101 protein-coding genes, 1 tRNA gene and 1 pseudogene (1 of these 103 cut by a window edge) are annotated in these 114634 nt (G+C 75.7%); 54 read left to right on the forward strand and 49 right to left on the reverse strand.

From position 1 onward, the window contains the following. A partial coding sequence (locus AB0J00_RS13685) for a GAF domain-containing protein (RefSeq protein ID WP_357745195.1) occupies nt 1–725 on the reverse strand: 725 nt, incomplete at its 3' end. Between the two features lie 135 nt (nt 726–860). Here AB0J00_RS13685 and AB0J00_RS13690 point away from each other — a divergent pair. Both AB0J00_RS13690 and AB0J00_RS13695 read left to right on the forward strand, forming a co-directional pair. Next, entirely contained in the window at nt 861–1295 is a 435-nt protein-coding gene (locus AB0J00_RS13690; protein WP_357745198.1) for a MarR family transcriptional regulator, read from the forward strand. Between the two features lie 80 nt (nt 1296–1375). Then, nucleotides 1376–2338: a hypothetical protein gene (locus AB0J00_RS13695; protein ID WP_357745201.1), complete on the forward strand. Its 963-nt coding sequence runs from the start codon at nt 1376–1378 to the stop codon at nt 2336–2338. Here AB0J00_RS13695 and AB0J00_RS13700 read toward each other — a convergent pair. Continuing rightward, entirely contained in the window at nt 2335–2898 is a 564-nt protein-coding gene (locus AB0J00_RS13700) for a phosphatase PAP2 family protein (RefSeq protein ID WP_357745203.1), read from the reverse strand. The genes AB0J00_RS13695 and AB0J00_RS13700 overlap by 4 nt on opposite strands. Before the next feature lie 151 nt (nt 2899–3049). Here AB0J00_RS13700 and AB0J00_RS13705 point away from each other — a divergent pair, with 151 nt between their 5' ends. The 7 genes from AB0J00_RS13705 to AB0J00_RS13735 all read left to right on the forward strand — a co-directional run bounded on the left by AB0J00_RS13705 (nt 3050) and on the right by AB0J00_RS13735 (nt 11946). Further along, entirely contained in the window at nt 3050–4273 is a 1224-nt protein-coding gene (locus AB0J00_RS13705; RefSeq protein WP_357745205.1) for a glycosyltransferase, read from the forward strand. 67 nt (nt 4274–4340) lie between these two features. After that, nucleotides 4341–5048 carry an acetyltransferase gene (locus AB0J00_RS13710; protein WP_357745207.1) on the forward strand — a complete coding sequence of 236 codons (708 nt, stop codon included), beginning with the start codon at nt 4341–4343 and terminating at the stop codon, nt 5046–5048. After that, nucleotides 5045–6625, forward strand: a complete 1581-nt coding sequence (locus tag AB0J00_RS13715) for an FAD/NAD(P)-binding protein (RefSeq protein WP_357745210.1) — start codon at nt 5045–5047, stop codon at nt 6623–6625. The genes AB0J00_RS13710 and AB0J00_RS13715 overlap by 4 nt, the downstream gene beginning before the upstream one ends. A 207-nt stretch (nt 6626–6832) precedes the next feature. Next, on the forward strand, nt 6833–8278 hold the full coding sequence (locus AB0J00_RS13720) for a polysaccharide biosynthesis tyrosine autokinase (RefSeq protein ID WP_357745212.1): 1446 nt from the start codon (nt 6833–6835) through the stop codon (nt 8276–8278). A 31-nt stretch (nt 8279–8309) separates the two neighbouring features. After that, nucleotides 8310–10157 carry a nucleoside-diphosphate sugar epimerase/dehydratase gene (locus AB0J00_RS13725; protein ID WP_357745214.1) on the forward strand — a complete coding sequence of 616 codons (1848 nt, stop codon included), beginning with the start codon at nt 8310–8312 and terminating at the stop codon, nt 10155–10157. Then, the gene (locus AB0J00_RS13730; RefSeq protein ID WP_357745217.1) at nt 10154–11290 is read left to right on the forward strand and encodes an aminotransferase class I/II-fold pyridoxal phosphate-dependent enzyme; all 1137 of its coding nucleotides are present in this window, start codon (nt 10154–10156) and stop codon (nt 11288–11290) included. The genes AB0J00_RS13725 and AB0J00_RS13730 overlap by 4 nt, the downstream gene beginning before the upstream one ends. Continuing rightward, on the forward strand, nt 11287–11946 hold the full coding sequence (locus AB0J00_RS13735) for a sugar transferase (protein ID WP_357745220.1): 660 nt from the start codon (nt 11287–11289) through the stop codon (nt 11944–11946). The genes AB0J00_RS13730 and AB0J00_RS13735 overlap by 4 nt, the downstream gene beginning before the upstream one ends. An 18-nt stretch (nt 11947–11964) precedes the next feature. Here AB0J00_RS13735 and AB0J00_RS13740 read toward each other — a convergent pair whose 3' ends face one another. The 7 genes from AB0J00_RS13740 to AB0J00_RS13770 form a co-directional block, all read right to left on the reverse strand. Continuing rightward, the gene (locus AB0J00_RS13740; protein ID WP_357745223.1) at nt 11965–13332 is read right to left on the reverse strand and encodes an O-antigen polymerase; all 1368 of its coding nucleotides are present in this window, start codon (nt 13330–13332) and stop codon (nt 11965–11967) included. Beyond that, nucleotides 13332–14276 carry a glycosyltransferase family 2 protein gene (locus tag AB0J00_RS13745; protein WP_357745225.1) on the reverse strand — a complete coding sequence of 315 codons (945 nt, stop codon included), beginning with the start codon at nt 14274–14276 and terminating at the stop codon, nt 13332–13334. The genes AB0J00_RS13740 and AB0J00_RS13745 overlap by 1 nt, the downstream gene beginning before the upstream one ends. Further along, complete coding sequence (locus AB0J00_RS13750) at nt 14273–15601, reverse strand: hypothetical protein (RefSeq protein WP_357745228.1); 1329 nt, start codon at nt 15599–15601, stop codon at nt 14273–14275. The genes AB0J00_RS13745 and AB0J00_RS13750 overlap by 4 nt, the downstream gene beginning before the upstream one ends. Next, on the reverse strand, nt 15598–17076 hold the full coding sequence (locus AB0J00_RS13755; protein ID WP_357745230.1) for a hypothetical protein: 1479 nt from the start codon (nt 17074–17076) through the stop codon (nt 15598–15600). The genes AB0J00_RS13750 and AB0J00_RS13755 overlap by 4 nt, the downstream gene beginning before the upstream one ends. A gap of 154 nt (nt 17077–17230) precedes the next feature. Then, nucleotides 17231–18805 carry a glycosyl hydrolase family 28-related protein gene (locus AB0J00_RS13760; RefSeq protein WP_357745233.1) on the reverse strand — a complete coding sequence of 525 codons (1575 nt, stop codon included), beginning with the start codon at nt 18803–18805 and terminating at the stop codon, nt 17231–17233. Between the two features lie 106 nt (nt 18806–18911). Then, nucleotides 18912–20030, reverse strand: coding sequence for a glycosyltransferase family 4 protein (locus AB0J00_RS13765; protein WP_357745235.1), 1119 nt, complete (start codon nt 20028–20030; stop codon nt 18912–18914). Between the two features lie 165 nt (nt 20031–20195). Then, a complete protein-coding gene (locus tag AB0J00_RS13770; RefSeq protein WP_357745237.1) occupies nt 20196–20468 on the reverse strand; it encodes a hypothetical protein in 273 nt (90 codons plus the stop codon). 229 nt (nt 20469–20697) lie between these two features. Between AB0J00_RS13770 and AB0J00_RS13775 the strand changes: the two genes are divergently transcribed. Next, on the forward strand, nt 20698–20967 hold the full coding sequence (locus tag AB0J00_RS13775) for a hypothetical protein (protein ID WP_357745239.1): 270 nt from the start codon (nt 20698–20700) through the stop codon (nt 20965–20967). 22 nt (nt 20968–20989) lie between these two features. On the opposite strand, the gene AB0J00_RS13780 is transcribed toward AB0J00_RS13775, so the two are convergent. From AB0J00_RS13780 to galE, 3 genes are all read right to left on the reverse strand, one after another. Continuing rightward, a complete protein-coding gene (locus AB0J00_RS13780) occupies nt 20990–21592 on the reverse strand; it encodes a sugar transferase (RefSeq protein ID WP_357745241.1) in 603 nt (200 codons plus the stop codon). Between the two features lie 263 nt (nt 21593–21855). After that, nucleotides 21856–22080: a hypothetical protein gene (locus AB0J00_RS13785; protein WP_357745243.1), complete on the reverse strand. Its 225-nt coding sequence runs from the start codon at nt 22078–22080 to the stop codon at nt 21856–21858. Nucleotides 22081–23731: 1651 nt separating this feature from the next. Continuing rightward, complete coding sequence (gene galE, locus AB0J00_RS13790; RefSeq protein ID WP_357745246.1) at nt 23732–24718, reverse strand: UDP-glucose 4-epimerase GalE; 987 nt, start codon at nt 24716–24718, stop codon at nt 23732–23734. Between the two features lie 163 nt (nt 24719–24881). On the opposite strand from galE, the gene AB0J00_RS13795 reads away from it, so the two are divergent. Further along, nucleotides 24882–26474, forward strand: coding sequence for a hypothetical protein (locus AB0J00_RS13795; protein WP_357745248.1), 1593 nt, complete (start codon nt 24882–24884; stop codon nt 26472–26474). Nucleotides 26475–26540: 66 nt separating this feature from the next. On the opposite strand, the gene nrfD is transcribed toward AB0J00_RS13795, so the two are convergent. The 4 genes and pseudogenes from nrfD to AB0J00_RS13815 all read right to left on the reverse strand — a co-directional run bounded on the left by nrfD (nt 26541) and on the right by AB0J00_RS13815 (nt 32813). Next, nucleotides 26541–27722, reverse strand: coding sequence for an NrfD/PsrC family molybdoenzyme membrane anchor subunit (nrfD, locus tag AB0J00_RS13800; protein WP_357745251.1), 1182 nt, complete (start codon nt 27720–27722; stop codon nt 26541–26543). After that, nucleotides 27719–28795: a 4Fe-4S dicluster domain-containing protein gene (locus tag AB0J00_RS13805; protein ID WP_357745253.1), complete on the reverse strand. Its 1077-nt coding sequence runs from the start codon at nt 28793–28795 to the stop codon at nt 27719–27721. Before AB0J00_RS13805 ends, nrfD begins: the two co-directional genes overlap by 4 nt. Then, a pseudogene (gene fdh / locus AB0J00_RS13810) lies at nt 28792–32145 on the reverse strand (formate dehydrogenase). Before fdh ends, AB0J00_RS13805 begins: the two are co-directional and overlap by 4 nt. After that, on the reverse strand, nt 32142–32813 hold the full coding sequence (locus AB0J00_RS13815) for a class I SAM-dependent methyltransferase (protein ID WP_357745256.1): 672 nt from the start codon (nt 32811–32813) through the stop codon (nt 32142–32144). The pseudogene fdh and the gene AB0J00_RS13815 overlap by 4 nt, the downstream one beginning before the upstream one ends. Before the next feature lie 92 nt (nt 32814–32905). On the opposite strand from AB0J00_RS13815, the gene AB0J00_RS13820 reads away from it, so the two are divergent. The 7 genes from AB0J00_RS13820 (at nt 32906) to AB0J00_RS13850 (ending at nt 44805) form a co-directional block, all read left to right on the forward strand. Next, on the forward strand, nt 32906–35569 hold the full coding sequence (locus AB0J00_RS13820) for an EAL domain-containing protein (protein ID WP_357745259.1): 2664 nt from the start codon (nt 32906–32908) through the stop codon (nt 35567–35569). Continuing rightward, nucleotides 35566–38166, forward strand: a complete 2601-nt coding sequence (locus AB0J00_RS13825; protein ID WP_357745262.1) for a diguanylate cyclase — start codon at nt 35566–35568, stop codon at nt 38164–38166. Before AB0J00_RS13820 ends, AB0J00_RS13825 begins: the two co-directional genes overlap by 4 nt. Nucleotides 38167–38197: 31 nt before the next feature. After that, entirely contained in the window at nt 38198–39013 is an 816-nt protein-coding gene (locus AB0J00_RS13830; RefSeq protein WP_357745265.1) for an MBL fold metallo-hydrolase, read from the forward strand. Further along, nucleotides 39010–39726, forward strand: a complete 717-nt coding sequence (locus AB0J00_RS13835) for a VTT domain-containing protein (protein ID WP_357745268.1) — start codon at nt 39010–39012, stop codon at nt 39724–39726. The genes AB0J00_RS13830 and AB0J00_RS13835 overlap by 4 nt, the downstream gene beginning before the upstream one ends. Next, nucleotides 39723–41894: a phage holin family protein gene (locus AB0J00_RS13840; RefSeq protein ID WP_357745270.1), complete on the forward strand. Its 2172-nt coding sequence runs from the start codon at nt 39723–39725 to the stop codon at nt 41892–41894. The genes AB0J00_RS13835 and AB0J00_RS13840 overlap by 4 nt, the downstream gene beginning before the upstream one ends. A 160-nt stretch (nt 41895–42054) precedes the next feature. Then, nucleotides 42055–43044, forward strand: a complete 990-nt coding sequence (locus AB0J00_RS13845) for a glucosyl-3-phosphoglycerate synthase (protein WP_357745273.1) — start codon at nt 42055–42057, stop codon at nt 43042–43044. A gap of 135 nt (nt 43045–43179) precedes the next feature. Continuing rightward, complete coding sequence (locus AB0J00_RS13850; RefSeq protein WP_357745275.1) at nt 43180–44805, forward strand: cation:proton antiporter; 1626 nt, start codon at nt 43180–43182, stop codon at nt 44803–44805. A 21-nt stretch (nt 44806–44826) separates the two neighbouring features. Here the strand turns inward: AB0J00_RS13850 and AB0J00_RS13855 are convergent, their stop codons facing one another. Next, nucleotides 44827–45492, reverse strand: a complete 666-nt coding sequence (locus AB0J00_RS13855) for an HAD family hydrolase (protein ID WP_357745278.1) — start codon at nt 45490–45492, stop codon at nt 44827–44829. A 78-nt stretch (nt 45493–45570) separates the two neighbouring features. Between AB0J00_RS13855 and AB0J00_RS13860 the strand changes: the two genes are divergently transcribed. Together AB0J00_RS13860 and AB0J00_RS13865 are read left to right on the forward strand one after the other, a co-directional pair. Next, the gene (locus AB0J00_RS13860) at nt 45571–46071 is read left to right on the forward strand and encodes a DUF5946 family protein (RefSeq protein WP_357745281.1); all 501 of its coding nucleotides are present in this window, start codon (nt 45571–45573) and stop codon (nt 46069–46071) included. A 42-nt stretch (nt 46072–46113) separates the two neighbouring features. Next, entirely contained in the window at nt 46114–46815 is a 702-nt protein-coding gene (locus tag AB0J00_RS13865) for a TetR/AcrR family transcriptional regulator (protein WP_357745284.1), read from the forward strand. 34 nt (nt 46816–46849) lie between these two features. Here AB0J00_RS13865 and AB0J00_RS13870 read toward each other — a convergent pair whose 3' ends face one another. The 3 genes from AB0J00_RS13870 to AB0J00_RS13880 all read right to left on the reverse strand — a co-directional run bounded on the left by AB0J00_RS13870 (nt 46850) and on the right by AB0J00_RS13880 (nt 48804). After that, entirely contained in the window at nt 46850–47479 is a 630-nt protein-coding gene (locus tag AB0J00_RS13870) for a TetR-like C-terminal domain-containing protein (RefSeq protein WP_357745287.1), read from the reverse strand. Between the two features lie 95 nt (nt 47480–47574). Then, nucleotides 47575–47904 (reverse strand): hypothetical protein, encoded by a 330-nt coding sequence (locus AB0J00_RS13875; protein ID WP_357745290.1) that lies wholly within the window; start codon nt 47902–47904, stop codon nt 47575–47577. Nucleotides 47905–47913: 9 nt separating this feature from the next. Continuing rightward, a complete protein-coding gene (locus tag AB0J00_RS13880; RefSeq protein WP_357745293.1) occupies nt 47914–48804 on the reverse strand; it encodes a 1,4-dihydroxy-2-naphthoyl-CoA synthase in 891 nt (296 codons plus the stop codon). A 73-nt stretch (nt 48805–48877) separates the two neighbouring features. On the opposite strand from AB0J00_RS13880, the gene AB0J00_RS13885 reads away from it, so the two are divergent. Beyond that, entirely contained in the window at nt 48878–49669 is a 792-nt protein-coding gene (locus tag AB0J00_RS13885; RefSeq protein ID WP_357745296.1) for an endonuclease/exonuclease/phosphatase family protein, read from the forward strand. A gap of 108 nt (nt 49670–49777) precedes the next feature. Here the strand turns inward: AB0J00_RS13885 and AB0J00_RS13890 are convergent, their stop codons facing one another. The 3 genes from AB0J00_RS13890 to AB0J00_RS13900 are packed head-to-tail and all read right to left on the reverse strand — an operon-like array spanning nt 49778 to nt 52033. Then, entirely contained in the window at nt 49778–50248 is a 471-nt protein-coding gene (locus tag AB0J00_RS13890; protein ID WP_357745299.1) for an NUDIX domain-containing protein, read from the reverse strand. Continuing rightward, entirely contained in the window at nt 50248–50739 is a 492-nt protein-coding gene (locus tag AB0J00_RS13895) for a CoA-binding protein (RefSeq protein WP_357745301.1), read from the reverse strand. The genes AB0J00_RS13890 and AB0J00_RS13895 overlap by 1 nt, the downstream gene beginning before the upstream one ends. 1 nt (nt 50740) lies before the next feature. After that, nucleotides 50741–52033, reverse strand: coding sequence for an O-acetylhomoserine aminocarboxypropyltransferase/cysteine synthase family protein (locus AB0J00_RS13900; protein WP_357745304.1), 1293 nt, complete (start codon nt 52031–52033; stop codon nt 50741–50743). Nucleotides 52034–52108: 75 nt separating this feature from the next. On the opposite strand from AB0J00_RS13900, the gene AB0J00_RS13905 reads away from it, so the two are divergent. The 4 genes from AB0J00_RS13905 (at nt 52109) to AB0J00_RS13920 (ending at nt 54613) form a co-directional block, all read left to right on the forward strand. Next, complete coding sequence (locus tag AB0J00_RS13905) at nt 52109–52495, forward strand: VOC family protein (RefSeq protein ID WP_357745307.1); 387 nt, start codon at nt 52109–52111, stop codon at nt 52493–52495. 56 nt (nt 52496–52551) lie between these two features. Next, complete coding sequence (locus AB0J00_RS13910; RefSeq protein WP_357745310.1) at nt 52552–52845, forward strand: hypothetical protein; 294 nt, start codon at nt 52552–52554, stop codon at nt 52843–52845. A 61-nt stretch (nt 52846–52906) separates the two neighbouring features. After that, nucleotides 52907–53479, forward strand: a complete 573-nt coding sequence (locus AB0J00_RS13915) for a TIGR00730 family Rossman fold protein (protein WP_357745313.1) — start codon at nt 52907–52909, stop codon at nt 53477–53479. Nucleotides 53480–53497: 18 nt separating this feature from the next. Continuing rightward, on the forward strand, nt 53498–54613 hold the full coding sequence (locus tag AB0J00_RS13920) for a geranylgeranyl reductase family protein (protein ID WP_357745316.1): 1116 nt from the start codon (nt 53498–53500) through the stop codon (nt 54611–54613). Nucleotides 54614–54623: 10 nt separating this feature from the next. Here AB0J00_RS13920 and AB0J00_RS13925 read toward each other — a convergent pair whose 3' ends face one another. Then, entirely contained in the window at nt 54624–55649 is a 1026-nt protein-coding gene (locus AB0J00_RS13925; protein WP_357745319.1) for a GGDEF domain-containing protein, read from the reverse strand. A 375-nt stretch (nt 55650–56024) separates the two neighbouring features. Between AB0J00_RS13925 and AB0J00_RS13930 the strand changes: the two genes are divergently transcribed. Then, nucleotides 56025–56648: a hypothetical protein gene (locus tag AB0J00_RS13930; protein ID WP_357745322.1), complete on the forward strand. Its 624-nt coding sequence runs from the start codon at nt 56025–56027 to the stop codon at nt 56646–56648. Between the two features lie 16 nt (nt 56649–56664). Here AB0J00_RS13930 and AB0J00_RS13935 read toward each other — a convergent pair whose 3' ends face one another. The 3 genes from AB0J00_RS13935 to AB0J00_RS13945 all read right to left on the reverse strand — a co-directional run bounded on the left by AB0J00_RS13935 (nt 56665) and on the right by AB0J00_RS13945 (nt 59812). Then, nucleotides 56665–57696 (reverse strand): GGDEF domain-containing protein, encoded by a 1032-nt coding sequence (locus AB0J00_RS13935; protein ID WP_357745325.1) that lies wholly within the window; start codon nt 57694–57696, stop codon nt 56665–56667. A gap of 64 nt (nt 57697–57760) precedes the next feature. Beyond that, nucleotides 57761–57849: transfer RNA gene (locus AB0J00_RS13940), tRNA-Ser, on the reverse strand. A gap of 145 nt (nt 57850–57994) precedes the next feature. Next, entirely contained in the window at nt 57995–59812 is a 1818-nt protein-coding gene (locus tag AB0J00_RS13945) for a hypothetical protein (RefSeq protein WP_357745328.1), read from the reverse strand. A gap of 384 nt (nt 59813–60196) precedes the next feature. Between AB0J00_RS13945 and AB0J00_RS13950 the strand changes: the two genes are divergently transcribed. Next, entirely contained in the window at nt 60197–62011 is a 1815-nt protein-coding gene (locus tag AB0J00_RS13950; protein WP_357745330.1) for a helicase-related protein, read from the forward strand. 27 nt (nt 62012–62038) lie between these two features. Then, a complete protein-coding gene (locus AB0J00_RS13955; RefSeq protein ID WP_357745332.1) occupies nt 62039–63169 on the forward strand; it encodes a CaiB/BaiF CoA-transferase family protein in 1131 nt (376 codons plus the stop codon). 19 nt (nt 63170–63188) lie between these two features. Here the strand turns inward: AB0J00_RS13955 and AB0J00_RS13960 are convergent, their stop codons facing one another. Genes AB0J00_RS13960 through AB0J00_RS13970 form a run of 3 tightly spaced genes read right to left on the reverse strand, consistent with a single transcriptional unit; the run spans nt 63189 to nt 66740 of the window. Beyond that, entirely contained in the window at nt 63189–64043 is an 855-nt protein-coding gene (locus tag AB0J00_RS13960; RefSeq protein ID WP_357745606.1) for a MaoC/PaaZ C-terminal domain-containing protein, read from the reverse strand. After that, on the reverse strand, nt 64043–65395 hold the full coding sequence (locus tag AB0J00_RS13965; RefSeq protein WP_357745334.1) for a 3-oxoacyl-ACP reductase: 1353 nt from the start codon (nt 65393–65395) through the stop codon (nt 64043–64045). The genes AB0J00_RS13960 and AB0J00_RS13965 overlap by 1 nt, the downstream gene beginning before the upstream one ends. A 49-nt stretch (nt 65396–65444) precedes the next feature. Beyond that, nucleotides 65445–66740: an acetyl-CoA C-acetyltransferase gene (locus AB0J00_RS13970; protein ID WP_357745336.1), complete on the reverse strand. Its 1296-nt coding sequence runs from the start codon at nt 66738–66740 to the stop codon at nt 65445–65447. Nucleotides 66741–66802: 62 nt separating this feature from the next. Between AB0J00_RS13970 and AB0J00_RS13975 the strand changes: the two genes are divergently transcribed. The 5 genes from AB0J00_RS13975 (at nt 66803) to AB0J00_RS13995 (ending at nt 71733) form a co-directional block, all read left to right on the forward strand. Next, a complete protein-coding gene (locus AB0J00_RS13975) occupies nt 66803–67501 on the forward strand; it encodes a TetR/AcrR family transcriptional regulator (RefSeq protein WP_357745339.1) in 699 nt (232 codons plus the stop codon). Next, complete coding sequence (locus AB0J00_RS13980) at nt 67498–69552, forward strand: acyl-CoA dehydrogenase (protein WP_357745341.1); 2055 nt, start codon at nt 67498–67500, stop codon at nt 69550–69552. The genes AB0J00_RS13975 and AB0J00_RS13980 overlap by 4 nt, the downstream gene beginning before the upstream one ends. 53 nt (nt 69553–69605) lie before the next feature. Next, nucleotides 69606–70334, forward strand: coding sequence for a TRIC cation channel family protein (locus AB0J00_RS13985; protein WP_357745344.1), 729 nt, complete (start codon nt 69606–69608; stop codon nt 70332–70334). A gap of 76 nt (nt 70335–70410) precedes the next feature. Further along, the gene (locus AB0J00_RS13990; RefSeq protein WP_357745347.1) at nt 70411–71508 is read left to right on the forward strand and encodes an EAL domain-containing protein; all 1098 of its coding nucleotides are present in this window, start codon (nt 70411–70413) and stop codon (nt 71506–71508) included. 51 nt (nt 71509–71559) lie between these two features. Continuing rightward, the gene (locus AB0J00_RS13995; protein ID WP_357745348.1) at nt 71560–71733 is read left to right on the forward strand and encodes a DUF1059 domain-containing protein; all 174 of its coding nucleotides are present in this window, start codon (nt 71560–71562) and stop codon (nt 71731–71733) included. Nucleotides 71734–71815: 82 nt separating this feature from the next. Here the strand turns inward: AB0J00_RS13995 and AB0J00_RS14000 are convergent, their stop codons facing one another. Further along, complete coding sequence (locus tag AB0J00_RS14000) at nt 71816–72739, reverse strand: aldo/keto reductase (protein ID WP_357745351.1); 924 nt, start codon at nt 72737–72739, stop codon at nt 71816–71818. A 316-nt stretch (nt 72740–73055) separates the two neighbouring features. Between AB0J00_RS14000 and AB0J00_RS14005 the strand changes: the two genes are divergently transcribed. The 3 genes from AB0J00_RS14005 to AB0J00_RS14015 all read left to right on the forward strand — a co-directional run bounded on the left by AB0J00_RS14005 (nt 73056) and on the right by AB0J00_RS14015 (nt 75690). Next, the gene (locus AB0J00_RS14005; protein ID WP_357745354.1) at nt 73056–73343 is read left to right on the forward strand and encodes an HU family DNA-binding protein; all 288 of its coding nucleotides are present in this window, start codon (nt 73056–73058) and stop codon (nt 73341–73343) included. A gap of 106 nt (nt 73344–73449) precedes the next feature. Then, on the forward strand, nt 73450–74688 hold the full coding sequence (locus tag AB0J00_RS14010; RefSeq protein ID WP_357745356.1) for a serine hydrolase domain-containing protein: 1239 nt from the start codon (nt 73450–73452) through the stop codon (nt 74686–74688). 54 nt (nt 74689–74742) lie between these two features. After that, nucleotides 74743–75690, forward strand: coding sequence for an acetamidase/formamidase family protein (locus AB0J00_RS14015; protein ID WP_357745359.1), 948 nt, complete (start codon nt 74743–74745; stop codon nt 75688–75690). Here AB0J00_RS14015 and AB0J00_RS14020 read toward each other — a convergent pair whose 3' ends face one another. After that, nucleotides 75691–76233, reverse strand: coding sequence for a DinB family protein (locus tag AB0J00_RS14020; protein ID WP_357745362.1), 543 nt, complete (start codon nt 76231–76233; stop codon nt 75691–75693). Then, complete coding sequence (locus AB0J00_RS14025; RefSeq protein ID WP_357745365.1) at nt 76230–76691, reverse strand: MaoC family dehydratase; 462 nt, start codon at nt 76689–76691, stop codon at nt 76230–76232. The genes AB0J00_RS14020 and AB0J00_RS14025 overlap by 4 nt, the downstream gene beginning before the upstream one ends. Nucleotides 76692–76756: 65 nt before the next feature. Here AB0J00_RS14025 and folP point away from each other — a divergent pair, with 65 nt between their 5' ends. Continuing rightward, nucleotides 76757–77617 (forward strand): dihydropteroate synthase, encoded by an 861-nt coding sequence (gene folP / locus AB0J00_RS14030; protein WP_357745367.1) that lies wholly within the window; start codon nt 76757–76759, stop codon nt 77615–77617. On the opposite strand, the gene AB0J00_RS14035 is transcribed toward folP, so the two are convergent. Together AB0J00_RS14035 and cutA are read right to left on the reverse strand one after the other, a co-directional pair. Beyond that, on the reverse strand, nt 77599–78198 hold the full coding sequence (locus AB0J00_RS14035; RefSeq protein WP_357745370.1) for a DinB family protein: 600 nt from the start codon (nt 78196–78198) through the stop codon (nt 77599–77601). The two genes, folP and AB0J00_RS14035, sit on opposite strands and share 19 nt — an antisense overlap. Nucleotides 78199–78208: 10 nt before the next feature. Continuing rightward, on the reverse strand, nt 78209–78538 hold the full coding sequence (gene cutA, locus AB0J00_RS14040) for a divalent-cation tolerance protein CutA (protein ID WP_357745373.1): 330 nt from the start codon (nt 78536–78538) through the stop codon (nt 78209–78211). An 18-nt stretch (nt 78539–78556) separates the two neighbouring features. Here cutA and AB0J00_RS14045 point away from each other — a divergent pair, with 18 nt between their 5' ends. From AB0J00_RS14045 to AB0J00_RS14055, 3 genes are all read left to right on the forward strand, one after another. Next, complete coding sequence (locus tag AB0J00_RS14045) at nt 78557–78985, forward strand: PaaI family thioesterase (protein ID WP_357745375.1); 429 nt, start codon at nt 78557–78559, stop codon at nt 78983–78985. 102 nt (nt 78986–79087) lie between these two features. Beyond that, nucleotides 79088–80683, forward strand: a complete 1596-nt coding sequence (locus tag AB0J00_RS14050) for a 4-coumarate--CoA ligase family protein (RefSeq protein WP_357745376.1) — start codon at nt 79088–79090, stop codon at nt 80681–80683. Between the two features lie 138 nt (nt 80684–80821). Next, a complete protein-coding gene (locus AB0J00_RS14055; RefSeq protein ID WP_357745378.1) occupies nt 80822–81814 on the forward strand; it encodes an NAD(P)H-quinone oxidoreductase in 993 nt (330 codons plus the stop codon). Nucleotides 81815–81856: 42 nt separating this feature from the next. On the opposite strand, the gene AB0J00_RS14060 is transcribed toward AB0J00_RS14055, so the two are convergent. After that, entirely contained in the window at nt 81857–83071 is a 1215-nt protein-coding gene (locus AB0J00_RS14060; RefSeq protein ID WP_357745380.1) for a cysteine desulfurase-like protein, read from the reverse strand. A 90-nt stretch (nt 83072–83161) separates the two neighbouring features. On the opposite strand from AB0J00_RS14060, the gene AB0J00_RS14065 reads away from it, so the two are divergent. Together AB0J00_RS14065 and AB0J00_RS14070 are read left to right on the forward strand one after the other, a co-directional pair. Next, on the forward strand, nt 83162–83719 hold the full coding sequence (locus AB0J00_RS14065) for a bacterial proteasome activator family protein (RefSeq protein WP_357745383.1): 558 nt from the start codon (nt 83162–83164) through the stop codon (nt 83717–83719). Between the two features lie 108 nt (nt 83720–83827). Continuing rightward, complete coding sequence (locus AB0J00_RS14070) at nt 83828–84127, forward strand: hypothetical protein (RefSeq protein ID WP_357745386.1); 300 nt, start codon at nt 83828–83830, stop codon at nt 84125–84127. On the opposite strand, the gene AB0J00_RS14075 is transcribed toward AB0J00_RS14070, so the two are convergent. The 8 genes from AB0J00_RS14075 to serS all read right to left on the reverse strand — a co-directional run bounded on the left by AB0J00_RS14075 (nt 84114) and on the right by serS (nt 96343). Next, complete coding sequence (locus AB0J00_RS14075) at nt 84114–85670, reverse strand: chemotaxis protein CheW (RefSeq protein WP_357745388.1); 1557 nt, start codon at nt 85668–85670, stop codon at nt 84114–84116. The genes AB0J00_RS14070 and AB0J00_RS14075 overlap by 14 nt on opposite strands. A gap of 16 nt (nt 85671–85686) precedes the next feature. Then, on the reverse strand, nt 85687–87777 hold the full coding sequence (locus AB0J00_RS14080; RefSeq protein ID WP_357745391.1) for a PAS domain S-box protein: 2091 nt from the start codon (nt 87775–87777) through the stop codon (nt 85687–85689). A gap of 166 nt (nt 87778–87943) precedes the next feature. Then, complete coding sequence (locus tag AB0J00_RS14085; RefSeq protein ID WP_357745394.1) at nt 87944–89575, reverse strand: methyl-accepting chemotaxis protein; 1632 nt, start codon at nt 89573–89575, stop codon at nt 87944–87946. 158 nt (nt 89576–89733) lie between these two features. Next, on the reverse strand, nt 89734–91359 hold the full coding sequence (locus AB0J00_RS14090) for a methyl-accepting chemotaxis protein (protein WP_357745397.1): 1626 nt from the start codon (nt 91357–91359) through the stop codon (nt 89734–89736). Nucleotides 91360–91546: 187 nt separating this feature from the next. Beyond that, the gene (locus AB0J00_RS14095; protein ID WP_357745399.1) at nt 91547–93178 is read right to left on the reverse strand and encodes a methyl-accepting chemotaxis protein; all 1632 of its coding nucleotides are present in this window, start codon (nt 93176–93178) and stop codon (nt 91547–91549) included. Between the two features lie 132 nt (nt 93179–93310). Further along, on the reverse strand, nt 93311–94123 hold the full coding sequence (locus tag AB0J00_RS14100; protein WP_357745402.1) for an HAD hydrolase family protein: 813 nt from the start codon (nt 94121–94123) through the stop codon (nt 93311–93313). Then, on the reverse strand, nt 94116–95048 hold the full coding sequence (locus AB0J00_RS14105) for an HAD family hydrolase (protein ID WP_357745404.1): 933 nt from the start codon (nt 95046–95048) through the stop codon (nt 94116–94118). Before AB0J00_RS14105 ends, AB0J00_RS14100 begins: the two co-directional genes overlap by 8 nt. Further along, nucleotides 95045–96343 (reverse strand): serine--tRNA ligase, encoded by a 1299-nt coding sequence (gene serS / locus AB0J00_RS14110; RefSeq protein WP_357745406.1) that lies wholly within the window; start codon nt 96341–96343, stop codon nt 95045–95047. Before serS ends, AB0J00_RS14105 begins: the two co-directional genes overlap by 4 nt. Nucleotides 96344–96461: 118 nt before the next feature. On the opposite strand from serS, the gene AB0J00_RS14115 reads away from it, so the two are divergent. From AB0J00_RS14115 to AB0J00_RS14130, 4 genes are read left to right on the forward strand one after another with little or no spacing between them, the layout of a single operon-like run. Next, nucleotides 96462–97217, forward strand: coding sequence for a maleylpyruvate isomerase family mycothiol-dependent enzyme (locus tag AB0J00_RS14115; RefSeq protein ID WP_357745409.1), 756 nt, complete (start codon nt 96462–96464; stop codon nt 97215–97217). Nucleotides 97218–97269: 52 nt separating this feature from the next. Continuing rightward, complete coding sequence (locus AB0J00_RS14120; protein ID WP_357745411.1) at nt 97270–98703, forward strand: GuaB1 family IMP dehydrogenase-related protein; 1434 nt, start codon at nt 97270–97272, stop codon at nt 98701–98703. After that, on the forward strand, nt 98700–99047 hold the full coding sequence (locus AB0J00_RS14125; protein ID WP_357745413.1) for a metallopeptidase family protein: 348 nt from the start codon (nt 98700–98702) through the stop codon (nt 99045–99047). Before AB0J00_RS14120 ends, AB0J00_RS14125 begins: the two co-directional genes overlap by 4 nt. A gap of 16 nt (nt 99048–99063) precedes the next feature. Then, nucleotides 99064–99390 carry a co-chaperone GroES gene (locus AB0J00_RS14130; RefSeq protein WP_357745416.1) on the forward strand — a complete coding sequence of 109 codons (327 nt, stop codon included), beginning with the start codon at nt 99064–99066 and terminating at the stop codon, nt 99388–99390. 67 nt (nt 99391–99457) lie between these two features. On the opposite strand, the gene AB0J00_RS14135 is transcribed toward AB0J00_RS14130, so the two are convergent. Both AB0J00_RS14135 and pheA read right to left on the reverse strand, forming a co-directional pair. After that, a complete protein-coding gene (locus AB0J00_RS14135) occupies nt 99458–100393 on the reverse strand; it encodes an NADP-dependent oxidoreductase (RefSeq protein WP_357745419.1) in 936 nt (311 codons plus the stop codon). Nucleotides 100394–100576: 183 nt separating this feature from the next. Then, nucleotides 100577–101515 (reverse strand): prephenate dehydratase, encoded by a 939-nt coding sequence (gene pheA / locus AB0J00_RS14140; protein ID WP_357745421.1) that lies wholly within the window; start codon nt 101513–101515, stop codon nt 100577–100579. A gap of 113 nt (nt 101516–101628) precedes the next feature. On the opposite strand from pheA, the gene AB0J00_RS14145 reads away from it, so the two are divergent. The 4 genes from AB0J00_RS14145 (at nt 101629) to AB0J00_RS14160 (ending at nt 107841) form a co-directional block, all read left to right on the forward strand. Further along, on the forward strand, nt 101629–103419 hold the full coding sequence (locus AB0J00_RS14145) for a GGDEF domain-containing protein (protein WP_357745424.1): 1791 nt from the start codon (nt 101629–101631) through the stop codon (nt 103417–103419). 140 nt (nt 103420–103559) lie between these two features. Further along, nucleotides 103560–106307: a diguanylate cyclase gene (locus AB0J00_RS14150; protein WP_357745427.1), complete on the forward strand. Its 2748-nt coding sequence runs from the start codon at nt 103560–103562 to the stop codon at nt 106305–106307. Between the two features lie 246 nt (nt 106308–106553). Then, the gene (locus tag AB0J00_RS14155; protein ID WP_357745430.1) at nt 106554–107150 is read left to right on the forward strand and encodes a TMEM165/GDT1 family protein; all 597 of its coding nucleotides are present in this window, start codon (nt 106554–106556) and stop codon (nt 107148–107150) included. A gap of 103 nt (nt 107151–107253) precedes the next feature. Further along, nucleotides 107254–107841, forward strand: coding sequence for a diguanylate cyclase (locus tag AB0J00_RS14160; RefSeq protein ID WP_357745432.1), 588 nt, complete (start codon nt 107254–107256; stop codon nt 107839–107841). Between the two features lie 48 nt (nt 107842–107889). Here AB0J00_RS14160 and AB0J00_RS14165 read toward each other — a convergent pair whose 3' ends face one another. After that, the gene (locus tag AB0J00_RS14165) at nt 107890–108837 is read right to left on the reverse strand and encodes a haloalkane dehalogenase (RefSeq protein WP_357745435.1); all 948 of its coding nucleotides are present in this window, start codon (nt 108835–108837) and stop codon (nt 107890–107892) included. Between the two features lie 93 nt (nt 108838–108930). Between AB0J00_RS14165 and AB0J00_RS14170 the strand changes: the two genes are divergently transcribed. Genes AB0J00_RS14170 through AB0J00_RS14180 form a run of 3 tightly spaced genes read left to right on the forward strand, consistent with a single transcriptional unit; the run spans nt 108931 to nt 112083 of the window. Beyond that, complete coding sequence (locus AB0J00_RS14170; RefSeq protein WP_357745437.1) at nt 108931–109689, forward strand: MerR family transcriptional regulator; 759 nt, start codon at nt 108931–108933, stop codon at nt 109687–109689. Nucleotides 109690–109735: 46 nt separating this feature from the next. Beyond that, nucleotides 109736–110842 (forward strand): aromatic acid exporter family protein, encoded by a 1107-nt coding sequence (locus AB0J00_RS14175; protein ID WP_357745440.1) that lies wholly within the window; start codon nt 109736–109738, stop codon nt 110840–110842. Continuing rightward, complete coding sequence (locus AB0J00_RS14180; RefSeq protein WP_357745442.1) at nt 110839–112083, forward strand: MFS transporter; 1245 nt, start codon at nt 110839–110841, stop codon at nt 112081–112083. The genes AB0J00_RS14175 and AB0J00_RS14180 overlap by 4 nt, the downstream gene beginning before the upstream one ends. Before the next feature lie 55 nt (nt 112084–112138). Here AB0J00_RS14180 and AB0J00_RS14185 read toward each other — a convergent pair whose 3' ends face one another. Both AB0J00_RS14185 and AB0J00_RS14190 read right to left on the reverse strand, forming a co-directional pair. Beyond that, nucleotides 112139–112933 (reverse strand): methyltransferase domain-containing protein, encoded by a 795-nt coding sequence (locus AB0J00_RS14185; RefSeq protein WP_357745445.1) that lies wholly within the window; start codon nt 112931–112933, stop codon nt 112139–112141. A gap of 43 nt (nt 112934–112976) precedes the next feature. Then, a complete protein-coding gene (locus tag AB0J00_RS14190) occupies nt 112977–113609 on the reverse strand; it encodes a hypothetical protein (RefSeq protein WP_357745447.1) in 633 nt (210 codons plus the stop codon). Nucleotides 113610–113767: 158 nt separating this feature from the next. On the opposite strand from AB0J00_RS14190, the gene AB0J00_RS14195 reads away from it, so the two are divergent. Further along, nucleotides 113768–114634: the 5' portion of an FAD-binding oxidoreductase gene (locus AB0J00_RS14195; RefSeq protein WP_357745450.1), read on the forward strand. It continues 837 nt past the right edge of the window; the window shows 867 of its 1704 coding nt (coding positions 1–867); the start codon lies at nt 113768–113770; its stop codon lies off the right edge, out of view.

Genomic DNA, 114634 nt, shown 5'->3' on the forward strand with positions numbered 1-114634 from the left:
AACTTCAGCAGGTTGTCGCTGGTGTCCAGGGCCCAGTAGGAGCCGTAGGCCCAGCCGAACGCGGTGCGCACGGTGTCCAGCGCGATCCGCAGCGCCTGCTCGGCGGTGCCGGCGGCACCGATCTCGGTGACGACGGTGGTGACGGCCTGCCGGTCGTCGAGGGTCTCCTGCAGCTGCGCGGTGGCCAGCGCGGCCCGGCGGGCGTTGTTCAGCAGCCGCTCCAGCGAGTGCCACTTCTCCCGCCGCGCCCCGAAGAACGGCAGCTCACCGGTCGTGTAGAACTCCTTGACCGCGACGACCGCGCCCTTCTCGGTGACCGGCAGGAACGCCCCCCGGCGCGCGCCACCGGCGGCGGCCGCCGCCCAGCGCGCGCAGGCCTGGCGGTCGGTCGTCGCGTCGCTGAGCACCGGCTCGCGCGACCGCAGCGCCATGCCGCCGAGCCCGGCGCCCGGGGTGAGCCGGTCGACGCCCGAGGCGCTCATCGCCCGCGCCATCGAGCCCCACTCCCCCGCCATCCGGAAGGAGCCGTCAGCGGCCGGCAGCCAGACGGCGCCGTAGTCGAGGCCGAGCTCCTGCACGAGGGTCCCGGTCATGATCCGGTGCGCCTCCACGTCGCTGGTGACGCCGCGGTCCAGCGCGTTGATCACCGCCTCGACGGCTTCGACGTCCCGCGGCATCTCCTCGGGCGGGAGGGCGGCGGTGGCGCGGTCACGGCGACGAGGCAAGGTGCGCTCCGGAGGAGGGGGACGGGTCGTTGACCGTCTTTCGGTCGCCGCGGCCGCCCGCTCCAGTCGAATCGTGCACAACCTGACCGCCCGGGTTGCGCGGCGTACGGCGTTCCAGGGGATACCGTGCCGGAAGTGACCACCCCACCGCCGAGCGTGGCCCTGGACGACCAGCTGTGCTTCGCCCTCTACGCCGCCTCCCGCGCCGTGACGGCCCGCTACCGGCCCGCCCTCGACGAGCTCGGCCTCACCTACCCCCAGTTCCTCGTGCTGATGGTGCTGTGGGAGGAGGACGGCCAGCCGGTGCACGTCATCTCCGAGCGGCTGCGGCTGGACACCGGCACGATGTCGCCGCTGCTCAAGCGGCTCGTCGCCGCGGGCCTGGTCACCAAGGAGCGCGGCACCACCGACGAGCGCCAGGTGTTCGTCCACCTGACCGAGGCCGGCCGCGCGCTGCGTCGGCCCGCGTGCTCGGTGTCGGAGATGATGATCGGCGCCCTGCAGCTCGACCAGCAGGAGTTCACCGACCTCAAGCAGCAGCTGCTCGCGATCACCGACCGGGTGGGCTGACCTCGCCACTGGAGATGCCGGTCCGCTGACCCGGAGTTATCGTTCGCTCACAGGCCGACGGCGGAGCGGGGGGTCGACGGGTGGCGCAGCCCAGTGGCGGGTCGACGACGGGCCGGCACCGGGGAGACCCGCCCGCCGATCCCGCGACCGGCAGCCGGCTGCACGCCCTCGCCGACCAGCCGCCCCGGCTGCTGCGCTGGGCGATGCTCGGTGCCGCCCTGGTCGTTCTGGTCACCGTGCCGGTGCTCAACCTCCCGGCCGATGCCCCGCCGGCGCCCACCGCGCGGTCCGAGCAGCTCACCACGAGCTCCGACAGCACCGCCCGCCCGGCGCGACCCTCCGCCGGCGCCTTCGGTGCCGGTGCACTGCCCGTGCCCGGTGACCCGGCCCTTCCCAGCGGCGACCCGGTGACCCCGGACGGCACCACCCCGGACGGCACGGCGCCGGCCGACCCCGCAGCTCCCCTGTCCCCGGGCGACACGGCCGCGGGCGCGCCGTCGGCCGGCGGGGCCCCGGCGGACGGCAGCGGGTCGGACAGCAGCGGGTCGGACAGCAGCGGGTCGGACGGCGGCGCTCCGGCGGGCGGCGCTCCGGCGGGCGCGGTCGGCTCCGGCGCGGCCGCCCTCGCGGTCCCGGGCCCCGCGGCGGGGACCCCGGCGAGCGGTGGGGCGTCGTCCGGGAGCCCGGGTAGCACGTCGTCGTCCGGCAGCGCGTCGTCCGGTGGGTCGTCGTCGGGCGGCTCGTCGTCCGGTGGGTCGTCGTCCGGTGGGTCGTCGTCCGGGGGGTCGTCGTCCGGGCGGCCGTGGACCGGCCGGCCGCCGTCCGGCGGGTCGGGTGGCGGGTCGGGTGGCGGGTCGGCGGGTGGGGCGTCGTCCGACGGCACCCCCACGCCCGCCCCCGCGGCCCAGCCCGCGACGTCCTCGCCCGCGCCCCGGCCGACGCCCACCCCGCAGCCGGACCCCACCCCGTCCGCCGGACCGGAGCGCGACTGCCTGGCCGGCGAGCTGCTCGACGACCTGCTCGGGATCTGCGTCGCGGTCTAGGTCGGCCGTCCGCTGCCCGCCGTGGCCCGCCCGTGGTGCAACGGGCCGGCGACCACGCGGGACACCACCGCACCGATCGCGGCGCCGAGCGCCCACCCGACCAGCACGTCGGTGAGCCAGTGCGCGCCGAGGTAGACCATGCACGCACCCACCGCGACGGTGCCGACGACGACCAGCACGCCGACCGCGCGCCGGACCCCACCGCCGCGCCGGAACCCGGCGAGCACCACCGGCACGGCGGCCGCGGCGGTCATCGCGGCGATGGACGACGGCATGGCCGTGCCGGTCGTCGGCAGCAGGGCGAGCGCCGCCGGGGGGCGCGGGCGCCCGACGAGCTCCTTGGCCACCTCGGCGACCGCGATCGCCACGGCGGCCGCGAGCGGCGCGGCCAGCGCGGACCGCCAGGCCCGGAACACCCAGCCGAACACCACGCACAGCACGGCGGCGGCCAGGTAGGCGGTGGTGCTCATGCCCAGCTCCGCGACGCGCAGGCTCACCGTGGTCACCCACCCCGTGCGGTGGTCGGCGATCGAGTCGAGCACCGCCTCGTCCAGGCCCATCCCGCGAGTATCGCGCTCCCTCCCGGGCCCGCGGGACCACCTCGGCCCCTGCTCGCCGCGGCGGCGCAGGGGATGGACGCGGCGACGCCGGCTCCCTAGGGTCCGACCCGCCCGCTGCAGGCAGGGCCCACCGAGAGACGGGACCGACGACATGCCCGAGACCGCCACCGCCCCGGCCTCCCGGCGGCGGCCCGGGCCCGGCACCGCGCACCGCGGCCGGCTCGTCTACGGGGTGACCGCGTCCCTGTCCGCCACGCTGCTGCGCGGGCAGCTCGGCTGGTTCCGCGAGCGCGGGTGGGACGTGCACCTGGTCATCTCCCCCGGCGCGCTCGCCGAGTCCGTCGCCGCCGGCGAGGGCGTGCACCTGCACCCGCTGCCGATGGAGCGGGGCACCAGCCTGCTCGGCGACGTCGTCGCCCTGTGGCGCTGGGCCCGGTTGCTCCGCCGGCTGCGGCCGGACGTGGTCAACCTGGCCACGCCCAAGGCGGCGCTGCTGGGCTCGGTGGCCGCCTGGGCGACGCGGGTCCCGGTGCGGGTCTACGAGATGTGGGGCCTGCGCCTGGAGGGCGCCCGCGGGCGCGCGCAGGCCGCCGTCCTCTGGGCGGTCGAGCGGCTCACCGTGCTGCTGGCCACCGACGTCGTCTGCGTCAGCGCCAGCCTCCGCGACGAGGCGGCGCGGCGCCGGCTGCTGGGCCGGCGCCCCCGCGCCGTCGTGCTCGGCCACGGCAGCAGCAACGGCGTCGACCCCGCCCGCTGGGACCCCGGCTTCGCGGCGGTCGACCGGGACGCCGTCCGCGCCGGGTGGGGCATCGCGCCCGGCGAGCTGGTCGTCGGCTTCGTCGGTCGGGTGTGCCGGGACAAGGGCGTGCAGGACCTGCTCGAGGCGTTCCGCTCGGTCGGCGACGAGCCGCTGCGGCTGGTGCTGGTCGGCCCGGTCGAGGACGACGAGCTCGGCGCCCGCGTCGCCGCGCTCGGCGACCGGGTGGTCCGGTTCGGCATGACCGACGACCTGTGCCCGGTCTACGTCGGCATCGACGTGCTGTGCCTGCCCACCCGCCGGGAAGGGCTGCCCAACGTCGTGCTCGAGGCGGCGCTCGCGCAGGTGCCCAGCATCACGACCACGGCCACCGGCGCCCGGGACTCCGTCGTCGACGGCCGCACCGGGTGGCTGGTCGACCCCGGTGACGTGCCGGCGCTGGTCCGCGTGCTGCGCTCCTGCGCCGCCGACCGCGAGCAGGTCCGGTCGCTGGGCCGGGCCGCGCGCGAGCGGGCGATCACCGACTTCCGCCCCGAGCTGGTCTGGTCGGACCTGGAGCGGGTCTGCCTGCACGACCCGGTGCCGACGTCCCTTTCCGACCCCGCGCCGACCGCCTAGCCTCCCCGGCATCCGCGGGACGTCGCACAGCGCGTCCGCACGGCCCGCCACGACGGGAGAGGTGACGATGGCCCTGGACGAACCGCCGGTCTGCGACGTCTACGGGGCGGGAGGTCACGCCCAGGTCGTCATCGACGTCCTCCGCACGCTCGGGTACACGGTGCGCCGGCAGTACAACGACCGGCCGGAGAACCAGCACCCCGCCAGCCGCGACGTGGCGCCGGGCATCCGGGTCACCGGCGTGGACGGCTTCCCGGCCAGCGACGTCCCCGTGGTGCTCGCGGTCGGCATCAACGGCGAGCGCGCGGAGCTCGCGGAGATGCTGCCGGTCCCCTTCCTCTCCGCCGTCCACCCGTCGGCGCTGGTCGCGGCCTCGGCCACCATCGGCGAGGGCACGGTCGTGCTGCACGGCGCGGTCGTGCAGCCCAACGCCCGCATCGGCCGGCACGTGCTGGTCAACACCGCCGCCAGCGTCGACCACGACTGCGTCGTCGAGGACTACGCCCACGTCAGCCCGCACGCCACGCTGTGCGGCCACGTGCGGATCGGCGAGGGGACGCACGTCGGCGCCGGCGCGGTCCTCATCCCGAAGGTGACCGTCGGCCGGTGGTGCCGCATCGGCGCCGGCGCGGTGGTGGTCCGCGACGTCCCCGACCACTGCACCGTCGTCGGCAACCCGGGCCGGGTGCTGCCCGACCGGCACGGCGAACCGGTGCCCGGCCGGTCACCGTCCCGCCGCGGCAACGCCACCCCCGCCGACCTGGTCGCCCGGTGACCGCCGTCGCCGCCGAGCCGGGCACCGGCCCGGTGACCGTCGCGCACGACCTGCTGTTCGTGGGGGCCGGCGCGTCGACCTCGTACGTGCTGCTCGAGCTGCTCGCCGGCCTCGGGGACCGGCCCCCGGCACGGCCGCTGCGGATCGCGGTGGTCGAGCGGGCACCCGACGCGTTCAGCGGCACTCCCTACGGCAGCCGGTCCGCGCGCACGTCGCTGCTGATCACCCCGCTGCGGGACTTCCTGCCCGACCCCGAGCGGAGCCGGTTCACCGGCTGGCTCGCCGCGAACAAGCACTGGGTCTTCGACGAGCACCGCGCCGCGGCGGGCCCGCTCGCCGCGCGCTGGTGGGACCGGCACCGCACCCAGGTCGAGCGCGACGAGTTCGACCCGCTGTACCTGCCCCGCTACACCTTCGGCGAGTACCTGCGGCAGCGCACCCGGGCGGCGATCGAGCAGGCCGCGGCCGCGGGCGTGGCCACGACGGACGTGCTGCAGGACGACGTCCGGGCCGTGGACGCCGTCCGCGGCGGCTACCGCGTGCGCTGCCGCGAGCGCACGCTCACCGCCCGCCGGGTCGTGCTGGCCGCCGGCTCCCCGCCGGTCGGCTCCCGGCTGCCGGCCCAGGACGAGCTGCCCGGCGCCGTGCTCGTCGACGACCCCTTCGACGACATGACCGCCGCGGTGCGGCGCATCGGCGCGGCCCTCGCCGCGCGGACCGCGCACGGGCCGGCGCACGTCGTCCTCATCGGCGGCAACGCCGGCACCATGGACATGCTCTACCAGCTCAACGACCTGGACCTGCCGGCCGCCCGCACCGCGCTGTTCACGGTGCTGTCGCCGGGCGGCCGGCTCCCCGAGCGCATCGACGACGGGCACGTGCCGGCGCCGTTCGCCGCCGACCGGCTGCAGGCGCTCACCACCGCGGCGGCCGTCGACGCCGTGACGGTGTACGAGGCCGCGCTCGCCGACATCGCCCGCGGCCGCCGGGCGGGCCTGACGACGACCGACACACTGCGGCCGGTCTCCGCGGCGGTCGGCGCCCTGCTGCCCCGTCTGGCCCCGGACCAGGCCGCCGAGTTCGCCGCCCGCTGGGGCACCGAGCTCGGCCGCCACCAGCGGCGCGCCGGCTGGGAGTACTGCGAGGTCACCGAGCAGCTGGCCATCGAGGGGCGGCTGCGGCTCGTCCCGGCCGCCTACGTCGGCGTCCGGGCCGACGCCGACGGCACGGTGCACGTGCAGTGCGAGCAGGCCGGCCGGGCCGAGGAGCTGACCCCGGCCGCCGACGTGGTCGTCAACTGCGGCGGCCCGGCTCGGCCCGTGCCGCTGGCGGCCGCACCGCTGCTGGACCAGCTCGTCACCGACGGCGTCTGCCGGCCGACCGCTGCCGGTGCGGGCGTCGCCGTCGACGACGCGCTCGCGGCCGCACCCGGCCTGCACGTGATGGGACCCCTGCTGGCGGGCAACGTCGTCAAGGGCTCGCCGGTCTGGCACATGGAGCACTGCGGCCGGATCAGCACCTACGGCACGGCACTCGGCGCCGACCTCGCCCGCAGCCTCTCCACCGGCGGCCGCTGACCGCCGCTCACGGTCCGTGACCGGGCTCACACTGCCGACGACGACAGGCCGGGACCCCTCCCCCGCGGTGGAACCGGCGCGACCCGGAACCGGTCCGCGCGCACCCCCCGTGCCACTACGTTCAGCGCCCGGACAGGCAGCGACCAGGCCTGGCGCGGGACTTCCTGGGGGGCCCGTCATCACGACGAGGGGAAGGTGGACGCAGGGGTGAGCAACCTTCGCCGGCACCGTCTGCTGGTCCTCGCCGCGGTGGTGCTGGGGGTGGTAGCCGCCGCCCTGCTGACCTCGCTGACCCCGCGCAGCTACAGCTCCTCGACCAAGCTGTTCGTCACCGCCGCCCGGGGCACCGACCCGGCCGCGGCCTACGAGGGCAACCTCTTCACCCAGCAGCGGGTCACCTCCTACGTGCAGATCCTCACCAACCAGCAGCTGGCGCAGGCGGTCGTCGACGAGCTGGCGCTGCCGATGACCGCCGCGGAGCTGGCCGGCGAGGTCACCGCCAGCGCGACGACCGGCACGGTCGTGCTCGACGTGTCGGTCACCGACGGCGACGCCCGGCGGGCGCAGCGGATCGCCGCCGCGCTGGGCCGGCAGTTCACCTCGCGGGTGACCGCGCTCGAGCAGCCCGACGGCGCAGCCACCTCCGCGGTGACGGTGCGCACGCTGCAGCCGGCGACCTACGACGCGACCCCGGTCGGGCCCGACCTCGTCGGCAACCTGTGGCGCGGCGGCGCGGTCGGCCTGGTGCTCGGCCTGCTCCTCGCCGTGGCGCGCGGCAAGCTCGACCGCTGGGTGCGCACCGACGCGCAGGTCCGGGAGGCCGCAGGGGTCGGGCTGCTGGGGCGGGTCCACGACGACCGGGGCCTGGGCCGCGCGCACGTCGTCACCGCGCTGCCCGCCCGGTCGCCGTCCGTCGACGACCTCCGCGCGATCGCCGCGGCGCTGCTGACCGACGACGCCGTCCGGCGTCAGGTGGTGCTCGTCGCCGGCTGCCTGCCCGGTGACGGCGCCTCGACCGTCGCGGTGAACGTGGCGCTGTCCCTGGCCCGGCTGGGCAACCGCGTGCTGGTGGTCGACGCCGACCTCCGCCGCCCGCGGGCCGCCCGCTCGCTCGGGGTCGCCGACGGTCCCGGGCTGACCGAGGTGCTGGCCGGCACGCTCCCGGTGGAACAGGCGGTGCGCGGGGGCGGCGGCGGGCTGCTGTCGGTGCTCCCCGCCGGCACGCTGCACCCCAACCCGGGCGACCTGCTCGGCTCGCCGGTGATGCGCGTGCTGGTCGAGGAGCTGCGCGCCTCCTACGACGTGGTCGTCATCGACGCCCCGCCGGTGCTGCCGCTCGTGGACGCCGCGCTGATGGGCAGCGCCCTCGCCGACGGGTGCGTGCTCGTCGTCCGGCACGGCCGGACCAGCCGCCGGCAGCTGGCCGAGGCGGCGGACCGGCTCACGGCCGTGCACGCGCCGCTGCTCGGCGTGGTGCTCGACCGGGTGCCCCGGGGCGAGGCGCTGACGGCGGCCGGCGGCCGCGCCTACCGGCCCGACGCCGCCCGCGCCGGTGCGCCGCTGGCGCGGGCCGTCGGTGCCGCCGCGCCGGCCGGCGGCACCCCGACGACCGGAGGGAGCGGGGCCGCCGAGCAGGCGCCCCGGCAGACATGACTGCTCGCAGGCACGACGTGAGAGGTGCAGCGTGAGATCAGTGGACCGCAACGCCCGGTGGCGGGTCATCCGTGCGATGACGCTCGCCGTCGACCTGCTCTCCCTGCTGGCCGGGCTCCTGCTGGCGACGGTGGCGCGGTACGAGGGGTCGCTGGACCGGTCGAACGTGACCGGCGTCCTCGTCGGGGTGGCGATCGCCGCGGCCACCTACGCGATGGTCGCCACCGCGCTGCGGCTGCACCACGGCCGGTACGCCGTCGGCAGCAGCGACGAGCTGCGCGCGCTGGCCGTCGCCGTGGGCACCAGCGCGCTGGGGGTGCTCGTCGTGGACGCGGCGGCCGGGGCGCCCCGGCTGCTGCCGCTCAGCGTGCCGCCGGTGGCCGCCACGCTCTCGTTCGTCCTGATGATGACCTTCCGGCTGACGCTCCGCTTCCAGCGGGAGGGCGCGCTGCGTCCCCGCACCGGCCGCCGGACGCTGGTCTTCGGCGCCGGCACCGCCGGCGAGCAGCTGATCCGCTCCATGCTCGCCGACCCGCACGGCCAGTACCTGCCGGTCGGCCTGCTGGACGACGACCCGGCCAAGCGCCACCTGCGCATCCGCGGGGTGCGCATGCTGGGCACCCGCGAGGGGGTTGCCGCCGCGGCCGCCGCGGCCGGGGCCGACGTGCTGGTCATCGCGGTGCCCACGGCGGAGGCGGCGCTGGTCCGCGACCTCTCCCAGCGTGCCGTCGCGGCAGGGCTGGTCGTGCAGGTGCTGCCGTCGGTGTCGGACCTGCTGAGCCACCGGGTCGGCATCCGCGACGTCCGCGACATCAACGTCGCCGACCTGCTCGGCCGCCGGCAGATCGACACGAACGTGGGCGAGATCGCCGGCTACCTGACCGGCAAGCGGGTGCTGGTCACCGGTGCCGGCGGGTCGATCGGCTCGGAGCTGTGCCGGCAGATCGCCACCTTCTCCCCCGCCGAGCTGCTGATGCTCGACCGGGACGAGTCGGCCCTGCACGCCCTCCAGCTGAGCCTCTACGGCGAGGCGAAGCTCGACGAGCCCGCAGCCATCCTCGCCGACGTGCGCGACGCCGAGGCGCTCGGTGCGGTCTTCGCCCAGCGCCGCCCCGAGGTGGTGTTCCACGCCGCCGCGCTCAAGCACGTCAACATGCTCCAGCAGTACCCCGCCGAGGGCTGGAAGACCAACGTGCTGGGCAGCCGGAACGTGCTGGCGGCGGCGACCGCGGTCGGCGTCACCCACTTCATCAACGTCTCCACCGACAAGGCCGCCGACCCGGTCAACGTGCTCGGCGAGACCAAGCGGATGGCCGAGCGGGTCACCGCCACCTATGCGGCCCGCGCGGGCGGGCGCTACCTGTCGGTGCGCTTCGGCAACGTGCTGGGCAGCCGCGGCTCGGTGCTGGAGACCTTCGCCGCCCAGATCGCCCGCGGCGGGCCGGTCACCGTCACCGACCGCGAGGTGACCCGCTACTTCATGACGATCGCCGAGGCGGTGCAGCTGGTCATCCAGGCCGGCGCGATCGGCCGCTGCGGCGAGGCGCTGGTGCTGGACATGGGCACGCCGGTGCGCATCGCCGACGTCGCCAGCCAGCTGATCGCCATGGAGGGCCGGCACATCGAGATCAGGTACACCGGTCTGAAGCCCGGCGAGAAGCTGCACGAGGACCTCTTCGGCGCAGGCGAGACCGAGACCCGGTCGCTGCACCCGATGATCAGCCACGTACCCGTGCCGCCGTTGGAGACCGACGAGCTGCGCCGGCTCGACCTGGGCCGGGCCGCGACGGCCACCCCGCCCGCCGTGCCCAGCCCGGCCGGCGAGCAGACCTGGTCGGGCAACGTCGTCGCCGAGCAGCGCACCGCGGTGACCTCGTGACCGCCCCGCGGGTGCTCCTCTCCGGCCCCGACGTCGGCGACACCGAGGAGAAGTGGGTCGTCGAGGCCGTCCGCTCGGGCTGGATCGCCCCGCTCGGCCCGATGGTCGACATGTTCGAGGAGCGGATCGCCGAGCGCTGCGGCCGAGCGCACGGCGTCGCGCTCGCATCCGGGACGGCGGCGCTGCACCTGGCCCTGCTGGAGCTCGGCGCCGGCCCCGGGACGGCGGTGGTCGTGCCGACGCTCACCTTCGCCGCGACCGCCAACGCCGTGGTCTACACCGGCGCCGAGCCGGTGTTCGTCGACTGCGACGCGGAATCCGGCACCCTCGACCCGGACCTGCTGGAGCAGGCGCTCGCCGACCTCGCGGCCGAGGGCACCCGGGTCGCCGCCGTCGTCCCGGTCGACCTGCTCGGCCGCTGCGCCGACTACACCCGGCTGGACGCGGTGTGCGAGCGCTCCGGCGTGCCGGTGCTCTCCGACGCCGCCGAGGGCCTGGGCGCCACCCACGCCGACCGCCCGGCCGGCTCCTTCGGGGTGGCCGCCGCGCTGTCCTTCAACGGCAACAAGATCATGACGACCAGCGGCGGTGGGATGCTGCTCACCGACCGGGCCGACCTCGCCGAGCGCGCCCGGTACCTGAGCACCCAGGCCCGCCAGCCGGCGGCGCACTACGAGCACACCGAGATCGGCTACAACTACCGGCTGAGCAACGTGCTGGCCGCCCTCGGCCTGGGCCAGCTCGAGCGCCTCGACGAGATGATCGGCCGCCGCCGGGCGCTGCGGGAGCGCTACGCGCAGCTGTTCGCCGGCGTCCCCGGGGTGCGGCTGTTCCAGCGGGACGGCGACGAGGCCGACAACTGCTGGCTCACCGCGGTGCTCGTCGACCCGGGCGACGCCGGCTGGACCGCGGAGGAGCTGCGGCTGGCGCTCGACCGCGCGGGGATCGAGTCCCGCCCGCTGTGGAAGCCGATGCACCTGCAGCCGGTGTTCGCCGGCGCCCGCACCCACCTCGACGGCGCGGCGGAGCGGCTGTTCGCCACCGGGCTGACGCTGCCGAGCGGATCGGCGCTGACCGCGGAGCAGGTCGACCGCGTGCTCGACGCCGTCCGGGCCTTCCTGGCCAGCCGGTGAGGTCCGGGGTCCGCCGGCGCGGCTACCTGCGGGTGAAACGGCTGGCCGACGTCGTGGTGTCCGGCACCGTGCTGGCCGCCACGTCGCCGGTGATCGCCGCCGTGGCCCTCGCCGTCCGCTGGCGGCTGGGATCACCGGTGCTCTTCCGCCAGCAGCGGCCCGGTCTCGGCGGTGCTCCCTTCCAGCTGGTCAAGTTCCGCACCATGCGGGTGCTCGGCCCCGCCGACGGGCTCGCCAACGACGCCGAACGCACCACGCCGTTCGGGCTGTGGCTGCGCAGCACCAGCCTGGACGAGCTGCCGAGCCTGTGGAACGTGCTGCGCGGCGACATGAGCCTGGTCGGGCCCCGCCCGCTGCTCATGGAGTACCTCGACCGCTACAGCCCGGAGCAGTTCCGGCGGCACGAGGTGCGGCCGGGGATCACCGGGCTGGCGCAGGTCAGCGGGCGCAACCTGCTGGGCTGGGACGCCCGGTTCGCGGCGGACGTCGCGTACGTGGACCGGGTCGGGCCCGTCCTGGACGCGCGGATCCTGCTGACCACCCTCGTCCGCGTGCTCCGGCGCGAGGGGGTGTCCGCGCCCGGCGAGGCGAACATGACCCCCTTCCTCGGCAGCGGACCGCCGCCCCGGGACGCCGCCCTGGACCGCACCGCCTGACCGCCCGGCCGGGCCGGCTCAGCGCCGGCCGGCGGGGGTGCGCTCCGGGTCGGCGGGCAGTGCCCGGACCTCCCCGGGCGGGTCGGCGGGCACCGCGGGCACCGTCCGGCGCCGCAGGACCAGGGCGATGACCAGCCACCCGACCAGGGCCTGCAGCACGATGTCGACGTCCAGGAACCTCATGTTGACCGGGGTGTCGGTGAGCACCACCGCCATCACGCTCAGCAGCCACGCCGACACCGGGTGCCCGGGGGCGGGCCAGGTGGTGAACAGGTGCACGACCAGCCCCATGGCCAGGAAGAGCACGACCACGCCGACGATGCCGAGGTCGAAGTAGACGTCGCCGAACGCGGTGTAGGTGTTGAAGGGCACCGGGATGTCGACGTACCCGGCGAACGGGTCCGGCCCGGGCAGCGGGGCGCCGAGCTCCTGGGCAGCCTTGACCAGCGAGTACATCGACCGGCCGAAGTGGCCGTACGGCCCGCCCGGCTCCAGCGGCTGCTCCACCGCGGCGGTGAAGGCGCTGACGCCACCCACCTGGAACAGCAGCGGCTCCAGCAGCGCGCTGGGCAGCCACCGCGCGGGGAACAGCCCGGGGGCGGCCTCCGCCTTGTCCAGCGCGTGCCCGATGTAGGAGAAGTAGCCGAGCGCGAGCGCGCCGATGCCGCCGAGCAGGCCCAGCAGGTGCGCCCGGCGGAGCCGGGGGCCGGTGATCAGCAGGGGCCCCCGCTGGACCCGGGTCAGCAGCAGGTAGAAGAAGACACTGCCCACCACCACGCTGAGCGCGGCCGTCCGCGACGGTGACTGCGTGACGATCAGCAGCGACACCGGCAGCAGCAGGAACCACCACCACCGGTGGCCGAGCCCGCCGAGCACCGCCAGGCAGCCCAGCAGCGGGGCCAGCCCCAGCGCCAGGCTCGAGGTGCTGCTGACCTGCACGCTCCCGTAGAGCTCGGCCCAGCGCACGAGCTTGGGGTCCAGCTGGTCGAAGGGCACCCCGCCCAGGGCCGCCGACACCGCGCTCCGGTAGGCCAGCACGCCGTAGAGCGCCCCGGCGAGCAGCAGCAGCGCCGCCAGCGCCAGCGGCCACGGGCGGACGACCAGCCGGGACGCCCCCGGCCCACCCGTCCCGCCGGCGCCGGCCGCCGCACCCGGCCACCGGCCGGGCAGCAGCAGCGGCGGCAGGCACAGCGCGGTGAGCCCGGCGACGATCGCCAGTGACACCCGGGTCGACGGCTCGATGAGGTTGAACGGCCGGACCGCCAGCAGCAGGCCGACGGCCAGCCAGATCGCCACGGTCACCGTGACCGGGTTGCGCAGGCCCAGCCGGGCCGAGCAGGGGACCAGCAGCAGCGCCGCCGCCGCGATGACCAGCGCGGTGGACATCAGGCCTCCGCCCCGCCCTGCGCCGCCGCCGGCGCGCGCCGCGGCGCCGGCCGGGCGGGCAGGACCTGGGCCCGCCCCGGGCGGAGCACCTCGCGCAGCACCATCGCGAGCGCCCGACGGCGGACCAGGCCGCCCTCGGGCTGCCGGGTGACCGCCCGGGCCAGCGTCTCGGCCGCGGTGATCGCCAGCCCGGCGACCGCGCCGGCCGTGCCGTACCGCTTCCGCAGGTAGCGGACGCGGGACGTGCGGAAGACGCAGTAGGAGGTGCCGGCCACCGTCCGCGCGCTCGACCCACCGGCGTGCACCCCGAACCGGCGGGTGTCCAGCAGCACCCCGCCCACCGCCCGGGCCCGGTCGCAGATGTCGACGTCCTCGAAGTACAGCTCGAACCGCTCGTCGAACCCGCCGAGCGCCTCGAGGACGTCGCGGCGGGCCACCAGCAGCGCGCCGTCGACCTGGTCGACCGCGCGGGTGCCCGCGCCCACCGGCACCGGCAGCTCGGAGACCCGCGAGCCCAGCACCGCGCGGCCGAGCTCGTGCACGAGGGTCACCCGCCGGCGCGCGTTGCCGAGCACCTCGCCGTCCGGCGTCTCGGTCAGGCCGCCGCCGAGCACGGCCGCGTCGCCGTCCGCGCAGGCCCGCACCAGGTCGGTGAGCGGCCGCACGAGCAGCACGTCGGGGTTCACGAACGCGACGACCGGGTCCGCGGTGAGCCGCATGCCCAGGTTGCAGCCACGGGCGAAGCCGAGGTTCGCCCCGGGGTCGACGTACCGCACCCGGTCACCCGCCGCGGCCACGGCGGCGGCGGTCGCCGGGTCGCTGCTGTTGTCGACGACGACGACGTCCCCGACGCTCGGGTCGCCGAGCAGCGCCGGCAACCCCGCGGCCAGGTGCGGGGCCGACCGGAACGCGACGACCACCACCGCCGTCGTCGGGCCGGTCACCGGGCCACCCCGGCCAGCCGGGTGCGCAGCTGCACGTGCAGGAAGAGCGCGGTCAGCCCGTAGGCGACGCTGGAGACCACCGCCGGGCCGGTCACGCCCAGCAGCGCCCCGGGGAGGAAGCCGAGCGACAGCACCAGGGCGAGCACGCCGAACCGCCACACCGGCACCGTGGCGCCCAGCGCCTGCAGCGCGCTCAGCGCGATCCGGGTGTAGCCGGCGAGCACCACGCCGGGCAGCACGATCAGCATCAGGGGGACCAGCCCCCGGTAGGAGGCCAGCGGCCCCTGGACCAGGAGGAAGCCGGCCGCGGCGATGACCGCCGCGGCGGCGACCGCGAGGACGAGGTTCACCCGGACCGTCCGCCGGACGTGCGCGACCCAGCTCGCGTCCGCCATCCGGGCCCGGTTGCCGTAGACCGCCAGCGCGAAGACCTCGGGCGCGATGAGGGCGAGCTCGGTCAGCGACAGGGCGATGCCGTACACGCCGGTCGCGACCGGGCCCAGCACCAGGCCGACGACGAGGACGTCGGCGCGGAGCATGACCATCTGCCCGATGCTGCCGACGTTGTTGGCCGTGGCCGAGCGGGCGAACGACCGCCAGGAGGGGCCGCCGTCGGCGTGGGGGGCGCGCTCCTGCAGCACGGTGCGCAGGTGGCCGACCGCCAGGACGAGGCCGCCCAGCACCGAGACGTACCAGGTGCCGAACATCAGCAGCGGCGACCGGGTGGCCAGCAGCACCGCCCCGGTGCCGACCAGGTAGAGGGCGGCCTGCCCGACGACCACCCGCACGTACCGGCTGTTCTCGGCCAGGCCCTGCAGCACGCGCCCGGCGAACAGCTGCGTGACCGCGATCGCCCCGCCGACCAGCACGAGCCCGACCTGGAAGGCGGTGCCCGGGTCGGCGGTCGGGCTCGCCGGCCGGGCGAGGAACGCCACCGCGGCACCCGCGGTGGTCAGCAGCAGCCAGATCCCGGCCACCAGCCGGACGCCGTGGCGCAGGCTCCGGCCGTCGCCCGACCGCAGCCCGTCGACCACCGGCACGTGCAGGCTGCCGTAGGCGAGCGCACCGACCAGCAGCGACCCGGTCATCAGGAAGGTCAGCACGCCCCGGCGCTCCGGGCCGAGCAGCGTCGCGGAGACCATCGTGAGCAGGAAGCTGACGCCCAGCGGGGCGACCTGGGCGGCGAGGAGGTGCACGTAGCCGGCCGACCGGACCGTGCGCGCGGTCGTTGCGAGCGACCGGAGGCGGGCGCGGACCGGTCCGAGGTCGGGCAGCAGCGGGGTGGGCCCGACGGCGACCGCGCCGGCCGCGCTCACCGGGCTCACGACGGGTCGTTCCCCGCCGGGGCGCTCGTCGGGAGGAGGCGGCCGCTCGGGGCCGCCGGGCCGAAAGGGGCGTCGGGCTCGACCGTCCCCGTCGCCATGGCCGCGGCCCGGTCCGGATCGGCGGGGTAGCGGGTCCGGCGCGGGCGGGCGGACCGCTCGGGCACCTGGACCAGCACCCCGCCGAGCAGGGCGACCCCGTACCAGGACAGCGTCGCCGCCGCCTGCGCCAGCCGCCTGCGCCGGGTGGTGCCGGCGACGGCCACCAGGAGGCACCCGTCGCCGAGCGCGCCGACGGCACCGGCGTCGCCGTCGGTGAGCACCGGCGGGCCGGCGACGACCACGGTGTCGTAGGCCGTGCACAGGGTGTCCAGGAGGGCCCGCATCTTCGGCGCGGCGAACAGCCCCGCCACCTCGTCGTCGGCCTCGCCCCGGCGGCGGCCGGCGGGGAGGACGGCGACCCCGCCCGGGCCGGCGGGCCGGATGACCGCCGACTCGTCCGCCGTGCCGGCCAGCACCTCGGCCAGCCCCTCGACGTCCGCGCAGCCCAGGCTGCTGCTCAGCTGCGGCCGGCCCAGGTCGGCGTCGACCAGCAGGACCCGGCGGCCGCCCCGGGCCACCGCGGCGGCGAACTGGACCGCGAGCCGGGTCGTGGCCTGGTCGCGGTCCGGGCTGGTGACGACCACGGTCGCCGGCGCGCTGGCGCCACCCGGCGGGTACACGCGGGTGCGCAGCAGCCGCGCCTCCTCCGGGCCGGCGGACGCCGGGTCCAGCAGGGTGGCCGGCGGCGTGCCGGTGCTCCCGCCGTCCCGGGGCACGGTGGCCAGCACCGGGGCGCCGATCGCCGCCCCGACGTCCTCGACCGTCGCGACGGTGCGCCGCCGGCGCGACACCAGGACGGCCAGGCCGCCGCCGGCGAGCAGCCCCAGCAGGGCGCCGAGCCCTCGGTCGCGGACGGCGTCCGGGCTCACCGGGTCGCGCTCGAGGCTCGCCGGCTGCAGGGTGCTGACCTTCACGGCGGACGGCGCCGAGGGATCGGGGCGCTCCAGCTCGGTGACGTCGTCGATGACGTGGCGGCCGTAGGCGGCGGCGACGTCCCGGGCCCCGCGGGCCGAGGTGTCGGTGACCGTGATCTGCAGGATGACGGTGTTGGGCAGCGCCGTCCCGGTCACCTGGCCGGCCAGCTGCTCCGCCGGCACGGGCAGCCGCAGGTCGTCGACGACCTCACGGCCCAGCCGGTCGCTCTCGATCAGGGACACGTAGGACGCCACCCGCTGCTGGGTGAACAGGCCGCCGTTGTAGGCCGCGGTCGTCGTGTCGGCCGGGCCGGCGGCGCCGACGAACAGCTGGGTGGTGGACCGGTAGAGCGGCGTGGTGCGGGCGAGCACCACCTGGGCCGCGGCCAGCCCGACGAGGACGCCGAGCGCGACGAGCCACCAGCCCGTGCGGAAGGGCCGCAGCCTGCTGCCGACCGTCACCTGAACCCCCGCTCCCGGACGACGTCGCCCCCTGGACGGCCCACGGCGGCACCAGCTCCCCCGTGAGCACCGGCCACGCTACCGACCGGATGTGACCTGGATAACCCCTTCGCCGCTCTGACCTGCGGCGCGGGCACCTCGGCGTGGGCCGTCATCACGGGCTCCCCTGCAGTTGCGCCGCCCGTGGTCCGCAACGTCCGGGGGTGTCGCCGGCCACGGTGTTGCCGTAGGCGCGCACCGCGGACACCCCGGCGTGGGCGTTCCAGTCGGCGTAGATCGCGCACCTGCCCGACCGGCCGTCCCCCCGGCTGATCCGGTTGTGCGCCACGGTGATGTCGTCGGCGGTGAAGGCCGCGACGGGTGGGTCGGTGGACCGGCCACCCAGCGACAGCGCCACCGCCGGCGCGTGCCCCAGCCACTCGACGGTGTTGCGCTCGAAGGTCACGTTCTTCGTGCCCCAGGGGGAGCTGTGCAGCTCGAGGGCGGCCCGGGAGGTGCCGCGCAGGTCGTTGCCGGTGATCGTCGCGCCCTGCACCTGGGACAACCGGACCGCCGCGTCGGAGGTGCCGTCGGTGTCCGTGATCCGGTTGCGGTCGACCTCGAGGCCGGTGATGACGTGGTGGTAGGTCCACGCCGGCTCGGTCGGCATGTCCTGGTCGATCCCCCGGGTCGGTTCGGTGGGGAACGCGTCGAACCTGGCCAGCTCGACGTCGTTCTGCGTGATGCGCACCCCGTCGATCGGCTTGGTCCCACCGGCGTTGAACACCACCCCGCGGCCGACGTCGGTGAAGCTGTTGCAGGCCACCGTGACGTCCTGCTGGACCGGCCCCCCGGCCTTCGCGTCCGGCCCGATGTAGACCGCCGGCCAGCTCTGCTCGACCCGGCTGGCGGTGACGGACTCGCGCGACCCGTGCAGCTCGACGCCGCCGCTGAAGTCGAACGGCGGCTGGTCGTGCTCGATGGTGACCTGGTCGACGACGACGTCGGTGGCGGTGAAGTAGAGCGCGGAGAAGTCGTCCTGGTTGCGGTTCCCGGGGATCGAGGTCCCCCCGTTCCGGAAGGTGGACCGCTCCACCCGGATGTCGGTCCCCCCGCCCTGGGCGACCACGTAGTTCTGGCCCGGGGTGTCGAGCATCGTGACGTCGCTCAGCCGGACGTGCTCGCTGTCGTAGGCGTACAGGCCGTAGCCGGTGATGACCCGCCCCGCGGGCACGAGGTTGCCCGGCCCGTTCAGGTCCAGCGTCAGCCCGGAGATGACGATGTCGTGCACGGCCGGGGCGAGGAAGACGTTGCCGCCCCAGGCCGCCGACGAGCCGGTGACCGCTCCGTCGGCCATCCGGAACACCGCGCCCGGGTCGGCGGTGAGCACCTGCCCGCTCCGGAGGGAGAAGACGAAGTCGGCGGTGACCAGGCCGGTCCGTGGGCTGTCGAAGCTGTCCAGGAGGTAGCTGCCGGCCGGGACGTGGACGGCGGTCGCCGCCGCCAGCGCCCGCCGGATCGCCGGCGCGTCGTCGGTGACCCCGTCGCCGACCGCGCCGAAGTCGCGCACGTCCACGGCCCCGGGCGCGGGTCCGGCCGGTGCCGGGGTGGCGGGGGCACCGGGCTCGCCGCTGCAGGTGGGCGCCCCGGTGGCGGTGCGCGGTGGGGCAGCGGCGTCGTCCTCGCCGCCGCGGCCGAGCACCCAGCCGAGGAGCCCGACGACCGCGAGCACCGCCACGGCTGCCGCCACCCAGGCCCGTCGCCGGCGGCGGGCGCTCCGACCGGGGGCCGTCACGGGTCCGGTTCCGTCCTGTCCGGGGTGGGCGCTGCGGGTGGGACCGTCCACGCGCGGCCCGTCAGGCCGGGGCGGCCGGCTGGGCCGGCAGCTGGCCGGGGGGCGGTGTGGCGGCCGGCGGCACCGGGCTCGTCGCGGGCAGCGCCAGCGCCGCGCAGAAGAGGTGCTGCCAGGCGCGGTAGCTGTAGTGCTGCTCCACCGCGGCGCGCGCAGCCCGGCCCCGCACCCGGCGGGCGTCCCCAGACTCCTCCAGCAGGGTGACCAGGGCCTGCACCCACTCGTCGTGGTCGCGGGCCGCGAGCCCGCGGACCTGGTCCACCACGACGGCGTTCACGCCGATCGGCGTGGCCACCGCGGGCAGCCCGGCAGCCGCGTACTGGAGCAGCTTGTAGGCGCACTTGCCCCGCTCGTAGGGCGTGTCGGGGAGCGGCATGATGCCGACGTCCGACTCCGCCAGCAGGGCGTCGGTGCGCGCGCCGGCCCACTGCACCCGGTCGGTCATCGCGTCCAGCGCCCCCAGCCGCCGGTCGCCCGCGCTGATCATCGTCAGCCGCGCCCCGGTGCGCCGGTGCACCTCCAGCAGCGCCGGCGCCACGGCCACGACGTAGCGCTCGTTGACCGGCGAGCCCAGCCAGACCAGCCGGGGCACCGACCCGACGGCGTACTGCTGCTTCAGCGGGTAGTCCGACGGTTCCACGCAGGTCGGGAGCACCTCGACGTTCGGGTTGAGCCGGGCCGCGGCCGAGGCCAGGTGGTCGTTGCCGGCCAGCACCACGTCGGCTGCCCGGACCGAGCGCTCCCAGGCGGTCGCCTCCCCGAAGAACCCGTGCACGCCACCGCGCCGGTCGTCGAACAGCGCGTCGTCGAAGTCGTAGACGCCCCGCCCGGCCCGGGTGAGCAGCGCGGCCTCCGCCCGCCCCCGGGTGAACGGCCCCATCGAGCGCGAGATCAGCAACCGCTCGGGCCGGGCCCGGGAGCTGAACCGGGCCAGCTCGACCTCGGCGCCGAGGACGTCCAGCGGCCGCCGCAGCAGCGTGGCCGGCCGCACGTTCGACGTGCCCAGGTAGTCGTGCACCTCGGCCCCGAGGTCGAGGAACCGCAGCCACTGGAGCACGCGCACCCGCATGCTGGCGGCCCCGGCGCCGTACGAACCGCCGACGACGAGCGACGGCGGGGTCATCGACCGCACCGCGCGTGGCGGCGACCGTTCCCCTGGTGCACCCCGGACATGCGGGCACTCTAGGGACGAAGAGCGGGCACGTGCCCGGTTGTGCACACTTCACAGGTTCATCCCAGGCCGGCGAGCCCGGACACGGTCGACACACCGCCTCGCGTACCGGTGTGACTACCCGGCGTGGTCGTCCTCGGCCTCGCGCACCGGTCGCCGTCGACCGGGCAGGGCCGACGGCGTCGACCCCACCGGAGGGCACGACCGCCCGGCCGGACCGGGACGGGACCGGCGGCTGCGCCCGCGACGGCGCAGCGCCCAGCGGAGCCGGGCGGGGCCCGCCGCCCAGGCCTCGTCGTGCCGGTCGGCGCGCCGGGCGAGAGCCCCCGCCACCAGGCCGAGGACGGCGACGAGCAGCACCGCGAGCGCGAGCGGCAGCACCACCCGCATCGTCGTCGCCTCCGCCCGGCCGGGGTCCGTCCGGCCGCCGGGACGTTACCCGTTCCCCAGTTCCCGGACACGCACCGTTCCGACCGACGGTGGGGCGCGTCGGCAGTCGCACCCCGGCCCCTGGGGACGGCGGTCCGGGTGGCGTCGCGACGGCTATCTTCCAGGGGAGTCGTCCCTCGGGAATCGGCACGACCGAGCGCGGGGTCGGGCACGACGAAGAGAGAACCCGATGCTCCAGGCGCTGATCGTCGGCCTCGTGTGGCTGACCGGCACGGCCGCGGTGAGCGTGGTCATCGGCCGGGCGCTGCGGCGCGCCGACGCCCGCCAGGAGCGCGACGCGCGGGACCAGCGGCAGGACCGGTTGCCGGCGCCCACCGGCGCTGCCCGGCCCGTCGGGCGCGGTCCGGCGCTCCCGCCGGCTTCCCGGGGCACCGTCCAGCACCCGTCGGGCCACGGTCTCCCGCCGTCCGCCCGGCGGCCGGGCCGCCGCCGGCGCTGATCCGCCCACCCGGGGCCCGGGGTCAGCGGACATCGGTGCCCGGCCGCCCGGGGCGCAGTGCGCGCCGCAGGATCGACAGGTCGAGGGCGATCGAGTAGTTGCGCAGGTACTCGTCGACGTCCAGCGGCGCGGCGGGGGTCCCCGGCCGGGGCCCGCGGGAGTACAGCCCCGTGAGGCCGGGGCGCACCGGCAGGGCCGGGAGCCGGTCGGCGGCGGCCGACCGGGGGCTGAGCGGCGGGGGGCCGACGAAGGACAGGTCGCCGCGCAGCACGTTGAGCAGCTTGGGCAGCTCGTCGAGGTAGCAGCCGCGGACCACGCGACCGACCCGGGTCGCCACGGCCACCCGCGCCGGCACCGGTCCCCGGGCCTCGGAACCGACATGCCGGGGTGCCTCCAGCACGCTGCTGCGGAACCGCAGCAGCCAGAACTCGCGGCCACCCCGGCCGACCCGGCGTTCCCGGACCAGGACGGGCCCGGGTCCGTCCAGCCGGATGGCGAGGGCGATCAGCAGCATCCACGCCCCGGCGACCAGCAGCAGGACGGCAGCCAGGGACCGGTCGAGCACGGACTTCAGCAGCAGGCGGCCGCGGCCGTCCGGGTACCGGGCATCGGGGGTCAGCGACATGGCGCGCCCACCCGCCGGTCGAGCGGGGCGGTCCCCGCGAGGTCGGTCGTCGCGTCGTTCATGGGTGTTCACTCCCGTCCCGGCGGAGCGCCGGGGAACGGACCAGCGCGAGGGCTGGTGCCGGGTGTCTGGGTGCGCGCGGGCGCGGTGCATGGAGCGGAGCGCTCCGTCGGCGTCCGGCATCCGCGGCCATCGGGAGGGTTCCCGGCAGGAGCCGCGCAGGAGCCGGACGGCGACCCGGTCGAGGGCCGTCCGCGGGCAGGTCAGTCGGGGGTGCTGGCGGGGTCGGCCGGGCTGCCGGCGACCCGCCCGCCGGCGTCGACGGGCTGGCGCGAGCCGGTCACCACGGCCTGTCCGGCGGCCGACCGGGAGAGCGTCGCCAGCAGCAGCGGGGTGCCTCCCGCGTGGCCGGCCGCGGTCCCGGAGCCCTCGCCGGCCGAGGTGCCGCCGGGGGTGGGCGCAGACGGGGCGGGAGCCGGCGCGTGCACGGGCGCAGGCGTCGCCGGCGCGAGCGGGACCGGTCCGGCCGGGACCCGCGAGGGGACGACCGAGGCGGCCGCGGAGACCGCGTGGTGTCCGACCGGCCGCGGGGCTCCCCGGGGGACGAGATGGGCGCCGTTCCCCCGCGGGAGCGGTGCGCGTGCCGGGAGGACCGTGCCCGGCCGCTCACGGTCGGCCGCACCGGCCACCGGGCCGGGCCCGGGCGCCAGGACAGCCGCACCCGGGGACGCCGCGGCCGGCCCCGTGGTCGCGAGCGCGCCGGGCGGCACGGTGACGGCGCGGGGCACGACCGGACCCAGCACCGGGGCGCTGTCGGGCGACGCGGGTGCTGCGGCCGGCGAGGTGGTCGGCGGGGTGGTCGGCGAGCAGTCCGACCCGGCCGTCGTGGACGTCGGGGCGACGACCGCGCCGGCCGTGGTCGTCGTGGTCGTGGTCGTGGTCGCAGTGGTCGTCGCCGCACCCGCGCCCCGGGCGGGGCAGGCCGTGGGCACGGGGGGAGCGACCGGGGGAACGGGCGCGGCGGCCGGTCGCTCCGGCGTCCCCGAGGTGGTCGCGGGGGCTCCGGTCGTCGGTGACGGGCTGCCGCCCGGCGTGCTCGGTGTGCCCGGCTGCGGGGCGGCCGGCTCCGGATCGTGCCCCGGCGCGGCCTCGGCGGGTACCGCCGGGGACGGCGGAGCACCGACGGCGGGCACCACCGGACGGTTCCCGCACACCGGGCGGTCCAGGGCCACGACCGGGTGGCGCGGCACCGCGGCGCGCCAGCGGACCGCCGGACGCCGGCACGCACGGTGGTCCTCGTCCGCGGCGGCGGCTGCTGTAGCCGCCGGTGGGACCACGGTGGCGGGGACGGGGGCGGCAGGCTCCGGAGCCGGGGCAACCGGAGGCCCGGCAGCGGGTCCCGGGGAGGCAGCGGGCTGCGGGGCGGAGGCAGCGGGCGCAGGGGCAGGGGCAGGGGCAGGCGGCGCCGCGGGCGGCGCCACCGGGACGGGCGCGGCTGCGGACCCGCTCGCCGGCGCGGCCTGCTCCTCCGCCGGCGCGGTCGGCGCACCGGGTGCCGGCTCCTCCGCGGTGGGCCGCTCGGTCGACGGTTCCTCGTGCGCCGGCTCCTCGGCCGGCGGCACCTCGGCCACCGGCGCCTCGGCCGCCGGTTCCTCCGCCACCGGCGCCTCGGCCGCCGGTCCCTCCGGCGCGGGCTCCTCGGCCACCTGCTCCGGCTCCCCGGCCGCCGGTTCCTCGGCCGGGGAGTCGTCGCTCGCGACGGTCACGAGCGCTCCCGGCACGTCCGCATCGGCGGCGTCGTCCGCCTGCGCCGGCCCGGCCAGCAGGAGCAGCACGGCCCACCCGCCGAGCACGAGGACGGCCTGCAGCACCCGGCGAGGCCAGCGCCGGGGCGGAGCACCGAGACGGCCGCCCGATCGGGGCAGCACCCATCGCCGGTCCGAGGACCCGACGGCGGCAGCCACGCTCCGTACCGTCTTGCCGCGACAGCAGCGCGTCAAGGCGGAGGGGCGATGCCCGCCGCATTGCGCCGCCTCCCGCGCGTGTACGTCACCGAGCGTGGCGGCCCCGCCCCCGCGCACCGCGTCGCCCGGCCGGTGGGCGGCCACGGACGGCGAGAGCCGTGCGGGCGGTCGCCGGTCAGGGAGCGGCCGGGCTGCGCGACGCCGTCCACCCGGCCCAGGCGGAGTCGACCATCTCGCGCACCCCGTACCGGGCGGTCCAGCCGAGCGTCGTCCGCATGGTGTCCGCGGCCGCCACCACGCGGGCGGCGTCCCCCGCCCGCCGGCCGACGACCACCGGCTCGGCCCACGGCTCGTCCGCCGTGCCGGTGACCTCGCGGATCACCGCGACCATCTCGCGCACCGAGACGCCCGCCCCGCGGCCGATGTTCGCGACCAGGGCGTCCAGGTCGCCCGCGGCCAGCGCGCGCGCCGCGGCGACGTGCGCCGACGCGATGTCCGCGACGTGGACGAAGTCGCGGACGCAGGTGCCGTCCGGTGTCGGGAAGTCGTCGCCGAACACCAGCGGTGCCGCCCGCTCGTCCAGCCGCCGGAAGACCATGGGCACGAGGTTCGACGCGCCCCGGTCGGCCAGCTCGGGGCGGCCGGCACCGACCACGTTGAAGTAGCGCAGGCTGACGTGCCGCAGCCCGGTGGCCCGCGCGACGTCCGCCAGCATCGCCTCGCCCACCAGCTTGGTCTGCCCGTAGGGGTTGATCGGCCGGCAGGGCAGGTCCTCGCGCACCAGGTCGACGTCCGGTGCGCCGTACACCGCTGCGCTGGAGCTGAACACGAAGGTGCCCACGCCTCCGGCGGTCGCCGCCTCGAGCAGCGTCCGCAGGCCCTCGACGTTCTCCCGGTAGTAGTGCAGCGGCAGCCGGACGGACTCCTCGACCTGCTTCTTGCCCGCCAGGTGCACGATCCCGGTGACCCCGTGGCGGCGCACCGCGTCGGCGACGGCCGACCCGTCGAGCACGCTCGCACGGACCAGCGGCACGTCGGCGATCCGCCCGGGGACCCCGGTGGAGAGGTCGTCCAGGACGACGACCTCGTTCCCGGCGGCCCGCATCGCGTCGACCACGTGCCCGCCGATGTAGCCGGCGCCCCCGGTCACCATCCAGGTCATGCGCGGACCCTAGTGGCACCAGCGGCCGCGCCGGATGCCTTCGCACCCCGTCCCGGAACGGTCCGCGCCGCCGGAACCGGCTCCGCTCCCTGGACGTTGGGCGGCTGCGGACCGATACCGTGCGCCCGGCAGGGCCGCAGGGGACAGCTCAGGGCGGAGGGGCATGGGCCGGCTCGAGATCGCCGTCATCGTCGACGACGGCAGGGTCCCGGCGTACGCCCTCGACGCCCTCGACGCGCTGGGGGGCTGCGAGGAGCTGAGCGTCTTCTCCGCGGTCGGCGTCGGCCGGCCCGGTCGGGGCAGGGCCTCCGCGCTGCTCGGGCCGCGCGCCACGGCGAGGAGCGTCCCGGTGGCGCAGGGCCGCAAGCGGGTCGTCGAGGTCGTCGAGTTCGCGCCGGTCCGCGACGGAGCCGTCGACGTCCTCCCGCCGCACGTCGTCGACCGCCTGCGGGACGGCGGCTTCTCGCTCGCCCTGCACCTGGGCCGCCGCGCGCTCCGGGCCCCGGCCGGCCTCCCGCTGCCCGTCCTCGCGCTCCACATCGGCTCCCCCACCCGCCACCGGGACAGCCCGGTGGCCCTCCGCGAGATGCTCCGCGGCGACCCGGTGCTCACCCAGGGAGTGGAGGTGCTCGGCAGCGGGCACGTCGTCGCCTCCGCCGAGACGAAGGTGCACCCGCACTCCTACCGGGCCACCGTGGCCGAGGCGCACCGGCACGTCCCGCTGCTGCTGGACCGGGCCGTGCAGCAGGTCGGGTCCGGGGCGCTGCCGGCCGGTGACGACGTCGCCGGCCGGCCCGCGGACGCCGCATCGGTCGTCGACGTCGCCCGGCTCGCGGTCGCCACCGCCCGCCGGCGGGTCCGGCGGCTGGTCTACGGGGCGGTCGTCGAGAAGCGGTGGGCGGTCTCGACCGCCCCGGCGCCGGCGGACCCCCTCACCGCCCTCCGGGACGGCACGGTGCTGCCGGACCCCGGGACGTGGGACACGCTGCGCCCGCCCCGCGGCTACGTCTTCTACGCCGACCCGTTCTTCAGCTCCGATCCCCCGGGCATCCTGGTGGAGGCGCTGCGGGCCAGCACCGGGCGCGGCGAGATCGTCCTCGTCCAGGACGGGCAGCACCGCCGGGTGTCGCCTGCCGGCGGGCACTTCTCCTACCCGGCCACGGTCACCCTGGCCGGCCGGGAGCACGTCGTCCCGGAGACGGCCTCGTGGGCGGGGCCGAGCGCCTACGTGCTCGCCGACGGCGAGCTGACCGCACCGGTGACGCTGGACCTCCGGCCGGACGCGCGGCTCCTGGACCCCACGCTCGTCGAGCACGGCGGCCACGTGTACCTGTTCGGCAACCTCGAGCGGGTGGGCAACGGCGCGCTGTTCCTCTGGGTCGCCGACTCGCTGACCGCGCCGTTCCGCCCGCACCCGGCGAGCCCGGTGCTCGTCTCCCCCCGCGGGGCGCGGATGGCCGGCGGCCTGGTCCGCTCCGGCGAGACGCTCCTCCGGTTCGGCCAGGACTTCTCGTCCGGCTACGGCGACGGCCTGTTCGCCTTCTCGGTCGACCGGTTGACGCCGACGGCGTACCGGGAGCGGCGGATCGGCGAGGTCCGCTTCCCGGACCGGAAGGGTCCGCACACCCTCAACATCAGCGGCGACCGGCTGGTGTTCGACTGGTACCGGGACGCTTTCGCCCCCCTCGCCGGGGTCCGGCGGGTGCTCGCCCTGACCGGCCGGAGGCCGGACCCGCACATCGGTCCCTCCCTCTGACGCCGGGAGCCCGGCCCACCTCGTGGCGGACCGGGCTCCCGGGGACGGCGTCGGCGCGGAGCGGGCTCAGCGCGTGACGGAGTTGGCCTCGTGCGGGTCGCCCGTGCTCTCCGCGGCGGCCTGCCGCTTCTGCAGCCGCTCGCGCTGCGGGACGACGACGTACTTCGGGTCCTTGGTGCTGGCGATGCCCGCCTCGAAGATGCCCATCCGGGTCATCACGGAGCCCGCGGCCAGCAGGATGCCGCCGACGACCGAACCGGCCCGCCAGCGGCCGGCCAGCGCGGTCACCGCCGCGCCGCTGACCGTGGCCTTCTTCGCCGCGCGCAGCAGCGTCCCGGCCTTGCCCTCGTGGTACGGCTCGCTGAGCAGGCCGTGCCCGTGCTCGACCTTCTGGATCGCCGCCAGCTCGAGCGCGACACCGGTCAGCGCGACCTTGCGGGCCGGCCCGTTCTCCGCGACCGGGGTGAGCGCCGCGGTGAGCCCGCCACCGGCCGCCATCGCCGATCCGGCGAAGACGTACGGCAGCTCGGCGTGCGCCTCGTGCCAGCTGGGTGTGGCCGTGTTCGCGATCAGCACCGCGGTGTAGGTGGCCATCGGACCACCGAACGCCGCCGCACCCACCGCCGAGGCCTTGCGCAGGAACGGGAAGGCCCCGGCCAGCTTCGGCAGGAACGGCAGCACCTTCGCGGCGACGCCCATGACCGGCTTCAGCTCCAGCAACCGCACCCCGGCGGCCGCGGAGGTGAAGGCGCTGAACGGCGACAGGATGTAGGACCCCACCGACAGCGGCGACGTCACCTTGAAGACCCGCAGCATGTGCAGGAAGCGCTCGGGTCGGCCCAGGTCGTCGATCAGCAGCACCACCGAGCCCAGCGCCGCGGCACCGGCCACGTACTCGGCGTTGCGGGCCAGCGTGGGCCGGCCGGTGAACTCGGCGAGCGCGCCGATCACCGACGACGTCCCGGCCGCCCCGCCGAGGAAGAAGTAGACCGGGACCTCGGGGTTCTTCCAGGTGGGGGTCTTGACGATCTGCCGGCCGTAGTACGAGGAGAACTCGGCGTCCGGGACCATGGCCGCCTCGCGCCGGCCACTGCCCCAGCCGCCGCCACCGCCGCCCTTGCGGCGCTTGCGCCGGCGCGGGTTGGTGAGGTCCTCCCCCGCGGCCCGGTGCCAGCCGGCGCCCGGGGTCAGCGGCGCCTCACCGGCCGGCTCGTTGCCGGTCGGGCCGTTGCTGCCCGGTGCGCTCACTTCCGCCGCCGCCCCACGAACGCCGAGGCGACCACGCCGACGATCATCGCTGCGCCGGTGGCCGCCGCCTTCCACATGGCCGGCAGGTCGCGGGTGGTGACGATCGGGTCCGGCGGGAAGCCGTAGACCTCCGGTTCGTCGAGCAGCAGGAAGAACGCGCCCACGCCGCCGACGCCGTCGGCCTCGTCCCGGCCGTAGAGCCGCGCGGTCTCCACGCCCTGGCCCTTGAGGGTGGCCAGCCGGGCGTCGGCCCGGGCCTGCAGCTCGTCGAGGTCGCCGAACTGGATCGACTGGGTCGGGCACGCGGTGGCGCACGCCGGCTGCAGCCCGTCGGTCAACCGGTCGTAGCACATCGTGCACTTGAAGACGCGGCCGTCGTCCTCGCGCTTGTCGATAACGCCGTAGGGGCAGGCCGGCACGCAGTAGCCGCAGCCGTTGCAGATGTCGCCCTGCACCACGACGGTGCCGAACTCGGTGCGGAAGAGCGCACCGGTCGGGCAGACGTCCAGGCAGCCGGCGTGCGTGCAGTGCTTGCAGACGTCGGAGCTCATCAGCCAGCGGATCTGCTTGTCGGCGCCGCTCTGCCCGGTCTGCGGGTCGAACTGCGACAGCGCCTCGGCGTTGAGCACGTTGGTCTGCGCGTTCAGCACGCTGTCGGCGTCCGGCGAGACCGGGTTGGCGGCCAGCCCCGTGTCGGTGCGGTCGTCGCCGGGCCGGCCGAACGTCGGCATCGGCAGGTCGACGCTGCGGCTCTGCTCGACGAACGCGACGTGGCGCCACGAGTTCGCCCCGAGCTGGCCGGTGTTGTCGTAGGACATGCCGGACAGGCCCATCTGGTTCTGCACGCCGTGCGAGTCGTCCATCGGGAGCGTGTTCCACTCCTTGCAGGCGACCTCGCAGGCCTTGCAGCCGATGCACACGGAGGTGTCGGTGAAGAACCCGACCCGCGCCGGGTGGTCCTCCTCGTACCCCGCCTCACCCTGGACGTCGGGCAGCGGACCGTAGAGCCGGTTGCCCTGGACGCCGCCGACGTCCTTGCTCAGGCCCGGGCTCGCTGAACTGACGGTGGTCATGCGCCGGCCTCTTCCATCGCGCTCGGGTCCTCGTCCGGGGCTCGGCCGTTGACGCCGACCCTGCCCGACTCCACCCCGGCTCGGCGGCGGTAGTCCTCCACGTACTCCAGCAGCTCCGGGCCGCGCGGGCGACGTCCGGGCTGGATGTCGGCGGTGCTGACCTTGTCCTCCTGGATGTGGGTGTTCGCGTCGAGCACGATCCCGAGCAGGTCGTTGGCGTTGTCGCCGGTCGACAGGCCCGCGTAGGACCAGTGGTAGGGCATGCCGATCTGGTGCACGACCTGGCCATCGGTCAGCTTGATCGGCCGCATCCGCTCGGTGACCAGCACCTTCGCCTCGATCGCGGTCCGCGCGCTGATCAGCGTGGCGAACTCGCCGTTGGTCAGGCCGCGCAGCTCGGCGAGCTCGGGGCTGACCTCGACGAAGAACTCCGGCTGGAGCTCGGACAGGTAGGGCAGGGTGCGGCTCATGCCACCGGCGGTGTGGTGCTCGGTGAGCCGGTAGGTGGTCACCTGGAACGGGAAGACCTCGCTGCGCGAGGGGTTCTCCCGGTTCCACGGCCCGGCGATCCGCTCGATCGTCGGGTTCGACTGCGTGCCGTACAGGGCGTTCGCCGCGACCGACTCGGCCGGCTCGTAGTGCGTCGGCATGGGGCCGTCGGTCAACCCCGCCGGCGCGAACAGCCAGGCCTTCCCGTCGCCCTGCATGATGAACGGGTCGACGCCGGCGATCGCGTCCTGCGCCTTGGCGCCCTCCGGCGGGACGTAGTCCGGCCGCTTGGTCGCCTCGAAGTCCGGCACGTCGTTGCCCGTCCAGCGGCCGGACTCCTCGTCCCACCACACGTACCGCTTGCGCTCGCTCCACGGCTTGCCGTCCGGGTCGGCGGACGCACGGTTGTAGAGCATCCGCCGGTTCGCCGGCCACGCCCAGCCCCACTCCGAGGCGACGGGGCCCTGCTCCCGGTGCGACTTGCGCCGGGCGGCCTGGTTGACCTCGTCGGCGAAGACGCCGGTGTAGATCCAGCAGCCTCCGCTGGTGGACCCGTCGGCCTTCATCTCGGTGTAGGACGACAGCGCCCGGCCGTCGGGGCCCACGCCGTTGATCTCGCGCAGCACCGCCTCGGCGTCGGGGTCCTGGGTCTCGCCCACGGTCGGGTAGTCCCAGGTCAGGCCCAGCAGCGCCTGGTCCCGGGGGTCGGTCGAGCCCTTCAGCCGCTCCCGCAGGATCCGACCCAGGTGGTAGTAGAACCACAGGTCGCTGCGGGCGTCCGCCGGCGGCTCGACCGCCTTGTGGCGCCACTGCAGCAGCCGCTGCGTCTGGGTGAAGGTGCCCTCCTTCTCCGCGTGCGTGGCGGCAGGCATGAAGAACACCTCGGTGGCGATGGTCTCCGGCGCCATCTCGCCGGTCTCGATCTCGGGACCCTCCTTCCAGAAGGTCGCCGACTCGATCATCTGGAGGTCGCGGACGACCAGCCAGTCCAGGTTGGCCAGCCCGAACCGGTTCATCTTCCCGTTGGGGTGCCCCACGGAGGGGTTCTCCCCGACGAGGAAGTACCCGTGCACCTTGCCGGCGATCATGTCCGCGATCGTGCGGTAGGAGCTGTGGTCGCCGTTGATCCGCGGCAGCCAGTCGAACCGGAAGTCGTTCTCCGGCTGCGCGGCATCGCCGAACCAGGCCTTGAGCAGGCTGGTCATGTAGGCGTCCATGTTGCCCCAGAACCCGGCCTTGCCCGAGCTCTCGGCGACGTAGTCGGCCAGCGACCCGTGCTGGACGGCGTGCGGCATCGGCAGGTAGCCGGGCAGCAGGTTGAACAGCGTCGGGACGTCGGTGGAGCCCTGGATGCTCGCGTGCCCGCGCAGCGCCAGGATGCCGCCGCCCGGACGGCCCATGTTGCCCAGCAGCGTCTGCAGGATCGACGCGCTGCGGATGTACTGCGCGCCCACGCTGTGCTGCGTCCAGCCCACCGAGTAGACCCACGCCGTCGTCCGGTCGCGGCCGCTGTTGCCGGTGACCCACTTCGCCACCTGCTCGAACACCTCGGGCTCGATGCCCGAGACCTCCGCCACCATCTCCGGGGTGTACCGGGCGAAGTGCCGCTTGAGCACCTGGAAGACCGTCCGCGGGTGCTGCAGCGTCTCGTCCCGCCGGGGCTTCCCCGGGATGCTGGGGCCGCCGCTGCCGGCCGCCTGCCCCCGGTCGGAGGACTTCACCGCCGGGTGCTGGCTGGTGGCGTCCTGCTCCGCGGCCCGCGCGGGGTCGTCGGCGTTGCCGGTGTGCTGGACCGCGTCACCGGGGTGGCCCGGCTGACCGGGCGACCGCTCGCCCGCGGCCGCCACCTCGGTGACGTTCTCGTACTGCCAGCTCGACTCGTCGTACTGACCGGTCTCCGGGTCGAAGCCGGAGAACAGGCCGTCGAGGTCGTCGGTGTCGACGAAGTCCTCGCTGACCAGCGCCGCGGCGTTGGTGTAGGCGACCACGTACTCCTTGAAGTACAGGTCGTTGTCCAGCACGTACTTGATCAGCCCACCGAGGAAGGCGATGTCGGTGCCCAGCCGGATCGGCACGTGCAGGTCGGCGACCGCGCTGGTCCGGGTGAACCGCGGGTCGATGTGGATGACCTTGGCGCCCTTGGCCTTGGCCTCCATCACCCACTGGAACCCGACCGGGTGGCACTCGGCCATGTTCGAACCCTCGATGACGATGCAGTCGGAGTTCGCGAGGTCTTCCAGGAAGTTGGTGGCGCCGCCACGCCCGAACGAGGTCCCCAGACCGGGAACCGTGGAGGAGTGCTATATGCGGGCCTGGTTCTCGATCTGCACCGCGCCCAGGGCGCTGTACAGCTTCTTCATCAGGTAGTTCTCTTCATTGTCCAGCGTCGCACCGCCGAGGCTGGCCAGCCCCATGGTGCGGTTGACCCGCTTGCCGGCGTCCTCGTCCTGCCACCCCTTGCGGCGGGCGTCGAGCACGCGGTCGGCGATCATCTCCATCGCCGTGTCGAGGTCGAGGTCCTCCCACTCCGTCGCGTATGGACGGCGGTACTTGACCGTCGTCACCCGCGAGGGGCTGGTGACCAGCTGCTTGCTCGCGCTGCCCTTCGGGCACAGGCGGCCGCGGCTGATGGGCGAGTCGGGGTCGCCCTCGATCTGGACGATCTGCTCGTCCTTCACGAAGATGCGCTGGCCGCAGCCGACCGCGCAGTAGGGGCACACGGACTTCACGACCCGGTCCGCGGTCGCGGTGCGACTGACCGTCGCCTCCGTGGCCTTGCTGCGGGCGGCCGCTCCCCGGCCGAGCGGGTCAGCGCCGGTGAGCTGCCGGAACACCGGCCAGCTGTCGAGCCACGTCTTCACACCCTGGAGTCAACCACTCGGCCCCCCGGGGCGCAGGACGGTCCTCCCCTGGTCGGTCGTGCCCCACCGACCGCCGAGGCGGCGAGGACGGCGTACGGCCGGTGCCCGTCCCGGGCGGGTCGCTCCGCCCGTTCCACCACGGTGAACCCGGCCGCGGCGAGCCGGCCCGCGAGCTCCCCGACCGGCCAGCGGTGCGCCCGGACGACGCGGTGCTCGAACGGCTCGACCAGCGGGCCGGCGAAGAAGCCCACCACCAGGACGCCGCCGGGCCGCAGCACCCGCCGGATGCCGCCGAGGACGCCGTCCAGCTCCGCCGGGTCGAGGTGGACGAGGGAGAACCAGGCCAGCACCCCGGCGGCCGCGGCGTCCGCGACCGGCAGCGCGGTCAGCGACGCCCGCACGAACCGCGCCTCCGGCTGCGACCGCCGGGCGTGGTCGAGGAACTCCGGCACCAGGTCGATGCCGGCGACCACCGGGCAGGTGCGGGCCAGGAAGCCGCTCAGGTGCCCGGGCCCGCAGCCGAGGTCGAGCACCGGGCCGGTCCGCCGGCCGAGGTGGGCGTCGACGAGCCGCAGGTCGTCGGGGTCGACGCTGCCGACCGTGCCGAACAGCTCGACGTACCGCTCCGCCAGCGCGGAGTAGGCCCGGGCGACGTCCGCGGCGCTCACGCCGGGCAACCTACGTCCCCGCGGCCCCCCTTCGGGGTGACCGTGCCGCCGCAGCGGTCCAGCACGGCCACCCGGCGCCCGACTGACCTGAGGTGACCACCGGAGTCCCCGCCGCACCGGCGCGGGCCGTGCCCGCGACCAGCGGCCCCACGGCCGGCCCCGGCCTGCGGCGTTCCGTCCTGCGCGGGCTCACCGCCGCACTGGTCACCGTTGCCGTGGGCCTCCTCCCGGGCACCGCCGGCCAGGCCGGCCTCGGGCTCGCCACCTTCGGCACGGTCGTCTGGACGACCGTCTGGCTGCTCCGCGCCGCGCCGCGCAGCGCCCACCCGCGCGCCTGGTGGTGGTTCGCCGCCACCGTGGGCCTCGGCGGCGCCGGTGCCGCGGTCGCGACCTCGGTCGTGCCGATGGGCGAGGCCGCGCTGGGCGCCGTCCCCGGCCAGCTGCTGGTGACCATCGCCATCGCGAACCTCATCGACCGGCGCGCGCTGCGGGGCGCCCGGGGCCAGCTCGGCTCGCGGCTGATGCTGTTCGTCCTCGCCGACCTGCTCACCGCGCACACCGCCTTCCTGCTGACCTTCGGCGTCCGCGGGCCGCTGACCATGACCCAGACCGTGTCGCTGTTCGCGCTGCTGCTGGTCATGGCGCTGGGCAACGGGATGTCGCTGGTGCTCGTCTCGGTCACCCCGCCCGACCGGCGCGGCCCCGCCTGGCTGGTGTTCACCTCCCAGTGGGTCACCGCCGTCGCCGCCACCGCGTCGGCCGTCAGCACCGGCCCGGGCCCCGGCCAGGCGGTCGCCTGCGCGTGCAGCGTGCTGGGGATGAGCCTGCTGGTCACCGCGTGCCGGGCCGACGTCGCCCGGCCGGACCCCGGCCGGGTGGAGCCGGGCGCCGGCTCCGCGCTCGGCGCGCTGCTGCCGCACGGGATCGCCCTGCTCGGCGGCTCGCTGCTGCTGGTCAGCGGCAAGGTGCTCGGGTCCCTCACCTACTTCGGGACGACGCTCGGCGTGCTCGGGCTGACCACGCTGTTCGCCCACCAGGTGGTGTCCTGGCGGGCGCAGCGGAAGCTGACCGCCGACCTGCGCCGCAGCGAGGCCTGGTTCCGCACGCTGGTGCGCGGCAGCGCGGACCCGGTCGTCATCCTCGACGAGCAGCTGCGGATCACCTGGTCCTCGCCGGCCACCCAGGAGCTGCTCGGCTTCGACGCGGACCGCTCGGTCGGCGTCGCGATCGCCGACCTGGTCCACCCGGACGACGCCGCCGAGCTGGTCACCGGGCTGTCCGCGCCGCAGGCGCCGGACGCCCCGGGGACCAAGACCCGCACGGCCCGCGTGCAGCACGCCGACGGCCGCTGGCGGCTCATCCAGGCCCGGGTGCGCGACCTGCGCACCGACCCCGACGTGGGCGCGCTGGTGCTGTACTGCCGCGACGTCAGCCGGGCCGACCGGCAGCCGGCCGCCGAGGGCGAGCTCACCCCGCTGCCCACCACCGACCACGAGACCGGGCTGCCCAACCGCTCGGCGCTCACCCAGCGCATCGGCGCCACGCTGCGCGACGCCGACGCCTCCAGCGGGCTGGTCGTCCTCGGCGTCGACGGGCTGCCCGCCGACGGCGACCGGACCGTGCTCCGGGAGCTCACCACCCGCTTCGCCCGGGCCCTGCGCGGCGACGACTGGCTGGCCCGGGCCGGTGCGGCCGAGTTCGCGGTGCTGGTCGACGGCAGCGTCGCCGACGCCGAGACCGTCGCCGCCCGGCTGGTCGCCGCGGTCGGCCCGGTGACCACCCCCGGCGGGACCGTGCGGCTCACCGCCGCCGCCGGTGTCGCCACCCTCTTCCCCGGCTTCAACGCCGGCGAGGCCCTGCGCCGTGGCGACCTCGCGCTGCGCAGCGCCCGCGCCGCCGGTCCCGGCCGGGTGCGCCGGCACTCCGACGCGCTGCGCCTGGCGCAGGACCGCGAGGAGGCCCTGCGCGCCGACCTCGAGCACGCCCTGGAGCTCGACCAGCTGCACCTCGTCTACCAGCCGGTGGTCGACCTCGCGCTGCACCGCACCGTCTCGGTCGAGGCGCTGCTGCGCTGGCGGCACCCCGTCTACGGCGAGGTGTCCCCGGCGGAGTTCGTGCCGCTGGCCGAGGAGTCGGCGCTCATCACCGACATCGGCCGCTGGGTGCTGCGCACGGCCACCGCGACGGCCGTGGCCCTGCCCGCCGCCGACCTCGGCGTCGCGGTCAACGTCTCCGCGCGGCACGTCCGCAGCGGTGAGCTGGTGCCCGACGTCCTGGCCGCGCTGGCGGCCAGCGGGCTGCCCGCCGACCGGCTGATCCTGGAGATCACCGAGTCGGTCCTGCTGGACACCGGCCAGGTCGCCGAGGAGCTCGGCGCGCTGCGCCGGCTGGGTGTGCGGATCGCCGTCGACGACTTCGGCACCGGCTGGTCGTCGCTGGCCTACCTGGTCGGGCTGCCCATCGACCTGCTCAAGATGGACCGGCAGTTCCTCGCCGACGTCGAGACCCACCCGCAGCGCCGCGCGCTGTGCGAGTCGGTGCTGCACCTGGGCACCAGCCTGGGTCTGGCCGTCGTCGTCGAGGGCGTCGAGACCCCCGGCGAGCTGCGGCTGCTGCGCGACATGGGCCACCGGTTCATCCAGGGGTTCCTGCTCTCCCGGCCGCTGGACGCGGCCACCCTCGCCGCCCGGCTCCCGGCCATCGGCGACGACCCCGCCGCCGTCGCGCCGGACGTCGTCCCCGGGGCCCGGTCGTGACCGCGCGGCCGCACCTGCGGGCCGACCGGCTGGTGCTCGCCGTCGTGGCGGTGCTCACCGCGCTCTGCGTGCCGGTGAGCCCGCACGGCGCGGTGCCGCAGTGGGACGACCTGGTCCTCGGCCTCTACAGCGGGCTGGCCGCGGTGCTCGTCGTCCGCCGCACCCGGCGGCTCGAGGCCGGCGCCCGCGGCCCGTGGTGGGCGCTCGCGGTCGCCGCCGGGCTGTTCTGCGTGGCCTGCCTGACCACCAGCCTCACCCCTGGCGCGTTCGGCGCGGCCAGCCCCGGCGACCTGGTGCTGGCGGTCGCCGCGCTCTGCCCCCTGGTGGCCTGCGGGTTGCTGGCCCGTCGGGTGCGCGGCAGCCACTGGCCGGCGCTGGTGCTCGACGGCCTGGCCGTCACGGTCGCCCTGCTGGTCGTCACCCACACCTTGCTCGTGGGGCCGGCGGTCCGTTCCGGCGGCGTGCCGGCGGACCTGCGCCCGGTCGTCATCGGGTACGGCACCTACACCGCGGTCGCCGTGGGCCTCGCCGCGGCGCTGTGCACCGTCTCCGCCCGGGCCCTGCGCCGCGCCGCCACCGCGACGCTGGCCGCCACCGGCTTCATCGGCGTCGCCGCCGCCGCGATGGCCGCGCACGTCCTGCACTCGGCCGACGCCTGGCAGCTGCTCATCGACCTGGCCACCCTGCTCGCCCTCCACCACGGGGTCCGCGCGGTCGCCGAGGCCCCGCCCGGCCCGCTCGGCGCGCGCCGGGCGGACACCGAGCCCGTCGTCAGCGTCACCGGCCTGGCGATCACGGTCGGCTCGCTGGTCGGGCTGCCGGTCACCGTCGTCGCCCACCTGCTGCTCGGCCGGACGCCGTCCGCGCTGGAGACGGCCGGCTGCGCCGCCGTCGTCGTCCTGCTGCTGGCCCGCAGCGCGCTGCGGATCCGCGACTCCGGCCGGATGAGCGCGGACCTGCTGCGCAGCGAGGAGGACTTCCGCGGGCTGGTGGAGAGCAGCTCGGACGGCGTCGCGATCGTGGACGCCGACCTGCGCCTGCTGTTCACCTCCCCCGCCGCCCGCACCCTGCTGGGGCTGCCCACGGCCGGCGCGCACCGGTCGCTGCTGGACCTGGTGCCCACCGAGGACCGCGCCCGGGTGGAGCGCGAGCTCACCGAGGCCGTCGGCGAGGCCACCCCCGCGCTGCACCTGCGGGTGCTGCCGCCGGCCGGCGAGCCCCGCGACCTCGAGGTCACCCACCACGAGCGCCCCGGCAGCGGCCGGCGGGTGCTGCACCTGCGCGACGTTACCACCCGCCGCCGCCGCGAGCGCGAGCTCGAGCGGATGGCGTACACCGACCACCTCACCGGGCTGCCCAACCGGGCGATGCTGTTCCAGGAGCTGGCCGTCCCCGCCCGCGGCGACCGGTGCCTGCTGGTGCTCGACCTCGACGGGTTCAAGGCGGTCAACGACACGGCCGGGCACGAGGCCGGCGACCTGCTGCTGGTCGAGGTCGCCCGCCGGCTGCAGGGCCTGGTCCGCGCCGAGGACCTGGTCGCCCGGCTGGGCGGCGACGAGTTCGCCGTGCTGGTCACCGGCGACGTGGACGAGGCGGTCGAGGCGGCGCAGCGGGTCGTCGAGTGGCTCGGCCGGCCCTACCGGGTCGGCGGGCGCACGTTCGTCGTCGGCGCCAGCGTCGGGCTCACCGGCGTCCGGCCCGGCGGCGGGCAGCTCGCCTTCCGCGAGGCCGACTCCGCGCTGCGCGCCGCCAAGCAGGCCGGCAAGGGCTGCTGGCGGGTGCACGACGGCGACCGGGCCGCGCTGGCCGCGACGTCGTCCGACGTGGCCGCCGCGCTGGCCGCCGGCGAGGTGCAGCTGCGCTACGACCTGGTCGCCGACGGCGCGTCCGGCACCGTCTACGGCGCGCACGCCAGCGCCGTGTGGGCGCACCCCCAGCTGGGGCTGCTCCCGCCCGCCGAGCTGTGGGCCGCCGCGGAGCGGCAGGGCCGCGGTGCGGAGCTGCAGCAGTGGTACCTGCGGCAGGCCTGCGCCGAGATCGCGGCGATCGACGACCAGGCGACCGTCGGGGTCGACCTCCCCGCCGGGCAGGTGCACGCCGACGAGCTCCCCGGCGAGGTCACCGCTGCGTTGGCCGGCGCCGGCATGGCGCCCCGCCGGCTCGCCCTGTGCTTCAGCGAGGAGGTGCTGCAGACCTCCTCGGCCGCGTTCGTCCCCGCGCTGCACGTCATCCGCGAGGCCGGTGTGCACCTGTGCCTCACCGACTACGGCATGGGCTCGACGCTCTGGTCGCACCTGGCGCGGCTGCCGCTGGACACCGTGCGCATCGACGTCCGCGAGCTGGCCGCCCCCGGCGACCTCGAGCGCCAGCTCAAGGTGCTCGCCGCGATCGAGGCCAGCGCCGCCGCGTTCGACGTCTGGCCCGTGGCCAGCGAGGTGGCCGACGCCGACCTGTACGCGGCCATCCGGGCGCGCGGCGACATGGCCGTGCAGGGGCCGGTGCTGCCCACCGGGCTGACCGCCGGCGGGGTCGCCGCCGCGCTGCGCCACCCCTCGCGGATGGCGATGACCGTGCCGACACCGTCGATCGGCGGATGACCTCGCCGTGGCGGTGCTCGATACTGGGCCGGTGCCCGGTCCGTCGCTGTCGTTCCTCGGCCACTCGACCGTCCGGGTCGAGCTGGGCGGGCGGACCGTGCTCAGCGACCCGCTGCTGACCGGCGGCCTGGGCCCCCTGCGCCGGGTCGTGCCCACCCCGCCCGCCGCGGCGTGGGCCGGCGTCGACCTGGTGCTCGTCTCCCACCTGCACGGCGACCACCTGCACCTGCCGTCGCTGCGGCTGCTCGGCCCCGACGTCCCGGTCGTGGTGCCGCGCGGCGCCGGCCGGTGGCTGACCGGCAAGGGCCTGCCCGACGTCACCGAGCTCGCGCCCGGGGAGACGGTCACCGTCGGCGGGCTCACCGTCACCGGGGTGCCGGCCGTGCACAGCGGCCACCGCTGGGGACCGCGCTCCACCTCCGGCCCCGACGCCCGGGCGATGGGCCACCTGCTGCGCGCGGAGGGCTGCACCGTCTACCTGGCCGGTGACACCGACCTGTTCCCCGGCATGGCCGCGCTCGGCGACGACGGCATCGACGTCGCCGCGCTGCCGGTGTGGGGCTGGGGGCTGTCCCTCGGCCCGGGACACCTCGACCCGGCCCGCGCCGCGGAGGCCGTGCGGCTGCTGCGGCCGCGGATCGCCGTCCCGGTGCACTGGGGCACGCTGGCCCCCGCCGGCCTGACCACGCTGCCCAACCCCTGGCGGGCGCGGATGCGCGGCCGGCTCACCCTGCCGCCGCGGGAGTTCGCCACGGCCGTCGCCGCCGGCGGCTCGGCCACCACCGTCGCCGTCACCCGCCCCGGCAGCGCCGTCGACCTCTCCCCGCTCACCGGGTCCGCCCGGTGAGCGCGCTCGCGATCAGCTGGACCGACCCCAGCCACCTCGGCTACCCCGTGCTGTTCGGCGGCGTGCTGCTCGGCTCGATCGTGCCCGTGGTGCCCACCGGCGCCGTGGTCGGCGCGGCCGCCGCGGTGGCCACCAGCTCCGGTCAGCTGTCGCTGCCGGTGGTGCTGCTGCTGTCGACGCTGGGCGCGTTCACCGGCGACGTCATCACCTTCGCCATCTGCCGGTTCGGCGGCCCCAGCGCCGTCGGCTGGGTGGCCCGCGGCCAGCACGCCGACCGGCTCGAGGAGGTGCGAGGGCAGTTCCGGGCGCACGGCTGGCAGATCATCGTCGTCGGCCGGCTGCTGCCCGCGGGGCGGATCCCGGTGCTGCTGGCCGCCGGGGCGCTCGCCTACCCGTGGCGGCGGCTGCTGCCGGCCTCGCTGGCGGCGGGTGCGGTGTGGGCGGGGGCGTACGCGCTGCTCGGCGTGGTCAGCGGCGGCATCTTCGACTCCCCGCTCATCGCCACCCTGCTCGCCACGGTGCTGGTGCTGCTGGTCGGCGTGCTGCTCAACGTCGTCACCGCCGCGCGCAAGAAGCGCCGCCGCACGGTTGCCGGCGGACGACCACCCTCCGACCCGCTTTCGGCGCCGAAAGCGGACCCGGTTCCGGCGCCGAAAGCGGGGCCGGGGACGGCGGACGACGTCGCGCCGGCGACGCGGTGCGAGCAGGCATGACCGAGGTCCCCACCCCCGGTCGGCTGCTGCGGACCGGCCGCACCGCCGCGCGCCTGGTGCTCATCTGGGGCGCCGCCACCGGCGCGCTCATCGGGCTGGACGACTGGCTGTCCGGCTTCGCCATGCCGCAGTGGTGGCAGCCGCCGGTGGCCGCGCTGCTGCTCGGCGTGCTCACCACCGTGGTCTGGCCGCTGGTGGTGCGGATCGCGCTGCCGGTCGCCTTCTTCACCCTGGGCGTGGGCAGCTTCCTGCTGCTCGGCGCCGGGGTGCTCGGCATCTTCTACGCCATCCCCGGCGTGCAGGTGCACTCGTTCAAGACCTCGGTCGTCGTCGCGGTGGGCATGGCGGCCGTCGCCGGCCTGATCACCAGCGCGCTGTCGATCAACGAGGACGAGCTGTTCCTCCGCCGGGCCGGCCGCCGCCGCCGGATGCCGGACATGGCCGACGCCCCGCCCGGGGTGGTGTTCCTGCAGATCGACGGGCTCGGCCACGCCGTCGCGCAGCGCGCCGTCCGCGACGGGTCGATGCCCACCCTCGCCGCCTGGCTGCGCGGGCGCGACCACGTGCTGCGCTCCTGGCACACCGACTGGAGCTCGCAGACCGGCGCCAGCCAGTGCGGGATCCTGCACGGCTCCAACCACGACATCGTCGGGTTCCGCTGGTACGAGAAGGAGTCCGACCGGGTGCTGGCGGTCTCGCACCCCGAGGACGCCGCCGAGGTCGAGCGCCGGCACTCCGACGGGCGCGGCCTGCTCGCCCCGGACGGCGCGGGCCGGGGCAACCTGTTCACCGGCGACGCCCGGCACGTGTCGCTGACCATGAGCTCGCTGGCGGTCGTCGTCGGCAGGGGCTCCCGCCGCGCCCGGCGGCACCGCGACCGGGTCGGCGCCGGCTACTACGCGTACTTCGCCAACCCGGCGAACCTGGTGCGCACGCTCGGGGTCTCGCTGGCCGACGTGTGGCGCGAGCTGACGGCGGCGGCGGCGCAGCGGCGGGCCGACGTCCGGCCGCGGATCAAGCGCGGCGGGCTGTACCCGCTGGCCCGGCCGGCGACCACGGTCATCACCCGCGACGTGGTGGTCAACGCGATCGTCGAGGACATGATGGCCGGCCGCCCGGTCGTCTACGCCGACTTCGTCGGGTACGACGAGGTCTCCCACCACTCCGGCATCGAGCGGTTCGACACCCTCGAGGTGCTGCGCAGCATCGACCAGCAGATCGGCCGGCTCGCGCGGGCCGGCCGGCTGGCGCCGCGCCGCTACGAGTTCGTCTGCCTGTCCGACCACGGCCAGACCCAGGGCCAGCCGTTCAGCGACCGGTTCGGCGAGACGGTCGAGCAGCTGGTCGGCCGGCTCTGCGGCGGCCCCGGCTCTCCGCCGAAGCGGCACCCGCGGCCGGGCCGGCCGGCGGCGGAGGGCTGGCAGCTGGCCAGCGCGCTGGCCGAGGCGACGTCCGGCGGCGGGCTGATCGCCCGGCGGCTGCGCAGCCGGGTCGAGGCCACCGGCAAGGTGGAGCCGGCCACCCCGGCCGGCGAGCACGGCGCGGTCACCCGGGTCGCGCCGGGCGTGGTGGTCACCGTCTCCGGCCACACGGCGATGGTGTCGTTCACCGACCACCCGGGCCGGGTGCCGCTGGAGACGATCGAGCGGCACTTCCCCGAGCTGCTGCCCACGCTGGTCGACCACCCCGGCATCGGCTTCCTGCTGGTGCACAGCACCGAGTTCGGGCCGGTCGTGCTGGGCCGCGACGGCCTGCACCGGCTGCGCACCGGCATGGTCATCGGCGAGGACCCGCTGGCGCCGTACGGCCCGCACGCGGCCGGTCTGGTGCTCCGGACGTCGGGGTTCCCGCACTGCCCTGACGTCGTCGTCAACAGCCGGTACGACCCGGAGACCGACGAGTCGTCGGCGTTCGAGACGCACGTCGGCTCGCACGGCGGGCTCGGCGGCCCCCAGCAGCACGGCTTCCTGCTCGCGCCCCGGTCGTGGGCCGACCCCGGCGAGGTCGTCGGGGCCGAGCACCTGCACCGGGTGCTGCGCGGCTGGCTCACCGACCTCGGCCACCCCGAGCCGGTCGCGGACGCCGTCCCCTCCCCCGCCGCGCCCTCCCCCGCCGCGCCCTCCCCCGCCGCGCCCGGCGACGACGCCCCGGTGCCCGCCCGGACCTGACGCCGGACCGTCCGGCGCAGCGCCGTCCGGGCCGCGGTGCCCCCCGGGTGTTGCGCCGCCCTGGGCCCCCGGTCACGCTGGGGAAGCGCGCGCGTGAAGTTCGTGTGAACGGCGTCCCGTCGGCGTGCAGGGGGTGGTCCGCGTGCCCGACAGTGGGGCGATGCGACCTGATGCCCGCGCATGGTTCGAGCACCGCACCACGTCGGCCACCTCGCTGGCCGAGATCGACGTCGACGCCCTCCTGCTGGCCAAGCGCCGCGGCGCACACCGGGTGAGCGTCGTCCTCCCCGCGCGCGACGAGGAGGCCACCGTCGGCGTCCTGGTGCGAGATCTCGTCGGCCGCTGGGTCGAGGGCACCCCGCTGGTCGACGAGCTGGTCGTCATCGACTCCGACTCCACCGACGCGACCGCCGCGGTCGCCCGGGCCGCCGGCGCCGAGGTGGTGGCCGCGGCCGACGTGCTGCCCTGCCACGGCAACCGGCCGGGCAAGGGCGAGGCGCTGTGGAAGGGCCTGGCGGCCACCACCGGCGACCTCGTCGTCTTCATGGACTCCGACCTGCTCGGCGACGTCTCCCACTACGTGCCCGGGCTGCTGGGCCCGCTGCTGACCGAGCCGCGGGTCGACTACGTGAAGGGCTGCTACACCCGGCCGCTCACCCTCGACGGCGAGCACCGCCCGGCCGGCGGCGGCCGGGTCACCGAGCTGACCGCCCGCCCGCTGCTCAACGCGCTGTGGCCGGAGCTCGCCGGCTTCGTGCAGCCGCTGGGCGGCGAGTACGCCGGCCGCCGGGCGGCGCTGGAGCAGGTGCCGTTCGTGTCCAGCTACGGCGTCGAGGTCGGCCTGCTCATCGACCTGCTGCAGGTGTGCGGGCTGCCCGGCCTCGCCCAGGTCGACCTCGGCACCCGCACGCACTCGCACCAGACCGACGAGGCGCTGGGGAGGATGGCCGGCCAGATCGTCAACACGCTGCTGTCCCGCGCGGAGCGGGGGCGGCACGGCCGCCGGCTGGAGCCGGGCGGGCTGCTCACCCAGTTCAGCCACGACGGCAGCGCCTTCGTCCCGACCAGCACGCCGGTGGCGATCGACCAGCGGCCGCCGATGGCGACCGTGCCGGAGTACGCCGATCGGCACGCCGCCGTCACCGGCTGACGCACCCTGGGTGGAGTCCCAGTGCATCGTCTTCCGAGCGCTGGGACTCCACCTCGGCCGTCAGCGCGGCGTCAGCGCTGGATCAGCCGGCCCACCCACACTCCCCGCGGACACCGCCGCTGCTGAGGGAGAACCGTGCTGTACCTGGTCGCCGGACTGCTCGCGATCGCCGCCGCCACCACCTTCGCCGACCGGCTGGGCGTCGCGGCGCCGCTGCTGCTCGTGCTGCTCGGCACCGGGGCGAGCCTGCTGCCCTGGACGCCGGACGTCGAGGTGGAGCCGGAGTGGATCCTGACCGGCGTCCTGCCGCCGCTGCTGTACTCGGCGTCGGCGGCCCTGCCGGCGATGGACTTCCGCCGCGAGTTCGGCACCATCCGCGGCCTGTCGGTGGTGCTCGTCGTGGTCAGCTCGCTGGTGCTGGGGCTGTTCCTCTCCTGGGCGCTGGACGTCGGCCTGGCCTGGGGCGTCGCGCTGGGTGCCGTGGTCAGCCCCACCGACGCCGTCGCCACCTCGATCGTGAAGCGGCTGGGCGTGTCACCGCGCGCGGTGACCATGCTCGAGGGCGAGAGCCTGCTCAACGACGCCACCGCCCTGGTGCTGCTGCGCGCGGCGATCGCCGGCACCGCCGCGTCGGTGTCGCTGTGGGGCGTGGCCGGCCGGTTCGCCTACGCGGTCGCGGTGGCCGTGGTGCTCGGCGCGGTGGTCGGCCGGCTCGGCCTGCTGGTGCGCGCCCGGGTCGGCGACGTCACGGTGAGCACGGTCCTGTCGTTCACCGTGCCGTTCCTCGCCGCCGTCCCCGCTGACGAGCTCGGCGCGTCCGGGCTGGTCGCCGCGGTGGTCGCCGGCCTGGTCACCGGCCGCGGCGCCGCCCGGGTGCTGCCGCCGCGGCACCGGCTGTCGGACGCGCAGAACTGGCGCACCGTGGAGCTGGTGCTCGAGGGCGCGGTCTTCCTGGTCATGGGCCTGGAGCTGGCCGGGGTGGTGGACGACGTCCGCGCCGACCACGCCGGCACCGGCACCGCGCTGGTCGTCGCCGCCGGGGCGCTGGCGCTGACCGTCGCCGTCCGGGCCTGCTACGTCGGGCTGCTGCTGGCCGGGTTGCAGGGGCGCACCCGGCGCGGCGCGGCGATGCGCCCGCGGCTCACCGCGATGCGGCAGCGCATCGACGCCGGGCAGGGCCCCTACACCGGCCGCCGCGCCCGCCGCCGGCAGCGGCCCCGGGACCTGGTGCGGATCCGGGAGCGCATCGACCGCGGCCTGGCCGACATCGAGCACTTCCTCGCCCAGCCGCTGAGCTGGCGGGAGGGCTCGGTGGTGGTGTGGGCCGGCATGCGCGGCGCGGTCACCCTGGCGGCGGCGCAGACCCTGCCGGCCGACGCGCCCGACCGGTCCTCGCTGGTGTTCATCGCCTTCCTGGTGGCCGCCGGCTCGCTGCTGCTGCAGGGCGGCACGCTGCCGTGGGTGGTCCGGCTGGTGCGCCCGGCCCGGGCCGCGGAGCCGGACGGCGCCGAGCGGGACGCCGTCCTCGCCCTGCTGGCCGACGCCGCCGCCCGCGTGCCCGCCCCGGCGTCCGGTGACCGGCCGGCCGTGGTGGCGCACCGGCTGGCGGTGATCGCCGCCCAGCGGGACGCGCTGCTCGACGCCCGGGACGACGGCGCGTTCAGCGCCGGGGCGCTCACCGCCGCGCTGACCACGCTGGACGCCGACCAGCTCAGCATCGAGCTCCGCGCCACCCCGGTCGGAGTGGATTCGTCACGGTGACGCCGACGGATCCACTCCACCTCACGCGAGGGGGGTGTCGTCGAGGGCCTCCGCCAGGTCGCCCGGCGTGTCGTAGACGGCGATCGCGCCGGCCCCGGTGAGCTCGTCGTCGCCGAACCCGCCGGAGCGGACGGCGATCGCCGGCATGCCCGCCTTCTTCGCCGCCTCGACGTCCCAGACCGAGTCACCGATCATCACGCTGCTGTCGTCGGGACCAGCACCGAGCTTCGTGAGCGCCACCTGCAGCAGGTCCGGCGCGGGCTTGGTCGCCTCGGCGTCCTCGCTGGAGGTGATGGCGTCGGCGATCTCCCGGGCGTCGAGCAGGTCGACGGCGAAGTCGACGTGCCGCGGCTGCCCGGAGCTGGCCAGCACCAGCCGGTGCCCGCGGTCCTTGATCGCCAGCAGCAGGTCGCGGGCGCCGGGCAGCGGCGCCATCTCGTCGAGCAGCGCGTCGACCTCCTCGCCCTGGCGCTTGCGGGCCTCCTCGCCGATCCGCTCCTCCAGCTCGTCGCCGCCGAGCTCCTGGATGACGTTGTCCCCGCCCATGCCGATCAGCCGGTGCAGCCGCCAGATCGGGAACGTCTCGCCCATCGCGCGGAGCGCGCGGTACCAGGCCAGGGCGTGCTGGTAGTTCGAGTCGATCAAGGTGCCGTCGACGTCCAGGACGGCGATCGTGGGTTCGGCCATGCCGCAGGTGCTGCCCACCCCGGCACCGCGCCAACCGGGTGCCTGCGCCGGGCGGCCCGGTGCGGCAGCATCGCGGTCGTGACCTCCGCACCTCCCACCGCCGCGACCGAGACGACCGCCTGCCCCGGCTGCGGCGCCGTGCTGGTCGTGGTGCCGGGCCTCGACCCGCGCCACCCCGGCGCGTCGGCCGGCTGCGCGGCGCTGTTCGACGTCACCGTGCACGGCCTGCGCGACGAGGCCGGCCAGCACGCGCCGACCGCCGCGCTGCTCCGGCTCGCCACCGACGCCTACGACGCCCAGCACCTGGCGGACGGCGACCCGGCCGCCCCCGTCGTCCGGCTGTGCCTGGCGCTGGAGCACGGGCAGGACCCGCTGCGGGTCACGGACCTCGCGCTCGCGGCCCCGCGCGGGCTGACGCCCCCCTGGCGCTGGACGACGACGCTCGCCGACGTCGCCGCCGACCTGGACGTCGTCGACCTGGCCACGCTGCTGCGCTCCTGGGCGGACGCGGTGTGGGCTGACTGGGCGCCGGTCGCGGCCCCGGTGCGCGCGGCGGCGGTCACGGCCCTCCGCGGTTGAGCTCAAGGATTCACGCAACGCACGGTAGTAAGGTCTATGACCGTGAGTGAGGCGGCGGGGGGCCGCCGGGAGCTGCGCAAGGCGCAGACCCGGGCCGAGATCAGGACGGCCGCCCAACGGCTGTTCGCCGAGCGCGGTTTCGACGGCGTGACCAGCGCGGACGTCGCCGCGGCGGCCGGGGTGGCGGTGCAGACCGTCTTCAACCACTTCGGGTCGAAGGAGGATCTCTTCTTCGACGGGCGGACCCCGTGGGTGGAGGGCCTGGCCGACTCGGTCATCAGCCGGGCGCCCGGCAGCGATCCGCTGACCGCGCTGCGGGAGTACCTCACCGCCGACATCGAGGGCCTGTTCGACCAGGAGTCCCGGGGCGAGAACCGCAGCTACATCGAGGTGCTCGACCGCTCCCCCGCCCTGCAGGCCCGCGAGCGCGCGCTGGTCGACGTCGCCGCGCAGCGGCTGTCCGCTGCGCTCATCGACGCCATCCCCGCCGACAACTACGCCGGGGCCGCGCAGCGCGCCGACCCCGTGCGCACCGAGGTGCTCGGCCACCTCGGTGCCGCGCTGTTCCTGGTCGCGGGCCGGGTGCTGGTGCTCGAGCACCGGCGGGTCGTGCTCGACCCGGCGCTGGACGACGCGGCACGGACGTCGGTGCGCGAGGTGACCACCGCCGCGCTCGGGATGATCGAGGACTCGCTGCGGTCCCTCGCCCGGCGGCAGTTCGGCGCGCCGGGCACGACCGGCTGAGGCGCGCGGGGAAGCACGGCCCCCGCGGGGCCGGTCAGCCCGCGACGCCCGCCGTCTCGGGCTCGATGATCGGCAGCAGCGCGTCGCCGACGAGCGCGTCGACCTGCGCCGTGGTCATCGGGGTGGGCTGGAAGCCGGTGTAGCGCTGCCACCACAGGGCCTGCACGACCGACGTCAGCAGGGCCACCCGCTGGGCGGTGAGCTCGTGGCCGCGCTCGGACTCCCGGTCGGCCAGCTGGCGGACCACCGCGGCCAGCGGCCGCACCAGCGAGTCGTCGAGGCCCGCACGCAGCTCCTCGTCGTGCCGCGCGGCGCCGACCAGGCTGGCAGCGGCCCGCTCGGCGCGCTCCAGCGGGCGGGTCCACGGCGTCAGCAGCGCGCACAGGTCACCGCGCAGCGAGCCGGTGTCGGCGGGCAGCTGCACCAGGGTGAACCGGCTCAGCGCGTGCCGGGCGAGCGCCGACATCGTGGGCCAGCGGCGGTAGATGCCCGCCTTGCCGGCCCGGGCGCGCGCGGCGATCCGGTCGCTGTTGAGGCGGCCCCACCCCTCGTCCGCCAGGATGTCGACCGCCACGGACACCAGCTGGTCGGACAGCTCCGTGGACAGCGGGCGGCCCGGGGGCCGGGTCCCGGCAGGGCGCGCAGGGAGGTCCGTCGTCGTCACCGTGCAATCGTGCCCAAGAGAGTGGAGTGATTACAACCATCATCGTCGTCACGGGTGAATTCACAGGGTGGCCTGGATCACTCCACCCTCACCCGTCACGCGCCGGCGGCGGGCTCCACGTGCGCCTGGAGGGTCGCCCCGTCCTCGGAGACCCAGCCGCGGGAACGCGCGAACCCGACCATGCCGTCCCACTGGGCGGCCCAGTCCGGCGCGGTCGCCCCCGCCTCCGCGGCGGCGCGCAGCGCGGCGGCGTCCAGCCACGCCGCCCCGTCGTCCAGCCGGCCCAGGCCCGCGGACCGCAGCGCCTGGTCGGCCTCCTCGTCGGTGACCGCACCGACGGCCACGTGCAGCCGCTTGAGGTCGTCCACGTCGACCACCCGCACCTCCGGCACCTCGTCGGTCCCGGTGATCACCTCGACGATCACGTCATCTCCTCACACGTGCCAGGGGAAGCGGCTGAAGTCGGCCGGGCGCTTCTCCAGGAAGGAGTCGCGACCCTCGACGGCCTCCTCGGCCATGTACGCCAGCCGGGTCGTCTCCCCGGCGAACAGCTGCTGCCCGACCAGTCCGTCGTCGATCAGGTTGAACGAGTACTTGAGCATCCGCTGCGCGGTGGGGCTCTTGGCGACGATCCGCCGGCCCCAGTCCAGCGCGGTGGCCTCCAGCTCCGCGTGCGGCACGACCCTGTTGACCATGCCCATGCGGTGCGCGTCCTCGGCGGAGTACTCGTCGCCCAGGAAGAAGATCTCGCGGGCGAACTTCTGGCCGACCTGGCGGGCCAGGTACGCCGAGCCGAACCCGCCGTCGAAGCTGCCGACGTCCGCGTCGGTCTGCTTGAACCGGGCGTGCTCGGCGCTGGCCAGGGTCAGGTCGGCGACCACGTGCAGGCTGTGCCCGCCGCCGGCCGCCCAGCCCGGCACCACGCAGACGACGACCTTCGGCATGAACCGGATCAGCCGCTGCACCTCCAGGACGTGCAGCCGCCCGTTCGCGCCGTCGCCGGCCTCGTAGCCGTACTTCCCGCGCACCCGCTGGTCACCGCCGGAGCAGAACGCCCAGCCGGCGTCCTTCGGGCTGGGCCCGTTGCCGGTGAGCAGCACGCAGCCGACGTCGGTGGACAGCCGGGCGTGCTCGAACACGGCCAGCAGCTGGTCGACCGTCTGCGGGCGGAACGCGTTGCGCACCTCGGGCCGGTCGAAGGCGATCCGCACGACGCCGGCGTCCACGGCCCGGTGGTAGGTGATGTCGGTGAGCCCGTCGAAGCCCTCGACCTCCTGCCAGGCGGTGGGGTCGAAGATCTCCGAGACGTCGGGGCGCGCACTCACGGACCGAACCTAGCCGCCGGCCCGGCGCCCCGCTGACCCGGCGCCCACCGCCGTCCCCTGGTCTGATGGCGGCGTGCAGCTGCGGATCGGGACGCTCAACCTCGCCTCCGGCCGCGACGCCGGCGGCACCTCGGTGGACGCCGCCGCACTGCGCTCCGCGGTCGCCGGCCTGGACGCCGACGTGCTCGCCGTCCAGGAGGTGGACGCCGGCCAGCCGCGCTCGCACCTGCTCGACCAGACCGCCGAGGTGGCCGCCGCGCTCGGCGCGACCGACTGGCGGTTCGCCGCCGCGGTCGACGGCACCCCCAGCCCGTTCCGCAGCTGGACGCCGGTCGACCCGCCCGTGCTGCGCGGACCCGGGGAGCCGGCGACCGGCCCGCGGTACGGGATCGCGCTGCTGTCCCGCCGGCCGGTGCGGCGCTGGTCGGTGCTGTCGCTGGGCGCCGGGCGGGCGCGGCTGCCGATCCGGGCGCCGGACCCGCGCACGGGGCAGGCCCGCACCTGGTGGTTCCCCGACGAGCCGCGGCTGGCCGTCGCCGCGGAGCTCGACGGCGTCACCGTGGTCGGCGCGCACCTGTCGTTCGCCCCGCACACCGCGGCGTGGCAGCTGCTCCGGCTGCGCCGCTGGGCGGCCCGGCTGCCCGGGCCGGTGCTCGTCGCCGGGGACCTCAACCTGGTCGGCCCGCTCCCGGCCCGGCTGGCCCGCGCGCAGCGGCTGGCGACCGCGCACACCTACCCGGCGCACCGGCCGCGGGTGCAGTTCGACCACCTGCTGGCGCTGACGAGGGTGGCCGCGGGGCGCGCGGAGGTGCGGCAGCTCGCGCTCGGCGACCACCGCGCGGTCGTCGTCCCCCTGACCCTCTGACCCGCGGTCTTCCGCGAACAACCACGGGTGGTTGTTCGCGGAAGACCACCCCCGGCGCGGTTTCGGCGCCGAAAGCGGGGCCGGTTTCGGCGCCGAAAGCGGGAGGGGTCAGGTGAGGAGGGGCAGCAGGGTGGGGAGGGAGGCGGCGAAGCCGGGGTGCAGCGGGACGGCGGCCAGCTCGCCCAGCGGGAACCAGCCGACCCCGGTGCTCTCCTCGTTCAGCGAGAGGTCCGCGGCGTCCAGCGCACCGACCGGGGTGGCCAGCACCGTCGTGTAGGCCCAGCCGCCGTGGTCGTCGACCGACTCGGCGCCGAGCCGCAGGTCGGCGCGCCCCAGCCCGAGCTCCTCACCGGCCTCCCGCAGCGCGCCGTCCGCGGCGCTCTCCGCCGGGTGCAGCGCCCCGCCGGGGGTGCCCCAGGTGCCGCCGAAGTGCGACCACTCGACCCGCAGCTGCAGCAGCACCTCGACGCCGGCCGCGCCGGGCCGGTGCACGAGCAGCCCCGCGGCGCCGGCCAGCCCCCAGTGCCGGTGGCCGAGGGCGCACGTCGTCCACCCGTCGGTCGGCGAGCGGTGCAGCATCAGGCGGTGGGCAGGCCGCGGTGCCGGCGGGAGCTGATCACGCCGGTGTCGAAGCCGGCCCAGTGCAGGCCCCCGGCGAACCGGGCGTGCTCGATCTTCATGCAGCGGTCCATGACGACCTCGACCCCCTCCGCCTGGGCGCGGCGGGCGACGTCCTCGTCCCACAGCCCCAGCTGCAGCCAGAGCGTCCTCGCGCCGGCGGCGAGCGTCTCGTCGAGCACGGCCGGCAGGTCCGACGGCTTGCGGAAGACGTCGACGACGTCCGGGGTGCCGGGGACGTCGGCCAGCGACGGGTACACCGGGTGCCCGAGGATCTCGCTGGCCCGCGGGTTGACGAACCACAGCTCGTACGGCGACGTCGACAGCAGGTAGGTGGCGACGAAGTAGCTGGCCCGCGCCGGGTTGTCCGAGGCGCCGACGATCGCGACCGTCCTCGTCCGCTCCAGGATCCCCTGGCGTTCCCGGGCGCTGGGCCCCTCCCACGAGCGCACGTCAGGCTCCCTTCACGGCGGCGGCGAGCGCCTGGTCGAGGTCCCACAGCACGTCCTCGACGTCCTCGAGGCCCACCGAGATGCGGATCAGGTCCGGCGACACACCGCCGGTCTCCAGCTGCTCCACCGACAGCTGCCCGTGGGTGGTCGAGCCGGGGTGGATGACCAGCGTGCGGGCGTCACCGATGTTGGCCAGGTGGCTGCACAGCTCGACGTTCTCGATGAACCGACGCCCGGCGTCCCGGCCGCCGACCACGCCGAAGCTGAACACCGCGCCCGGCCCCTCGGGCAGGTAGCGCCGTGCCAGCGCGTGGTCGGGGTGGCCGGGCAGCCCGGAGTAGCGCACCCACGCGACCCGGTCGTCGGCGTCCAGCCACTCGGCGACCCGCTGCGCGTTGGCGACGTGCTCGCGCATCCGCTGCGGCAGCGTCTCGATGCCCATCAGCAGCAGGAACGCGGAGTGCGGGGCCAGCGTCGCGCCGACGTCCCGGAGCTGCTCGCTGCGCAGCTTGGTGAGGAAGCCGTACTCGCCGAAGTTGTCCCACCAGCGGATGCCGCCGTAGCTGTCGCTCGGCTCGGTCATCGTCGGGAACCGGCCGTTGCCCCAGTCGAAGGTGCCGGCGTCGACGACCAGCCCGCCCAGCGTCGTCCCGTGGCCGCCGAGGAACTTCGTGGCGGAGTGGATGACGATGTCGGCGCCGTGCTCGATCGGCCGGCACAGGTACGGGGTCGCGGTGGTCGCGTCGACCACCAGCGGCACCCCGGCGGCGTGCGCCACGTCGGCCAGCCCGCGGACGTCGGCGACGTCGCTGCCCGGGTTGGCGACCACCTCGGCGAACACCAGCTTGGTGCGGTCGGTGATCGCGGCCGCGTAGTCGGCCGGGTCGTTGCCGCGGACGAACGTCGTCTCCACGCCGAACCGGCGCAGCGTGACGTCGAGCTGGGTGATCGTGCCGCCGTACAGCGAGGCCGACGCGACGATGTGGTCGCCGGCGCCGGCGAGCGCGGCGAAGGTCAGGAACTCGGCCGACTGCCCGGACGACGTCGCGACCGCGCCCAGCCCGCCCTCCAGCGAGGCGATCCGCTCCTCCAGCGCCGCCACGGTGGGGTTGGCGATCCGGCTGTAGACGTTGCCGTACTTCTGCAGCGCGAACAGGTTCGCCGCGTCGTCCGGGGACTCGAAGACGAAGGACGTCGTCTGGTAGATCGGCACCGCCCGCGCTCCGGTGGCGGGGTCCGGCGCGCCACCGGCGTGCAGTGCGCGCGTGCGGAAGCCCCAGGTGCGGTCGGCCATCGTCGTCCTCTCGTCGGTCGCCCCTGAGTCTGCCCTGCCCGGCCGGTGGTTGCCCGCACCGCCGGGTGGGCACCCGTGGTGCGCAACGGAATCGACGAGGAGGACGACGTGGCGAGTGGCGTGGCGAGCGTGTGGGTGCCGGTGAGCGACATGGACCGGGCCCGCGCCTTCTACCGGGACACCCTGGGCCTGAGCGAGCAGAAGACCACCGAGGACTGGAGCGAGTTCGACGCGAACGGGCTGATGATCGGCCTGAACGCGCGGGAGAGCGCGCAGTCGGTCGACGGCGGCGCGGTGATCACCTTCCAGCCCGACGGCGACATCGAGGCGGAGGTCGAGGAGCTGAAGGGCAAGGGCGTCGAGTTCGCCGGCGGCATCAGCGACCACCCGTGGGGCCGGATCGCGCCGTTCAAGGACAGCGAGGGCAACGACCTGCAGCTGTACTCGCCGCCGTCGTCCTGACGCGTCGGAGTGTGGGGGCGCAGGTTTCCTGCGCCCCCACACTCCACAATGCAGCCGTGGAGACCGTGCAGCTGCGCCGCTACGTGTTCGAGCCCGGCCGGATGGCCGCCTTCCTCGAGTGGTTCCCGACCCTGCCGCCGGTGCGCGAGCAGTTCGGCTTCCGGCTGCTGTTCGCCCTGGCCGACGCCGAGCACGAGGTGTTCACCTGGGCGGTCGCGCACGACGGCGACCAGGCCGCCTTCCGCGCGGCCGAGGCCGGCTACCACGACTCCCCGGAGCGGGCCGCGGTGTTCGCGACGTTCCCCGCCGGCATCGCCGACACGCAGCTGGCGTTCGTCACCCCGCTCTGACCGGGGGCGGAGTGGATCCGTCGGCGTGAGCGCGGCGGGTCCACTCCATAAGCTGCCGCGCATGCGCATCGCCGTCTTCACCGGGTCGCAGCTCGGCCCCGCGTCCCACCGCACCGCCGCCGAGACCCTCGGCCGCGACCTGGCCCGGGCCGGGGTGGGCGTGGTCTACGGCGGCGGCAACGTCGGCCTGATGGGCGTGGTCGCCGACGCCGCGCTGGCCGCCGGCGGCGAGGTGGTCGGGGTGATCCCGCAGCACCTGGTCGACGACGAGGTCGCGCACGCCGGGCTGACCGACCTGGTCGTCGTCGGCTCGATGCACGAGCGCAAGGCGCGGATGGCCGAGCTGGCCGACGCGTTCGTCGCGCTGCCCGGCGCGGCCGGCACCCTCGAGGAGGTCTTCGAGGCCTGGACCTGGGGGATGCTCGGTCTGCACGAGAAGCCGGTGGCCTTCCTGGACGCCGACGGGTTCTGGCAGCCGCTGCTCGACCAGCTGCGCCGGATGGTCGACGACGGCTACCTGGCCGCCGGCCGGCTCGACGCGCTCGGGGTGGTGCACGACGCCGCCGGGCTGCTGGCCTTCGTCGAGGGCTACGAGCACCCGGCGCGCAAGTGGACCCCGCCACCGGCCGCCTGAGCTCGGCACCCTGATCCCGTGGACACCGCGGACGTCGTCGTGGTCGGCGGCGGGCCGGCCGGGGCCGCCTGCGCCGCAGCCGTGCGCCGGGCCCGCCCGGACGCCGACGTGCTGGTGCTCGACCGCAGCGACTTCCCGCGCGACAAGGTGTGCGGCGACGGCATCGCGCCCGAGGGCCTCGACGTGCTGGCCGGGCTCGGGCTGGACGTCGCCGCGCTGACCGCGGGCTTCCCGGCGGTGCCCCGGCTGCGGCTGCGCGGCCCGCGCGGCACGACCGTCGAGCGGACGACGGCCCGCCCGTCGCTGGTGGTGCCGCGCGAGGTGCTCGACGGGCGGCTGCTCGGCCAGGTGCTCGATGCGGGGGTGCGGTTCCGGCGGCACACCGTGCGGTCGCTGACCGTGCGGCCGGACGCAGTGGTGGTCGACGACGTGGTCACCGCCGGGGTGGTCGTGGGCGCGGACGGCGCGGAGTCCGTCGTCCGCCGGTCGCTGGGCGTGGCCCCCAACCCGCCGGACCGGCTGGCGGTGGCGATCCGCGGCTACGCACCGGAGCTGCCGTCGGTCGCCGGCGTGCAGGCGGTGCTGACGACGTCGCAGCGCTGGCCGGCGTACGCGTGGTCGTTCCCGCTCGGCGACGGCCGGGCCAACGTCGGCTACGGCGAACTCGTCTCGGGCGGTGTCACCCGGGCGGACCTGGTGGCCGGGCTGCACCGGCTGCTGCCCGGCGTGGAGCCCTCGGGGCTGCGGGCCCACCGGCTGCCGCTGTCGACCGGCCGGCCGCGCACCCCCGACGGTCGGGTGCTGCTCGCCGGCGACGCGCGGTCGCTGATCAACCCGCTGACCGGCGAGGGGATCTTCTACGCGGTGCTGTCCGGCGCGCTGGCCGGCGCGGCGGCGGTGCACGGCGAGCGGGCCGGGCGCGTGCACCGGCGGCTGCTGGCCCGCCGGCTCGGGGCGCACCTGCGGGCGTCGTCGGCGGCGTCGCAGCTGAGCCGGTGGCCGGCGCTGATGGACGCCGCGGTGCGCGCCGCCGCCGACGAGCAGGCGGTGTTCGACGACGTGGTGGCGCTGGGGCTGGCCGACGGCCGGCTCACCGCGCGGACGCTGGCCGCGACGGTCCGCCGGCTGCGCTGAGCGCCGGCCGTCAGACGGCGGTCGCGACGGCGACGCGGCCGCGGCCACCGCGCTTCGCGGAGTACAGCGCCGCGTCGGCCGCGGCGTAGAGCTCCTCGAGCCCGTGGGCGTGCACCGGCGCGTGGGCCACGCCGAGGCTGACCGAGATCGCCACCGCGGTGCCGTCGGCGAGCTCCAGCGGGGTGCCGCGGACCGCGTCGAGCACCTCGGCGGCGCGGCGCTCGGCCACGTCCGGGGTGCAGTCGGGCAGCAGCACGGCCAGCTCGTCGCCGCCCATCCGGGACAGCACGGCGTCCCCGGCGCGCACGACCGAGCGCAGCACCGTCGCGACGTGCACGAGGACGTCGTCGCCGACCGGGTGGCCGTGCTGGTCGTTGATGGACTTGAAGGAGTCGACGTCGACCATCACCAGCGCCGTCCCCTGGTTGCCGGCCGGGCCGGCGAGGGCCGTGGTGAGCGCGTCGTCCAGCACGCGCCGGTTGACCAGCCCGGTGAGCGAGTCGACCGAGGCCTGGCGCTGGAGCATCTCGACCAGCCGCTCCTGCGAGTCGCCCGCGCGGACCAGCATGACCGACATGACGGCCAGGACGGCGCCGAACAGGCTCAGGTCGCTGACCGCGTTGCCGAGCGGCTCGAGGTGCACCAGCACGATGCCGTCGGCGACGACGGCGACCCCGGTCACCAGGGCGACCGCGGCCCGCCGCAGGTGCACCCCCGCCCACAGCACGGGGAACGACAGGAAGCCCTGGGCGCCGGCCGAGGAGTCCCGGGTCACCCAGTTCATCAGGCAGCAGATGGCCACGCCGAGCAGCGCGATGAACAGGTACCCGCCGTAGCGGTCCAGCCGCTCGGGCGAGGCGACCGAGTACCCGGCGGCCACGCACAGCAGCAGGCCGGAGGTGATGTACGAGCCGATGACGCCGCCCGAGGACTGAGCGTTCGGCCCGAACAGCGAGAACACCACCAGGACGAGTGCGCAGACCACCAGGACCAGCACAGCCGTCCGGGCGGCGGCAGCAGGCTGCCGTGCCCTCATCGACCGTGGGATCCGCACCCCTCCATGGTCGGCGCGCCGGTGGGTCATGTTGCGCGCTACCGATCCTCGGACGACCCGAACGGGTGAGCCGGGCGCGCCGCGACACGGAGGTCACCGTCGCCGCGGACCGGTGACCGGCGCCGCCGACCCGTCATCCGGGCCGTCCGGGGCCGTGCAGGTCGACTTGTGGCCGGTTCCCGGGCCGGTCGCCGCGGCGCCGGACGGGGCTTCGCAACGATCCGGTGACGTGGGCCGCAGGACGTCGGCGGGCGGGGTCCCCGGCGCCGTCCGGACCGTAGTTTCCTGCACATCGCACGGCAGGGACGCCGGCGAGGCGGACCCGCTCGCGGGTGCGCTGGGGGCAGGGAGGCTTCGATGAACACGTCCGGTCGGGAGCTGCTGGTCGGCGACGGCGTCGTCCAGGGATGGTGGCTGGTCACGGGCCCGCACGAGGGCACGGGTGCGCTGCGCGCGGTCGCCGGCCCGTTCGCGGACGAGACGGACGCCGCGTGCGCCGCGCTGCAGCTGGTGGCCGGGCCGGGGGACCTGCGCCCGCTCTTCGCCGGTCGGCTGGACGACGGCTCGCTGGCGGGTCGCCCCTCCCCGGCCGAGCAGGCGTGGGTGCAGCACCTGGGGGCGCAGCTGGACCGGCTGTCCGCGGGCTGGGACGACGACCTGCCCGACGCCCTGGTCACGCTGGTGGTGGAGGTCGCCGCCGCGCTGTCCGACGCGGGCCTCCCCCTCGTCGACGGCACGACGCCGACCGGGCCGGTGTCCGGCGGGGTGTGCCTGACGCCGGACGCCGGTCAGGACGGCGTGGTCGTCAGCTGGCGGCAGCACGACCGGATGAGCGTCGGCCTGGTGCGCGGCGCCGCTGCCGACGCCGCCGTGCAGCGCGCGATGAACGACGCGGTCGCCGAGGTGCTCAGCCTGCTCGACCTGGAGGTGCACCCCTTCGGCTACGGGACCGCCTACATCGTCCGGCTGGCCGGCTGCTGACCGGCGACGGCCGGTCTCAGCTCGTCGCGACCGCCAGCCGGTCGCGACCGGCCCGCTTGGCGCGGTAGAGCGCCGAGTCGGCAGCGGAGTACAGCGCCCGCGGGTCGCTGCCCGGTCCCGCGACGGCGGCCACCCCGATGCTCACGGACAGGGCCAGCAGCGTGCCGTCGGGGAGCGCCAGCGGCTCGGCGCGGACGGCGTCCAGCAGGTCCGCGGCCCGGGCGGCGGCGACGTCCGCCGGGCAACCGGGCAGCACGACGGCGAGCTCGTCCCCGCCCAGGCGGCCCACGACGGCGTCCGCCGGCCGGACGGCGCGGCCGAGCACGGTGGCCAGGTGCGCCAGTGCGGCGTCGCCGACCGGGTGCCCGTGGTCGTCGTTGATGCGCTTGAAGTGGTCGACGTCGACCAGCACGAGCGCCGCACCGGCGCGGAGGCCGACGGCGTGGGCCACCTCGTCGTCCAGCACCCGGCGGGTGGCCAGGCCCGTGACGACGTCGACGTCGGCCTGCCTGCGCACGACTCGCAGCAGCTCCTCCCGCCGGTCCTGCGACCGGACCAGCACGACCGTCAGGGTCACCAGCGCGGCGCCGGTGAACAGCGAGTCGGTGAGCGCGCGGGCGGGATCGGACAGCACCAGGGTGACGCCCAGGTTGCCGACACCCGCGATGCCGGTGACCAGGGCGGCCGCCGGGGCGCGGAACTTCGCGGCGGCCAGCAGCACCGGCATGACGAGGAAGACCTGGGCGGCGGCCGAGTGGTCGTGGGTGACGAGGTTGGTCGCGTGCACCGCCAGCGCACCGAGCACCGGGATGGCCAGCAGTGCGCCGCGCGCGTCGAGCGCTGCCGGCGGCACGCGCCGGCAGGCCAGGACGCCCGCCAGCAGGACAGCGACGACGGACCAGCACACGACCTGACCGGCCGGGGTGCGGTTGACCGGGTCCGCGACGGCGGCGACGGCGAGCACGCCGGCGCACGCCGCCTGCACGATCACGGAGACCAGGGCGGCGGTGGCGGGGTCGCGGGTCCGGAGCCCCTCGGGCAGCAGCACCAGATCGACATCGACCGGTCGGGGCCGTGGCTGAGCGCGCGCCTCCCCCGTCCGGGGGAGAGAGCGGAGGGCGTGGGATTCGAACCCACGATGAGGCTTCCACCCCATAGCGGTTTTCAAGACCGCCGCCATCGGCCACTAGGCGAGCCCTCCTGGTGTAGGCAGGCTATCCCGCCGCCGTCCACGGCCGGCCCGACGCGCCACCCGGCCCGGGGAACCGGACCTGCCCCGGGGAACGGGACCGGCCCCGCCCCGCGGGTGCGGGACGGGGCCGGAGCCGGGTGCGGTGCGGTGCGGGTCAGGCGTTGCGGCGCCGACCGAAGAGCACCAGCGCGCCACCGGCGAGCAGGGCCACGAGCCCGCCGCCGAGGTAGGGCAGCACGGTCGCGCCGGTGTAGGCGAGGCCCGTGCCGTTCCCGGTGGCCGCGGCAGCCGTGCCGCCGGTGACCGCGACCTCGACGACCAGGTTGCGCGGGTCACCGTTCACGTCGACGCCGGAGGCGACGAGGTGGTGCGTGCCGTTGGCCAGCTCCTTGGGGAGGGTGACCTCCTGGCTGAAGGTGCCGTCGGGGCCGACGACCGCCGAGCCCAGCGAGACCGGGGTGGAGTAGATGACCAGCTCGACGGTGGAGCCGGGCAGGAAGTCCTTGCCGGAGATGACGACCTTGCCGCCGGCGACGGCCTTGCCGTCCTTGGCGTCGCTGGTCAGCACGCCCGAGGCCTTGGGCAGCGTCTGGGAGACGGCGACCGGGGCGACGGTGGCGGTGGTCACCGGCTCGGAGCTGACACCCCACTCGTCACCGGTGGTGGCGACCACGTAGACGTCGTAGACCTGGCCGGCCGGGACGCCGAGGACGCAGCTGAAGGTGGCGGCGTCGGTGGCGCACATCGGCGGCTCGTCGCCCGACTGGGCCTTGGTCGGGATGGCCCACGCGACGTAGCCGGTCACGCCCTGCGGCTCGGCCGACGGCTTCCAGCCCACCTTGATCGACGACGGGCCGGCGACGGCCGTCACCGCGGTCGGGGCGGGCGCCACCGGCGCGGCGGAGACGGGCTCCGATGCCTCGGTGGGCTTGTTGTTCGTGGTGAACCGGAAGGAGACCGAGTAGCTCTTGCCGGTCACCAGACCGCCGATGGTGCCCTCGTACTGGAAGTCGCCGGTGTTCTCCACGTCGGTGACCGCGGTCCAGGAACCGCCGTTCAGCGAGTACTGGACGCCGGTGATCTTCTCGCCGTCGGCGACGGTGGTGCGCCACAGCTGGAAGGACAGCGAGTGGTCGCCGCCGTCGACCCACTTGACGTTCGGGGCGCCGGTCACGGTGACGGCCGGCGGCTGCTCCTGCTGGCCGCCGTCGTTCTCGTCGACCGGGTCGGTGACGACGACGCCGCCGCCGTTGTCCTGCGGGGCGCACAGGTGGGCGGTGCCAGAGATGACGCCGTCGCCCATCGTGGGAGCGTTCACGGCGACGGTCGGCGTCGCGCCCTGCGGGTGGACGAAGCCGTGACCGCCACCGAGGCCGTAGCCCTCGTCGGCGCCGGCGCCCGCGCCGCCGTCGGCCGACAGGTACTCGCCGCCGATCGCGCCGCCCGCCAGGCCCTGCTGCGCCGGCGGCAGGAACTCCGAGGTGCGCACCGCCGAAGCCGCGCCGCCACCGCCACCGGCGTACAGGTCGCCGTCGTACCAGCCGTCGAGGCCGTTGCCGCCGGCCCAGTTGCGGCCGCCCGCGCCCGGGCTCGCCGGGTCGCCGGCGAGGGCGTCCCCACCCTTGGTGCCGGGGTAGAGCCAGTAGCTCACGGTGTCGTCGGGCGCGATGTCGAGGTCGGTCTCCACGACGAGGTGGTCGGCCAGCGAGCCCTCGTTCTCGTTGGTGTCGGCACCGCCGGAGCCACCCGTCAGGTCCCACGTGATGCTGCAGTACCGGTCGTCGATGGTGAGCTCGTGCTCGCCGTCGACCAGGAGGACGTCGGCGTCGGACGACGCGTCGGTGGAGAAGGTGAAGTCGCGGTCCACGCTGGCGGAGGCGACTCCGGTGACCGAGAGGACGGCCGTGGACATGCCGATCGCGCTGACGGCGAGGACCGCCGCGGCACGACGGGACGGGGACGTGATGCGCACGTCGGCTCCCTGCTGGGGGTGCCCGGGGTGCCGGGCGCAGACGTCCGGGGTGCCGGACGTCGAGGACAGTGACGGCTCAGACGACCCACAGTCGGCGCGACACCGAGCCGTGTGACGCCGCGTGACCTCATCGTTATCTGCGGTGGACGATCCTGGTCGTCGGCGACAACTGCCAAGCGTCGGATCGTGGCGACGTTCCCACCATGGCGACAAGTCACCAATGCGCGGCTGTGGCCGGGCAGCGCCGGCCCGGACGAACGGATCAGCGTGGCGAGACGCGGGCCACAGCGGGCATGCCGGTCGGCCCCCTAGAGTTCTGGTAGGTGGATCCGGTCCGCGACTGTCCGCGTCGACCTCCCCGCGCCCCTGCACTCGAAGGAACTCGTGACCTCACCCCAGCCGTCCCCCACTGCCCGCCGCCGCGAGCGCACCTCCGTCCGCGCAGCGGCCGACCGCGGCACCGACCGCCAGGCCCGCCGTGACGAGGCCCGCGCCCAGGAGATCTGGGTCGAGGGTGCTGCGCCCGAGCTGCCCACCCGCGCCGTCCGGCCCGAGCAGGTGGTGTTCCACCTCGGCCCGACGAACTCCGGCAAGACCTACGAGTCGCTGCAGGCGCTGGCCCGCACCGGCTCCGGCGTCTACGCCGCACCGCTGCGCCAGCTCGCGCACGAGGCGTACGCGAAGCTCTCCGCCCAGCTCCCGCCGGGCACCGTCGGCCTGTCGACCGGCGAGGAGGAGATCGACCCGTTCGCACCGATCGTCTGCTGCACGGTGGAGAAGGCCCCGCTGCGCGGTGAGCTGCTCGTGCTCGACGAGTCGCACTGGGTCGCCGACCCCGACCGCGGCCACCACTGGGCGCGGCTGCTGCTCACCGGCGAGTACCGGGAGATGCACCTCATCTCCGCCGCCGAGGCCTACCTGCTGCTCAAGCCGCTGGTCGCCGACGCCGAGCACGTCGAGGTCGTCAACCACAAGCGGCTGTCCCGGCTGGACGTGCTGCGCGCCCCGGTCCGCCCGGACACGGTGCGCCCGCAGACGCTGGTCGTCGCGTTCTCCCGCAAGAACGTCTACGCCGTCGCCGCCGAGCTCGACGTGCACCGGCCCGGCAAGGTCGGCGTCCTCTACGGCGCCCTGCCCCCGGCCACCCGCCGCGAGGTGATCGAGAAGTTCACCGACGGCGAGTTCGACGTCCTGGTCACCACCGACGTCATCGGGCACGGCATCAACGTGCCGGCCACCACCGTGCTGTTCGCCGAGACGACGAAGTTCGACGGCCAGAAGGTGCGCCCGCTGCGCACCTGGGAGGCCGCGCAGATCGCCGGCCGCGCCGGCCGCTACGGGCTGACCGGCCACGGCACCGTCGGCGTCCTCACCAGGGTCACCGGCATGCGGCCGGAGGTCGCCCTGGTGCACCGCGGTGCGGCCGTCGCCCGCGGCGACGAGATGAGCGACCTGCCCAAGCGCGCGCCGCGGCTGCGGCCGGAGCTGGAGGACCTCGGCGCCTACGAGCCGCAGGACCTGCCCGAGGCGCTGGCCCGCTGGCAGGCCTGGGCGCGGGAGGCCACCCGCGACAGCGCCATGACCGCGGACGACGTCAGCACGCTGATCATGCGCGTGCAGGTGCTGCTGCCGCTGCTGCGCGGCCCGCTGGGCGCCGGCGCCGACCTGAACACCGTGTGGCGGCTGGTCAACCTGGCCATCGACTACAACCCGCCGCGGCGCACCCGCTGGCTGGTGCTGGCCAAGGCCGCGCTGCAGCACGCCGTCGGCCAGCCGGTGCAGCCCGAGCTGGTGCTGCCCGACCTGCCGGTCGAGGGCAGCGTCGAGGAGTGGGAGCAGACCGCCGCGGCCGCCCGCGACGCGCAGACGCTGCTCCGCCAGTTCCCCGACGTCGCCGGCCTGTCCAGCGACGACGCCGCGTGGGTCGAGGAGGAGTGCGCCGAGACGATCTCGGAGATGCTCCCCGGCGCCATCTCGCTGGGCCGTTCGGGCACCTGCGGCGGGTGCGGCACCGCGATCGCCCCCTGGTTCTCCACCTGCAAGTCGTGCAGCGCGCCGTCCGGCCGCGGCGGCGGCGAGCGCGACCGGCGTCCCGCGGGGGCGTCCCGGAGCGGCGGCCGGCGCACCGCGGGCCGGGCCGCCGGCCGGGCGCTCGGCGGCCGGCAGGGTGGGCCGAAGGGCCGGTCCCGCCGGGGCTGACCTCCCCCGGGCTGGCACAGTGGCCCGATGGGACCGCTGGCAGGACTCCGGGTGGTCGAGCTGGCCGGGATCGGTCCCGGCCCGTTCGCCGCGATGCTGCTGGCCGACCTCGGCGCCGACGTGCTGCGGATCGACCGGCCCGGCGCCGCCCCGCCGCTGGACCCGTCTGCGGACCTGCTCAACCGCGGCCGCCGGTCGGCCGCGATCGACCTGAAGCACCCGGACGGCGTGGCGACCGCGCTGGAGCTGGCCGGCCGGGCCGACGTGCTGGTCGAGGGCTGGCGGCCCGGCGTCGCCGAGCGGCTGGGGCTCGGGCCCGAGGAGTGCCTGGCCCGCAACCCGCGGCTGGTCTACGGCCGGATGACCGGGTGGGGCCAGGACGGCCCGCTCGCCGGCACCGCCGGGCACGACCTCGACTACGTGGCCGTCACCGGCGCGCTCTCGGCGATCGGCCGGGCCGGCGGGCCGCCGCAGGTGCCGCTCAACCTCCTCGGCGACTTCGGTGGCGGCGGCACGTACCTGGTCGTCGGGGTGCTCGCGGCACTGCTGGAACGATCGGTCAGCGGTCGCGGCCAGGTGATCGACGCGGCGGTCGTCGACGGCACCGCGCACCTGTCCACGCTGGTCGTCGGGCTGCTCGGCGCCGGGCTGTGGACCGACAGCCGGGGGCAGAACCTGCTCGACACCGGCGTCCCCTGGTACGACGTGTACGAGACCGCGGACGGCGCGCACCTGGCCGTCGCCGCGCTGGAGCCGCAGTTCTACGCGGAGCTGCTGGACCGGCTCGGCCTGACCGGCACCGCGCCGTCCCGCGACGACCGCGCGCAGTGGCCGGCGCTGCGCGCGCTGCTCGCGACCACGATCGCCGGGCGCACCCGCGCCGAGTGGGAGGCGGTGTTCGCGGGCTCGGACGCCTGCGCCGCCCCGGTGCTGTCGTGGACCGAGGCGTTCACGCACCCGCACCTGGCCGCGCGCGGGACCTACGTCGAGCACGACGGCGTCGTCCAGCCGGCGCCCGCGCCGCGGTTCTCCCGGACGCCGGGAGCGCTGTCGACCCCGCCGCCGCGGCCGGGCCAGCACACCCGCGAGGCGCTCACCGCCTGGGGGGTGCCGGACGTCGACCGGCTGCTGGCGACGGGCGCGGCCGTGCAGGCCTGAGGCTGCTCCTCGGCCGACGTCAGCGCGCGCGGACGACGCCGACCAGGTGCTCGGTGCCCGACTTCTCGCTGCGGACGGCGAGGTCCCAGCCTTCGCCGACCGCGGCGGTCGACAGCACCACGGTCGAGGGCAGCAGCAACGGTTTGCGGAACCCGACGTCCACGCTCAGCGACTCCGGCAGCCGGCCCTGCAGCGCGGCCAGCGCGCGGGCCTTGACCCACATGCCGTGCGCGATGGCCCGCTTGAACCCGAACGCCTTGGCGCTCAGCGCGGACAGGTGGATCGGGTTCACGTCGCCGCTCACCTTCGCGTAGCGCCGGCCGGCGTCGTCCGGGACCCGCCAGCGGGCCGCGACCCCCTCGACGTCGCCCACCGGCACGTCGACGTCGGCGTCGGGAGCTCCCTCGGGCGCGGTCGCCGAGCGGGACAGGTAGGTCGAGCGGCAGCGCCAGACCTCGTCACCGGCCACCCGGACCGAGGAGACCAGGTCGACGGTCGCGCCACGCCGGTGCGCGGCCAGCGTCTGCGCCCAGACCTCGAGGTCCAGCCGCTCGCCCGCGCCCACGGCGCGCACCTGCTCGATCCGGTTGCGCACGTGCACCAGGCCGGGCAGTGCCAGCGGGAACGAGCGGTCGGCCATCAGCGTCAGCTGCAGCGGGAAGGTGAGCACGAACGGGAACGGAACCGGCAGCGCGCCGCTCAGCCCGAACCCGCACACCCGCGCGTAACCGGCCAGCTGGGCCGGGTCGACCTCGACGCCGACCCGGGCCAGGTGGGTGCCCGGGAGGTCGCCGCCGCGGCCGCGCGCGGTGAACGCGGCCCGCGCGTACAGCGCCGCCATGTTCGGCGCCTCGGTGAGCACGGTCGGTGCCATCACGCCCCCAGCAGCGACTGGCCGCAGACCCGCACGACCTGGCCGTTGACCCCGGCGCTGGCCGGCTGGGCGAGGAAGGCGATGGTCTCGGCGACGTCGACCGGCAGCCCGCCCTGCTGCAGCGAGTTCAGCCGGGCGCCGACCTCGCGGGTGCCCAGCGGCATCGTCGCGGTCATCTCGGTGACGATGAAGCCCGGCGCGACGGCGTTGATCGTCGCCCCGCGCTCGGCGAACGCCGGCGCCCAGGCGCGCACCATGCCGATGATGCCGGCCTTGCTCGCCGCGTAGTTGGTCTGCCCGCGGTTGCCGGCGATGCCCGACTGCGAGCTGACGCTGACCACCCGGGCCCCGGGCCCGAGCGCACCCTCGGTGTCCAGCAGCGCCTGCGTGATGTCCAGCTGGGCCTGCAGGTTCACCGCCATCACCGAGTTCCAGCGGGCGGCGTCCATGTTCACCAGCAGCTTGTCGCGGGTGATGCCGGCGTTGTGCACCACGACGTCCACCCCGCCGTGCCGGGCGAGCAGCTGGCGGGCCAGCCGGGGGCCGGCGTCGGCGGCGGTGATGTCCAGGGCGACCGCCGTCCCGCCGATCTCGTTGGCGACGGCGGCGAGCTGCTCCCCCGCGGCCGGGACGTCGATCGCGACCACGTGCGCGCCGTCGCGGGCCAGCACCCGGGCGATCGCCGCACCGATGCCGCGCGCCGCCCCGGTGACCACGGCGACCTTGCCGGCCAGCGGCGCGGTCTCGTCCTGCCCGGGCGCCTCGGTGGCGGCCAGGGTGAGCACCTGGCCGTCGACGTAGGCCGAGCGGCCGGAGAGGAAGAACCGCAGCGGGCCGGGCAGCGCGTCCTCGGCACCGAGCGGCATGAGCACAAGGTTGGCCGTGACACCGCCGCGCAGCTCCTTGGCCACCGACCGCACCAGCCCCTCGAGCGCCTGCCGGGCGGCGGCCTGGGCCACCGAGCCGGCGTCGGCCGGCGGGTCGGCGAGCACGACCAGCCGGCCGCTCGGCGCGAGCCGCTTCACCGCGGGGGCGAGGAAGTCGTGCGCGCCGGCCAGGTCGGCGGGGCCGGTGAGGCCGGTGGCGTCGAGCACCACGGCACCCAGCCGCTCGCCGTCCGTGCTGCCGTCGGCCACCACCGGGGACAGCACGGTCACGCCGGCGTCGCGCAGCACCTCGGTCACGGCCGTGCGCAGCCGGCCCTCCCCGGCCGAGCCGACGACCGCCGGCCCGGCGAGCAGCGGCTGACCCGGCTCGTACCGGCGCAGCACCGCCGGCCGGGGCAGGCCGAGCTGCCGGGTGATCGTCGTCCCGACCCCGGAGTTGGCGAAGTCGCGGTACCAGTCACTCACTGTTGCTCTCCTTCGTGCCGGCCTCGGCACCGAGGCCGGGAGGGGTGGGTCAGGACTCGAGGATCGCGACGACGCCCTGGCCGCCGGCGGCGCAGATGCTGATCAGCCCGCGCTTGCCCGGGCCGGCCTCGGCCAGCAGCTTGGCCAGCGTCGCGACGATCCGCCCGCCGGTGGCGGCGAACGGGTGGCCCGCGGCCAGCGACGAGCCCGCGACGTTGAGCTTGGCGCGGTCGATCGGGCCCAGCGGCGCGTCGAGGCCGAGCTTCTCCTTGCAGAACGCCGGGCTCTCCCACGCCTTGAGGGTCGACAGCACGGTCGAGGCGAAGGCCTCGTGCACCTCGTAGAAGTCGAAGTCCTGCAGGGTGAGGCCGTTGCGCTGCAGCAGCGCCGGGACGGCGTAGGCCGGGGCCATGAGCAGCCCCTCGCCGCCGTGCACGTAGTCGACCGCCGCGGTCTGCGCGTCGACCAGGTGCGCCAGCACCGGCAGCCCGCGCGCGGCGGCCCACTCGTCGCTGGCCAGCAGCACCGCCGAGGCGCCGTCGGTGAGCGGCGTGGAGTTGCCCGCGGTCATGGTGGCGTCGGGCCCGGTGCCGAAGACCGGCTTGAGCTTCGCCAGCTTCTCCAGCGAGGTGTCCGGCCGGAGGTTGTTGTCGCGGGACAGACCGAGGTAGGGCGTCACCAGGTCGTCGAAGAAGCCGCGCTCGTAGGCGGCGGCCAGGTTCTGGTGCGAGCGCAGGGCGAGCTCGTCCTGCTCGGCCCGGCCGATCTCCCACTCCAGCGCGGTGATCGCGGCGTGGTCGCCCATCGCGAGACCGGTGCGCGGCTCGCTGTTGCGCGGGACGTCGGGCAGCAGCTGCCCCGGGCGGACCCCGGCCAGCGCCTTGAGCCGCTGCTGCAGCGTCTTCGCCGCGTTCAGCTTCATCAGAACCCGGCGCAGCTCGTCGTTGACGGCGACCGGCGCGTCGGACGCGGTGTCGACGCCACCGGCGATGCCGGACTCGACCTGGCCCAGCGCGATCTTGTTGGCGACCAGGACGGCGGCCTCGAGGCCCGTGCCGCACGCCTGCTGGACGTCGTAGGCCGGCGTCGCCGCCGACAGCCGGGAGCCGAGCACGGCCTCGCGGGTGAGGTTGAAGTCGCGGGAGTGCTTGAGGACGGCGCCGGCCACGACCTCGCCGACCTGCTCGCCCTGCAGCCCGAAGCGGGCGACCAGCCCGTCGAGGGTGGCGGTGAGCATGTCCTGGTTGCTGGCCTGCGCGTAGGCGGTGGTGGCCCGGGCGAACGGGATGCGGTTGCCGCCGACGATCGCGGCCCGGCGCGTGCTGGGGCGGGGAGTGGCTGCCATCGGTGCCTCCGGAGGGTGGGTCGCTTTGCTCGGTACCGACGGTATCAGGTACCGTCCGTAACGTGAACTCGGAGCTCAGGCCGCTGACGCGGGAGGAGCACGCCCGCCGCGACCGCCGCGACTCGCGGTGGGACGAGCACCGCCGTGCCCGCCGCGAGCAGCTGGTCGACGCCACGCTGGCCGCGGTCTCCCGGCACGGCGCCGGGGTGGGCATGGAGGAGATCGCCGCCGAGGCCGGCACCAGCAAGACCGTCGTGTACCGGCACTTCACCCACCGCAGCGACCTGTACGTCGCCGTCTGCGCCCGGGTCGCCGAGCAGCTCACCCGCCGGCTGCGCACCGCGATGGGCAGCAGCTCCGACCCGCGCTCGATGGTCGTCGCCGCGGTCGACACCTACCTGGCGTTCCTGGAGGCCGACCCGGAGGTCTACCGGTTCGTCGTGTCGCACGGCCTGACCGACCGTCCGGTCGGCGACGACCCGGTCAGCAGCCTCTCCGACCTGGTCGGCGACGAGGCGGCCCGGCTGGTCGCCGACGCGCTGACCGCCGCCGGCCGCGACCCGGCGCCGGCCGCGCCGTGGGGCCACGGGGTCATCGGGCTGGTCCGCGCCGCCGCCGACTGGTGGGTGCGCGCCGACCGGCCGATCCCGCGCGCCGAGCTGGCCGCCCAGCTCACCGACCTCGCCTGGGCCGGCCTGGCCGGCGTCACCGCACCCGTGCCCGCGACGCAGGCGTCGCGGGACAGCAAGGAGGAAGCATGACCAGCTCGCCCCTCGCCCCGGTCGACCCGAAGGCGCTCACCGAGGTGCTCGACGGCCGGTGGGCCCACGTCCGCCGCGACGCCCGCGAGCACCTGGGCGAGGCGAAGTACGCGCCGGTCTACGGCGAGTCGGTCGCCGAGGCCCGTGCGCGCGTCACCCGGCTGTGCGCCGACCTGGCCGCCACCGGGCGCACCGCCTACGGCTTCCCCGCCGCGTACGGCGGGCAGGACGACCCGGGCGCCTCGGTGGTCTCGGTGGAGATGCTGGCGTTCGGCGACCTGTCGCTGATGGTGAAGGCCGGCGTGCAGTGGGGCCTGTTCGGCGGCGCCGTCCACGCGCTGGGCACCCAGCGCCACCACGACGAGTTCCTGCCGTCGATCATCGACTTCTCCCTGCCCGGCTGCTTCGCGATGACCGAGACCGGCCACGGCTCCGACGTCCAGCAGCTGCGCACCACCTGCACGTACGACCCCGCGACGCAGACGTTCGACCTGCACACCCCGCACGAGGCGGCGCGCAAGGACTACATCGGCAACGCCGCCCAGGACGGCCGGATGGCGGTCGTCTTCGCCCAGCTGGTCACCGGCGGGGAGGGCCGGGGCGTGCACGCCTGGCTGGTCCCGATCCGCGACGAGCAGGGCAACCCGCTGCCCGGCGTCACCATCGGCGACGACGGCCCCAAGGCCGGCCTGCTCGGCGTCGACAACGGCCGGCTCGGCTTCGACCACGTGACCGTGCCGCGGGAGATGCTGCTGGACCGCTACGGCCAGGTCGCCCCCGACGGCACCTACACCTCGAGCATCGAGAACGAGACGCGCCGCTTCTTCACCATGCTCGGCACGCTGGTGCGCGGCCGGGTCAGCGTGGGCGGCTCGGCGTCGTCGGCCACCAAGGTCGCGCTCGAGATCGCCGTCCGGTACGGCGACGTCCGCCGCCAGTTCGCCGCCCCCGGCGAGGAGCGGGAGGTCGTCGTCAACGACTACCTGGTCCACCAGCGCAAGCTGGTGCCGGCGCTGGCCACGAGCTACGCGCTGGCCTTCGCCCAGGAGGAGCTGCTCTGCCGGATGCACGACGTGCTGGTGGGCGGGCAGGGCGGGTCCGGGGCAGCGGTCGACGAGACGGCGCAGCGCGAGCTGGAGTCGCGGGCCGCCGGGCTCAAGGCCGCGCAGACCTGGCACGCCACGCGCACCATCCAGACCGCCCGGGAGGCCTGCGGCGGCGCCGGCTACCTGCAGGAGAACCGGCTGCCGCAGCTCAAGGCCGACACCGACGTGTTCACCACGTTCGAGGGTGACAACACCGTCCTGCTGCAGTTGGTCGCCAAGGGCCTGCTCACCGGCTACCGCGACGCGTTCGGCTCGCTCGACGGCTGGGGCCGGGCGCAGTTCGTCGCCGAGCAGGTCCGCGAGACCGTGCTGGAGCGGACGGCGGCCCGCGGGCTGATCCAGCGGCTGGTCGACGCGGTGCCCGGCCGCGGCGAGGAGGTGCCGTTCACCGACCGCGGGTGGCAGCTGGCCGCGTTCGAGGACCGCGAGAAGCACGTCCTGGACGGCGCCATCAAGCGGCTGCGGCGCGGAGCGGCGACCAAGAAGGACCGGCCCTTCGACATCTTCAACGACGTGCAGGACCACGTGCTGAAGACGGCGACCGCGCACATCGACCGGATCGTGCTGGAGGCGTTCGTCGCCGGCATCGAGCGGACCGCCGACCCGGCCGCGAAGGCGCTGCTGTCCAAGGTCTGCGACCTGTACGCGCTGTCGACCATCGAGGCGGACAAGGGCTGGTTCCTCGAGCACGGGCGGCTGACCCCTCCCCGGGCGAAGGCGCTCACCGGGGCGGTGAACGACCTGCTCAAGGAGCTGCGGCCGCACCTGCGCACCCTGGTCGACGGCTTCGCGGTCCCGCAGGAGTGGCTCAACTGCGCCATCCTGCGCGAGGAGGACCAGCGCCAGGAGGCCATGGCCGCGCACGACGCCGCGCTCCGGGCCGCCGGCACCGAGCCGGCGGTGCCGGCCACCGCCACCGACCTGGAGATGGCCCCCGCCCAGTAGCCGGCGCCGGGTGGCCGCGTCCACGGACCCGGCCACCCGGATGATGTGCGGCTGTGTACCTGGCAGCAGCGGCGGACACCGGTCTGCACGTCCCGGCGGCGGTCGACCTGGCCGCCATCGTCGTCGGCGCGCTCACCGGCGGGCTGCTGGCCGCCCGCGAGGGGTTCGCGGTGTCCGGCGTCCTGCTGCTGGCGGTCAGCACGGGCCTGGGCGGCGGGCTGATCCGCGACGTTCTGCTCGCCGAGGGCCCGCCGGTCGCGCTGACCAACCCGGCCTACCTGCCCACCGTGGCGGTCACCGCGGCGGTCACCTTCTTCTTCTCCGGCTGGCTGTCCCGGCTCACCTCGCTGATCGTCGTGCTCGACGCGATCACCGTCGGCTTCTTCACCGTGGTCGGCGCGCAGAAGGCGCAGCTGGCCGGGCTGCCCAGCGCCTCGGTGGTGTTCATCGGCACGCTCACCGCGGTCGGCGGGGCGGTGATCCGCGACCTGCTGCTCGCCCAGCGCGCCGACATCGTCCAACCCGGCCCCTACAACGCGGTCGCCGCGCTCCTCGGCGCGATCCTGCTCAGCGTGCTCGCCGGGCCGGTCGGGCTCGGCCCGCTGCCCGTCGCGGCCGTGGTCATCACGTTCGTCACCGGCCTGCGCGTGCTGTCGGTGTGGCGCGGCTGGGAGGCCCCGGTGGCGCTGGACCTGCGCAGCAGGATGATCAACCGCGGCCGGCCACCGCGCACCCGGCGCCGCAACCGGCCGCTGCGTCCCCGGCGCCGGCCGCGGGCCTGAGCCCGCGGACCCCCGGCCTGCCCCTCGCGGAGGACCGGGTCTCAAGGAGCGGCGGGGAGCGTCCGATGTCCCCTGCGTGACCTCGACCCTCCCGCAGCAGCAGCGCTGGAGCTGTCGCCCGCTCTTGGCCGACGACGACGACCTGACCATCGTGTTCCAGCCGATCGTCGACCTGGCCAGCGCGTCGGTGGCCGGCTACGAGGCGCTGGCCCGCTTCCCCGGCACCGCCACCCCGGACGTCTGGTTCGCCGCCGCCGCCGAGGCCGGCCTGGGCGCCGAGCTGGAGGCGCTGGCCCTGACCAAGGCGCTGGCCGCCCTCCCCGACCTGCCGCCGAACACCTTCCTCACCGTCAACGTCAGCCCGCACCTGCTGGCCAGCCCGCCGGTCGCCGCTGCGCTGGCCGCGCCACCGTCGCTGCGCCGGGTGGTCGTCGAGCTCACCGAGCACATGCCGGCCGGCGACCTCGCCGAGCTGCGTGCGCAGACCGCCGCCCTGCGGGGCCGCGGCGCGCTCATCGCCATCGACGACGCGGGCTCCGGCTACGCCGGCCTGCAGCAGCTCGCCGAGGTCCGCCCGCAGCTGGTCAAGCTCGACCGCGCCCTGGTCGCCGACGCCGACAGCGACCCGGTGAAGGCGGCGCTGGCGGAGATGGTCGGCGCGTTCACCAGCCGGATCGACGCCTGGCTGCTGGCCGAGGGCGTCGAGACCCCCGGTGAGCTGGCGGTGTTCGCCCGGCTCGGCGTCCCGCTCGCGCAGGGCTGGCTGTTCGGCCGGCCCACCCCCGGCTTCGCCCCGCTGGCCCGCGACGTCGTCGACCTGGTGCGCACCCACGTCGCGCGCAGCCGGCTGACCGAGTCGGTCGCCAGCCTGCTGCGCCCGCTGCGGCAGCGGTCGACCACCGACGACCGCCCGCTGCCCGCCCCCTACGTGCTGCTCGACGCCGCGGACGTCCCGGTCGAGCTCGTCCTGGCCGACCCGCGGACCGGGGTGCCCTACCGGGCGCCGGTGTCGCTGCGCGTGCCGCCGTCCGCGGGTGTCGAGGAGGTGCTGCGGCGGGCCATGACCCGCCCGCCGGTGCACCGCTTCGACCCCGTCGTCTGCACCGCCGGCAACGGCGACGTCCTCGGCCTGCTGCGGGTCGACGACCTCGCCACCGCCGCGGCCGGCAGCTGAAGCCCCCGGCGGCCCGCCGGGCCGCCGGTCCACCCTCGACGAGGAGAGTCCATGAAGTCGTTCGCCTGCGGGGACGTCGTCCCCGGCTGCACCCGTTCCTTCACCGCCCCCGACGAGCAGGGCATCTTCGCCCAGGTCGCCGCGCACGCCGGTGCCGACCACGGCCTGACCGACATCTCGCCCGAGCTGGTGGACGCCGTCCGCGCCGCGATCGTCACCGCCTAGCCACGTACGGCGCGCCCAGCCGTCGGCCCCCTCCAGGGCACCGCCCCGAGCCTGCGAAGGGTGGGGAGGAGGGGGTCCTTCGTCAGGCGGAGGCGGAGGTCAGGTGCTGCCGCTCGTCGTCGGTGAGCACCAGGTCCTGCATCGGCAGCAGGTCGGCGAGCTGGTCGACCGAGCGGCCGCTGGCGATCGGCGCGGTCACCGTCGGCTGGTCGGCGAGCCACCGCAGCGCGACCGCGGCACCGGTGACGCCGTGCGCGTCGGCGACCTCCTGCAGCGCCGCGAGCACCCGGTCGCCCTTCTCCCCCACGTACTTGGCCGCCCCCTGCGCGCGCGGCGAGTCGATCGTCTCGCCCGCCCGGTACTTGCCGGTCAGGAAGCCGCGGGCCAGCCCGAAGTAGGGCATGCAGCCCAGCCCGCGCTCGCCGACGACGCCGGCCAGCTCGTCCTCGTAGACCGGGCGCTCCATCAGGTTGTAGTGCGGCTGCAGGGCGACGTACTTCGTCACGCCCAGCTTCTCGGAGAGGTCGAGCGCCTCGGTCAGCCGCGCCGCGGAGTAGTTCGACGCGGCGACGTGCCGGACCTTGCCGGCCTGCACCAGCTCGTCGAACGCCGTCAGGGTCTCCTCCAGCGGCGTCGTGTCGTCGTCGTAGTGCGCGTAGTAGAGGTCGATGTGGTCGACCCGCAGGTTCCGCAGCGACCGCTCGCAGGCGTCCCGGATCTCCGGCGCCGACAGCGGGTGCTCCTTCTGCCCCGGCGAGGCCTTGGTCGCGACGACCATCCGGTCGCGCACCCCGCGCTCGGCCAGCCAGTTGCCCAGGATCGTCTCGGACACGCCGTTGCCGTACATCTCGGCGGTGTCGACGAACGGCGACTGGGTGCTGGGGACGGCGTCGTGGAAGCGGTCCAGCAGGGCGAAGGACGTCGGCTCGTCCGCCGTCCACCCGAAGACGTTGCCGCCCAGGCAGAGGTCACTGACGGTCAGGTCGGTCCCGGGGAGCTGAGGCATGACCCCCACGCTAGGCGGCCCCTCCAGGGCGCGCGCGGCGGGCACGAGGCGTCACGGAACGTGACACTCGTGACGGATGGGGCCCAAAACCCCGGAAATCCGGGCCCACCGCTCGCCAACACCCAGGTCGGCATGGCAACGTGCCCGCCGTTGCTGGTCGACGACGGGGTCGACCGGATCCGCCCACCGACCACCCGCCGCGCATCACCTGCGCCGGTGTGGGGCACGGTGGAGGCCGCGGGGGCCCACCTGGCCCCCGGGGAGGTGACCGCCCCGCGCGGGGCGGCACCGCTGAGACCACAGTGAGAGGAATGCGATGAACAAGGCTGAGCTCGTCTCCGCGATCGCCAAGCGCGCCGACACCACCGCTGCGACCGTGGACGCCGTGATCGACGGCCTGCGCGAGGAGCTCGTCGAGGCCATCACCCGCGGCGACAAGGTCTCCCTGCCCGGCCTGCTGACCGTCGAGCGCTCGCAGCGCTCCGCGCGCACCGGCCGCAACCCGCAGACCGGCGAGAGCATCGAGATCGCCGCCGCCAACACCGTCAAGGTGTCGGCCGGTTCGGTCCTGAAGAAGGCCGCCGCCTCGGTGCCGGTCGACTGACGACACCCAGCACCTCAGCCGCGCCCCCGTCCGGTCCTCGTGTGAGGATCCGGGCGGGGGCGCTGCTCATCGGGGAGCCGGCGCCGCCGGTGGACGGGGGCCCCGCGTGACGACCGTGCAGTCCGACCTGGAGATCACCACCGACCCGGCCGAGGTCGGCCTGGACGCCGGCCGGCTGCGGCGGCTGGACGCGCGGCTGGCCCGCTGGGTCGACGAGGGGCAGCTGCCCGGGTTCCTGGTGACCGTCGCCCGGCACGGCCGCCTGGTGCACGTGGGCCGGTCCGGGCAGCGGGACGTCGAGGCGGGCCTGCCGGTCACCGACGACACCCGCTGGCGCATCTACTCGATGACCAAGCCGGTGACCTCCGTGGCGGCGATGTCGCTGTACGAGGAGGGCGCGTTCGAGCTGACCGACCCGATCAGCCGCTGGCTGCCGGAGTGGGCCGACACCCCCGTGTACGTCGCCGGCTCGGAGCTCAAGCCCGTGACCGTGCCCCAGGTCGAGCCGATCCGGGTCTGGCACCTGCTCACCCACACCTCGGGCATCACCTACGGCTTCCACCACGCCCACCCGGTCGACACGCTCTACCGGCTGCGCGGCTTCGAGTGGGGCACCCCGCCCGGCGCGGACGACGCCGAGGTCAGTCGGCAGCTCGCCGCCATGCCGCTGCTGTTCCAGCCGGGCAGCGAGTGGAACTACGGGATGTCGACCGACGTCCTCGGCGCGCTGGTCGCCGCGGTCGCCGGCAAGCCGCTGGACGAGGTGTTCGAGGAGCGGGTGCTCGGGCCGCTGGGCATGCGCGACACGTCCTTCGGGCTCCGGCCGGACGACGACCAGGAGCTGCTCGCCCGGCTGTACGGCCCCGGCGTCGCCCCGATGCCCGCGCCGTTCGAGCAGGCCGCGCGGGCCCGGCGGCCGTTCCTCGGCGGCGGGGGCGGGCTGGTGTCGACGGCCGGCGACTACCTGCGGTTCACCGAGATGCTGCGGGCCGGCGGCGTCACGCCGTCCGGCGAGCGGGTGCTCGGCCCGCGCACGCTGGCGCACATGGTGCGCAACCACCTGCCCGGGGGCGTCGACCTGGCCACCTACGGCCGGCCGCTGTACGCCGAGACGCCGCTGGCCGGTGTCGGCTTCGGGCTGGGCTTCTCCATGGTCATCGACCCGGTGCGCTACGGCGGCCCCGCCAGCGTCGGCGACTACAGCTGGGGCGGCGCGGCGTCCACGGCCTTCTACGTCGACCCGGTCGAGGACCTCACCGTCGGCTTCTACACGCAGCTGCTGCCCTCGAGCACGCTGCCGATCCGCTCGCTGCTGCGCCAGCTGGTCGCCCAGGCGATCGTCTGAGCGGAGTCCCAGGGCGCGGAAAGCGATGCGCTGGGACTCCACCAGGATGGGCGGGTGACCCCCGACCACGTCCTGCTGCCCGACGAGCGCACCCTGCACGGGTCCTGGGACCGCGACCTCCCGCCGGCGCTGACCGTCGACCCGGGGACGACGGTGCGCATCGGCACCCTCGACTCCGGTTGGTGGACCGGCCCGCACCCCGGTCCTGGCACCGACCCCGGGGACAGGCAGCGCCACCCCCTGCACGACCCGGCGCACGGGCACGCGCTCACCGGGCCGGTCGCCGTCCGCGGCGCGGAGCCGGGGCAGGTGCTCGCCGTCCGCGTGGACGACGTCGTCCCCGGCGCGTTCGGCACCACCTACGTGGGCCTGCGCTCGACCGCGCTCAACGAGCGGCTGGGCGTCACCGCCGACCCGCTCGTGCACTCCTGGACCCTCGACGTGGCCGCCGGGGTGGCCCGCGCGCAGTCGGGGCACAGCGTCGCGATGCGGCCGTTCCTCGGCGTCATGGGCGTGCCGCCCGCGGAGCCCGGCCGGCACTCGACCATCCCGCCCTACTGGCACGGCGGGAACATCGACTGCCGCGAGCTGGTCGCCGGCGCGACGCTCTACCTGCCGGTGACGGTGCCCGGCGGGCTGCTGTCGGTGGGCGACGGACACGCCGCCCAGGGGGACGGCGAGGTGAGCGGCACCGCGATCGAGTGCCCGATGGACGCCGTCGACCTCACCCTCGACGTGCTGCCGGACCTGTTCGGCGCCCCGGTGCGCACGCCGGTCGCCCGGACGCCGGCCGGGTGGGTGACCATGGGCGTCGCCGACGACCTGGACGAGGCGATGGCGATCGCGCTGGACGCGATGCTCGACGTGGTGGCCGCCCTGCACGACGTCAGCCGGTCGGCGGCGCTCGGGCTGGCCAGCGCGACGGTCGACCTCCGGGTGACCCAGGTGGTCAACCAGGTGGTCGGGGTGCACGCCGTCCTGCCCTGGGGCGCCATCCGCTGATCAGTCGCCGACGGCGCCGTCGATCCGCTCGCGGAGCAGGTCGGCGTGCCCGTTGTGCCGGGCGTACTCCTCGATCAGGTGCAGGTGGACCCAGCGCAGCGACGGCCGCTCGCCGCGCCGGGTGGTGCCGAGGCTGACGTCGTCCAGCCCGACGCCGGCGGCGGCCGCGCGGGCGGCGTCCAGCTCGGTCTGGAACAGCGCGAACTCGGCCGCCACCGCGGCCTCGCCGTCCGGGTCGTCGGCGGCGAAGCCGTTGAGGTCGGCGTCCGGGTCGTCGGGGCTGGCGTAGTGGTCGGCGGCGTCCTCACCGGCGAGGATGCGCCGGTACCAGCCGCGCTCGACGTCGGTCATGTGCCGCAGCAGCCCGCGCAGGCTCAGCGACGACGGCGGCACGGCCCGGGTGCCCAGCTGCTCGGCGGTCAGCCCCGCGCACTTGCGCCACAGCACCCGCCGGTGGAACTCCAACCAGGCCTCCAGCGCCGCGCGCTCGCCGTCGAGGTAGGGCGGGTCGGCCGGCAACGGCGCGGGCGGGACGGCGCTCACACGTACCGCCGGGTGAGCACGGTGGCCACGCAGCACGGCTTCTCGGCGCCCTCGACCTCGACGGTGACCGTCATCGCCAGGTGCACCCCGCCGTCGACCAGCCGCGCCTCGGCGAGCTCGGCGCTGGCCCGCAGGCGGGAGCCGACCGGCACGGGCGAGGGGAACCGCACCCGGTCCAGGCCGTAGTTGACCGCCAGCCGGAACCCGGTGACCTCGATGATCTGCCCGAGCAGCACCGGCACCAGCGACAGCGTCAGGTAGCCGTGCGCGATCGGCCCGCCGAACGGGCTCTCCGCGCGGGCGCGCTCGACGTCCACGTGGATCCACTGGTGGTCGCCGGTCGCCGCGGCGAACGCGTCGACCTGCTCCTGCGTCACCGTCACCCAGTCGCTGAACCCCAGGTGCTCGCCGACCAGGGCCTGCACCCCGACCACCCCGTCGACCGTCGTCGCCGCCATCCCTGCTCCTCCTCGCGCCCGTCGTGCTTGGCTTGGTCACCTCACCACACGCAGGAAGGGGAACGGTGCTGCGGCTGGGACAACGGGACGTCGCCGACGGCGAGCTGGTCGTGATGGCCATCGTCAACCGGACGCCGGACTCCTTCTACGACCGCGGCGCCACGTTCGCGCTGCAGGCGGCGGTCGACCGGGTGCACGAGGTGGTGGCCGAGGGTGCGGACATGGTGGACGTCGGTGGCGTGAAGGCGGCCCCCGGCGACGAGGTCACCCCGGCCGAGGAGATCCGCCGCACGGTCGACCTGGTGGCCGCCATCCGCGCGGCGCACCCGGCGCTGCCGATCTCGATCGACACCTGGCGCGCGGAGGTGGCCCGGGAGGTGCTGGCCGCCGGCGCCGACGTGGTCAACGACGCCTGGGGCGGGGTCGACCCGCAGCTGGCCGAGGTGGCGGCCGAGGCCGGCGCGGGCATCGTGTGCACCCACGCCGGCGGGCTGCCGCCGCGCACCCGGCCGCACCGGGTCGCCTACGACGACGTGGTGGCGGACGTCGTCCGGCGCACCACCGCGCTGGCCGACGCGGCGGTGGCGGCCGGGGTGGACCGGGACCGCGTGCTCGTCGACCCCGGGCACGACTTCGGCAAGAACACCCGGCATTCGCTGGAGGCGACCCGGCGGCTGGGCGAGCTGGTCGCGACCGGGTGGCCGGTGCTGGTGGCGCTGTCGAACAAGGACTTCGTCGGCGAGACCCTCGACGTGCCGCTGGACCAGCGGCTGACCGGCACGCTGGCGGCGACGGCGGTGAGCGCGTGGCTGGGCGCCCGGGTGTTCCGCGCGCACGACGTCGCGGCGACCCGGCAGACGCTGGACATGGTGGCCTCGATCCGCGGCGACCGGCCGCCGGCGTACACCTACCGCGGGCTGGCCTGACCCCCAGCGGCCCGGTCCGCTGCCGCCTGGACCCGGGCGTGGTGGGCGGCGCGCTCGTCGGCGGACCCCGCGCCGAGGTTGCTGACGCCCGGCAGCAGCCCGGCCGCGCCGTCGACCAGCTCCCGCACGACGTCGGCGTGCCCGGCGTGCCGGTGGGTCTCCGCGATGAGGTGCACCAGCACCCGGTGCAGCGTCGGGTGCCGGCGCTCCTCCGGCCACCACGGCACGGTGCCGGTCGCGTCGAGGTCGAGCGCCGCGACGGTGGCGTCGCCGTGCGCCCAGACCCGGCGGTAGAGGGCGACCAGCTCCTCCCGCGACTCCTCGGCGGTGGCGAACATGTCCGCCTCCGGCCCGGCGTCGTCCTCGGCCCAGGGCAGCGGCTCGGGGAAAGGGCGGCCGAACACCTCACCGAGGTAGCCCGCGTCGACGCCGGCCAGGTGCTTCACCAGGCCGAGCAGGTTGGTGCCGGTCGGGGTGACCGGACGCCGGACGTCGAACTCCTGCGCCCCCTCCAGCTTCCAGACCACGGCGTCGCGGCCGCGCTGGAGGTAGGTCAGCAGGTCGTCCTTCGGATCGCCCATCCGCCGAGTGTCACGGCTCGCGGGTCTCGGCCACCACCCAGTTCCGGTAGCCGGGGTGCCCGTCCGTGAGCGGCAGCGCGATCACGCACGGGACGTCGTCGGGGTGCTCGGCGTCGGCGCGGGCCACGATCGCCGGCACCAGCGAGGCGCGGGTGTGCAGCCCGACCCGGGCCTGCGGGTCGTCGTGCACTGCGCCGTCCCAGCGGTACACCGCCCGCACCCCCGGCTGCACGTGCCCGCAGGCGGCCAGCCGGTCGTCGACCAGCGACCGCGTCCACGTCGCCAGCCAGTCGGCGTCCGGCGCCGTGACCACGACCTCCACCAGTTCCTCGGTGTCCACGGAAGTAGGTTGCCAGCCATGGCCGCCACCGGGTTCCACACCGCCGACGAGCTCAACGCGCTGACCCCGGGCACCCTGCCGGGCCTGCTCGGCATCGTCATCGACACCCACGAGCCCGGTCGGCTCACCGCGCACCTCGACGTCCGCCCCGACCTGCTGGCCCCCAACGGCTACCTGCACGCGGCCAGCGTCGTGGCGCTCGCCGACACCGCCTGCGGCCTGGCCACCCGGGCGCTGCTGCCCGAGGGCGCCAGCGGCTTCACCACCATCGAGCTCAAGAGCAACCACCTGGGCACCGCCCGCGAGGGCCGGATCGACGTGGTCGCCACCAACGCGCACGCCGGGCGGACGACGCAGGTGTGGGACGCCGTGGTCACCAACGCGGCCACGGGGAAGCTCGTCGCGCTGTTCCGCTGCACCCAGTCGGTGCTCTGGCCGAGGGGCTGACGGTCCGGAAACAGGACCTACTCGCCGGTAACCCTGGCTGTGGTCCAGGCCACGCAGGGTGTGAGACTGGCGTCACCGCACCGCCCAGGTCGAGGAGGACCCGTGTCGCTGGCCAGCCGTTTCCCTGATGTCGAGATCCCGGACGTCAGCGTCCCGGAGTTCGTCCTGGCCGGCGCCGAGGCGCGCAAGGACTCCCCCGCGCTGGTCGACGGGCTCACCGGCGACACCATCACCCACGGCGAGCTGGCGTTCCACGTGGGCCGGCTGGCGGCCGCGCTGCACGCCCGCGGGCTGCGCAAGGGGGACGTCGTCGCCGTCTTCAGCCCGAACACCATCTGGTACCCGGTGGTCTTCCACGGCATCGCCGCGGCCGGCTGCGTGGTGAGCCCGGTCAACGCCCTCTACACGCCGGACGAGATCGCCTTCCAGCTCAAGGACTCCGGCGCCAAGGTGCTGGTCACCATCTCGGCGTTCCTGGACCGGGCGATGGCCGCGGTCGCCCAGCAGCCGGTCGACGAGGTCGTCGTGATGGACGGCGCCGAGGGGCACGCCTCGCTGCGCGACCTGCTGACCACCGACGCCCCTGCCGTGCAGGTCGACATCGACCCGGCCGAGGACCTCGTCACCCTGCCCTACTCCAGCGGCACGACCGGGCTGCCCAAGGGCGTGATGCTCACCCACCGCAACCTGGTGGCCAACGTCAGCCAGTCCCGGCCGCTGGCCGCCGTGACCGACGGCGAGGAGCGGATCATCGCCGTCCTGCCGTTCTTCCACATCTACGGGCTGACCGTGCTGATGAACCAGGGCCTGCAGTGGGGCGGCACCGTCGTGACGCTGCCCCGCTTCGACCTCGAGCAGTTCCTCCGCGCCATCCAGGACCAGCGGGTCACCCGGGCGTTCGTCGCCCCGCCGATCGTGCTGGCGCTGGCCAAGCACCCGCTGGTCGACCAGTTCGACCTGTCGTCGCTGCGCAGCATCACCTCCGGCGCCGCGCCGCTGGACGCCGACCTCGCCCAGGCCGCCCAGGACCGGCTGCGCGCGCAGGGCGGCTCGGTGACCGTCGCGCAGGGCTACGGGATGACCGAGCTGTCGCCGGTCTCGCACACCACCCCCGAGGCCGGGCACGAGCCGGCCGGCGCGGGCGAGACCCCCAAGGGCACGGTCGGCTACGCGATCCCCAACACCGAGTGCCGGCTGGTCGACCCGGCCACCGGCGAGGACGCCGCCCCCGGCGAGCGCGGGGAGCTGTGGGTGCGCGGGCCGCAGGTGATGAAGGGCTACCTGAACAACCCGTCAGCCACCGCCGACACCCTGGACGGCGAGGGCTGGCTGCACACCGGCGACGTCGCGATCGTGGACGACGAGGGCCGCTACACCGTCGTCGACCGGGTCAAGGAGCTGATCAAGTACAAGGGCTACCAGGTGGCGCCGGCCGAGCTCGAGGCCGTGCTGCTGGGTCACCCGGAGATCAGCGACGCGGCGGTCATCGGCGTGCGGGACGACGAGAGCGGCGAGGAGCTGCCCAAGGCGTTCGTCGTCCGCGCGCCCGGCTCGGCCCTCGACGAGGACGCCGTGAAGGCGTTCATCGCCGAGCGGGTGGCGCCGCACAAGAAGGTCCGGCTGGTCGAGTTCATCGACCAGGTGCCCAAGTCCGCGGCCGGCAAGATCCTCCGCAAGGACCTCAAGGCCCGCGCCTGACCGTCCGGTCGGCCCCGTGCCGCGGTGATCATGGACTTCTTGTCGGGGAACACGCCGTCGTTCGGCGTGTTGCCGAGCAACATCTCCATGATCACCGCCGGTGGGGCGGGCCCGCGGGCGCGGGGTTAGCGTCGCGGCATGCGTGCGGTGACGATCAGCGAACCGGGTGGTCCCGAGGTGCTGGGCTGGGGCGAGGTGCCCGACCCGGTGTGCGGGCCCGGTGAGGTGGTCGTCGACGTCGTCGCGACGGCGGTCAACCGGGCCGACCTGATGCAGCGGCAGGGCTTCTACCCGCCGCCGCCGGGCGCCAGCGAGGTGCTCGGCCTGGAGTGCAGCGGCGTCATCAGCGAGGTCGGCGCCGAGGTCACCGGGTGGGCCGTGGGCGACGAGGTGTGCGCGCTGCTGGCCGGCGGCGGCTACGCCGAGCGGGTCGCCGTCCCGGCCGGGCAGGTCCTGCCCCGCCCGGCCGGCGTCGAGCTGGCCACCGCCGCGGCGCTGCCAGAGGTGACCTGCACCGTCTGGTCCAACGTGTTCCAGCTCGCCGGCCTGCGCGTGGACGACGTCTTCCTCGTGCACGGCGGCTCCAGCGGCATCGGCACGATGGCCGTCCAGCTGGCGAAGCGGGCCGGCGCCCGGGTCGCCGTCACCGCGGGCAGCGCGGAGAAGCTGGCGTTCTGCCGGGAGCTCGGCGCCGACATCACCGTCAACTACCGCGACGAGGACTTCGTGCAGGTGGTCCGCGACGCCACCGGCGGGCGCGGCGCGGACGTCGTCCTGGACAACATGGGCGCGAAGTACCTGGCGCGCAACGTCGACGTGCTCGCCGACGGCGGCCGGCTGGTCGTCATCGGCATGCAGGGCGGCCGGACGGCCGAGCTGGACCTCGGGACGCTGCTGGCCAAGCGCGGCAGCGTGCACGCCACGGCGCTGCGGTCCCGCCCGGCGACCGGCCGCGGCGGCAAGGCCGACATCGTCGCCGCGGTGCGCCAGGCGGTGTGGCCCGACGTCGAGCGCGGCGTCGTCCGCCCGGTCGTCGACCGCCGGCTGCCGATGTCCCGCGCCGCCGAGGCGCACGCCCTGCTCGAGGCCAGCGGCCACATCGGCAAGGTGCTGCTGCTCCCCGACGCCTGAGTGGAGTCCCAGCGCATCACTTCCCGAGCGCTGGGACTCCACTCAACGCAGGTCGTCGATCGCGGCGAGGACCTGCTCGACCTCCTCGGCCGTGTTGTAGTGCATCAGCCCGAGCCGCACCGCCCCGCCCATCTCGTTGACGCCGATCGCGTCGAACAGCTCCCGGGCGTAGTGGTCGCCGTCCCAGGCGCAGATGCCGCGGCGGGCCAGGTCGCGGGCGACCGTGCGCGGCCGCATCCGGGCGACGGTGAACGACAGCGTCGGCGTCTTGTACTCGGGGTCGCCGAGCACCTGCACGTGCCGCATCCAGCGCAGCCCGCCGTCCAGGCGGGCGAACAGCTCGCCCTCGTACCGGGCCACGGCGCGCATCGACCGGGCCAGCCGCTCCCGGCGCGGGCCGGGCACGTCGTTGCACAGCTCGGCCAGGTGGTCGACCGACGCCGACACCCCGGCGTACAGCTCGACCGCCGGGGTGCCCTGCTCGAAGCGGTCGGGCACCCGGTCGGGGTCGGGCAGCAGCCGGTCCGGTTCCAGCTGCCCCCACAGCTCCGGGTCGGCGACGACGGCGCCCACGTGCGGCCCGCCCCACTTGGCGGCGGAGACGGCGACGAAGTCCGCGCCCATCCGGACCATGTCCAGGAACAGGTGCGGCGCGGCGTGCACCGCGTCGACGAACACCAGCGCGCCGACCCGGTGCGCGCGGGCGGCGATCGCGGCGACGTCCGGGCGGGTGCCGATCACGTGGCTCGCCGCCGTCAGCGCCACCAGGCGGGTGCGCTCGCCGAGCAGGTCGTCGTACTGCCAGTCGGGCAGCTCGCCGGTCTCGATGTCCACCTCGGCCCAGCGGACGACGACGCCGCGCTCCTGGGCCAGCCGCACCCACGGGCGGATGTTCGCGTCGTGGTCCAGCCGGCTGACCACGATCTCGTCGCCGGCCCGCCAGTCCCGCGCGATGGCCCGGGCGGTCCGCCAGGTCAGCGTCGTCATGTTCGGGCCGAGCACCACGCCGCCGGGCACCCCGCCGACGAGGTCGGCGAACGCCCACCTCGCGTCGGCGACCAGCTGCTCGGCGCGCAGCGACGCCGGGAACACCCCGCCGCGGTCGGCCACCGGCACCCGCATGCCCTGCACGACCGCCTGGACCACCGACTCGGGCACCAGCGCACCGGCGGGTCCGTCGACGTGGACGTAGCCGTCGGAGAGCCCAGGGAAGAGGCCCCGCACCCGGGCGACGTCCAGCCCGGAACCGGCAGCCATGCCGGGAGCGTAATGGGGTCGGCGCGGGCGGCAACCGACCGAGACCGCCCCGAGACCGACGCCGTCGCGGCCGGGGGCAGGATGGGGGCCATGACGGCACCAGGTTCCGGCGACCAGCGCGCCCAGCAGGTACTCATCGTCGGCCCGGACGGGCAGCCGGTGGGGGCGATGCCGATGCCCGCCGACGGCCCGGACGGCGAGGTCGCGGACGGCCAGGGCGGCGGCGTCGCCGACCTCGTGGAGCAGCCCGCCAAGGTCATGCGGATCGGCACGATGATCAAGCAGCTGCTCGAGGAGGTGCGGGCCGCGCCGCTGGACGACGCGAGCCGCAACCGGCTGCGCGACATCCACGCCTCCTCGATCCGCGAGCTGGAGCAGGGCCTGGCGCCGGAGCTCCGCGACGAGCTGGAGCGGATCACGCTGCCCTTCAGCGAGGACCAGACGCCCTCGGACGCCGAGCTGCGGATCGCCCAGGCCCAGCTGGTCGGCTGGCTGGAGGGCGTGTTCCACGGCATCCAGACCGCGCTGTTCGCCCAGCAGATGGCCGCCCGCGCGCAGCTGGAGGAGATGCGCCGCAAGGCCCTCCCCGGTGGGCAGCAGGGGCAGCAGCCGGCGCAGGAGTTCCGCCCCGGCGGTCAGTACCTGTGAGGTCTCACCCGATCGGGTGAACGGCCGGTCCCGAGTTGCCGTGGGTGATCACCACCGTCACGGTGCTCGGGCGGGCCGGACACGCCGGCCAGGACCACTGGAGGACCTGTGAGCACTCCCCAGCAGCCCTACCCCTCGGCCCCGGGCGGCTACGGCCCCGCGGCCGGCGGCGGCAACACCGGCCAGGCGACCACCGGGTTCGTCACCGGCCTGCTCAGCCTGCTGCTGGGCTGGCTGATCCCGATCGTCGGCGTGGTGCTGGGCGTCCTCGGCATCGTGTTCGGCGCGAAGGGCCGCCGCAGCGCCCGCTCGGGGCTCGCGACCGCGGGCCTCGCGCTCGGCATCGCCGGCCTGGTGCTGTCGGTCATCATCTGGATCGCCGCGGTCGCCGTCGTCACCAACGCCTGACGCCGCCGTCCGGCGCCCCCTGCGCGGCGACCGGCGCCACGTCGCGGGGGGCGCGCGGCGCCGGTACCGCCACGGGGCCCCGCACGGTCCGGGCCACCCGGCGCAGGTCCAGCTCCGGCAGCAGCTTGCCGGAGGTGCCGACCTGCACCAGCGGGGCGTCCTGGAGGGCCCGGTCCAGCCGGTCCCCGGCCCCGGTGCGGCGGTGCTGGTCGGGATCGGTCCAGCTCACCGGGTCGATGCTGCGCAGCGCGTCGACGGCGAACGCCACCGGCTCGCCGTCCACGTCCAGCAGCAGCAGGCAGGTGGCCGGTCCCACCCGCAGCGGCGGCCGCCCGAGCAGCCGGGCCAGGCACAGCACCGGGACGGCGGCGCCTCGGTGCACCGTGAGGCCCAGCACCTCCGGCACGGCCGAGCCGGCGGTCACCGACGCCGGCCACGGCACGATCTCCGCGACCTGCTCCAGCGGAGTGGTCACGTCCACGCCGATCGAGAAGGTCAGGTACGGCGCGCCACCCGGCGCGGCACCGGACCGGGACCGCGCCTCGTCGTCGACCGCGTCCGCGGCGCCGACCTCGGTGTTCATCGCGGCCAGCCCGCGCAGCTGCGGTTCGCCGAGCAGCGCCTCGCCGTCGAGCACCAGGCAGGTCTGCCCGCCGACGTCGGCCACGCCGAGCAGCAGCTCGGGCCGCGGTACCGCGAACGCGGGCACCGGCAGCAGGTCCTCCTCCGCGAGCTGGACCAGGTCCAGCAGCCCGTCGAGGGCGAGCACGGCGTACCCGGCGCCGGTGTCGAGCACCAGCCCGGCCTCCGGCGGGGTCCCGGGACGCCGGCCCAGGCCGAGCAGGACCAGCGGGTCGACCACGCCGACCTCGCGGCCGGCGAACTCGGTGGCACCGGCCACCAGCGCGCTGCGCAGCGGCGTCGGCCGCGTCGCGGGGGTGGGCAGCGTGGTGTGCACGTGGCGGACGTCGACCGCCAGCAGGTGCGGCCCGCAGCGGACCCGGGTCACCGTGCGGCCACCCGCCCGGCGTCCGGCCGGACCGCCTCCGGCGACGACCGCGGCGGTCGACCGGGTCACGTCGGCGACCGTGGGCACGCCGGGCAGGCCGAGGACGGCGGCGGGGTCGAGCACGCTGGTGGCCCGCCCGGTCTCCGGGTGCAGGAAGGTGTGGGAGAACAGCAGCTCCCCCCGCTGCGCGCGCACCGGCAGCAGCGCGGGTCCCGGCACCCGGGTCACGCCGCACACCTCGTCGGCGAGCAGGCCGAGCGCCTGCCCCTCCCAGGCGATGACGACGACGACCTGGTCGGGCCGGCGGCCGGTCTCCCGGCCCAGCACGGCCCGCAGGTCGACGACCGGCAGCACGGTGGTCCGCAGGTCCATCGCCCCCAGCAGCCCGGGGGCCGCGGCGGGCAGCCCGGACAGCTCCGCGGGGCAGGGGACGACCTCCCGCAGGACGCTCAGCGGCAGCCCGACGTCCACCCCGGCGAGCCGGACCACCCCGTAGACGTCGGCGGCGGGGACCACCTCGGGACCGTCGCCCACGGCGCTCACCGGCGCGTCAGCGGGTGGTCTCGGCCGCGGCCAGCGCGGAGATGAGCGCGTCGACCTCCTGCGAGGCCGACTGCTGCACCGCGGTGGCCGCCGAGATCGACCGGATGACCTCGTTGGTCTCGGCGACGCTGGCGACGATCCGCTGGAACGCCTCCCCGGCCCGCTGGGAGACCGTCGACCCCTGCTCCACCCGCTCGGCCGACTCCTCGATGAGCTTGCCGATCGCCTGCGAGGCGTCGAACGACCGCTCGGCCAGCTTGCGCACCTCGCCGGCGACGATGGAGAACCCGACACCGTGCTCACCGGCGCGCGCGGCCTCGATGGAGGCGTTGAAGGCCAGCAGGTTGGTCTGGTTGGCGATCTCCCCCATGACCCGGACGATCTCCGAGATGGCCACCGAGGACTTCTGGATCAGCCCGATCGCCTCCAGCGAAGCGCGCAGGGCCGCGACGCCCTGCTCGGCGTCCCCGTGGGTCCGCTCGGCCAGCGCGGTGGCGGCCGCGGAGCTGGCGCTGATCGCGTCGATCGACTCGGCCAGGTTCCGCACGGACGTCGTCATGTCCCGGGTGCCCTCCGCGACCCGCCGCTCGCGCAGCACGTCGGCGGTGACGTCGTAGGCGTACTTGACCACCCGCACCGGCTGCCCGTCCAGGTCCAGGACGGGGTTGTAGGTGGCCTGGATGTGGACCTCGCGCCCGAACTTGCCGACCCGCTCGAACCGGCCGGCGATCACCTCACCCTTGCCCAGCCGCAGCCAGAAGTCGCGGTACTCGTCGGAGACGCGGTAGTCCTCCGTGCAGAACATGCTGTGGTGCTGGTGGCGGATCTCCCGCATCGAGTACCCGATGGTGCGCAGGAAGTTGTCGTTCGCGGACAGCACGTGGCCCTCGAGGTCGAACTCGATCACCGCCTGCGCGCGGTCGACGGCGTTGACCCGGGCCTCGATGTCGGCGTTGCGCAGCTTGGCGGCGGTGACGTCGGTGGCGAGCTTGACGATCGTGAGCACCCGGCCGTCGTCGTCCAGCACCGGGTTGTAGGTGGCCTGGATCCAGACGTCCCCGCCGTCCTTGGCGACCCGGCGGTACTCCCCGGTCTGGAACTCACCGGCGGCCAGCCGCTCCCAGAACTGCGCGTACGCCTCGGTCGCGGTGTACTCGGGGTCGCAGAACACCCGGTGGTGCCGCCCGACGACCTCGTCGAGGTGGTAGCCCATGACGTCGAGGAAGTTCTGGTTGGCCGTCAGGACGTGCCCGCCCAGGTCGAACTCGATCACCGCCTGGGCGCGGTCGATGGCGGCGACCTTGCCGCGGTAGTCGGCCGCCTGGAGCTGCGCCCGGGTGATGTCGGAGGCGAACTTGACGACCTTCAGCGGTCGGCCGGCGTGGTCGAGGATCGGGTTGTACGTGGCGCGCAGCCACACCTCGCGACCGTCGGCGGCCAGCCGGCGGAAGACGCCCGAGGCGTACCGGCCGGCGGCCAGGTCGGCCCACAGCTGCGCGTACTCCTCGCTCGCGGCGTGGGCCGGCTCGCAGAACATCCGGTGGTGCCGGCCGACGACCTCCTCGAGCGCGTACCCCATGGTCGCGAGGAAGTTGCCGTTGGCGGTCAGCACGTGGCCGCCCAGGTCGAACTCGATCACCGCCTGCGCCCGGTCGATGGCCGCCACCTTGCCCAGGTAGTCGATGGCCTCGAGCTTCGACGCGGTGACGTCGCTGGCGAACTTGACGATCTTCACGGGCTCGCCCGTGCGGTCCAGGATCGGGTTGTACGTCGCCTGCAGCCACACCTCGCTGCCGTCCCTGCGCACCCGGACGAACTCGCCGCTCTTGAACTCCCCGGCGGCCAGCTCGCGCCAGAACCGGCCGTACTCCGGAGCCGCGGCGTGGTCCGGGCCGCAGAACATCCGGTGGTGCCGGCCGACGACCTCGTCCAGCTCGTAGCCCATGGCGTCGAGGAAGTTCTGGTTGGCGGTCAGCACGTGGCCGCCCAGGTCGAACTCCACCACCGCCTGGGAGCGGTCGAGCGCGGCGACGAGGCTCGCGTACTCGTGCAGCTGGGCCGGCAGCGCGGTACCGGTGGGCTTGGCGGGGGCGGCCATGACGTCGTCCTCCAGGAAGGCGGGGGGATCGCTCGGCGCGTCTGTTCGACCGGCACCTCCTGCATCGGCAGGGGCGGACGCCTCCGTGATGCCCGTTGCGCACCATCTTGTGCCAGGACGCCGAACGGCCCCGGCGCAGCGCGCCGGGGCCGTCACGGCAGCCCGCTCAGAGGGTGAAACGGCGGACGGCGGACTGCAGCTGGTCGCTCATCCGGGACAGCTCCGCCGCCGAGTGCTGCGCCTCGAGCACGCGGTCGTTGGTGGCCTGGGCGCCCGAGGCGAGCCCGGTGATCGCCTGCGCGATGCTGCGCGAGCTGCCGGCCGCCTCCGCGACGTTGCGGTTCATCTCGTTGGTCGTCGCCGTCTGCTCCTCCACCGCAGCCGCGATCGTCGACTGGAAGTCGTTGATCTCCGCGATCACCGAGGTGATCTGACCGATCGCCTCCACCGCACCGGCGGTGTCGGCCTGGATCGCGGCCACCCGGGTCGAGATGTCCTCCGTCGCCCGCGCGGTCTCCTGCGCCAGCTCCTTCACCTCGCTGGCGACCACCGCGAAGCCCTTGCCGGCCTCCCCGGCGCGCGCGGCCTCGATGGTGGCGTTCAGCGCCAGCAGGTTCGTCTGCTCCGCGATCCCGTTGATCAGCTTGACCACCGCGGCGATCTCCTGCGAGGAGTCGCCCAGCTTGCCGACCATCCGGGTCGTCTCCTCGGCCACGCCCACCGCCTGGTTCGCCACCCGCGACGCCTCGCTGGCGTTCTGCGAGATCTCCCGGATCGCCGACTCCATCTGCGACGAGCCGGTGGCGACCGTGTCGACGCTGGAGGCCACCTCGGCGGCCGAGGCCACCACGACGTCGGCCTGGCCGGCCGCCGTCCGGGCGTTGTCGGCGATCGCGTCGGCGCCGTGGTTCAGCTTCTGCGAGGCCCCGGCCAGCCGGTCCGCGGAGCTGCTGACCAGGGAGAGGACACCGCTGAGGGAGTCCAGCGTGCGGTCCAGCGAGCGGGCCACCTCACCGATCTCCGCGCCGCCGGTCTCGCCGACACGGACGCTCAGGTCGCCGCCGGCGACCTCGTCGAGCACCTCGCGCACCCGCTGCACCGGCCGCATCACCGAGCGGACGATCAGCAGCGCCAGCACGACCGAGACGGCCAGGCCCACCACGATCAGGGCGACGGTCCAGGTGCGCGCGCTGGTGTAGGCGTCGTGCGCCTCGGCGGCACTGTTCCGGGCGCCCTCGGCCGCCGACGCGGTGGCCGTGGTGAGCGCGTCCGAGATGGTGGTCTGGTCCTTGGTCATCGTGGCGATGGCCGCGGTCAGGCCGGCGACGTCCGACTTCGGCAGGCTCTGCAGCTTGGTCAGGGTCGCCAGGTAGTCGCCCGACGCCGTGGTGAACGAGTCGAACGCCGCGCGGGTCGTGCCGTCCAGCGGCATCGCCTCGACCGCGGCCGTCTGGTCCTGCAGCACCTCGGTCTGCTCCTGCAGACCCTGCGCCGACGCCTGGAGCGTCGCGGCCGGCAGGCTCGGGATGCTGGTGCGCGCCGAGTACGTCTGCAGCGTCCACCAGGTGGCCTGCAGGCTGCGCAGCCCGTCGAGCGGGACCGCGCCGTCGCTGTAGACCTCCTCGGCCCGGTCGCTGAGGCTGCCCATCCGGGCGATGCCGGCGACGCCGACGACCACGGTGGTCAGCGCGACGAGCAGGATCGCGGCGAGCAGCCGGCCGCGCAGGCCGACGGCGGCGAACCGGCCGGCCGGGGTGGTCGGGGTCGTCCTGGCGCCGGGGGCGGGGGCGTCGTCCATCGGGTCTCTCCTCGCGGCGGCCGCACGGTGCAGCCGTCCCCCTCCTCCATCGGTCGGTCGCGCACGACTCGTGACCGCACCCGGGTGTGACGACGGCGCCGCCGGTCCCCACGCGGGGACCGGCGGCGCCGGGTGGGCCGGGTGGACCGGGTGGGCCGTCAGACGGTGAACCGGCCGACGGCGGTCTGCAGCTCGTCGCTCATCCGGGCCAGGTCCGCCGCGGACCGCTGGGCTCCGGCGACAGCCTCGTTGGTCTGCTGCGCACCCGCGGCGAGACCGGTGATCGCCGAGGCGATGCTCTGCGAGCTGCTGGCCGCCTCGGCGACGTTGCGGTTCATCTCGTTGGTCGTGGCGGTCTGCTCCTCCACCGCCGCGGCGATCGTCGCCTGGAAGTCGTTGATCTCGGCGATCACCGAGGTGATCTGACCGATCGCCTCCACCGCACCGGCGGTGTCGGCCTGGATCGCCTCCACGCGCTTGGAGATGTCCTCGGTCGCCCGCGCGGTCTCCTGCGCCAGCTCCTTGACCTCGCTCGCCACGACCGCGAAGCCCTTGCCCGACTCCCCGGCGCGCGCAGCCTCGATGGTCGCGTTGAGCGCGAGCAGGTTCGTCTGCTCCGCGATGCCGTTGATCAGCTTCACCACCGCGGCGATCTCCTGTGACGAGTCACCCAGCTTGCCGACCATCCGGGTCGTCTCCTCGGCCACCCCCACCGCCTGGCCGGCCACCCGCGACGCCTCGCTGGCGTTCTGCGAGATCTCCCGGATCGCCGACTCCATCTGCGACGAGCCGGTCGAGACGGTGTCGACGCTGGCGGCCACCTCGGCGGCCGAGGCGACCACGACGTCGGACTGGCCGGCCGCGGTGCGGGCGTTGTCGGCGATCGCGTCAGCGCCGGTGGTCAGCTGCTGCGAGGCCGCGGCCAGCCGTCCGGCGGAGTCGCGGACCAGGGTCAGCACACCGCCCAGCGAGTCCAGCGTCCGGTCCAGCGAGCGGGCGACCTCACCGATCTCCGCACCCCCCGTGTCGCCGGCCCGCACGCTCAGGTCGCCGGCCGCCACCTGGTCGAGCACCTCGCGCACCCGCTGCACCGGGCGGCTGACCGACCGGACGATGACCAGCGCCAGCCCGATCGCCGCGAGCACGCCGATCGCGATCGCGGCGAGGGTCAGCGCCCGCGCCGAGCTGTAGGCGCCCTCGGCGTCCTGCACGGTCGCGCGGGCGGCGGTGCTCATGACCTCGGTGGCCTCGGCGATCGCCGGCCCCACGCGCGCCTCGCTGTCGTTGAGCTGGGCGATGAGGTCGTTGGCGAGCGCGGGGTTGGTCAGCGTCGTCAGCTTGGCCAGCGCGTCCTGGTACTGCTGCGTCGCGGCCTTGAACTCCGCGTAGGACTTCTGCGCGTCGGCGGGCAGGCCGAGAGCCTCGACCGCCTTCTCCCCCTCGGTGAGGCTCGTCAGCGCATCGGCGGCCTGCTTCTGGAACAGGGCCTTCTGCTCGTCGGTCAGGTTGGAGAGGAACGTCTTGGCGTTGAAGGTCTCGTACGCCCACCAGTCGGCCTGCAGGTGGCGCAGCGCCTCGAGCGGGACCGCGCCCTGGGAGTAGACCTGCGTGGCTTGGTCCCGCAGGGTCGCCATGCGGGAGATGCCGAAGGCGCCGATCCCGGCGCTGATCAGGGCGAGCACCAGGAAGGCGGCGAGCAGTCGGCCGCGCAGCCCGGCGCGGCCGAGCAGGGCGGGCAGCCCGGAGGAGCCGACGGGGGCGTCGAAGGGGCGGGTGGCGGCCATGGGGTCTCCTGGGTCACTGGGACGCCGGTGCGCCCTCACCAGCCTCATCGGCAGGGGGCAACCCCACTGGAGCCGACCGGACGAACTGGGCCGTTCCGTTTCTGTGACGCCCGGTCACGCCGACGACCCCGCCCCCGCTGCCTCGTGGCAGCGGGGACGGGGTCGCCCGGTGGGGGAGCCGCGCCGGTCAGACGGTGAACCGGCCGACGGCGGACTGCAGCTCGTCGCTCATGCGGGCCAGCTCGGACGCGGACTGCTGCGCCTCCGCGACCCGGTCGTTGGTGGCCTGGGTGCCGGTGGCCAGCCCGGTGATCGCCTGCGCGATGCTCCGCGAGCTGCCCGCGGCCTCGGCCACGTTCCGGTTCATCTCGTTGGTGGTGGCGGTCTGCTCCTCCACCGCGGCCGCGATCGTCGACTGGAAGTCGTTGATCTCGGCGATCACCGTGCTGATCTGGCCGATCGCCTCGACCGCTCCGGCGGTGTCGGCCTGGATCGCGGCGACCCGCTGGGAGATGTCCTCGGTCGCCCGCGCGGTCTCCTGCGCCAGCTCCTTGACCTCGCTCGCCACGACGGCGAAGCCCTTGCCGGCCTCCCCGGCGCGCGCCGCCTCGATGGTGGCGTTCAGCGCCAGCAGGTTCGTCTGCTCCGCGATGCCGTTGATCAGCTTGACGACCGCGGCGATCTCCTGCGAGGAGTCGCCCAGCTTGCCGACCATCCGGGTGGTCTCCTCGGCCACGCCGACCGCCTGCCCGGCGACCCGGCTGGCCTCGGTGGCGTTGTGCGCGATCTCCCGGATCGCCGACTCCATCTGCGACGAGCCGGTGGCGACCGTGTCGACGCTGGAGGCCACCTCGGCGGCCGAGGCCACCACGACGTCGGCCTGGCCGGCCGCGGTGCGGGCGTTGTCGGCGATGGCGTCGGCGCCCGCGGTCAGCTTCTGCGAGGCGCCCGCGAGCCGGCCGGCCGAGTCGTTGACCAGGGAGAGCACGCTGCCCAGCGAGTCCAGCGTCCGGTCCAGCGACTCCGCGACCTGGCCGATCTCGGCGCCGCCGGTGGCGCCGGCGCGCACGCTGAGGTCGCCGTCCGCGACCCGGTCGAGCACCTCGCGCACCCGCTGCACCGGCCGGGTGATCGACCGGACGAGCAGCGCGGCGAGCACGACCGAGACGAGGAGCCCGGCGGCGACGATGGACCACGTCCAGGTGCGGGCGGTCACGTACGCGTCGTGCGCGGCGTCCGCGGTGGCAGTGGCGGTCGCCTTGGCGGCCGAGGTCGCGATCGGCAGGTTCTTCTCGATCGCGGCCTCGTCGGCGATCTCCCTGTTCAGGATGTCCATGAAGTCCGGCGAGGCGGGGCCCGCCGGGCCCAGCTTGCTGAGCCGGCCCGACTGGACCACGTAGTCGGCCACCGCGGCGGCCGCCTTCTCGTAGGCACCCTGCGCGCCGGCCGGCAGCGGCATGTCCGCCACGGCCGCGGTCTTCTTCTGCAGCGACGCGAGCGCGGCGGCGGCCGCCTTGGCCGAGGTCGCCTGCTGCTCGGGGGTGAGCGAGGTGATCGCCGAGCGGGCGGTCTGCGCCTGCACCTCCCACCAGCCGGACTGCATCTCGCGCAGCCCGTCGAGCGGCACGGTGCCGTTGGCGTAGACCTGCTCGGCCTTGTCGCTGAGCGAGCCCATCCGGTTCGCCCCGATGATGCCCACCGCCAGCGTGGTCAGCGCGACCAGCAGGATCGCGGCGAGCAGCCGGCCACCCAGGCCGATCCGGCCGAGAGCGCTCAGACTGCGCCCGCCGGGCTGGTCGGAGGGGGTGAGGTCGTCCATGCGGAGCTCCTGGGTCGGGGGCGGTGGGCGCCCACCGCGCCCGTCTGACCTCAGATCGGCATGACCCCCGCCACACTGCACCGCAAGTTGTGAACGAACTGGTCTCGTTTCTGTCGCGCGGAAGGGTGCCGCTCAGGCGTGCGGCAGCCCGGCGAGGAACGCCGCGACGCCGTCCGCGTCGTTGCCGGCCGTCACGTCGGTGGCGGCGGCGAGCACGTCCGGGTGCGCGTCGGCCATCGCGACCGCGCGGCCGCCGCCCTCGCGCACCCAGTCGAAGGCCGGGACGTCGTTGGGCATGTCACCGAAGTAGACGACGTCCGCCGCGTCGATCCCCAGGTCCGCGGCCACCCGCGCCAGCCCGGTCGCCTTGGTGACCCCGCGGGCGGAGATCTCGGCCAGCGCGTCGGACGACGAGTTGGTGACCGTCGCCCGGTCACCGACCACCTCGGCCACCAGGGCCACGAACTCGTCGCGGGGCAGGTCCTCGTGCCGGGCCAGCAGCTTGGCCACCGGCTGGGCGACCATCTCCTCCAGGGTCGCCTCGGCGACCCCGGGGGCGTTCACGTCCCACCGCGGCTGGTAGATCGGCTCGTGACGGAACTGGTCGCCGTACTCGACCGCGAACCAGGTGCCCGGCTGCCGGCTGCGCAGGCCACCGGTGATGGCCTGCAGGTCGGCCGGCTGCAGGGGGTGCTCCGCCAGCACGGTGAACGGCTCGAGGTCCAGCAGGACGGCGCCGTTGCAGCAGACCGCCGTCCCGCGGCCGAGCCGTTCCCGCACGCCGAGCATCCAGCGCGGGGGGCGGCCGGTGGCGATCACCAGCGGCACCCCCTCGTCGTCCCAGCGGCCGAGCTCGGCGAGCGTCCCGTCGCTGATCGTCTCGTCGCTGCGCAGCAGCGTGCCGTCCAGGTCGCTGACGATCAGCCGCGGCCGCCAGTCAGACATCGGTCCCCTCCCGGGCCAGCACGGCCTCCACGTAGCGGCCCACCCCGTCGGCGTCCGAGCCGCTGGTGCGGTCGGCGGCCGCCGCGCGCACCTCGGGGTGGGCGTTGGCCATGGCCACCGACCGGCCGCCGGCGGCGTTGACCGCGCCGATCATCGGCAGGTCGTTGGGCATGTCGCCGAAGACCAGGACGTCGCCGAACGCGACACCGAAGTGCTCCAGGGCGACGGCCAGCCCGGTGGCCTTGGTGACCCCGGGCGGCAGCACCTCGATGAAGCCGAGGCCGGCGTGCGTGAGCTCGGCGACGTCGGGGGCGACCACCTCGCGGGCGCGGGCGAGCAGCTCGTCCTCGCCCAGCCGCGGCGAGCGGAGGAACACCTTCAGGACGGCGCCGACGGGGAGCACCTCGTGCCGGGGCAGCAGGTGCGCGGGCTCCGGGTAGGGCCAGTCGAAGCCGTGCTGCACGCGCAGCGGGCGCATCGCCTCGGCCTGCTCGGCGGCGTCCTCGACCGCGACGACCAGCTCGCCGGCGACGTCCTCGATGGCGCCGATCACGTCGGTGGCCACCTGCCGGCTCATGCCGACGGTGCGCAGCACCTGGTCAGTGTCCAGGTCGACGACGTAGCCGCCCTGGGCGAGCACCGCGAGGCCCCGGCCGCCGAGGACCGCGCGGACGGTGTCCAGCAGCCGCGGGCCGCGCCCGGTGACGCCGACGAACGGGATGCCGGCCGCCCAGCAGGCGTCGATGGCCGCCCGGTTGCGCGGGCTGACCTCGCCGTCGGAGGTCAGCAGCGTGCCGTCGAGGTCGCTGGCCACCAGCCGCGGCCGCCAGCCGGCCAGCCGCGCGGCCAGGTCGCCGAGGTCGACGACCTCGGTCGCGGCGGAGCCGGGGTCGAAGGCCGGGAGCTCGCCCCGCTCAACGGTCATGCGGCGGGCGGCGCCACCGGCGCCAGGGCCATGCCCGGGGTGAGCACCTCGTGCCCGCCGAGCCACGGGCGCAGCGCGACCGGCACGTGCACCGAGCCGTCGGCGCGCTGGTGCACCTCGAGCAGGCAGGCGATGGTGCGCGCGATCGCGCACAGCGTGCCGTTGAGGGTGGCGGCCGGCTGCGGGCGGCCGTCGGCGTCGCGGTGGCGGATGCCCAGCCGGCGGGCCTGGAAGGTCGTGCAGTCACTCGTGGACGTGAGCTCGCGGTAGGTGCCCTGGCTGGGGAACCACGCCTCGATGTCGAACTTGCGGGCGGCGCTGGTGCCCAGGTCGCCGGCGGCGATGTCGACCACCCGGTAGGGCAGCTCGAGCGCCTGGAGGAACTCCTCCTCCCACTGCAGCAGGCGGCGGTGCTCGGCGGCGGCGTCCTCGGGGGCGCAGAAGCTGAACATCTCGACCTTGTCGAACCAGTGCACCCGGATGATGCCGCGGGTGTCCTTGCCGTACGAGCCGGCCTCGCGGCGGAAGCAGGACGACCAGCCGGCGTAGTGCCGGGGGCCCGCCGACAGGTCGAGCACCTCGTTCGCGTGCATGCCGGCCAGCGCCACCTCGGAGGTGCCGACGAGGTAGAGGTCGTCGCGCTCGATCCGGTACACCTCCTCGTCGTGCTCGCCGAGGAAGCCGGTGCCCTCCATCGCCTCGGGCTTGACCAGCGCCGGGGCGACCACGGGGGTGAAGCCGGCGGCGACCGCGCGGGTGATCGCCAGCTGGGCGAGCGCGAACTCGAGCAGCGCGCCCGGCCCGGTGAGGAAGTAGAAGCGGGCGCCGGAGACCTTGGCGCCGCGCTCCATGTCGATGGCGCCGAGGGCCTCGCCGATCTGCAGGTGGTCGCGGACCTCGAAGTCGTAGCTGGGCACCTCCCCGACGGTGCGCAGGGTGACCGCGTCGTCCTCGCCGCCCGGCGGGACGTCGTCGTGCACCACGTTCGGGATGCGCAGGTGCACCTCGCGCAGCGCGGCGTCCGCGGTGCGCTCGGCCTCCTCGGCCTCCTTCACCTGCGCGGCCAGCGCCTTGGCGCGCTCGAGCACCGCGGGGCGCTCCTCCTTGCTCGCGTTGCGCACCGCCTGCGAGGCGGCCTTCTGCTCCGCGCGCAGGTCGTCGGCGGCCTTGACCGCGGCACGGCGGGCCTCGTCGGCGGCCAGCAGCCGGTCGACCAGCGACTCGTCCGCGCCCCGGGCGCGCTGGCTGGCCTTGACCCGCTCGGGGTCCTCACGCACGAGACGCAGGTCGATCACAGGGGGAATGGTAGGTGCCGGGCGGACCGCACCCGACCAGCCGGCAGGAGCCCGGCCGTTGACGCCGCGCGCCGCACGGGCCAGCGTTGCGCCGACGGCATCGTGACGGGAGCACCCGATGGGCGTTCTGCCGACCAGGACCCCCGACGGCGGGGCGGGGACGGTGCTGCGGCACGAGGAGTGGATGGCCGCCGCGGCCGAGGAGTACCACCGGCTGGGCGCCGTGCTCGCCGAGCTCACCGCCGAGGACTGGCACCGGCCCACCGACTGCGCGGAGTGGCAGGTGCGCGACGTCGTCGCCCACCTGGTCGGCGCCGCCGAGTCGACCGCCCGGGTCCGCGAGCTGGTCCGCCAGGCGCTGCGCGGCCGGCGGCTGCGGCCCGGGGAGCCGGCGGTCGAGGGCATCAACGCCGTCCAGGTCGACGAGCGGATCGCCCTGGGACCGGCCCGGCTGCGCGCCGACCTCGCCGACGCCGGCGCCCGCGGGCTGCGCGCCCGCAGCCGCCTGCCCGCGCCGCTGCGGGCGGTGCCGCTGCCGTTCGGCCCCCCGCTGGGCACCCGGCCGCTCGGCTACCTCACCGACCGCGTCTACACGCGCGACGCGTGGATGCACCGGGTCGACCTCTGCCGCGCCACCGGCCGCCCGCTGCAGCTCACCGCCGACCACGACGGGCGGATCGTCGCCGACGTCGTCGCCGACTGGGCGGGGACGCACGGGCAGCCGGGCACGCTGACGCTCACCGGGCCGGCGGGCGGCACCTGGAGCCGGGGCCGGGACGGCGGGCAGCTCACCCTGGACGCGGTCGAGTTCTGCCGGGTGGTGTCCGGCCGCGCGCCCGGCGCGGGGCTGCTCGCCACCGGCGTGCCGTTCTGAGCGGGTGGCGCGGGCGCCCCCGGCCGTCCGCCCGGCCTGGGACACTGGGGGCATGCGCTTCCTCGGGAACACCCCGCCCGCGTCGGACCTGACGTACTCCGACGTCTTCATGGTCCCGGCCCGGTCGTCGGTCGGGTCCCGCCTGGAGGTCGACCTCACCACCCCGGACCGGATCGGCACCACCATCCCGGTCGTGGTGGCCAACATGACGGCCATCTCCGGACGGCGGATGGCCGAGACGATCGCCCGCCGCGGCGGGCTGGCCGTGCTGCCGCAGGACATCCCGGTCGACGTCATCGGTGAGGTCGTGCGCTGGGTCAAGGCCCGCCACCCCGTCTACGACACCCCGATCACCCTCTCCCCCACCTCGACCGTCTCCGAGGCGCTGTCGCTGATGGGCAAGCGGGCACACGGGATCGTCGTCGTGGTCGAGGACGGCTCGCCGGTCGGCGTGGTCACCGACGGCGCCTGCCAGGACGTCGACCGGTTCACCCAGCTGTCGCAGGTCATGACCGCGGACCCCCTGGTCATCCAGGCGGGCACCGACCTGCCGAAGGTGTTCGACGTGCTGTCCGACGAGCGGGTCAACGCCGCCCCGGTGGTGGAGGGCGACCGGCTGGTCGGCGTCATCACCCGCAAGGGCGCGCTGCGTTCGTCGATGTACCTGCCCGCGGTCAACGCGACCGGCCAGCTGCTCACCGCCGCCGCGGTCGGCATCAACGGCGACGTCGCCGGCAAGGCCTCGGCCCTGCTCGCCCACGGCGTCGACGTGCTGGTCGTCGACACCGCGCACGGGCACCAGGAGAAGGCGATCGAGGCGGTGCGCGCCGTGCGCTCGGTGGCCGGGTCAACCCCGGTGGTCGCCGGCAACGTGGTCACCGCCGAGGGCACCCGCGACCTGGTCGAGGCCGGCGCGGACGTCGTCAAGGTCGGCGTGGGCCCCGGCGCCATGTGCACCACCCGGATGATGACCGGCGTCGGGCGGCCGCAGTTCTCCGCCGTCGCCGAGTGCGCGGCCGAGGCCCGGTCGCTGGGCCGGCACGTGTGGGCCGACGGCGGCGTCCGGCACCCCCGCGACGTCGCGCTGGCGCTGGCCGCCGGCGCGGCCAACGTGATGGTCGGCTCCTGGTTCGCCGGCACCTACGAGAGCGCCGGCGACCTGTACGACGACGGCAGCGGCCGCAGGTACAAGGAGAGCTTCGGCATGGCCTCGGCCCGCGCCGTGAAGGCGCGCACCGCCACGCAGAGCGGGTTCGACCGGGCCCGCGCCGGGCTGTTCGAGGAGGGCATCAGCTCCTCGCGGATGTACCTGGACCCCGCCCGCCCCGGCGTCGAGGACCTGGTCGACCAGATCGTGGCCGGCGTCCGGTCCTCGTGCACCTACGCCGGTGCCCGCACCGTCGACGAGCTGCACGAGCGCGCGGTGCTGGGGGTGCAGAGCGCGGCGGGCTACGAGGAGGGCCGGCCGCTGCCCGCCGGCTGGTGAACCCGATCCCGGAGACGCGGTTCGAGGAGCTCGTCGCGCAGGCGCTGGACGAGGTGCCGGCGCAGCTGATGGAGCTGCTGGACAACGTCGTCGTCCTGGTCGAGGACCGCAACCCCGACGAGCCGGACCTGCTCGGGCTCTACGACGGGTTCGCCCTCACCGAGCGCGGCGCCGACTACGGCGGCGCCCTGCCCGACCGGATCATGATCTACCGCGAGGCGATCTGCGCGATCTGCGCGGACGAGGACGAGGTCGCCGAGGAGGTCGCGATCACCGTCGTCCACGAGATCGCGCACCACTTCGGCATCGACGACGACAAGCTGCACCGGCTGGGCTGGGGCTGACGTAGCGTTGTCGGACGTGCCCGAGGACGCCGCCCGACTCCCGATCAAGATGCTCCACGACCGGCTGCTGGTCGCTCTCCGCAAGGAGGACGGCGAGCGGCGCTCCACCGGCGGCATCCTCATCCCCGCGACCGCCCAGGTGGCCAAGCGACTGGTGTGGGGCGAGGCGAAGGCGGTCGGCAACAGCGTCCGCCAGGTCAAGGTCGGCGACCGGGTGCTGTTCTCCCCCGAGGACCAGCACGAGGTCGAGGTGCACGGCGAGGACCTGATCATCCTGCGCGAGCGCGACGTGCACGCCGTCGCCGCCGAGCGCATCGAGGAGTCCACCGGCCTCTACCTCTGACGCCCGGCCCCCACTTCCCGCTTTCTCGCGAGAAGGCGGGCCGGTTTCTCGCGAGAAAGCGGGCCGGTCAGGGGATCAAGGCCAGCTTCCCGCCGGGGTGACCGGTCTGCAGCAGCTCCAGCGCCTCGCGGGCGTCGGCGAGCGGGAAGGTCCGGGCCACCGGGACGACGAGCTGCCCCTCCGCGGCCAGCCCGATCAGCCGGGCCCGGGCCTCGTCGCGGAACGCCTTGCTCGCCGGCATCGTCCCGCCGATCACCCGGTACCCCTCGGCCTGCGCCCGTTCGAAGGCGGCGATCGAGACGATCCGCTGCCGGTCGGCGACCAGCTCCAGCGAGACGTCGACCGCCTCGTCGGTGCCGACGGCGTCCAGCGCGGCCTGCACGCCGTCCGGCGCCAGCTCGCGCACCCGGTCGGCCAGCCCGTCGCCGTAGCGCACCGGTTCGCCGCCGAACCGCCGGACGACGTCCGCGCTGCGCTCCCCCGCCGTCCCGATGACCCGGGCGCCGAGCAGCGCCGCCTGCTGCAGCACGCTCACCCCGACCGCGCCGGACGCCCCGTGCAGCAGCACCGTGTCGCCGCGGCCCACGCCCGTGACGGACAGCATCTCGGCGGCCGTCGTCCCGGCGAGCAGCAGGTTGGCCGCCTCCTCGGGGGCGAGCGCCGGCGGGCGGGCGAAGACCGCGGACGCCGGCACGGTCACCTCGGTGGCGTAGCCGCCGGAGATGCGGAAGGCGAGCACCTCGTCCCCGACCTCGGCGGCTCCGGAGCCGATCTGCGTGTCCGGGCCCAACGCGGTGATCCGGCCGGCGACCTCGTAGCCGATCGGCAGCGGCAGCTGCTCGCGGTCACCGGGCCGGGCGACGTGCTTGGCGTCGGCGGGGTTCATGCCGGCGGCGGTGACCGCGATCGTCACCTCACCGGGGCCGGGCGGCGGCACCTCGTACTGCTGGAACTCGAACACGTCGAGCCCGCCGAAGTCCGTCGCCACCCAGCGCTGCGCCATGCAACCAGCCAACACCCGTGCGCCGGTGTGCGCTCGTCGTCGTGTCCGGGGCGCGGATGCCGCACTGCGCGCACACCGGACGCCGTCCGGTCAGCCCCGTGACGAACCGGTCCACCCCAGCGGTTGCTTTCCGTCCTGGACACGGCACACTGGGTCATCATGGCTGGTCACCCGGGGTCGGCGTCAGCCCGCCTGCCCGTCGCGCACGCGGGTCAGCCATGCCTCCGCCTCGGTGAACGCCCGGTCGGCGACCCGGTCCTCGACCGGGCGGCTCGCCCGCCCGTCGGTCCGCGGGTAGGAGCCGAGGAAGCGCACGTCCTCGCACAGCCGGTGCAGCGCGGCCAGCGCGTCACCCACCCGCCGGTCGGCCACGTGGCCCTCGCAGTCGATGGAGAACGAGTAGACCCACGGCTCACGGGTCGGCCGGCTCTCGATCCGGGTCAGGCTGATCCCGCGGACGGCGAACACGGCCAGCAGGTCCAGCAGCGCGCCCGTACGGTCGGTGACCACCGCCGTCACGCTGGTCTTGTCGGCGCCGGTGACCTCGGGCAGCGGGCCCGGCTGCTGCACCAGCACGAAGCGGGTGACCGCGCCGGGGTGGTCGGCGAGGTCGTCGACGAGCAGGTCCAGGCCGTTGCGCTCGGCGGCGATGGCCGCGCAGACGGCGGCGTCGTACTCCCCGGCGGCCACCCGGCGGGCGGCGTCGGCGGTGGACGACGTGGGCACCACGTCCGCGTCGGGCACCAGGGCGGCGACCCGGCCGCGGCACTGGGCGAGCGCGTGCGGGTGGCTGGCCACGGTGCGCACCTGCGCCGCCGTCGTCCCGGGGCGCACGCCGAGCACGAAGGCCACCGGCAGGAACACCTCGCGGGTGATGACCAGCGGGGCGCCGTCGACCAGGCCGTCCATGGTGGCCGGCACGGAGCCCTCGACCGAGTTCTCCATCGGCACCAGGGCGGCGTCGAACTCCCCGGCCCGGACCGCGGCCAGCGCCGCCGGGACGCTCGGGACCGGCGTCCGGTCACCCACGGCGAGGGTGCCGAGCGCCGCGTCGGCGAAGGTACCCTCGGGGCCGAGATAGGCGAACCTCGTCGGCGCTGTGCTCAGGTGTGCGCGCGGCATCCGGTGAGGGTAGTGCGGCCGCACCGGGACCTGGCCCCGGTGCGGGGGGAGCTGCCTCGTCACCAGTCGGGCCTGCCGTCGTTGGGCAGCCCGGAGCGTGAGGGGAGGTGAGCGTGACCGCGGAGCCCGAGGTGGTCGACGAGCAGCGGCTCGAGGCTGCCCGCTGGCGGCTGCTCGCCACCAGCGACAGCGACGACGTCGCCGCGTTCGACGCCGAGCTCGCCGGTGTGCTGGCGGCGTTCACCCACGCGGACGCGCCCCGCTGGCTGGCCTGGGCGCAGGCGTTCGCCGCCCGCTCGGAGCTGGTGTCCGGCGCACCGGAGACCGCCGCCGAGCACGTGGCCGCCGCCCGAGCGGCGCTGGACCACTGCGGCCCGTCCGCCGAGCAGGCGCTCACCCTCGCCTACCTGGCGTGGCTGGAGGTCACCGCCGACCGGCTGGACGCCGCCATGCACCTGGCCGTCGACGCCAGCCTGCTCGCCGACCAGCTCGGCGGCGCCGAGCCCAGCCGCGCCCTGCACCAGGCCCACCACTGGCTGTCGCTCGCGCTGACCCGGCTCGACCTGGAGGAGCTGGCGGTCGCCCAGGCGGTGCGCGGACGGCGGGTCGCGGCCGCGCTGCCCGACGTCGCCGACCAGTGGCAGCTGCTGCGGCTGTCCGCCCAGCAGCACGCCGAGCTGGCGCAGACCGTGCACCGCCGCGGCGACGCCGCCCGCTCCCGCGAGCTGGCCGAGGAGTCGCTGCGCTGCGCCACCGCCGCGCGCGAGCTCCCCGTCGAGCCGGCCGACGACGAGGCCGACCTGCTCGACGTCGTCCAGGCGTGGGCCACCGCCCTGGCCGGCCGGCTGGACGACGCCCTGCCCCCGCTGCGCCGGGTGCGCCGGCACCTGAGCGGACCCGGCGCCAGCCTCTGGCTGCTCGGCTACACCGAGCTGGCGCTGGGACGGCTGCTGGGCCGGCTGTGCGACCGCGGCGCGATCACCGGCACCGACGGGCCCGGCGACCGGCTGCACGGCGAGGAGGCGATCGAGCTGCTGGTCACCGCCTCGGGTGCGTTCGCCGCATCCGGTGACCGCCGCCGCTACCGCCAGTGCCTGCTCGAGCTCGGGCAGGCCACCGCCGCGCTGGGCATGCCCGCCGAGGCGCTGCACTGGCTGGAGGCCTACCGGGCCGAGACGGTGCGCGGGCACCAGCGCAGCCGCGAGCTGTGGGCGGAGATGTTCGTGCGCCGCAGCCGGCTGCGCGAGGCGGAGCGGCAGACGGCGGTGCTCCGCCGCCACGCCCTGGAGGACCCGCTGACCGGGCTGGGCAACCGGCGCAGCGCCGAGCGGCGGCTGGCCGAGCTGCCGCTGGACGGCGAGCCGGTGTCGCTGGCGGTCATCGACGTCGACGGCTTCAAGGCGGTCAACGACGAGCACTCGCACGTCACCGGCGACGCGGTGCTGCGCGGGGTGGCCGAGCTGCTGCGCCAGTCCAGCCGCACCCACGACGAGGTGTTCCGCTGGGCCGGCGACGAGTTCCTGGTGCTGCTGCCCGACACCGCCGAGACCCAGGCCGTGGTGGCGCTGGAGCGGCTGCGCGCCGCCGTCGCGGGTTCGGACTGGGCGGCGCTGGGCGTGCCGGGCCGGATCACCGTCTCCATCGGGGTGGCCACCGCCGACGGCGGGACGGGCGCGCGCACCTGGCGCGACCTGTTCGACCGCGCCGACCTGCAGCTGTTCACCGCCAAGCGCGCCGGCCGCGACCGGGTGCGGGCCGCCGGGGGCGCCTCGGCGTCGACCGCGCCGCGCGCCGCCGTCCGGTCGACCAGCGCCACGGTCGACGAGATGGTCGCCGACATGCTCGGCGGCGGGGCCGGCCGCCGGCCCGGCTGGGCGTTCGAGGACGGCGAGGTGGCGTCGTGATCCGGAGGTCCCGCGGGAGCGGGAACACCACAGGACAGGACTCCCGTCCCAGCCGTCCCACGGGCGACATCGCGGTGCGTGACACTCCGCCACCGAGCATGCACAGTGCGCTTGTGCCGCCAGGTCTGCTCCACCACCAGGTGGCCACCGCTCTCGCGAACTGGCAGCTCGACCAGGCGGAGGCGCTGCTCTCCCAGGTCGACGACCAGGTGCCGGCGGTGCGCGCCGACGAGCACGGCGCCCCGCTGACCTCGCTGGCCCGCGCCTGGGCCGACACGCTGCGCGCCGAGCTGCTGGTCCGCCGGCTGCGGCAGGCCGGCTGGTCGGTGTTCGGCGAGCCGCTCACCGGCGGCCCGGGCCAGCCGCTGGACCTGCACACCGACCTGGCCGGCGACCCGGACCGCGGCGAGCCCGCCGGCTCCGCGGCGCAGGCGATCGCGCTGGTCCGCGCGGCCCGCGCCGCCTTCGACGCCCAGGACGACGACCTGCAGCGCGCCGCGGGCCTGGCCCGGCACGCCCGGATCGAGCTGCTGTCCCGCCGGGTCGACGCGGCGATGGACGAGGCGGTGGAGGCCGCCAGCCTGCTGGACCCGGCGCTGCCGCCGTCCGGGCTGCTCGTGCACACCCTCGGCTCGCTGGCCGCGGTGCTGGCCGACCTCGAGCTGATGCCGCTGGCGCTGGACTACCAGCGCCGCGCCGCCGACACCGCCGCGCTGCTCCTCACCGCGCCCGCCGACCCCGCCGAGGGGCGGCTGCCGACCGCGTCGCTCGCGGGGGACGCCGCCACCCGGCTCGCCGCGCTGTGCGCGGAGGTCGGCGAGGGGCTGCTCGACGACGGCACGCCGGAGACCGCGGCGCCGCACTTCGCCGAGGCGCGGGAGCTCGCCGTCCGGGCGCTGCACCAGCTGCCGGCCGGTGACCCCGGGGTGCTCGAGGCGCAGGTCGTGCACGGCTGGGCACTGGTGGGCCTGGGCGAGCAGGACGCCGCCCGCGAGCTGCTGCAGGCGTCGGTGAACGCGGCCCGGCTGACCGACGACCGGGCGCTGCTGGCCGGCGCCGAGCTGGGCCTGGGCCGGGCGCTGCGCCGGCAGGGCGACCCGCGGGCCGCCGACGACCACCTGGCCACCGCGCTGGCGCTGGCCACCGAGCACGGGCTGGCCCGCCTCCGCCGCGCCGCGCTGCGCGAGCTGTGCACGCTGCACGCCGACCTGGACGACGCCGCCCGGGCGCTCCCCTACCTGCAGGCCTACCTGGCCGACGAGCTGGACCGGGTCGACGAGCGGCGCACCCGCTGGGTCGAGCTGTTCGGCCGCCGCAAGAGCCTGCTGGAGACCGAGCGGGCCGCCGGTCAGCTGCGCCGGCAGGCGTACGAGGACCCGCTGACCCACCTGCCCAACCGCCGGTACGCCGAGGCCCGGCTGGAGGGCCTGCTGTCCTCCGGCGCGACGCCCGCGCTGGCCGTCGTCGACATCGACCGGTTCAAGTCGATCAACGACGCGGCCGGGCACCCCGGCGGCGACGCGGTGCTGCGCGCGGTCGGCCAGCTGCTGGTCGACGGCTGCCGCGACACCGACGAGGTGTGCCGCTGGGCCGGCGACGAGTTCGTCATCCTGCTGCCGGACACCTCCGCCGAGCACGCCGAGCGGGCGATGGAGCGCATCCGCCGCTCGATCGCCGCGCACGACTGGTCGGCGCTGGGCGTCGAGGTGCCGGTGACCATCTCGGTCGGCATCGCCTCCGCGGCCCGCGGCGACGACCGGCGCACGCTGTTCGCCGCCGCCGACGGCGTGCTCTACGACGCCAAGCGGGCCGGCCGGGACCGGGTGGTCCGGCTGTCCGACGTCACCCAGACCCGGGTGGCCGACGAGGCTGCTGGGACACCGGGGACGGCGCCCGACGCGTCCGCCCCGGAGGCCGCCCTGCCCGCACCTATCGTCGACGACGTGCAGATCGACGCGCTCCCGGACGGCGACCCCACCGACCCTGCGGACGGCGCCGGCGGGTTCGCCCCGCTGCTGGTCGAGCCGCCCGCGCAGGCTCCGGTGGGCGCGCCCCGGCGGCCGATCGACGAGCTGTTCGGCCCCGCCCCCGTGGCCGCCGAGGAGTCGCCGCGCCCGTTCGGCGAGCGCGCGCCGGTCGTCAACGGCGCCGGCTCGCGGCCGGCCCCCGCTGCCGTTCCCGAGCCCGCTGCCGTTCCCGAGCCCGTGGTGGTCGAGCCCACCGTGGTGGAGCCTCCCGCGCCGCCGGTGACCCGAGCAGCGGCCGGCCCCACCGGCCCGGACGTCATCTGGGGCACCGGCCGCAGCACCGAGCAGGTGCTCGCGCTGGTGCGCGCCGCGCGGCGGGAGTTCCCCGACCGCCCCGCGGTCGTCGTCCGCGCCTCGGCCGACACCCTCGTCGCGCTGGCCAGCGAGCACGACGCCTACACGACGATGGACCGCGACGCGATGGCCGCCGCCGTCGGCCCGCTGCCCGAGCCCGCCGGCCGGGTCGCGGTGCTGTGCGGGAGCAGCGGCGACACCCCGATCGCCGCCGAGGCCGCGTTCGTCGCCCGGGTCACCGGCACCGACGTCGTCCGGGTCGACGACGTCGGCGGCAGCCGGCTGCGGCCGCTGCTCACCGACCCCGCGCTGCTCGACGACGCCGACTGCCTGGTCGTCGTCGCCGGGCTCGACGCCGGCCTGGCCAGCGTCGTCAGCGGGCTCACCGAGGTGCCGGTGGTCGCCGTGCCCACCTCGACCGGGGCCAGCAACGCGTTCGGCGGCTTCGGTGCGCTGATGGCGATGCTCAACTCGGCCGCGCCCGGCGTCGTGGTGAGCAACATCGACAACGGCTGGTCGGCCGGCGTCTTCGCCGCCCGCCTGGCCCGGCGCACCGCCCCGCGCTGAGGCACCCGCCGCGGGGTGGGGCGGCTCACGTCGGGCGGGCAGGCACCGTCGGCTAGTCTCGACGGCAGTTGAAGGGGAGTAGCCCCCCGACCGCTGGTCGACATGCTGGTGCGTTCCGCACCCGGTCAGCGGGCCCGCGCTCCGCGGGTGGGCGAGACCTTCGGCCTCGTGGTGTCACCTGTCGGTGCGCCGCCGGCCGAGGGCGCCCGCGTCCGACGCCCGCGGCGCGGAGTGGAAGAGAAATCCGTGGTCCTCTCGGTCGTCCTGGCCGCCTTCGTGCTGATCCTCCCGGTGGAACTGCCGGACAAGACGCTGTTCGCCACCCTGGTGCTGGCGACGCGGTTCCGGCCGCTGCCGGTGTTCGTCGGCGTCGGGCTGGCGTTCGGCCTGCAGGTGGTCATCGCCGTCACCGCCGGCAGCCTGCTGTCGCTGCTGCCCGACGCCGTGGTCAGCGGGGTGGTCGCGGTGCTGTTCGCGGTCGGCGCCGTCCTGCTGTGGCGGGAGGCCCGCAAGGGCGCCGAGGGTGAGGACGCCGCCGCGCAGACCCGTGAGCAGACCTCGTTCGTCCGCGCCGCCGCCATCTGCTTCGGCGTGCTCTTCGCCGCCGAGTGGGGCGACCTCTCCCAGCTGGCCACCGCGGGCCTCGCCGCCCGCTACGCCGAGCCGCTGTCGGTGTTCGTCGGCGCGTGGGCCGCGCTGCTGGTCATCTCCGGGCTGGCCGCGTTCCTCGGCCGCAAGCTCGCCGACAAGCTGCCGCTGGCGCTGCTGCACCGGATCGCCGCCGCGCTGTTCCTGGTGTTCGCGGTCATCGCGGTGGTCGAGACGGTCAACGCGCTGACCTGACCCGCCCGGGTGACCCCGGTGCCGGGGCGCGTTGACCCCGCGCCGCCGCCGGCCGACACCTGCAGGAGCGGCCGAGGTACGGCCGCGCCGACGGGAGCAGGCCATGGACGCGATCCGGGTGGAGCAGACGCAGGACGTGCTGGTCCGGACGGCGGCCGTCATCGCCGCCCAGCGGCAGTTCGCCCATCGGCTCCGGCAGCGGACCGTGCCCGATCCGCTCACCGGCCTGCCCGTCCGCAGCCTGCTCATCGACCGGCTCGAGCGGGCGCTGGCCGCCGCGGGCAACGAGACCGGCCGGCTCGCCGTCCTCTCCTGCAACCTCGACGGGCTCACCGAGCTGGAGGCGACCCGCGGGCGCGCCGTCGCCGAGGCCGCCCGCGCGGAGGCCGCCGGCCGGCTGGTCACCGCCGTCCGGCAGGGCGACGTGGTCGCCCGGATCAGCTCGCAGACCTACGTCCTGCTCTGCCCGGCCATCCACGTGGTGGCCGACGCCGACGGCATCGCCCGCCGGGTCGCCGCGGCGTTCGACCGGCCGCTGCGCCCGCTCCGGGACGTCGAGCACCGGGTGCGGATCAGCGTCGGGGTGGCCGTGTCCGGCCGCGCGTCGACGCCCGAGTCGCTGGTCGCCGCGGCCAACGAGGCGATGACCCGGATCCGGCACGAGCGCCAGGGCACCGGCCGCCACGGCTGATGCGGAGTGGATCCGTCGACGTCACGCCCGACGGATCCACTCCGCCTCTCAGTCGAGGGAGCGCTGGAGGTCGTGGCGGTCGGTGCCGCGGCCCTCGAGCGCGCCGATCCAGCCGGCCAGCGCCCGACCGAGCTCGTCGGGCGCGTCCTCGGGCACCAGGTGCCCGGCCGGCACCGTCACCTCGGTGAGCGACGGCCACCTCCGCACGGCCTTCCGCATCCGGCCGACCAGCACCGACCCCGGGTCGGCGTCCACGAACAGCTTCGGGACGTCGGAGTGCGCCAGGAACTGCTGGTACCTCGCGACGATGTCGTGCACGTCCGGCGGCGCGTTCTGGATGGGCAGCTGCCGGGGCCACTCCAGCGTCGGCCACCGGTCGGCCGGCTCGGCGTAGGGGCGCCGGTAGCGGTCGTGCGCCTCCGCCGACAGCCCGCGCCGGGTCGAGGCGGGCAGCAGGTGCTCGACGACCAGGTCCTCGTCCAGCGCGGCCGCCTCGCCGTCCGGGCTGCGCAGCCGCTGCAGCGCGGGCTTGCCCTCCCTCGGCACGTCGGCCCACAGCAGCGGACCGACGAACGTCTCGGCGAACGCGATGCCGCGCACCGCGCCCGGGTTCTTCCGCGCCCAGTCGAACGCCAGCGCCGCGCCCCACTCGTGGCCGACCAGGACCACCCGCTCGGTGGCCTGGACCGCCTCCAGGAACGCGGAGAGGAACTGGGAGTGCCGGTCGAAGGAGTAGTCGCCGGGCGCCGGGTCGGGCAGCTTGGTGGAGTCGCCCATGCCAATCAGGTCGGGGGCGATGCACCGGCCCAGGTGCTGCACGTGCGGGATGACGTTGCGCCACAGGTAGGACGACGTGGGGTTGCCGTGCAGGAAGACGATCGGGTCGCCCTGCCCGGCGTCGACGTAGGTGAGGTCCAGCTCCCGGTCGGACTCGTGGCCCAGCCGCACGCGCGAGCGCGGGAACGGGTCGTCGGCGGGGGCGGGCTGGGTGGCCATGCCCTCGGGGTCCCCGATGCCGGCGGAACCGAAACGACTTGACCCTGACGCGGCGTCAGGCTGTGCAGTGGTCGGCGTCAGGGAGGAGGAGCGATGAGCTGGACGGTGGGCGAGGTGGCCCGGCTGACCGGCGTCACGGTGCGCACGCTGCACCACTACGACGCGATCGGGCTGGTGCGCCCGGCCGGCCGGACGTCGGCGGGCTACCGCGTGTACGGCGCCGGCGACCTGGACCGGCTGCACCAGGTCCTGGTCTACCGCGAGCTCGGGTTCCCCCTCGAGGAGGTCGCGACCCTGCTGGACGACGCCGGCGCCGACCCGGTGGCGCAGCTGCGCCGGCAGCACGCGCTGCTGCGGGAACGGCTGGCCCGCACCCAGGCGATGGTCGCGGCCGTCGAGAAGGAGATGGAGGCACGGCTGATGGGCACCGAGCTCACGCCGGAGGAGCGGTTCGAGGTGTTCGGCGAGCACGACCCGGCCCGGTACGAGGCCGAGGTGGAGGAACGCTGGGGCGACACCGACGCGTACGCGGAGTCGAAGCGGCGCACGGCGCGGTACGGCAAGGCCGACTGGTTGCGGGTGAAGGCGGAGGCCGCGGACGTCGAGCAGCGGCTGGCCGCAGCGCTGCGCGACGGCCTGCCCGCCGACTCCACCCCCGTGATGGACCTCGCCGAGGAGCACCGGCAGCACATCAGCCGCTGGTTCTACGACTGCCCGCCGGAGCTGCACGCCGGCCTGGGCCGGATGTACGTCGAGGACCCGCGGTTCGCCGCGCACTACGAGGAGGTGGCGCCGGGGCTCGCGCAGTACGTGAGCACCGCCGTCCAGGCGAACGCCGCCCGCCAGGGCTGACCGCCCCGGGTGCGGGCTCCGGGGACGGGGCCCGCATCCTGGCGGGGTGAGCTGGATCGAACCGCTGCGCCGGCCGTGGGTGCAGCGCGGCGTGCGGGCCGCCCTGGCGGCGGGGCTCGCCTGGCAGGTGGCCCTGCTGCTGCCGCCGGCGCTGTCGGACTACGCCTACTACGCCCCGCTGGGCGCGGTCATCGCCGTGCACCCCACCGTCGCGGACTCCGCGTCGGCCGCGTGGCGGACCGTGCTGGCCATCCTCACCGGCTTCGCGCTGGCGGTGGTGGTCTACGAGCTCACCCGCGCGGTGCCGAACGCGCTGACGATCGCGCTGATCGTGGCGCTGGCGATCGCCGTGGAGCAGTGGCGGCTGTGGCGGGAGGCGGCCAGCTGGGTCAGCTTCGCCGCCGTCCTGATGCTCACCGTGGGCAGCACCGACCCGGCCGGGTACGCGGTGCGCTACGCCGGGCTGACCCTGCTCGGAGCGGCGATCGGCGTGCTCGTGACGACGGTGCTGTTCCCGCCGATGCAGCTCACCCTCGCCGTCCGCCGGGTGGCCGAGGCGCGGCAGCTGCTGGCCGCCCACCTGGACCTGATCGCCGAGGGCCTGCGCCGGGGGGAGCTGCCCGAGCCCGGCACGTGGGAGGCGCAGAGCCGGGAGCTGGGCGTCGCGCTGGACCGGATGCGGGCGGCGGAGACGCTCGTGGAGCGGGCCCGGCGGGCCAACCCGCGCGCCCGGCGCTGGCAGGGCACGGCGGAGAGCATCCGGGAGCAGTCCCGCGCGCTGGACCGCGTCGCCGTCCTCGTCGACGACCTCACCACCCTGGTGGTGCAGTTCCAGCCGCACCGGCGCGGGCTGGACCGGGTGGACGGCGCGACCGGCTGGGTGCTCGCCGACGCGCTGGCGGGCCTGGCCGCGGTGGTCCGCATCCCGTACCACGACACCGAGGGCGAGCCCGACGAGCGGGACGCCGCGATCGACACCGCCGTCTCGGCGCTGGCCCGGCTGACCACCCTGCTGCGCAGCTCCGCCATCGCCGACGACGAGGGGTTCTTCGCCCTCGGCGCGGTGACGGTCGGCATGCACCGGTCGCTGGCGACGCTCGAGGCGCACGTCCGGTTCCCGGAGCCGGCGGACGGTAGCGTCCCGTCCTCGTGAGCCGTGTCGGGGAGGTCCTGGTCCCGCGCCGGCTGGGCACGGGGTTCCGCTGGCTGGTCGCGTCGTCGTGGACGACGAACCTCGGCGACGGCATCGCCCTGGCCGCCGGGCCGCTGCTGGTCGCCTCGCTGACCCGCGACGCGTTCCTGATCGCGCTGGCCGCCACCGTCCAGTGGCTGCCGCCGCTGCTGTTCGGGCTGCTGGCCGGCGCGCTGACCGACCGGCTGGACCGCCGGCTGATCGTGGTCACCGTCGACCTGGCCCGCGCCGCGGTGCTCACCGTGCTCACGGTCGCCGTCGCCACCGACACGGTGTCGATCGCCGCGGTGCTGGCGGCGCTGTTCGTGCTGGGCACCGCGGAGGTGTTCGCCGACAACAGCTCGCAGACCCTGCTGCCGATGCTGGTGGCCCGCGACGACCTGGCGGTGGCGAACGCGCGGCTGCAGACCGGGTTCATCACCGTCAACCAGCTCGCCGGGCCGCCGTTGGGCGCGGCGCTGTTCACCGTCGGCGCGGCGTGGGCGCTGGGCGCGCAGGCGGTGGTCGTGGCGCTGGGCGCGGTGCTGGTCACCCGGATCGTGCTGCCCGCCCGCCCGGCGGAGGACCGGCCGCGGACGGCGCTGCGGCACGACGTCGCCGAGGGCTTCCGCTGGGTGCGCGGGCACGCCGCCGTCCGCACGCTGGTGCTGACCATCCTGATCTTCAACGTGACCTTCGGCGCCGCCTGGTCGGTGCTGGTGCTCTACGCGACCCGGCGGCTGGGGCTGGGCGAGATCGGTTTCGGCCTGGTCACCACCGTGCAGGCGGTCGGCGGCATCGCCGGCACCTCCGTCTACGGCTGGCTGACCCGGCGGGTGACCCTCGGCGGGCTGCTGCGCGTCGGGCTGGTCATCGAGACCCTCACCCACCTGGCGCTGGCCCTGACCACCAGCCCGTACGTCGCGCTGCCGGTGTTCTTCGTCTTCGGTGCGCACGCCTTCGTCTGGGGCACCACGTCGGTGACCGTGCGGCAGCGCGCCGTGCCCGAGCGGCTGCAGGGCCGGGTGAACAGCGTCAACCTGGTCGGCACCTTCGGCGGGCTGGTGGTCGGCTCGGGCATCGGCGGGCTGCTGGCCCAGCACGGCGGGGTCACGGCACCGTTCTGGTTCGCGTTCGCCGGGTCGGCGGTGTTCGTCGTCCTGATCTGGCGGTCGTTGCGCCACGTCGCGGTGGCCGACGCCGCCCCGGCACCCCAGGCATAGGAAGCTCTGCACCCACTCTCGGGCCCTGGAGCGGGTGCAGAGCTTCCTGTGCCTGTCACACGCGGATGAGCAGCTCGCCGTGGGTCATCGACAGCCAGCCGTCGTCGGCGTCCCGCCAGCGGCGCCAGGCGTCGGCCACGGCCTCGAGCTCGTCGGCGGTGGCCAGCCCGTACGCGAGCGCCTGCTCGGCGAAGGACGACGCGGTCGCCCGGCCGGCCCACGAGTTGCCCCACCACTCGCGCTCGGCGGGCGTGGCGTAGCACCAGGACGACGTGGTGGTGACGACGTCGCGCAGCCCCGCGGCGTGCGCCCAGGACAGCAGCCGCCGTCCGGCGTCGGGCTCGGCGTCGTTGCGGCGGGCCACCGCGTAGTAGAGCTCCAGCCAGCGGTCCAGGCCCCGGTCGAGGGGGAACCAGGTGAACGTCGCGTAGTCGACGTCGCGGACGGCGACCAGCCCGCCCGGGCGGGTCACCCGGGCCAGCTCGCGCAGCGCGGCGGCCGGGTCGGTGAGGTGCTGCAGCACCTGGTGGGCGTGCGTGACGTCGAACGAGCCGTCGGGGAACTCCAGCGCGTAGACGTCGCCGACGGTGAACTCGACCGGCACGCCCTCGGCGGTGGCCAGCGCCCGGGCCTCGTCCAGCGGGTCCGCCGAGGCGTCCAGGCCGACGACCCGGCCCGGCGCCACCCGGCGGGCCAGGTCGACCGTGATCGTCCCGGGACCGCAGCCGGCGTCGAGCAGGTCGAGACCGGGCCGCAGGTGCGGCAGCAGGTACCCGGCCGAGTTCTCGACGGTGCGCCAGCGGTGCGACTGCAGGACGGCATCCGCGTGCCCGTGCGTGTAGGTGTCCACGCGGGCAGCATGCACCTGCTGCCCACTACGTGGGAAGCTCGTCTCAGATGCTGAGATCGGTCTCCGCGCCGGCCTGCACCAGGAAGGCCGTCGTCCCCTCGAAGCGGGAGACCACGAAGCCGTACGCGTCCAGCACGTCGGCGACCGCGGCGCTCATCGTCCGCTGCGCGGCGCGCTCGGCCGCGCTGCCCCGGATGCGGTGCACCGCCATCCGGTCGTGCTGCGCCCAGGACACGAGGACGCCGGCCTGCGCGGGGCTCGGCGTCAGGCACACCCCGCCCAGCGGGCGGCTCGGCGTGCGGCCGGTGCAGTCGTGCAGCGAGAGCCCGGACTCCACCACCGCGGCCGCGACCTCGCACACCAGGCCGGTGAGCGGGTCGGCGTCGGAGATCAGCAGGTCCCACTCGTCGGCCAGCCGGTTGAGCTGGTCGGACAGGTGGGTGAGCCAGGTCTGGTCCTCCGGGGAGAACCGCGTCAGCACGGTGTCGTCGTCCATCCGCAGGCCGTAGAGGGCGCGCACGGGGCCGGCGGCGGCGACGGCCAGCTCGGCCACCGCGGCGTCCACCTGGCTGGGGAACGGGCCGCCGGCGACCCGGTCGTCGTCGTCGACCAGCCACCAGCCCAGCGTGGCGAGCGCTGAGTCGACCGACCCCGGACCTGTGCTCGGCGAACTCACGGAACCACTCCCCCTTGAACGGCGTTGCTCACCCCTCATCGGCAGCCCACCACGCCGTGCGGCGTCCCGCGGGAGCCGTGTGACGGACGGGCCGGATCGGGCCCGTGGTCGCCCTGGGTCGGTACCGCGCCGCCGGCCGGCCCGGGCAGACTGGGGCGGTGGTCGACCAACCGGAACTGACGGTCCAGGGCTGGGGGCCGGGCAGCTCCCGGGTCGCGCGGGTCGGCGAGCGGCCCGACTCGGCGGACGGCGTGCTGGAGCTCGAGCGCGACCCCGACCTGCGCACCGCGCTCCCCCGCGCCGCCCGCCGGTACCTGACCCGGGAGCTGGGCTGGACGCCGCGCAGCACGCCCCCGGTGCCGGTCGCCGACATCCGGCTCGCCCCCTCCCGGCTGCCCGCGGCGGACCGCGCGGCGCTGGCCGACCTGGTGGGCGCCGAGCACGTCGCCGACGACCGCACCGCGCGGCTCACCCACGCCGGCGGCAAGAGCTACCTGGACCTGCTGCGCCGCCGCGAGGGCGACGCCAGCGACGCCCCGGACGCCGTCGTGCTGCCCGGCAGCACCGAGGAGACCGCGGCGCTGCTCCAGCTGTGCAGCGAGCGGGGCGTCGTCGTGGTGCCCTTCGGCGGCGGCACCAGCGTGGCCGGCGGGCTGGCCGGCACCGACGCCGACGACCGGCCGGTGGTCGCCGTCGACACCCGCCGGATGGCCGCCATCCGCTCGATCGACGGCCCGTCGTCGCTGGTCACCGTGGGCCCGGGCATGCGCGGGCCGCTGTTCGAGGCGGCGCTGGCCACCGAGGGGCTCACCTTCGGCCACCTCCCGCAGAGCTGGGAGTACGCCACCCTGGGCGGCTACGCGGCGACCCGCTCGGCCGGGCAGTCGGCCACCGGCACCGGCCGGTTCGACGACCTGGTCGCGGGGCTCACGCTCGCCACGCCGTCCGGGGTGCTGGAGCTGGGCTCGCCGCCGGCGTCGGCCGCCGGACCGGACCTGCTGGGCCTGGCGCTGGGCTCGGAGGGC

The sequence above is a fragment of the Modestobacter sp. NPDC049651 genome (assembly GCF_040659695.1).
Classification (GTDB): domain Bacteria; phylum Actinomycetota; class Actinomycetes; order Mycobacteriales; family Geodermatophilaceae; genus Modestobacter.

What these genes read in the sequence shown, in the direction of transcription:
- AB0J00_RS14055 (WP_357745378.1), top strand. Translation starts at nt 80,822, where the DNA reads ATGCGTGCGGTGACGATCAGCGAACCGGGTGGTCCCGAGGTGCTGGGC.
- AB0J00_RS13930 (WP_357745322.1), top strand. Translation starts at nt 56,025, where the DNA reads ATGAACACGTCCGGTCGGGAGCTGCTGGTCGGCGACGGCGTCGTCCAG.
- AB0J00_RS13925 (WP_357745319.1), bottom strand. Translation starts at nt 55,649, where the DNA reads ATGAGGGCACGGCAGCCTGCTGCCGCCGCCCGGACGGCTGTGCTGGTC.
- AB0J00_RS14170 (WP_357745437.1), top strand. Translation starts at nt 108,931, where the DNA reads ATGAGCTGGACGGTGGGCGAGGTGGCCCGGCTGACCGGCGTCACGGTG.
- AB0J00_RS13700 (WP_357745203.1), bottom strand. Translation starts at nt 2,898, where the DNA reads ATGGGCCTGGACGAGGCGGTGCTCGACTCGATCGCCGACCACCGCACG.
- AB0J00_RS13970 (WP_357745336.1), bottom strand. Translation starts at nt 66,740, where the DNA reads ATGGCAGCCACTCCCCGCCCCAGCACGCGCCGGGCCGCGATCGTCGGC.
- AB0J00_RS13740 (WP_357745223.1), bottom strand. Translation starts at nt 13,332, where the DNA reads ATGTCCACCGCGCTGGTCATCGCGGCGGCGGCGCTGCTGCTGGTCCCC.
- pheA (WP_357745421.1), bottom strand. Translation starts at nt 101,515, where the DNA reads ATGCCGCGCGCACACCTGAGCACAGCGCCGACGAGGTTCGCCTATCTC.
- AB0J00_RS14105 (WP_357745404.1), bottom strand. Translation starts at nt 95,048, where the DNA reads ATGACCGTTGAGCGGGGCGAGCTCCCGGCCTTCGACCCCGGCTCCGCC.
- AB0J00_RS13705 (WP_357745205.1), top strand. Translation starts at nt 3,050, where the DNA reads ATGCCCGAGACCGCCACCGCCCCGGCCTCCCGGCGGCGGCCCGGGCCC.
- AB0J00_RS14035 (WP_357745370.1), bottom strand. Translation starts at nt 78,198, where the DNA reads ATGGGCGATCCGAAGGACGACCTGCTGACCTACCTCCAGCGCGGCCGC.
- AB0J00_RS14080 (WP_357745391.1), bottom strand. Translation starts at nt 87,777, where the DNA reads ATGGCCGCCCCCGCCAAGCCCACCGGTACCGCGCTGCCGGCCCAGCTG.
- AB0J00_RS14120 (WP_357745411.1), top strand. Translation starts at nt 97,270, where the DNA reads ATGCGCTTCCTCGGGAACACCCCGCCCGCGTCGGACCTGACGTACTCC.
- AB0J00_RS13710 (WP_357745207.1), top strand. Translation starts at nt 4,341, where the DNA reads ATGGCCCTGGACGAACCGCCGGTCTGCGACGTCTACGGGGCGGGAGGT.
- AB0J00_RS14005 (WP_357745354.1), top strand. Translation starts at nt 73,056, where the DNA reads ATGAACAAGGCTGAGCTCGTCTCCGCGATCGCCAAGCGCGCCGACACC.
- AB0J00_RS14065 (WP_357745383.1), top strand. Translation starts at nt 83,162, where the DNA reads ATGACGGCACCAGGTTCCGGCGACCAGCGCGCCCAGCAGGTACTCATC.
- AB0J00_RS14090 (WP_357745397.1), bottom strand. Translation starts at nt 91,359, where the DNA reads ATGGCCGCCACCCGCCCCTTCGACGCCCCCGTCGGCTCCTCCGGGCTG.
- AB0J00_RS13900 (WP_357745304.1), bottom strand. Translation starts at nt 52,033, where the DNA reads ATGGCCGACCGCACCTGGGGCTTCCGCACGCGCGCACTGCACGCCGGT.
- AB0J00_RS14135 (WP_357745419.1), bottom strand. Translation starts at nt 100,393, where the DNA reads ATGGCGCAGCGCTGGGTGGCGACGGACTTCGGCGGGCTCGACGTGTTC.
- AB0J00_RS13980 (WP_357745341.1), top strand. Translation starts at nt 67,498, where the DNA reads ATGACCAGCTCGCCCCTCGCCCCGGTCGACCCGAAGGCGCTCACCGAG.
- AB0J00_RS14060 (WP_357745380.1), bottom strand. Translation starts at nt 83,071, where the DNA reads ATGGCTGCCGGTTCCGGGCTGGACGTCGCCCGGGTGCGGGGCCTCTTC.
- AB0J00_RS13765 (WP_357745235.1), bottom strand. Translation starts at nt 20,030, where the DNA reads ATGACCCCGCCGTCGCTCGTCGTCGGCGGTTCGTACGGCGCCGGGGCC.
- AB0J00_RS13770 (WP_357745237.1), bottom strand. Translation starts at nt 20,468, where the DNA reads ATGCGGGTGGTGCTGCCGCTCGCGCTCGCGGTGCTGCTCGTCGCCGTC.
- AB0J00_RS13795 (WP_357745248.1), top strand. Translation starts at nt 24,882, where the DNA reads ATGGGCCGGCTCGAGATCGCCGTCATCGTCGACGACGGCAGGGTCCCG.
- AB0J00_RS14115 (WP_357745409.1), top strand. Translation starts at nt 96,462, where the DNA reads ATGGGCGTTCTGCCGACCAGGACCCCCGACGGCGGGGCGGGGACGGTG.
- AB0J00_RS13840 (WP_357745270.1), top strand. Translation starts at nt 39,723, where the DNA reads ATGACCGAGGTCCCCACCCCCGGTCGGCTGCTGCGGACCGGCCGCACC.
- AB0J00_RS13780 (WP_357745241.1), bottom strand. Translation starts at nt 21,592, where the DNA reads ATGTCGCTGACCCCCGATGCCCGGTACCCGGACGGCCGCGGCCGCCTG.
- AB0J00_RS14045 (WP_357745375.1), top strand. Translation starts at nt 78,557, where the DNA reads ATGGCCGCCACCGGGTTCCACACCGCCGACGAGCTCAACGCGCTGACC.
- AB0J00_RS14160 (WP_357745432.1), top strand. Translation starts at nt 107,254, where the DNA reads ATGGACGCGATCCGGGTGGAGCAGACGCAGGACGTGCTGGTCCGGACG.
- AB0J00_RS13775 (WP_357745239.1), top strand. Translation starts at nt 20,698, where the DNA reads ATGCTCCAGGCGCTGATCGTCGGCCTCGTGTGGCTGACCGGCACGGCC.
- AB0J00_RS14165 (WP_357745435.1), bottom strand. Translation starts at nt 108,837, where the DNA reads ATGGCCACCCAGCCCGCCCCCGCCGACGACCCGTTCCCGCGCTCGCGC.
- AB0J00_RS14000 (WP_357745351.1), bottom strand. Translation starts at nt 72,739, where the DNA reads ATGCCTCAGCTCCCCGGGACCGACCTGACCGTCAGTGACCTCTGCCTG.
- AB0J00_RS13960 (WP_357745606.1), bottom strand. Translation starts at nt 64,043, where the DNA reads ATGGCACCGACCGTGCTCACCGAGGCGCCGAACATGGCGGCGCTGTAC.
- galE (WP_357745246.1), bottom strand. Translation starts at nt 24,718, where the DNA reads ATGACCTGGATGGTGACCGGGGGCGCCGGCTACATCGGCGGGCACGTG.
- AB0J00_RS13995 (WP_357745348.1), top strand. Translation starts at nt 71,560, where the DNA reads ATGAAGTCGTTCGCCTGCGGGGACGTCGTCCCCGGCTGCACCCGTTCC.
- AB0J00_RS13855 (WP_357745278.1), bottom strand. Translation starts at nt 45,492, where the DNA reads ATGGCCGAACCCACGATCGCCGTCCTGGACGTCGACGGCACCTTGATC.
- AB0J00_RS14085 (WP_357745394.1), bottom strand. Translation starts at nt 89,575, where the DNA reads ATGGACGACGCCCCCGCCCCCGGCGCCAGGACGACCCCGACCACCCCG.
- AB0J00_RS14025 (WP_357745365.1), bottom strand. Translation starts at nt 76,691, where the DNA reads ATGGCGGCGACGACGGTCGACGGGGTGGTCGGGGTGCAGGCCCTGGTC.
- AB0J00_RS14100 (WP_357745402.1), bottom strand. Translation starts at nt 94,123, where the DNA reads ATGTCTGACTGGCGGCCGCGGCTGATCGTCAGCGACCTGGACGGCACG.
- AB0J00_RS13805 (WP_357745253.1), bottom strand. Translation starts at nt 28,795, where the DNA reads ATGACCACCGTCAGTTCAGCGAGCCCGGGCCTGAGCAAGGACGTCGGC.
- AB0J00_RS13915 (WP_357745313.1), top strand. Translation starts at nt 52,907, where the DNA reads ATGCGCATCGCCGTCTTCACCGGGTCGCAGCTCGGCCCCGCGTCCCAC.
- AB0J00_RS13845 (WP_357745273.1), top strand. Translation starts at nt 42,055, where the DNA reads ATGCGACCTGATGCCCGCGCATGGTTCGAGCACCGCACCACGTCGGCC.
- AB0J00_RS14095 (WP_357745399.1), bottom strand. Translation starts at nt 93,178, where the DNA reads ATGGACGACCTCACCCCCTCCGACCAGCCCGGCGGGCGCAGTCTGAGC.
- AB0J00_RS13890 (WP_357745299.1), bottom strand. Translation starts at nt 50,248, where the DNA reads ATGCTGCACCGCTCGCCGACCGACGGGTGGACGACGTGCGCCCTCGGC.
- AB0J00_RS13955 (WP_357745332.1), top strand. Translation starts at nt 62,039, where the DNA reads ATGGGACCGCTGGCAGGACTCCGGGTGGTCGAGCTGGCCGGGATCGGT.